This window comes from Nocardioides ungokensis (assembly GCF_013466985.1).
Lineage (GTDB): Bacteria > Actinomycetota > Actinomycetes > Propionibacteriales > Nocardioidaceae > Nocardioides > Nocardioides ungokensis.
In genome coordinates this window covers 4,168,283-4,277,566 of record NZ_CP059164.1, presented here as the reverse complement: position 1 = coordinate 4,277,566, position 109,284 = coordinate 4,168,283, and the positions used below count along the sequence as shown (strand labels likewise).

Below are 109,284 nucleotides of genomic sequence, written 5' to 3'. Positions count from 1 at the left end.
GATCAGCTTCACCGACGCCCTCGAGGGCGTCACGATCTCGCTGCGGCTCACCTCCGACGCGCCCTGCCCCGACTGTGCGGGCACCGGCGGCAAGCCCGGGACCAAGCCGCACGTGTGTCCCGAGTGCGACGGGGCCGGCTTCGTGGTCGCCTCGGTCGGCGGCGCGTTCTCGATGAATGAGACGTGCCCGGCCTGCGGCGGTCGCCAGCTGGTCTACGACGAGCCCTGCCCGACCTGCCACGGCAGCGGCCGCGGCCTGTCGGCGCGCTCGATCCAGGCCCGGATCCCCGCCGGCGTCAAGGACGGCCAGAAGATCCGGGTGCGGGGCAAGGGCGCCGCCGGCGAGAACGGCGGCCCGGCCGGTGACCTCTTCGTCACCGTGAAGGTCTCGCCGCACCGCGTCTTCGGTCGCAAGGGGGACAACCTCACGCTCGACGTGCCGGTGTCCTTCGACGAGGCCGCGCTGGGGGCGGAGATCAAGGTCCCCACCCTGTCCGGCGCGCCGGTGACGCTGAAGATCCCGGCGGGCACCCCCAACGGCCGTACCTTCCGGGTGCGGGGCAAGGGCGCCCGCAAGTCCGACGGCACCATGGGCGACCTGCTCGCCACCGTCGAGGTCCAGGTGCCGGCGGTGCTCGACGCCGCGGCCCGCGAGGCGGTCGAGGCCTACCGGGCCGCCACCGCCGGGAAGCCGCTGCGCGCGAACCTCTTCGAGGGCTCGTGATGAAGGGCGGCGCGCGCGACTTCAGGGCCCCCGGCCCCGATGCGGCGGTCTACGTCATCAGCGTGGCCGCCGAGCTGACCGGCCTGCACCCGCAGACCCTGCGCGCCTACGAGCGGCTCGGCCTGATCACCCCGGGCCGCACCGGCGGCGGCGGCCGTCGCTACTCGCACACCGACATCGAGCTGCTCCGCCAGATCGCGGACCTGACCTCCTCCGGCATCGGCCTGGAGGGGGTGCGCCGCATCCTGGACCTGCAGAACCACGTGACCGCGCTGGCCCAGCGCAACGAGGAGCTGGTGGCCGAGCTCGAGGCCACCCGCGAGGCGCTGCGCCAGGCGCTGGTCGTGCGCCGCGGCGACGGGGACGTCCCGGCGCCGGTGAACCGGCTCCCGGTGCTGCGGCAGCCGACCCCCGGCCAGTCCCTGGTCGTCTGGCGCCGCAACAACCGCTGACCCGCCTCCCGGTGGGTCGGTCAGCCGATGACGTCGCGCAGGTGGTCGAAGCGCGCGGCCATCTGTGCGGCGTACGCGTCGGCCGCCGGGCCGCCGCCGTTGTACTCGTGCGCGGCGGCGGTCCAGCTGCCGCAGGCGCGGTGCAGCGCGGCGAGGTGGCGGAAGCCGACGAGCATGTTGGGGTAGGGCTTCCAGGCGCCGCCGAGCCGGTCGGCCGCGTCCTGGTACGTCGGCCAGGTCAGCTGCATCGGCCCGACGCCCTGCATCTCGCCGGTGCGCCGGCGGACGTCCTTGTAGGCGAGGTACTTCGACTTCGTGACCTCGCCGGCCCCGGCGAAGACCGTCGGGTCGCTGCCGAACACGTTGCGGCCACCACCGGTCTCCTGCGCCAGGAACGCGCAGCCGACGTACAGCGGGATGTGGGCCTCGCGCGTGGCGCGGCGGGCGAGGCCCGCCATCGTGCATCCGGCGCTCTTGGCCGCACGGACCTGCTGCTGCTCGGCAGTCGGCCCGGCCGAGCGATCGGTCGACCGTTCAGAGGAAGGTCCGGCGGACCGCTGGGTGGTGGCCGAGGTGCTCGGGGACGCACCGGCGGCCGCGGCGGGCTCCTCGAGGCCGAGGGGCGGGACGGCCATCTGGAGGACGGTCAGGGCAGCGTAGAGAAGCGGGACGGCCGCGAGGGCGCGCTTCGACGGCTTGGCTGAACGGGACATGGATCTACTTCCTGGGGTGGGGGAGGGCGCCCGCCGACGGCCACATGCGGCTCGCTCCCCCACGGCGGGCTCAGGCCGGAGGCAGCGACCCGGGCAAGTTCACCGGTTCGCCGCGCACGCCGTGCCTGGCGGTCAGATCCCGGCCTCCGCGTCGTCGCGGACCGGTCGGGGACGTCTTCAACGGTGGCAAGCCGACGCGCCGGGGGTCAAAACGAGGGCAGGGTGTGCTCGGTCACCCCGACCCGGTCGGGTGCGTGGTTCCGCCGGAGTCAGTCCTGCGGTGCCCACGACGCGGGTCGGCGCCGGCCGTCCGGGATGGTGGTGGTGACGTCGCCGCGTGCGCTCTCCAGCTGTGGCCCGGTGAGGAACAGTGCGTCGCGGAGGTCGGTGCCCCGGAGGTCGGCGTCCCGGAGGTCCGCGCCGAGCAGGTCGGCCGCGCCCAGGTCGAGCCCGCGCAGGTCGACGCCGATCAGCACCGCGCCGCGCAGGCACGCGGAGCGGACGTCCCGGCCACGCAGGTCCCGCCCGGCGAGGTCGGCGCGGGCGAGGTCGGGGGCCCGGGGCCCCCGGACCCGCAGGCTCGCCGCGGCCAGCAGGTCGCCACACTCCTCGTGCAGTTGATCGAGGTCCGCGGTCAGCAGCTCCACCGGGGTCGCGTCGCGGAGCTCCAGCAGCCGCTGCCGCAGGTCCTCCGCAGCGGGGTCGGGAGACCGTCGGCCGACCTCCCCGAGGTGGGTGAGCATCTCGTGCACCCGGCGCAGGACCGAGAGCACCGCGGCCATCTCGCCGAGGTCGTCCTGGTCGCGCCACGACCTACCGCCGTAGGTGACCTGGGAGGCGTGCTGGCCGGCCCCGAAGCAGTCGAAGACCGCGCACCCGGACCAGCCCCGCTCGCGTAGGTCGGCGTGGATCCCGCAACGGTCGTCGGCGCGCAGGTGGTGGCAGGGCACCCCGCCCGCCTTGTCGGCGCCGAAGCCCGCGTCGCGCCGGTAGGGCAGCAGCACGCAGCACAGGGCGAAGCAGCGCGAGCAGTCGGCCGTGAGCTCGGGTTCGGGGGAGGTCGTCGGCACCCGGGCATCCTCGCAGCCCGGTCGGTGGTGCGGCCCCTCCGGTGGTCCGCGACTGTGACCAGCGCCGCTTGACAACCTATGTACAGATGTAAAGTCCAGTGGCTACCCTCGCTCGATTGGAACGGCCCGCGACGGGGTAGACCCGAGAGGTGACGATGGAGTGGCTGGGTGCGTGGGCCGCCGGTGTGGACTGGCTGCACTTCGCCACCATCCCGCTCTTCACCGGTATCGTCGGCTGGCTGATCAACTGGTCGGGCCTGGTGATGCTCTTCAAGCCGGTGCGCTTCCACGGCGTGCGGATCCCCGGCATGCGCGAGCTTGCCGCGGTGCTGCCCCGGAAGCTCCAGGAGGTCCCGGGCCTGCTCCAGGGCGGGGTCGGCTGGCAGGGGATCATCCCCGCCCGGGCCGCCAAGATGGGCAGCATCGCCGTCGACAAGGCGATCGCCAAGCTCGGGACGCCCGGGGAGTTCTACCAGCAGCTCGAGCCCGACCGGATCGCCGAGCACATCGTCACCGTGTTCCGCCCGGAGATCCCGCAGCTGGTCGACGACGTGATGCGCCGCGAGCACCCGCGGCTGTGGCGCGACCTGCCCCGGCCGGTGCGCGACGCCGTGGTCGAGCGGGTCCAGACCCAGCTGCCGGCGGTCGTGGGTCGGGTCACCGACGAGATCGGGATCCACATCGACCAGCTGCTCGACCCCAAGATCATGGTCATCGACCACTTCCGGGCCAACCCGTCGCTGGTGGTGCGGATCTTCCGCGACTTCGGCCAGCGCGAGCTGAACCTCATGGTGGCCTTCGGGTTCGTCTTCGGCTTCCTTCTCGGCATCCCCGTGGCGGTCGTCGACAGCCTCTTCGGCGAGTGGTGGCTGCTGCCGCTGCTGGGGGTGGTCGTCGGCTGGATCACCAACGCGCTCGGGATGTGGCTGATCTTCGAGCCGCCGGAGCCGCGCCGGATCCTCGGCATCAAGGTGCACGGGCTCTTCCTGCGCCGCCAGGACGAGGCCGCTGAGGTCTACGCGCGGATCATCGCCGACGACGTGATCACCCTCGAGCGGATCGGCGACTTCCTGCTCGACGGGCCGCGAGGCGACCGCACCCGGCAGATGCTCGCCACCGCGCTCAAGCCCGCGATCGACAAGGCCGCGGGTCCGGCGCGCGCCGCTGTCCGGGTCGCCGTCGGGCCCAGCAGGTTCGACACCATCCGCGAGTCGGTGGCCCGTGAGGCCGTCGGTCGCACCCTCACGCCGTTCAAGGACCCCGCCTTCAGTCGTCGCCAGGCCGACCGGATCCAGCACCTCGTGGCCACCCGCACCAAGGAGCTGCCGCCGCGCGACTTCGTCGAGATGATGCGGGCCGCGATCCGGGAGGACGAGTGGATGCTGTACGCCCACGGGGCGATCATGGGCCTGGCCGGCGGGTTCCTGCACCTGTGGCTCTTCGGGGTGGGCGGATGACCCAGGAGCACGACGACGTCCCCGAGGTGGAGCGCGACGGGACGGTGCCGCCGGTCCAGCGGCTGCCAGCGCTGCCCGAGTCGGTCGCGCCGGCCGTGGAGGCGTTGCCGGGGCTGGCCCGGGTGGCGGCCTCGGCCTGGTGGCACACCACCGAGTGGGGCGTGCGCACGTCGGCCCGCGCCGGCCGGCGGATGGCGCGCGCGGTGACCGACCCGTCCGAGGCGGCCTCCCTCGCCCGGGACGCGACCGAGGCCGCCACCGTGATCGGTGACCTGGCCCGGTCGGTGACCTCGGGGGTCCCGATCTCGCGGGCGCTGATGTCGGCGGGGGAGTCGCTCGGTGAGCTGGCCGATCCGCCCGACCCGGCCGGGGACCGGGCCCCTCCGACGACCGACACGATGGCGTCGCTGCGGCAGCGGGGGGCCGAGCTGCTCGAACGCTCCCGCGACGTGTGGAGCACCGACGTCGGCCACCCGGCGTACGAACGGATCCTCGACGAGCTCGCCCCCGACGAGGCGCGGATCCTGCTGCTCCTGCTCCAGGGCGGACCGCAGCCGAGCGTCGACGTCCGCACCGGCGGCCCGATCGGGATGGTGAACAGCCAGCTCGTCGCCCCCGGGCTCTCGATGATCGGCGCGCGGGCCGGCTGCCGCCACCTCGACCAGGTGCCGGCGTACCTCAACAACCTCTTCCGGCTCGGCCTGGTGTGGTTCTCCCGGGAGTCGCTGCGCGACCCGATGGACTACCAGGTCGTCGAGGCGCAGCCGGACGTGCTCGCGGCGGTGCACTCGGTGAAGTTCGCCAAGATCGTCCGGCGCAGCATCCACCTCACGCCCTTCGGCGAGGACTTCTGCCGGACCTGCCTGGTCGACGAGTCCGTCGCCGCGACCGACTTCCCCGAGCACGCCCCGCCCCCGGAGCCCGAGGGGGGCGAGCCGCCCAACGCCTGAGGGCCGCTACGGTGCGGCGGTGCGTGGTTCGCTGCTGGTCGCCGGGACGACGTCGGACGCCGGGAAGACCGTGGTCACGACCGCCCTGTGCCGCGCGTTCGCCCGGCGCGGTGTCCGGGTGGCGCCGTTCAAGGCGCAGAACATGTCCAACAACTCCATGGTCTGCCTCTCCCCCGAGGGCGACACCGCCGAGATCGGGCGCGCCCAGTGGAGCCAGGCCCTCGCTGCCCGCGCCGTGCCCGAGCCGGCGATGAACCCGGTGCTGCTCAAGCCCGGCAGCGACCGGCGCAGCCACGTCGTGGTGATGGGGCAGCCGGCGGGGGACCTGCGCGCCGCCGACTTCCTCGGCGGCAGGACCCACCTGCGGGACGCGGCGTTCGCGGCGTACGACGACCTGACCGGCCGGTACGACGTGGTGGTCGCCGAGGGCGCCGGCAGTCCCACCGAGATCAACCTGCGCGCCGGCGACTTCGTGAACCTGGGGCTGGCCCGGCACGGCCGGATCCCGACCGTGGTCGTGGGCGACATCGACCGGGTGGTGTCTTCGCCTCGATGTTCGGCACGCTCGCGCTCCTCGACGCCGACGACCAGCGGCTGGTGGCGGGCTGGGTGGTCAACAAGTTCCGCGGCGACCTGGGGCTCCTGGCTCCGGGGCTCGAGCGGCTGCGCGACCTGACCGGGCGGCCGGTGCACGGCGTGCTCCCGTGGCACCCGGACCTGTGGCTGGACTCCGAGGACGCGCTCGACCTGGGCGGCCGGCGGGCCGACGAGGGCTCCGGCCCGACCCTGCGCGTCGCCGTGGTCCGGCTGCCGCGGATCAGCAACTTCACCGACGTCGACGCGCTCGGGCTCGAGCCGGCCGTCGACGTGGTCTTCGCGGCCGAGCCGCGGGCCATGGCCGGGGCCGACGTCGTGGTCCTGCCCGGCACCCGGGCCACCCTGGCGGACCTGGCCTGGCTGCGTGAGCGGGGCCTGGACCGGGCGGTGCTCGGGCACGCCGCCGCGGGCCGGCCGGTCCTCGGCATCTGTGGCGGGTTCCAGATGCTCGGCCGCACCGTCGCCGACCCGGCTGGCGTCGAGGGGCCGGCGGGCGCCGAGGTGCCGGGGCTCGGCCTGCTCGACGTGGCCACCGTCTTCGAGCCCGGCAAGATCCTGGCGCTGCCGCGCGGGTCGGCCCTGGGCGAGGAGGTCCGCGGCTACGAGATCCACCACGGTCGGGTCACCCGCGGGCGGGAGGCCGAGGAGTTCCCGGGCGGCGCCGCGGCCGGAGCGGTGCTCGGGACCATGTGGCACGGCACCCTCGAGTCCGACGGCTTCCGGCAGGCCTGGCTGGGGCTCGCCGCGGCGGCCGCGGGCACGTCGTACCACCCGTCGGGGGTGCGGTTCGGGGAGCGGCGCGAGGCCCGCTACGAGCTGCTGGCCGACCTTGCCGAGGAGCACCTCGACGTGGACGCCCTGCTGGACCTCGCCCTCACCGGCCCGCCTGCCGGGCTGCCGGTGCTCCCGCCCGGTGCCGGGTGACGCCGGCCGCCCGACCAGCGGAAATCACCAAAGTTGAGTGGAACAGACTCAACTTCTCGCGCGTTGCACCTCATGACGAGCACACTGGGTGCCGTCCTCGAGGAACCGTTCCCCAGGAGACCCCACGCCCATGAGCCAGTTCGGCGCCGAGAAGTTCACCACCCGCAGCCGCGAGGCGATCGAGGCTGCCCAGCTGTCCGCCACCACGGCCGGCAACACCAACACCGAGCCGATCCACCTCCTCGTCGCCCTGCTGCGGCAGGACGGGGGGACCGCCCGCAACCTGGTCACCAAGGCCGGCGTCGACGCCGCGCAGCTCACCGGCCAGGCCGAAGCAGTGCTCAACGCGCTGCCGCGCGCCAGCGGCTCGACCGTGCAGCAACCGAGCGCCTCCGCGGCGCTGACCCGGGTGCTGGCCTCGGCCCTCGACCTCGCCGGCAGCATGAAGGACGACTACGTCGCGACCGAGCACCTGCTCATCGCGATCGCCGGCATCGAGAGCTCGGCGCAGAAGGTCCTCACCGACGCCGGCCTCACCGAGAAGGGCCTGCGGGAGAGCCTGACCGCGGTGCGCGGCAACCGGCGGGTGACCAGCGAGGACGCCGAGTCGACGTACGAAGCGCTCGAGAAGTACTCCGTCGACCTGACGAAGGCGGCCGAGGACGGTCGCCTCGACCCCGTCATCGGCCGCGACGCCGAGATCCGCCGCGTGGTGCAGGTGCTCTCGCGCCGCACCAAGAACAACCCGGTCCTGATCGGCGAGCCCGGCGTCGGCAAGACCGCCGTCGTCGAGGGCCTGGCCCAGCGCGTGGTCGCCGGCGACGTGCCGGACTCGCTCAAGGGCCGACGCGTGCTGAGCCTCGACCTGGCGGCGATGGTCGCGGGCGCGAAGTACCGCGGCGAGTTCGAGGAGCGCCTCAAGGCGGTCCTCGAGGAGATCCGGGACGCCGGCGGGCAGATCATCACGTTCATCGACGAGCTGCACACGGTCGTGGGCGCCGGAGCCGGCGGCGACTCGGCCATGGACGCCGGCAACATGCTCAAGCCGATGCTGGCCCGGGGCGAGCTGCACATGATCGGCGCCACCACGCTGGACGAGTACCGCGAGCGGATCGAGAAGGATCCCGCCCTCGAGCGCCGCTTCCAGCAGGTCTTCATCGGGGAGCCGAGCGTCGAGGACACCGTGCAGATCCTGCGCGGGATCCAGGAGAAGTACGAGGCGCACCACGGCGTCCGGATCACCGACGCCGCGCTGGTCGCCGCCGCCACCCTCTCCGACCGCTACATCCCCGGCCGCCAGCTGCCCGACAAGGCGATCGACCTCGTCGACGAGGCGGCGTCCCGGCTGCGCATGGAGATCGAGTCCTCGCCGGAGGAGATCGACCAGCTGCGCCGCCAGGTCGACCGGCTGAAGATGGAGCAGTTCGCGCTGGAGAAGGAGTCCGACGAGGCCTCGGTCGAGCGGCTGGACAGGCTGAAGGCCGACCTCGCCGACCGCGAGGAGGAGCTGCGAGGGCTCGAGGCCCGCTGGGAGCAGGAGAAGCAGTCCCTCGAGGGCGAGGGCGAGCTGCGTCGCCAGCTCGACCAGCTCCGCATCGAGGCCGAGCGACTGCTGCGCGAGGGCAACCTCGAGGCGGCCAGCCGGATCAACTACGAGTCGATCCCGGCGCTGGAGAAGAAGATCCACGCGGTGGTCGCCGCCGAGAAGTCCGACGTCGAGCCGCTCGTCGGCGAGGAGGTCGGCGCCGAGCAGGTCGCTGAGGTCGTGGAGGCCTGGACCGGCATCCCGACCGGCCGGATGCTGCAGGGCGAGACCGCCAAGCTGCTCGAGATGGAGTCCGTTCTCGGCCAGCGGCTGATCGGCCAGAAGCAGGCGGTCCAGGCGGTCAGCGACGCCGTACGCCGCTCGCGGGCCGGCATCTCGGACCCCAACCGCCCGACCGGCTCGTTCCTCTTCCTCGGGCCGACCGGCACCGGCAAGACCGAGCTGGCCAAGGCGCTCGCCGACTTCCTCTTCGACGACGAGCGGGCGATCGTCCGCATCGACATGAGCGAGTACTCCGAGAAGCACTCGGTCGCGCGCCTGGTCGGGGCACCTCCCGGCTACGTCGGCTACGAGGAGGGCGGCCAGCTCACCGAGTCGGTGCGCCGTCGCCCCTACTCGGTCGTGCTCCTCGACGAGGTCGAGAAGGCGCACCCGGAGGTCTTCGACATCCTGCTCCAGGTGCTCGACGACGGGCGCCTGACCGACGGTCAGGGCCGCACGGTCGACTTCCGCAACACGCTGCTGATCCTGACCAGCAACCTGGGCTCGCACTTCCTCGTCGACCCGGTCCTGGACCCGGAGAAGAAGCGTGAGTCAGTGATGGCCGTCGTGCGGTCGTCGTTCAAGCCGGAGTTCCTGAACCGGCTCGACGAGGTCGTCATGTTCGACGCCCTCACGCCCGAGGAGCTGACCCACATCGTCGACCTGCAGCTCGCGCTGCTGGAGAAGCGGCTGGCCGCGCGCCGGATCTCGATCGAGGTCACCGACGCGGCCCGCACCTGGCTCGCCGACACCGGCTACGACCCGGCGTACGGCGCCCGCCCGCTGCGCCGCCTGATCCAGAGCGCGATCGGCGACTCCCTCGCCCGGATGCTGATCGCCGGCGAGGTCACCGACGGCGACCGGGTCACCGTCGACCGCGGCGCCGACGGACTGACCCTGTCCGCCTGACCCTTTTCTGCCTAACCTGGAGGTCGCGCCCCGTCCCGGCGAGCCGCCGATGCCGGGGCGCGACCGCAGGTTTGGTGGAATGGGGTCCATGACCACGCCTCCCGCGCCGACCCGCCCACGCCAGGTGACCCTGGCCGCCTGGCTGATCATGGGCGGCTCGGTGCTCGTCGTGCTGACCGTCTTCGAGCGGATGTCGGGCCTGCACAGCCTCGAGACCCGGCAGGCGGTCGAGAAGTTCCTGTCCGAGCCGCCCGGTGACGGGCTCGGGGTGGGCGTCTCCGGGGTGCTCGACGCGCTCCGCGTGTTCTGCATGGTCGCGGCCGGGTGCGCCACCGCGGCGGCGATCCTGGGCTACCAGGTGCTGCAGCGCAGCCGCAGCGCCCGCATCGCCCTCACCGTGCTGGCGGCGCCGCTGTTCGTGAGCGGCCTGATCTCCGGCGGCTTCGTGTCGTCGGTGGTCGCGGCCTCCGCGGTGATGCTGTGGTTCCAGCCGGCGCGCGACTGGTTCGACGGGGTGGTGCGGGAGTCGCGGCCCGCGACGGAGGCCCGGCCGCAGAAGCCCGCGGCCGTGTGGCCCCCGCCGCTGCCCCCGACCGCCTCCTCGCCCACGCCGGACCAGCCGCCGACCCAGCCGTCGACCCAGCCGTCGACCCAGCCGCCCGCGTGGGTCGGCGCGCAGCCGGCCCTGCCCCTGGCCAACCCGGCCGTGCGTCCGCCGGGTGTGGTCTGGGCGTGCCTCCTGACCTGGGTCTTCGCCGGACTGGCCCTGCTCGTGATGGGGCTGAGCATCACCATGCTGGCGACCAGCCCCGGCCTGGTCTTCGACGAGCTGCACCGGCAGAACCCCGACCTGGCCGCGACCGGCGTCTCCGACGCCACCCTCCGCTCCGCCACCTTCGTGATCGGGGAGTGGTGGCCGCCTGGTCCCTGATCGCCGTCGTCGTCGCGGTGCTGGCGTTCCGACGGGTGCGCTGGGCACGGGCCGCCCTGGTGGTCTCGGCCGCCGGATCGGTCGCCTGCTGCCTGTTCGCGACCCTCGGCCAGTTCCTGGTGGTCGTTCCCCTGGCGGCGAGCGTGGTCACGCTCGCGCTGCTGGTCCGCCCGAGGTGCGCGCGTGGTACGACGCACCCGGGCGCGTCAGGCCGTGAGGTCCGCGGACTCGAGCCGGCGCAGCCCCTCCGCGATCAGGTCGGGCTCCTTGCAGAACGCCCACCGGACCAGGTGCCGGCCGGCGCCGGGACTGTCCGGGTCGTCGTAGAACACCTGGCTCGGGATGGCGACGACGCCGGCGCGCTCGGGCAGCGCGAGGCAGAAGGACAGGCCGTCCTTCCAGCCCAGCGTCGACACGTCGGCGGTGGCGAAGTAGGTGCCCTCGGGGACCCGGACGTCGAGCCCGACCCGGGTCAGCCCGGCGCAGAGCAGGTCGCGCCGCTCCTCGAGCTGCCCGGCCAGCCGGGTCGGGAAGTCGCCCTCCTCGTCGAGGGCGAGCGCGACCGCGGGCTGGAGCGGTGAGCCGGAGGTGAAGGTCAGCCACTGCTTGGCGGCGAGCACGGCGCCCACCAGCTCGGCCGGTCCGGTCGCCCAGCCCACCTTCCAGCCGGTGAACGACCAGGACTTGCCGGCGCTGGAGAGGGTCAGCGTGCGCTCGAACATCCCGGGCAGCGTCGCCAGCGGCACGTGCCGGTGGCCGGTGAAGGTCAGGTGCTCGTAGACCTCGTCGGTCACCACCACCAGGTCGTGCTCGATCGCCACCTCGGCGATCACGGCGAGCTCCTCGGGGGTCAGCACCGTGCCGGTCGGGTTGTGCGGGCTGTTGATGAGCATCAGCCGGGTGCGCGGCGTGACGGCGGCGCGCAGCTCCCCGGAGTCGAGCCGGTAGTCCGGCGCGCGCAGCGTGACGGGACGGCGTACGCCGCCGGCCATCTGGATCATCGCCACGTAGGAGTCGTAGTAGGGCTCGAGCACCACCACCTCGTCACCCGGGTCGACCAGGCCGAGCAGGGCCGCGGCGATGCCCTCGGTGCAGCCGGTGGTCACCACGACCTGGCTGTCGGGGTCGAGCTCGAGGCCGTAGTGGCGCCGCTGGTGCCGGGCGACCGCCTGGCGCAGGGCGGGGATCCCGAGGCCGGGGGCGTACTGGTTGTCGCCGCCCTCGAGGGCGGCGACGGCCCGGGCGATGACCGCAGGGGGCCCGTCGACGTCGGGGAAGCCCTGGCCGAGGTTGACCGACTGCGTCCGGGCCGCGAGCGCGGACATCTCGGAGAAGATCGTCGGCGGGATGCCCTGGAGGCGGGAGGCGAGCATGCCCCCGAACCTAACGCGGATACCCTGCGGGCGTGACTTCACCTGATCCCGACCTGGCCCGAGACATCGATGCCTGCTGCCGCCTGACCGGCGAGTTCACTCTCCGGTCCGGGCAGGTGGCACCGGAGTACTTCGACAAGTACCTCTTCGAGGCCCAGCCCGGGCTGCTGGTCCGGGTGGCGCAGCAGATGGTCGACCTGGTCCCGGACGAGACCGAGCTGCTCGGCGGCCTCGAGCTCGGCGGCGTGCCCATCGCCACGATGGTGAGCAGCCTGACCGGCCGGCCGGCGCTCTTCGTGCGCAAGAAGGCCAAGGAGTACGGCACCTGCAAGCTCGCCGAGGGTCCCGACGTGGCCGGCCGGCGGGTCACCCTGATCGAGGACGTGATCACCACCGGCGGCGCCGTACGCGACGCGACCCGGGCGCTCCGCGAGGCCGGCGCGGTCGTGGAGCTCGTGGTGTGCGCGATCGACCGCAGCCCCGAGGGGCAGAACCCGCTCGCGGACGTGGGCCTCGAGGTGCGGCCCGTCCTGACCAAGGCCGAGCTCGACGCCGTCCGCGCGAGCGGCTGACGCTCAGGCCTGGTCGCTCTCGCTGGCGGCCTCGTGGCGGCTGTGCTTCCACCACTCGTAGGCCACCGGATCAGCGAGAAGGCGAGGATCGCGATGATCGCCTTGTCGAGGTTCTGACCGAGCGCCGGGAACGCCGAGCCGAGGAAGTAGCCCAGCATGGTGATGCTGAGCACCCAGAGCAGCGACCCCACCAGGCTCCAGGTGAAGAACTTGCCACGGTGCATCTCGGTGACGCCGGCGACCACGGTGATGAAGGTCCGGACGAACGGCACGAACCGGCCGATCACCAGCGCCTTGCTGCCGTGGCGCTCGAAGAAGTCCGAGGTCTTGTCGAAGTGCTTCTTCTTCAGCACCCTGCCGTCGCGCTCGTAGAGCGGTGGACCGACCTTGCGGCCGATCTCGTAGCCGGACACGTTGCCCAGGAAGCCGGCGGTGGTCAGGGCGACCAGCGCGAAGAGAAGCTCCACGAAGGGTGCGCCCGGGATCAGGTCGACCTGTCCCGAGGCGATGAAGAGGCCCAGCCCGAAGAGCAGGGTGTCGCCGGGGAGGAACGGGAAGAGCAGGCCGCACTCGACGAAGACGATGCCGAGGCTGATCCAGAACAGGGCGTTGCCGAACTGGTCGAGCAGCCAGTTGGGGTCCATCCAGCTCATGCCGAGAAGGAAAGGGTGGAGCTCGAGCAGCAGGGTCACGCACCAACGTTACCCGGAGCCTCCTGACGCACCCGCGCCCGTCCGCCGCGGCGGGTACGGTTCCGGCTGTGGACGAACGCGACACGGAGGCGGTGCTGACGGAGGAGGCGCGCGCGCCGTACGACCCGATGCCGCACGGTCCCGCCGAGGTCGGGGTCGGCCCATGGCAGGGTCCCTGGCCGACCGGCGAGCAGTACGACGCGCAGCTGCTGGCCGAGGGCGACCGCCGCAACGTGGTGGACCGCTACCGCTACTGGTCGATGGCGGCGATCGTCGCCGACCTCGACACCCGCCGCCACGACTTCCACGTCGCCATCGAGAACTGGCAGCACGACTTCAACATCGGCACGATCGTGCGCTCGGCCAACGCGTTCCTCGCCGCCGAGGTGCACATCGTGGGCAACCGGCGCTGGAACCGGCGCGGCGCCATGGTCACCGACCGCTACCAGCACGTGCGGCACCACGCCACCGCGGCCGACCTCGCGGCGTACCTCCACGAGCACCCCGGCGGCCCGGTGAGCCTGCTCGGCATCGACAACCTGCCGGGGTCGCAGCACCTGGAGACGATGACGGTGCCGCGCCGGGTGTGCTTCCTCTTCGGCCAGGAGGGACCCGGCCTGTCCGAGGGCGCGCGGGAGGTCGTGGACGGGACCTTCTCGATCGCGCAGTTCGGCTCCACCCGCTCGATCAACGCCTCGGCCGCGGCCGCGATCGCCATGCACTCCTGGGTGCGTGAGTACGCCGACCTGTCCGGCGAGGACGCCTGGCGGGGGTAGCGCGGACCCGGCTCAGCTCCGGGTGACGGCGAAGCAGGTCACCGTGCGGAAGCCCGCCTTCCAGCTCGGCCTGGTGAGGTACCACGCGACGTACGGGTCGGGTGCGGTCATCGCCGGGCAGTGCTTGTGGAGGATCCGGTCCTGGGCCTTCTTGCCCGGGTAGCCGTCGTGGCGCATCACGAACGTGCCGGCGGCCCGGTAGGCGTGCTTGCGCGCGCAGATGGTGTTTGCGTACGTCCTGCCCTGGCGGCAGAGCGCGACGGAGTCGGGCAGGGGAGCCTTCGGCAGGGCGGGGGTCGCGTCGGTCGGCAGGTCCAGCAGCCGCCCGCCGCCGTAGAGGCCGAGCTCGCAGGTGAACCAGCGCGCCCCGTCGGCCCGCTGGCCCTTGGTGGGCTCGAACCAGAACAGTCCGTAGGCCGCCATCAGCCGGGTCGACTCGTTGCGGCCGAGGGCCTGCGCGAACGCCGGTCGGCACACCGCGTCGACGGCCTTGCTGATCGCCGCGTCCGATGAGTCCCAGTCGAGGTTGTCCGGCAGCGTGCCGACCGCGATGGTGCGGACCGTGTGCGGCTGCGCGCAGTCGACCGCAGGCTGCGTGTCGGCGTTGGCGTAGGCCTGGTAGATGGTCAGGTCGTGGCACTCACCGACCGTCGGGTCCGTCGTCGTGGTGCCCGCCAGCGCGGGCGCGGCGACGAGCGCGACGGAGGCCGTGGCCAGTGCGGTCAGGACGGTGGCGAGAGCGCGTCGGACGCCCGTGGTCGAGTGCATGGGTTCCCCCTGGTGCTGAGATCGGGCGAGAACCTATCGGGAATCACGAGGCGGTGAGGGCGACTTGCACCTTTCCACTGCCGGACCGGCCCGCGGTCAGCTCTTCGTCTTGCTGTAGCAGACGACGACGTGATCGCCAGCGTTCCACCCGGGCTGGAGCCTGTAGGTCCAGTGGTAGCGATCGCTGCTCACCCGTGCGGCGCACTTGCGCGCGGCCGCGGTGTTGAGCTTGTTGCTCCCCGGGAAGGTGCTGCTCTTCACGGTGAACGTCCCGGTGGCCCGGAAGGCGTGCTTGCGGGCGCAGGTCGTGGGAGAGAGGGTCCGCGGGGTCAGGCAACGGGCGACCTTGTCGGGCAGCGGCGGTTGCTGGAGCGCGGGCGTCTCGTCCGTGGGCAGTGGGAGGATCTTTGCGCCGCCCCACAGTCCGAGGTCGCAGCGGATCCAGCGGGCGCCGTGTGAACGCTGGTCCTTGGTGGGCTGGAACCAGAAGTAGGCGTACGCCGACATGTCCCGGACGGGGTAGCTCCTGCCCAGCGCCTCGTTCTCGGCAGGCTGGCAGATCTTGGCCGCTGCCTTCTCGACCGCTGCCTCCTTCGACCAGGCGACGCCGTCGGGCAGGTGTCCGACCGCAATGACGCGCAGGGTGTGGGGGGCCGCGCAGTCAGTGGGTGCGGAGGTGTCGGACGGCTTGTAGGCGCCGGCAAGGTCGGTGGTGCGGCACTCGCCGACCGTCGGCGCCTGGTAGTCCGGTCCGTCGGGCGTCGTGGTGCCCGCCATCGCGGGCGCGGCGACGAGCGCGACGGAGGCCGTGGCCAGTGCGGTCAGGACGGTGGCGAGAGCGTGTCGGACGCCCGTGGTCGAGTTCATCGGTTCCCCCTGTTGAGATCGGGCGAGAACCTATCGGGCTTCACGAGGCGGTGAGGGCGACTTGCAGCTTTTCCACGCCGCGCGACGTGTGGCTCTTCACCGTCCCCTCCGAGATGCCGAGCTCGCGGGCGGTCTCGGCGACCGACAGCCCGAGCCAGTGCCGCAGCAGCACCGTCTTGCGCTGCATCGGCGGCAGCTCCTGCAGGGCGTCGAAGAGTGCCGAGCGCTCCTCCACCGGGAGGGGCTCCGGCGCGCTGCGCTCGGGCCCGGTGAGGCCCGAGGTCTCTCGTCGCCACGGGCGGCGGGACTCGTCGATGTTGGCGCGCACCAGGATGGTGCGCACGTAGGCCTCCTCGCGGCCGTCGCGCTGCACGCGCGGCCACGCGACGTACAGCTTCACCAGGGCGGTCTGCACCAGGTCGTCGGCGCGGTGCCAGTCGCCGCAGATCGCGTAGGCGATCCGGCGCAGGTGGCCGCGGCGGGCCCGGACGAACTCGGAGTACGCCGCGTCGCGGTCGGTTCCTCGCATGTTCTCTCCCCCCGGACCTAGCGCAGACCCGCGCCGCCGGCGTACCGCCCGCGTGCGTAGTCGAGGAAGCCCGCCAGCGTGGGTGCGGAGACGGAGGCCGCGGTCGGGAAGTACTCGGGCGGCGAGCCGGGCAGCCGGCGCGCGAGCACGAACCACGTCTCTCCCTGCCAGCGGACCTCGGCCACGGCGGTGGTGGCGTCGGGCCCGGCGAAGTCGGGGCCCAGGTCGACGCCCGCGCGCTGCTGGACGACCGTGACCCCGTCGAGTGGTTGCAGCGTGGCGGTCCCGGGGCCGGCGAAGTGCACCAGCGCCAGCGTGTCGCCTCCGCTCTGGAGGGCCACCTGGTCGTCGAGCCAGGACTTCAGCGTCGGGAAGGAGACGCGAGCCTCGTCGTGGCTGGATCCGGTGCTCTGGGTGCCGTCGCTGTCGAGGAGGTACCAGTACGTCTTGCCCCGGTAGCTGATCTCGAGGCCGAGCGAGGTCGCCGGCTCCGTGGAGCCCATCGGGTTCGGGACCCGCTTGAGGATGTCGACGCCGTCGCGGACCGCGAGCCGGCCGTCCAGGGTGAGCGCGACCAGCTCGCCGCCGCGCAGCGCCTGGCGAGTGGGTCGGGGGTCGGCGTGGCACTGGCACTGGCACTGGCGCTCGGGGTGGGCGTCGGGTCGGTGGCCACGGCCGGTGAGGAGTCCGTGCCGGACGGGCCGGACCCGGTGCTCGACCAGGCTCCGCCTCCGACGATGACGACCACGGCCAGTGCCGCGGTCCCGGTGGCGAGCCGACGGCGTCGCAGGGACCGCCGACCCCGCAGCGAGCAGGTCGTCGACGGGGCCCGGGGCAGGGCCGTCGCCGAAGGATCGGTCGATCTCGGTGCCGATGTCCATCGAGTCCTCCTCGTGTCCGGTTCTCACGAGGAATACGGCAACGAGGGCACCGGGGTTGTCACGTCGGCGGGACGGGACTGCCGGGCGCGCCCGGCGGGTGCCACCCGCCGGGCGCGCACGAGGTCAGCTGCTCGTCTTGGAGTAGCAGACGACCACGTGGTCGCCGAGCTTCCAGACCAGGGGGGACTTATAGCTCCAGCGGTAGGTGTTGCCGCTGATGCGCGAGACGCACCTGTCGGTGGCGATCCGGTTGAGGCGCTTGGTGCCCGGGAACTTCTTGGAGGCGACGGTGAAGGTGCCGGTGGCCCGCCAGGCGTGCGTACGGGCGCACGTCGTGGTGAGCGCCTTGCCGGTCAGGCAGCGGGCGACCTTGTCAGGCAGCGGCGGGGCGTCGAGAGCGGGCGTGGTGTCGGTGGGCAGCGCCACGAGCTTCGAGCCGCCGTAGAGGGCGATGTCGCAGCGGATCCAGCGGGCGCCGTGGGAGCGCTGGTCCTTGGTGGGGATGAACCACAGGGAGGTGTAGGCCGAGCTGTCCCGCACCTTCGCCGGGCGGCCGAGGGCCGCGTCCAGGGCGGGGGTGCAGGCGCGGGTCGCGGCCCGGGCGACCGCCGCCGACTGCGACCACTGCACGCCGTCGGGGAGGTGGCCGACCGCGATGACGCGCACGGTGTGGCTGGTCGCACAGTCGGTCGGGGCGCTGGTCTCGGATGCCTGACCGCCCTGGGCGAGGGTGATCTGGTGGCAGTCACCGACCTGGGGCGCCTCGTAGTCGGGGCCGCGGGGGGTCGCGGTGGCGGCGCCGGCACCGGCGGCGGCGAGGGCAGTCGTCAGGGTGACGGTGATGAGGGCGCGCGCGGCGCGGCGGCCGAGCGACGGATGCAGTGAGTGGCGAGGGAGCACGGGATTCCTTTCCGAGGTCGGTCGGCCGGAAGGCTAACCCGTGTCACCGACACGAGCGCCGACTCGCCACGGCTCAGCCCAGCAGGCCCGCGAGTGCCTCCACCGCGGCCTCCGCCGAGGCGACGACGACGCCCACGTCGTCGGGCAGGTCCCACGGGTCGATGAGCACCAGGGGCACGCCGGTCCGCCGGGCCAGGGCGATCTCGCTGAGCGTGCCCCAGCTGCAGCCCACGGCCAGGACCGCGTCGGCGGCCCGGACCAGCAGCCCGTTGCGCAGCTCCCCGAGCCCGGTGGGGAGCAGGTAGGTGTGCTCCGGCGCTCCCTCGTCCCGGTCGAGGCCGGGCAGCAGCCCGATGGAGACCCCGCCGGCGGACTCGACCCCCGCAGCCGCGGCCCGCATCACCCCGTGGTGGCCGCCGGTCAGGACCACGGCCCCGGTCCCGGCGAGGAGCCGACCGGCCTCGGTCGCGTGGGTGAGATCGGACGGCCGGGCAGTGTCGGCCGGGCCGACGACGGCGACGTAGCGGCCGAGGAGCGGCGTGCTCACGGCTCGTTCCGGGCCAGGTCGGCCAGCAGCCGGCGGTGCGTGAGCCCGATCACCGCCTCCCGTGCCGGCAGGTCGGCGAGCTGGTAGGCCAGCCCCAGCACCCCGTCGGGGTCGAAGGCCACCACCTGGTGCAGCCGCGCCCGTGTCCCGGTCACCGGTTCGACCTCGGTGCGGAGCAGGACCCGCCCCGGTGCGCGGACCTCGGCGTCCAGCAGCAGCCGGTAGCGCAGGCCGCGGCGGCCGGCCTCGCGGACCCGCCAGAACCCGGCCGTGTCACCGACCGCGAGCAGCCGGGTGCCCGGGGGCTCCCACGCCCGGCCGTGCCCGCCCAGCAGCCGGTCCAGGCCTCCGCGGAGGACGAACGGCGCAGCGTCGACGTACCACTGCGGGCCGCGCCAACCGGAGGCGACGACCGCCCAGGCCTGCTCGGCGGGCAGGTCCACCTCGGTCGTACGACGGCTCGTGCGCAGCGCCAGGTGCCTCACGGTTCGACGGTAGCGGCTCGGGGACGAACGCCCCTCGGTCGTGGCCCGCCGAGCCACTAGGGTGGGACGCGCCCAGAACGCCGGCCGAGGAGTCCCAATGCCCATCGCCACCCCTGAGAAGTACGCCCAGATGCTTGATGAGGCCAAGAAGAACGGTTTCGCGTTCCCGGCCATCAACGTCTCGTCGTCCCAGACCCTCAACGCGGCCCTCAAGGGCTTCGCCGACGCCGGCTCGGACGGGATCATCCAGGTGTCCACCGGTGGTGCGGAGTACTTCTCCGGCCCGTCGGTCAAGAACATGGTCACCGGCTCGGTCGCGTTCGCCGCGTTCGCTGCCGAGGTCGCCAAGAGCTACCCGGTGAACGTCGCGCTGCACACCGACCACTGCCCCCAGGGCAAGCTCGACGGCTTCGTCCGGCCGCTGATCGAGATCTCGGCGGAGCGGGTGGCGCGCGGCGAGGCCCCGCTGTTCCAGTCGCACATGTGGGACGGCTCGGCCGTGCCGCTGGACGAGAACCTCACCATCGCCCGTGAGCTGCTGGAGAAGTGCGCCAAGGCGCGGATCATCCTCGAGATCGAGGTCGGCGTCGTGGGCGGCGAGGAGGACGGCGTCGTCGGCGCCATCGACGAGAAGCTCTACTCCACGCCGGCCGACGCGATCGCGACCGTCAAGGCGCTCGGCACTGGTGAGGACGGCCGCTACCTGACGGCGCTGACCTTCGGCAACGTGCACGGCGTCTACAAGCCGGGCAACGTCAAGCTGCGCCCGGAGATCCTCAAGCACGCCCAGGAGGCCGTCGTCGCCGAGCTCGGCCTCGAGGCCGGCTCGCGCCCGTTCGACCTCGTCTTCCACGGAGGCTCGGGCTCGACGGCCGAGGAGATCGGGGCGGCGGTGGACTTCGGCGTCGTGAAGATGAACGTCGACACCGACACCCAGTACGCCTTCACCCGCCCGGTCGCCGGGCACATGTTCACCCACTACGACGGCGTCCTCAAGGTCGACGGCGAGGTCGGCAGCAAGAAGGCCTACGACCCGCGTGCGTGGGGCAAGGCCGGCGAGGCCGGGATGGCCGCCCGCGTGGTCGAGGCCTGCGAGAACCTCCGCTCGGCGGGCAAGTCCGTCTCCGCCTGACCCACCCCGCTCCACCCTGCAGCGTCATACGGCCCGGTCGCCTCGGCGACCGGGCCGTATGACGTCCACCCGTCGGGTCAGCGGGTCTGCTCGGCCGCGGGTGCGGCCTCCGCGGTCTTCGGGGTCTCCGTGGCCGCAGCGGCGGGCGCCGTGCCCCAGCCCTGGTGACGCGGCTTCTGGAAGAAGAGCACCGCGACGAAACCGAGGATGAACGCGGCGGTGGGCAGCAGGATCGAGGTCGCCATCGCGTCGCTGAACGCCTGCGCGACCTGCGGCGGGAGGCTGCCGCCCCCCTGGCCCCCCGCTTGGCCGCTGAACGACGGCAACCCCTCGGCGGCCAGTCGGGAGTCGATCACCACCGCGATCGCCGCGGAGCCCAGCACCGCGCCGACCTGGCGGGTCGCGTTGTACACGCCCGATCCGGCACCGGCCTGCTGGACCGGCAGGTTGCGGGTCGCGGTCGCGCTGTTCGGCGCCCAGACGAAGGCGTTGCCGACGCCGAAGACGACCATCGGCGGCACCGTCCACCAGATCGAGGTGTCCGGCGTCATCACGGACGTCAGCCACAGCAGGCCGACGAAGAGGCACACGAACCCGAACGCCGTGATGATCCGCGGGTGGACGCGGTCGGTGAGCCGGCCGACCAGCCGGGCCAGCAGGAGCGTCATGAGGGCCATCGGCACGAGGAGCAGCGCCGCCCGGGTCGGGCTCAGGCCACGGACCACCTGGGCCCAGATCATGATCGGGATCAACGACGCGGTGATCGAGAAGCCCATCACCGAGATCGCGACGTTCGCCAGCGAGAAGTTGCGGTCGCGGAAGAGGCCCAGCGGGACCAGCGGCCCTCCTGCGGGCCTGCGGGCCACCACACGAAGGCCGCGAGCACCACGAGACCGGCCGCGATCATCCCCCAGATGGCGCCGCTCCAGCTGTACTGGTGGCCCTCCTGGATCCCGAAGACCAGCAGGAACATCCCCAGGCCGCTGAGCCCGACGCCCAGCCAGTCGAAGCTGTGCGTGTGCGTCGGGAGGGTCGGCACCAGCCGCCAGGCCAGCGCGAAGCCGATCAGGCCGACCGGGACGTTGATGAAGAAGATCCACTCCCAGCCGAGCGCGTCGACCAGCACGCCGCCGAGGATCGGGCCCACCAGCGTGGCGATGCCGGCGGTCGCGCCCCACAGCGCCATGGCAGCCCCGCGCCGCGCGGCCGGGAAGATCCGGGTGATGATCGCCATGGTCTGCGGCGTGATCATCGAGGCGCCGAGTCCTTGCACGACGCGGGCGATGATCAGCGCGGAGATGGTGCGGTCAGGCCGCACCACAGCGACGCGAGCGTGAAGACCGTGAGCCCGGTGAGGTAGAGCCGCTTGGGGCCGAACCGGTCCCCGAGCCGGCCGGTGATCAGCACGGGAACGGCGTAGGCAAGGAGGTAGGCGCTGGTCACCCAGACGACGTCGTTCACGCCGGCGTGCAGGTCCTCGATGATCGCCGGGGTCGCCACCGACACGATGGTCGTGTCGACCAGGATCATGAAGAAGCCGATGCAGAGCGCGATGAGGGCCGGCCACGCCTCCTTCTCGTCGAGTGCCGGTGTCGGGGAAGGAGTTGCCTGGGTCATGGAAGTAGTCAACACCCGGCCATGGACAATGCTTCCATGAGTTCCTTCGGTGACCTGATGGCCGGCCCCCCGCCCACCCACCTGCCGGAGGACCCGGCCGAGGCGGAGCTGTCCGCCGGCGCGGCCCCGGTCGACGTCGTACGCCGCCGCCCCGCCTCGCCGTTCGCCTGGGCCGCGCTGGCCGAGCAGGCCCGTGACGGCGGCGCTGACGACGTGACCGTCTACGCCTACGCCCGGGTGGGCTACCACCGCAGCCTGGACATGCTCCGCCGCAACGGCTGGAAGGGCCACGGCCCGGTGCCGTGGGAGCACGAGCCGAACCGGGGCTTCCTGCGCTGCCTGGCGGTGCTCGCGGTGGCCGCCCGTGCCATCGGCGAGACCCCGGAGTGGGAGCGCTGCTCGGAGTTCCTGCGCGACTCCAGCCCCGCGGCGTACGACGCCCTGCTCGGCTGACGCGTCCCTTGTAACGCTCGGCTGAAACCGCCGAGCGTTACATGTGTCAGGCGGTCAGCAGCGAGCGGACCTTGTCGGCGCCCAGCGCCACGATCAGCGTGGGCAGCCGGGGACCGCGGTCGGCGTCGACCAGCAGGTTGTAGAGCAGCGTGAAGAAGGCCTTCTGGTCGGCCTTGACCTCGTCGGTGGGGTCTGCGTCCAGAGGCAGGCCGTGGGCGAGCTTCGGGACGCCGTAGACGAGGGTCGTGACCGGCTCGATGTCGAGCTCGGCGGGCAGGCCGTCCAGCAGCAGGCTGAGCCACTGCCGCTCCCGTTCCGAGAGCGCCGCGAGCCGCTCGGCGTCGGGGCCGTGCGCACGGTCGTGCGGTCCTCGGCCGGCACGAAGTCGGCCATCCACGACATCGCCCTGGTCAGCCGCGGCTCGAGGTCGTCGACGCTGGCGTGCTCGTAGCCGACGTGCCCGACGGTGCGGCTGATCAGCTCGGCGCTGCCGGCGGTGACGTCGGCCACCGAGGAGAGCACGCGGAACGGCACGACCACCGCCGGGGTCGGCAGGGTGCCGGCCGTGGCGGTCGCGGAGGCCCGCTCGAAGGCGAGGGTCTGGGCGTCGTGCCGGTCGGGGTCGGCCGCCTTGCGACCCAGCGCGTCCCACTCGTCGTAGAGCCGGACGACCTCGACACCGAAGTCGATGTTGAACGCCTGCTTGGGCTGCCGGCGGGCGTAGAGCCAGCGCAGGATCGGCGCCTCGAGGATCTTCAGCGCATCGGCCGCGGTGGGCACCCCACCGGCGGACGACGACATCTTCTGCACCCCGGCGAAGCCCACGAACGCGTAGGCGACGTACGACGGAGCGCGGAAGTCGAAGACCCGCTTCACCAGCTCCTTGCCGACCGTGTACGACGAGCCCGGGGTCGAGTGGTCGAGGCCACCGGGCTCGAAGTCGACGCCCTCGAAGGACCAGCGCATCGGCCAGTCGACCTTCCACACCAGCTTGCCCTCGTGCTGGGTGGCCACGTTCGTGACGCCGGTGAAGTCGCACGAGGCGCAGGTGTAGGACAGGTCGGTCGAGTCGTCGTCGTACGCCGTGACCTCGACCGTGTCGCGGCCGCACTGGCGGCAGTAGGGCTTGTAGGGGAAGCGCGCGAGGCTGCCGGTCCCGGTCTGCGCCTCCTCGTCCTCGTCGGCGACGGAGTCGGCCAGCGCGGCCGCCTCCTGCTCGTTCTCGACGACGGTGTCGGCCTTCTTGGTGCGGTGCTTGGCGAGGACCTCCTCGATCACGTCGCGGTGACGGATCGCGTGGAGGACCTGCTCGGTGTAGGCGCCGGCCCGGTACTGCTCGGTCTGCGACACCTCCTCCATCTCGATGCCCATCTCGGCGAGCGCCGCACGCAGCGGGGCCTTGAAGTGCTCGGCCCAGGAGTCGTGGCACTCCCACGGGTCGGGGACCGCCGAGAGCGGGCGGCCGATGTGCTCGGCCCAGGCCGGGTCGACCCCGGCGGGGACCTTGCGGAAGCGGTCGAAGTCGTCCCAGCTGTGCAGGTGGCGCACCGCGACGCGCGCGGCGGCGGATCTCCTCGGCCACGAAGTGCGGGGTGATGAACTCGCGCAGGTTGCCCAGGTGGATCGGGCCGGACGGGCTCGCACCGGAGGCGCAGGTGATGATCCGGCCACCCTCGGTGCCGGCCTTCTCGTCGGCCTGCCGCGCGTGCCGGATCGCGTCGTCCGCCGCCCGGGTGACCCAGTCGGTGGGCGTCTGCCTCGCGGAGGACTCGCCTCGTCCCATGCTGCTCGTGGCTCCTGGTTGCTCGACGTCGTGGTGGGGTGCCGAGCGGCAACGCTACCGGGAGGAGCGCGGGAGACAGGAAGGGCACCGGAATCGTCCCCTGTGGCGATTCCGGCGCCCTGTCCCAGCGTCATCTGCTCGACCGCATCCCCCGATGTGGGTCGTGCTCGGCGGTCGCGATCTCCCCGAGAGGAGGTGCGGCCACCCGACGCGCACTGGAATCCTCGCACTGACAGGTCCCTGCCAGCTGGCTAAGAGTGGTCTGTGGCATTAACCTGCCAGTATGCCGCCGCGCCGCGTGCCAGTCAGCGTCATGACGGCCCTGGGATTCCCTCCCGGGGTCGACCCGCCTCTACGAGCGCGTCCTCTCCCAGTCGGGGCGCGAGCTGGTGTCCGTCGCGCAGGCGCTGCTCCGCACGCCCGAGGAGATGATGGCCGACCTCGCGCCGCTGCTGGAGCACGACGTGGTCCGGGTCGAGGACTCCCGGCTGTACGTCGAGAGCCCGGCCGAGGCGATCGCCCGCCTCGTCTCCGAGCAGGCGAGCGATGCCGCCCGGGCCCGCCGGCGCCTCGACGCGCTGTCGGCGGCGATCCCGTTCCTCACCGCCGGGGCCGCGCGGCCGGCTCCCGGGGAGGTGCACGACGTAGAGCCGATCGACGGCGAGATCAGCTCCGGCGGCCAGCCGGTGGCCCTGATCGCCGCCCTGATGGCCCAGAGCAAGGGAGACATCCTCTGGCTGCGCCCCGACCAGTGGCGCATCCCCCGCGAGGACGCGATGCTCAAGGTGGTCCGCGACGTGATCGCGTCGGGGCGAAGGTCCCGGGCGATCTACCCGGTGCGGGCCCTCCACGAGGCGCCGGACACGCTGCGGGCCAGGGCCGAGGTGGGCGAGCAGATCCGGGTCCTGCCCGACCTGCCGACGCGCATGTTCATCATCGGGACCACCCACGCGGTGCTCCCCGAGCCGCTCGGCTTCACCGACGAGCCGCGCTCGCTGGTGCGGCAGCAGGGGCTGGTGGAGGCGCTGACCCTGCTCTTCGAGCTGATGTGGGACCGGGCCGCGCCGGTGCCGGAGCTGGACCGGGGCGAGGCCCGGCCCGACCTGCGCCGCTTCCTGCTGCAGCAACTGGCCTCGGGCGCCCAGGACGAGCAGGTCGCGCGCACCCTCGGCATCAGCCTGCGGACGGTACGCCGCCGGGTCGCCGACGTGCTGACCGAGCTCGGGGCCGACACCCGGTTCCAGGCCGGTGTGGAGGCGGCGCGCCGGGGCTGGTTGTGAACCGGCGCCCTCGCGTCAACCAGCGGGGGAGGGGAGCACCATCGAGTAGGCCTCGGGCTCCACGTGCCAGGTGCGCTGCCGCTCCGGGCCGTAGATCTCGCCGTCGGCGCTGCACCAGAAGGGCTCGCCCGCGACCGACACCGTCGAGCCGCGCAGGTAGGTGACGTCCTCCCGCTCGGGGTGGCGCGCCAGGCCGAGGTGCACGGCGTACCGCACCCGCTCGAGCGGGCCGACGGCGCGGGAGATCATCACGTCGACGCGGCCGTCCTCGGGGTTCGCGTCCGGGGTCAGCTCGGCGCCACCCCCCACCGAGGAGCCGTTGCCGACTGCGACCATCAGCGCGGGCTGGTCGAAGTCGTTGACGACCTGTCCGTCGACCTCGACGCGGAGCCGGAGGATGGGCGGGTTCCAGGCGGTCAGGGCCGCACCGATCGGGTAGCCCAGCTTGCCGAGGTTGGCCTTGCCGACCCCGATCGACCCCAGGCGATCCTTCCAGCGGGCGCCGCGTCGGCTGGCGTTGGCGCCGGCACCGACGTGCACGCTGTTGACGACCACCTCACCCACCTCGTCGACCACGAGGTCCATCGGGCGGACCTCTCCGGAGAGCAGCACCCGGGCCGCCTCCTCGATGTCGAGCGGGATGTCGGTGCCCCGGGCGAAGTCGTTGCCGGTGCCCAGGGGGAGTAGGCCGATGACGGAGTTCTTCAGGTCGTTGCGCCGGTGCAGGGCGGAGATGACGGCGTGGAGGCTGCCGTCGCCACCGGCGACCACGATCCGGCGGGACCCGGCCCGGTGCAGGACGCCGTCGAGCTCGCCCGGGTCACCGGTTGCCTGCACCTCGACCGAGGCGTGCTTGCGAAGCACGGCCAGGGCGAGCGCCAGCGACTCCTCGTCGGCCGTGCCGGCGTCGCTGTTGGTAATGACGAGAAGCGGGTCCATTCGCCGGACACTATCCGAGGACCGTGCGTGCCGAGCAGGGACTTGTGGTCCGTCCGTACCAGCGGCCGGGCTGCGGTATCGTGAGGTCGCAAGAGCCCCGGTGCGCTGTTGCCGGGGCTTGAAGCATTTCCGTGCACCCGTGTGGTCCGTCGAGAGGCGTGGTCACCGAAGGAGGCAGTGATGCCCGCCATCGTCATCCTCGGAGCCCAGTGGGGCGACGAGGGCAAGGGGAAGGCGACCGACCAGCTCGCCACGACCGAGACCATCGACTACGTCGTGCGCACCAGCGGCGGTCACAACGCCGGCCACACCATCGTGGTCAACGGCGAGAAGTTCGCCACCCACCTGCTGCCCAGCGGCATCCTCACGCCGGGCGCCACCTCGGTCATCGCCAACGGGGTCGTGGTCTCGCCGGATGCGCTCTTCCGGGAGCTCGACGCACTGCTCGAGCGTGGGGTCGACGTCGCCGACCTGGTGGTCAGCGCCAACGCGCACGTGATCGCGTCGTACCACTCCACGATCGACAAGGTCGCCGAGCGCTTCCTCGGGGCCAGCAAGCTCGGCACGACCGGCCGCGGCATCGGCCCGGCGTACGCCGACAAGATCAACCGGGTCGGGATCCGCATCGCCGACCTCTTCGACGAGGGCATCCTGCGGCAGAAGGTCGAGGCCTCCCTCGACCTCAAGAACCACCTGCTCGCGAAGGTCTACAACCGCCGCGCGATCGAGGTCGACGCCGTCGTCGAGGAGCTGCTGTCGTACGTCGACCGGCTGCGACCGATGGTCAGGGACACCTCGCTGCTGCTCAACACCGCCCTCGACGAGGGGAAGACGGTGCTCTTCGAGGGCGCCCAGGCGACGATGCTCGACGTCGACCACGGCACCTACCCGTTCGTGACCAGCAGCAACCCGGTCGCCGGCGGCGTCTGCACGGGGGCCGGCGTCGGACCCACCCGCATCGACCGGGTGATCGGCGTGATCAAGGCCTACACGACCCGTGTCGGGTCCGGTCCGTTCCCGACCGAGCTCTTCGACGAGGACGGCACCAACCTGCAGAGGATCGGCGGGGAGATCGGCGTCTCCACCGGCCGGACCCGCCGCTGCGGCTGGTACGACTCCGTGGTCGCGCGCTACTCGAGCCGGGTCAACGGGCTCACCGACTACTTCCTCACCAAGCTCGACGTGCTCGACAGCTGGGAGCGGATCCCGGTCTGCGTGGCCTACGAGATCGACGGGGTCCGCCACGACGAGATGCCGATGACCCAGACCGAGTTCCACCACGCGAAGCCGGTCTACGAGTACTTCGACGGCTGGAAGACCGACATCTCCGGCTGCCGCAGCTTCGAGGACCTGCCGAAGAACGCGCAGGCCTACGTGCAGGCGCTCGAGGAGATCTCGGGCACCCGCATCTGGGGCGTGGGCGTGGGTCCGGGGCGCGAGCAGACGATCGAGGTCCACCCCGCCTGAGCCGGCACGGCGTGGCAGCCGGGCCGGCCGTGCGAGGTTGCGCGATCGGGTGACGGCCACGCCGATGGCGGCTAACGTGCCCACATGCTGGAACCCGAGCGGGCCATCGACCGCCTCCAGGCGGCCTTCGACCCGCCGGACGGCTACCGCACCCTGCACGCCAAGGGCGGCTTCTACACAGGGACCTTCACGGCCACGCCCGAGGCGGCGGCGCTGTGCCGCGCCGGGCACCTCGCGGCCGCCACCGTGCCCGTCACGGTGCGGTGGTCCAACGCCGGCGGCAACCCGCGGGTCAGCGACGAGGAGCCGGACATCCGCGGGATGGCGATCTCCTTCCACCTGCCCGACGGGACCGTCACCGACCTCCTGGCGCAGACCTCGCCGCGGTTCCCGGTGCGCACGCCCGAGGACTTCGTGGCGATGACCGCGGCCTCACGCCGCCCCCACACCATGCTGCTCTGGCTGGCCCGGCACCCCTCCGCGCTCCCGGCGATCCTGGCCGGGGCGAAGGCCAAGGCGGTCGGCAGGCCCTCGAGCTACGCCGAGATCCCCTACTACCCGCTGCACGCCTACCGGTGGGTCGACGCCGACGGCAACGGGGTGTGGGTGCGCTACACGTTCGCCCCGCTCGGCCGGCGGGAGGACCGCCCGGAGGCCACGTTCACCGGACCGGACCGGCTCCGGCAGGAGATCGCCGCGCGGCTGGCGGCGGGGCCGGTGCGCTACGAGATGCGCGTGCAGGTGGCCGGCCCGGGCGACGAGCCCCACGACGTCATGTCGGTGTGGACGAACGCCCGCGAGCTGGTGGCCGGGCACGTCGACGTGACCGCCCCGACCCCCGATCCCGAGACCCGCGGTTGCGCCGTCGTCTTCGACCCCACCCGGGTGGTCGACGGGATCGAGCTCTCCGACGACCCGATCCTGCGCTACCGGCCGGCGGCGTACTCGGAGTCGGTGTCCCGCCGGACGCGGTCCCGGGAGGAGTGACCCCGGGGCGCCACTACCCTTGGGCCCCGTGACCTCCCCCTCGCCGTCCTCGCTCACGGTCCTGGTGATCGGCACCGGCGGCCGCGAGCACGCCTTGGTCCGCGCGCTCGCCCTCGACCCCGCCGTGACCGGGCTGCACGCCGCCCCGGGCAACCCCGGCATGGCCGCGCACGCGACCCTGCACCCCGTCGACCCGATGTCGGGGGAGGCCGTCGCCGGCCTGGCGGAGTCGCTGGGCGCGGACCTGGTCGTGATCGGGCCCGAGGCGCCGCTGGTCGCCGGGGTCGCCGACGCCGTCCGCGAGCGGGGGATCGCCTGCTTCGGGCCCACCGGCGAGGCTGCCCGTCTCGAGGGCTCCAAGGCCTTCGCCAAGGAGGTCATGGAGGCAGCCGGCGTGCCGACCGCCCGGGCCTTCGTCTGCACCACCGCCGAGGAGGTCGCCGCTGCGCTCGACGAGTTCGGTCCGCCGTACGTCGTCAAGGACGACGGCCTGGCCGCGGGCAAGGGCGTCGTGGTGACCGAGGACCGGCAGGTAGCCGTGGACCACGCGGCCGGGTGCGACCAGGTCGTCGTCGAGGAGTTCCTCGACGGGCCCGAGGTCTCGCTCTTCGCGCTGTGCAGCTGGAACGAGGCCGACGGCGCGACGGTCTACCCGCTGCAGCCCGCGCAGGACTTCAAGCGGATCGGGGACGACGACCGGGGCCCCAACACCGGCGGCATGGGCGCCTACACGCCGCTGCCGTGGGCGCCCGCGGACCTGGTCGACGAGGTGCGCCGGACGGTCCTCCAGCCGACGGTCGACGAGATGGCCCGCCGAGGGACGCCGTTCTCCGGCCTCCTGTACGCCGGCCTCGCGCTGACCTCGAAGGGAACCCGCGTGGTGGAGTTCAACGCCCGCTTCGGCGACCCCGAGACCCAGCCGCTGCTCGCGCTGCTCGACTCGCCCCTCTCGGCCCTGCTGCTCGGGGCCGCGACCGGCACGCTCGCCGACGTCCCGCCGCCGACCTTCAGGGTCGGCGCCGCGGTGGCGGTCGTCCTCGCCGGGCGTGGCTATCCGGAGACCTCGTCGGCGGGCGAGGTGGTCACCGGCATCGACCGCGCCGAGGAGATCGAGGGCGTCCACGTGATCCAGGCCGGCACGGCCCTGTCGGGCGACGACCTGGTCACCGCCGGGGGACGGGTGCTGGCCGTGGTGGCCACCGGTCCCGACGTCGCGGCCGCCCGCGCCGCGGCGTACGACGGAGTGACCGCCGTAGAATTCGAGGGCGTCCAGCACCGCACCGACATCGCAAAGGGCATCTGATGGCCGTCCCCAACGTCCTGGCCACCCGCTACGCCGGAGCGGACCTCGCGCGGATCTGGTCCCCGGAGCACAAGATCGTGCTCGAGCGCCAGCTGTGGATCGCCGTGCTCGAGGCCCAGCGGGACCTCGGCATCGAGGTGCCCGACGGGGTCGTCGAGGCCTACCGGGACGTCGTCGCCCTGGGCGAGAAGGGGGTCGACCTCGAGTCGATCGCGGCCCGCGAGCGGGTCACCCGGCACGACGTGAAGGCGCGGATCGAGGAGTTCTGCGCGCTCGCGGGGCACGAGCACATCCACAAGGGGATGACCTCGCGCGACCTGACCGAGAACGTCGAGCAGCTCCAGGTGCGCCAGTCGCTGGCGCTGGTGCGCGACCGCGCCGTGGCCGCGCTGGCCCGGCTCGGCCGTCTGGCCTCCGAGCACGAGACCACGGTGATGGCCGGCCGGTCCCACAACGTCGCGGCCCAGGCGACCACGCTCGGCAAGCGGTTCGCCACGGTGGCCGACGAGATGCTGATCGCCGTGGAGCGGGTCGAGGACCTGCTGGGCCGCTACCCGCTGCGCGGCATCAAGGGGCCGATGGGCACCGCCCAGGACATGCTCGACCTGCTCGACGGCGACGCCGGCAAGCTCGCCGCGCTCGAGGAGCGCGTCGCCGCCCACCTCGGCTTCGACCGGGTGCTGACCAGCGTCGGCCAGGTCTACCCGCGCTCGCTCGACTTCGACGTGGTCTCCTCGCTGGTGCAGCTGGTCGCGGGCCCCTCCAACCTGGCCACGACGATCCGCCTGATGGCGGGCAACGAGCTGGTCACCGAGGGCTTCAAGGAGGGCCAGGTCGGCTCCTCGGCGATGCCCCACAAGATGAACAGCCGCTCCTGCGAGCGCGTCAACGGTCTCGCCGTCATCCTCCGCGGCCACCTGTCGATGATCGGCGAGCTGGCCGGCGACCAGTGGAACGAGGGCGACGTCTCCGACTCGGTCGTGCGCCGCGTGGCGCTGCCCGACGCGTTCTTCGCCGCCGACGGGCTCTTCCAGACCTTCCTCACCGTGCTCGACGAGTTCGGCGCCTTCCCGGCCGTGGTGCAGCGCGAGCTCGACCGCTACCTGCCGTTCCTCGCCACGACCAAGGTCCTGATGGCGGCGGTCCGCAACGGCGTCGGCCGCGAGACCGCCCACGAGGCGATCAAGGAGGCCGCCGTCGGGGTCGCGCTCGACATGCGGCGCGGCCAGGCCGAGAACGACGTGTTCGCCCGGCTCGCCGCCGACCCGCGCCTCGGCCTCACCGCCGAGCAGCTCGCCTCGCTGGTGGCCGAGCCGATCACGTTCACCGGCGCGGCGGTCGACCAGGTCGAGCGGGTCGTGCGCCAGGTGGCCGAGGTGACCGCCCGGCACCCCGAGGCCGCGGCGTACACCCCCGGCGCCATCCTCTAGTCCCGCCGCTAGCGCTCCTGGCGCAGCGACCGCACCGCCATCACCATCGCCACGGCGAGGACGGCCAGCGACGCCAGCAGGGCCGCCTCGAGTCCCCGGCCGGGTGAGGAGGCGGCGGCCACGCCGTACACGGTCATCAGCAGCGCGGCGCCGATCGAGGAGCCGATCCGCTGGCCGGTCTGCAGCGCGCCGCCGGCGGCGCCGCCCATCCGCGGCGGCACCTCCGCGAGCGAGAGGGTGAAGTTCGGCGAGACCACCCCGCCGCCGCCCAGGCCGGCGAGGAGCAGCGGCGGCACGAGCACCAGCCAGAGCCCGTGCGGCCCGCGGCCGGGGACCAGCAGCGCCACCGCCAGCACCCCCGTCATCATCACGCTCAGCGCGATCACCGTGATCAGGCGGTGGATCCTCGAGACCAGCTGGCCCGCCAGCGGTGCGGTGAGGGCCGAGCCGATCGCGAACGGCGTGAGCAGGGCCTGCCCCCAACGGCGAGAAGCCCAACCCGTCCTGCAGGTAGACCGACAGCACCAGGAAGATCCCGGTGAAGCCGGTGAAGTAGAGCGCGCCACGGCCAGCCCGTTGGCGTAGCCGGGAGTACGACGCAGCAGCGCCACGTCGAGCAGCGGGGCACCGCCCCGCCGGGCGATCCGCCGCTCCCACCGCACGAAGCCCCACAGGAAGGTCGGCGCCCCCACCAGCAGGACCAGCGGCAGCCGGGCGCCGCTCTCCACGCTGACGAGCGGGAAGAGCACGCAGAGCACCGTCGCGCCGAGCAGCGCGGCGCCGAGGTGGTCCAGCCCGGTCCGGTCCTGCGACTCGCGGGGCCGCTGCGGCACCATCCGGGCGACGAACACCATCGCCACCAGTCCGATCGGGACGTTGACGAGGAACAGGTAGCGCCAGCCGTCCTGCTCGCCGAGCAGGCTGATGATGAGGCCGCCGATCACCGGTCCCAGGCCCGAGGAGATCGACACGGTGAGGCCGAAGAACCCGAAGGCCCGGCCCCGCTCGGCTCCCCGGAAGAGCTGCTGGATCAGCCCGGAGTTCTGCGGGGTCAGGAAGCCCGCCGCCGCGCCCTGCGCCAGCCGTGCCCCGATCACCCAACCGACGGTCGGGGCCAGGCCCACCGCCGCGCTGGCGGCGACGAAGCCGGCCAGCCCCAGCAGCATCATCCGACGCCGCCCGTAGGCGTCGCCGAGGCGACCGCCGGTCACGAGCGTCAGCCCGAAGGCCAGCGCATAGCCGGACACCACCCACTGCACCGTCGAGGCCGAGGTGTCGAGCCCCGACCGCATCGACGGGATCGCGACGTTGACGATCGTGACGTCGAGCAGGGCCATGAAGCCGATGACCAGGTGACGCCGAGGATCCGCCAGCGCCGCGGGTCCGGGTCGTGGACCTCCTGCTCCGGCGTGGTCGCCGGGGCCGTCGTCTCCTCGCTCACACCAACACTCTGTCCCGACGGTCAAGGGGCGAGCAGCGCGACCCGTCGTACCCCGCAGAATGGGGCCATGCGCAAGGCAGTGCACGAGAAGGCAGTGGACGTCACCGTGACCGGCCGGGTGCAGGGCGTCTCGTTCCGGTTCTACGCCGAGCGAGAGGCCCGCCGGCTCGGGGTGGCCGGGTGGGTGCGCAACGAGCCCGACGGGTCGGTCGGCGGGCACTTCGAGGGCGACGTCGAGGCCGTCGACGCGATGGTGGCCTGGTGCCGGACCGGCCCCCCGGCGGCGCGCGTCGAGCAGGTGCGGGTGCGCGATTCCGAGGACGGAGGCGAACGCTCCTTCGGCGTCCGCTTCTGAGGCGTACGCCGTCAGACCAGGGCGCGCCCGTCGTGGTTGGCCAGCTTCCGGGCGACCGTGGCGAGGTCGGCGCGCCAGACGTCCTCGGGCACCGGGGGCAGGATGTCCTCCCACTCCGCGCGAACGAGCCGCGGATCCCCGCCTGTCGCTCGGTCCGGGCCATGAACCACACGTGCAGGTGGCTGCTCCCGTCGCCCCAGCGGGAGACGTGCACCCGACCGATGTTCGCCATGTTGCACATGATCCGGCTCATCCAGACCGTGATCCGGCCGTACTCGGAGGCGGTCTCGTCGTCCATCTCGCTGAAGTCCTGGTGCTCCTTGCTCTGCAGGAACAGGACGAGCGGCAGCCCGGTCGGCTGCGCCATCCGGGTGACGACCCAGCGCTCGTTCTCCCAGATGTCGAGGTCCGGGTCGCGCTCGCAGGTGGGGCAGGGCTTGCCACCCTCCCCGGCCCGGGGCTCCTCGTCCGCCGGCGGCGGCAGCACCTTCGGTGCGATCGAGCCGTCCACGACCTCCCAGGGGAAGACGTCCCAGTCGACCAGCGACGGGGCCGGCAGGCGGCCGCTCTCGCCGGCGGCGGCGACGACCCTGGCGTAGACCTCTTCAGCAGACTCGGGCATGGGCACACTGTGCCAGTCGTGGCGAATTTGCGGGGCGACCACCCCGGGCCTGACGCTTCTGGGATGACCAGCCCCGTCACCGTCTCCATCACCCGTCACCTCGACCCGGGTCGCGAGGCCGAGATGATGAGCTGGATGTCCGCCGGGGTGGCGCTCGCCGAGCGCTTCCCGGGCTTCCTCGGGGCCGGCTGGGTGCGTCCGGAGCAGGACTCCGAGACCTGGCACGTGCTCTACCGCTTCGCCGACCACGAGGCGCTGGCCGGGTGGGAGTCGTCGCACGAGCGGCAGTGGTGGCGCGACGCGTCGGTCGGGCTCGGGGTCGTGGAGTCGCGGGTGGAGCGGCGTACCGGCATCGAGGGCTGGTTCGACGAGCCGGTCACCCGGGACCTCCGTGACCTGCGGCTGTCCCCACCGCGCCGCGCGCTACAAGCAGGCCACGGTGATCTGGCTGGCGTTCTTCCCCCTGAACCTGCTGGTGTCCTGGATCTACTCCCAGGTGGCTCCGGACCTCCCGCTGCTGGTCCGGGGACTGACCTCGACCCTGCTGATGACCCCGGTGATGACCTACTCGTGCTGCCCTGGATGACCCGCAGGCTCAGCTGGTGGCTGCAGGGCGAGCCGCCGCCGTGGCGCCGCGTGGCCGCCGCCTGACCGTTCGCCGGGCACGCCGGGCCGCGACCTCTAGGCTGGGGCGCGTGGCCGACCTGAACATCCCCGACGCCCCGACGATCGAGGGTGCGACCCACCTGCACTCCGGCAAGGTGCGCGACCTCTACGAGCTGCCCGGTGGCCGCCTGCTGATGGTGGCCAGCGACCGGATCTCGGCGTTCGACTTCGTCCTGGACACCGCCCATCCCCGACAAGGGCGAGATCCTGACCCGGATGTCGCTGTGGTGGTTCGACCAGCTGGCCGAGCTGGTGCCCAACCACGTGGTCTCCACCGACGTGCCGGACGCCGTGCGTGGCCGGGCCGTGGTGTGCGAGCGGCTGGACATGTTCCCGGTCGAGTGCGTCGCCCGCGGCTACCTCACCGGCTCCGGCCTGCTCGACTACCGCGCGTCGGGGCAGGTGTGCGGCATCCCGCTGCCCGCCGGGCTCGAGGACGGCAGTCGCCTGCCCGAGCCGATCTTCACGCCGGCCACCAAGGCCGCGCTCGGCGACCACGACGAGAACGTGTCCTACGACGCGGTCGTGCGCGAGGTCGGCGAGGATGCGGCGGCCGAGCTGCGCGGCCTGACGATGGCGGCCTACTCGCGCGCCGAGGAGATCGCGCGCGGCGCGGCATCATCCTGGCCGACACCAAGCTCGAGTTCGGCAGGCGTCCCGACGGCATGACGGTCCTCGCCGACGAGGTGCTCACCCCCGACTCCTCGCGGTTCTGGCCGGCGTCGCAGTGGCGGCCGGGTCGCACCCAGCCGTCGTACGACAAGCAGATCGTGCGCAACTGGCTCCTCTCGCCCGAGTCCGGCTGGGACCGCGCCGCGGGCGGCCCGCCACCGGCGCTCCCCGCGGCCGTCGTCGAGCGCACCCGCGCGCGCTACGTCGAGGCCTACGAGCGGCTCACGGGGCAGACCTGGTGACCGGGTCCGGGGCCGTGTCCTTCGGCGTCGCGCCGGACGTCGCCTTCGACTACCTCGCCGACCCCGCAACCGGCCGGCCTGGCAGTCCAGCCTGTCCCGGGTCGAGGCCGTCACCGGCGAGCCCCGGATCGGCCAGCGCTGGGTCGACGTGACCCGCCCGGGGCTGCGGCCCTCCATGGAGACCACCGAGCTGGACCGGCCCTACCGCTGGGCGAGCTCGGACGGTGGCGCGCGCTCCGCGCCGCCCTGGCCCTGACCTTCGTGGCCGCCGACGCCGGCTGCGAGGTGGTCTTCGAGTTCGCGGTCGAGGGCGACGGGCTGCTCCGCCCCACCGGTCCCGCGCTCACCCGCCTCGCGGTCCCGGCCGTCCGCGCCGATCTCCGGCGTGCCGCGGCGATCCTGACGACTCCGCCTGACAGGTCAGGCCGGTCCTCGACCTCCGCGCGCGCGGCGCGCGTGGCATCGCTGACCGCCTCGAGGAACTCGGCGATCCCGGCGAGCTCGTCCTCGCTCCGGCCGGCCAGCACGGGGCCGATGTGCGCAGCCAGTCGTCCGAACATCTGCTCCCCGACGTCGCGGGCGTGGTCGGTCATCTCCACCACCACCGAGCGACGGTCGCCGGATGCGGAGAACGGCGCACGTGGCCGAGTCGCTCGAGCCGGTCCAGCATCGCGGAGGTGGCCGGGCGCTGAGGTGCATCGCGGCGCTGAGTTGTCCCGGCGTCACCGGACTGTCCGTGTCGCCGCGGTCCATGACCATGGCCAGGCCCGTGAGGTCGGTGCGGTGCATCTGGCTCTCGCGTCCCGCGGCGCCCACGTAGAGCTCGGTCTCGTTGGTGACCTCGCGCAGCGCTCGGACGACGCGCACCGCCGCCTCGGGGGGTCCGCCACTTGTCTCGGCCATGGCACCCCTACTGTTTCGATCGTGGAAATATTCCAGGGAGTGAACAAAGGTGCAGTGGGCCGGCGACTGAGCTGGTCGTCGTGGCGTTGGCACTGCTGTTCTCGGGGGTGATGCTCGCCGCGGACGTCACGGCGCGGACGGCGCCCAACGCGACCTCGAACCTGCCGACGACGCCGAGTCCGCCCAGGCGGCCCGGCTCGCCGACCGGCTGGGCACCTCGGAGTACACGCCCGCCATCGTGGTCTTCGACCGTGGAGGGGCCCCGCTGACCCGCGAGGACAGGGCGGCCGTGGCCGCCAAGGTGCGCGAGCTGGCCGGTCTCGCTGACGACGGACAGCGGGTCTTCCCCGCCTTCGCCGACGACGGTGCGGCGGCCTTCGTCGGCGTGCCGCTGGCGGCCGACACACCGGAGGAGGACCTCGCCGGCCCGATCGGGAAGATCCGGGCGGTGGCCGGCGCCGGGCTGCCCGACGGCCTGAGGGCGCAGGTGACCGGAGGACCGGCGTTCGTCGTGGACCTGTCGAAGGTCTTCGACGGGGCCGATGTCACGCTGCTCATCACCACGGCGAGCGTGGTCGCCCTCCTGCTGCTCCTCACCTACCGGAGCCGTGGCTGTGGCTGGTGCCGCTGACGGTGGTCGCGGTTGCCGACCAGGTGGCCGCCAAGCTGCTCGCGGTCGGCACCCACGTCCTCGACTTCCAGACCGACGGCGCCACCACCGGCATCACCTCGGTGCTGGTGTTCGGAGCCGGCACGAACTACGCCCTGCTGCTCATCGCGCGCTACCGCGAGGAGCTGCGCCGGGAGGGGAGTCGGTACGACGCGATGCGGGTCGCGCTCGGGCGGGCGGCTCCGGCGATCCTCGCCAGCTCCGGCACCGTCGTCCTCGCACTGCTCTGCCTCGGCTTCGCCGACAACCCGTCCAGCCGCAGCATCGGCTTCGCCGGCGCCATCGGGATCGTCACCGCCGTCGTCTACGCGCTGCTGGTCCTCCCGGCCGCGCTCACCCTCTTCGGCCGCCGGCTGTTCTGGCCCTTCGTGCCCCGGCTGGGCCAGGCCGAGCCGACCGAGACCGGCTTCTGGTCGAGGGTGGCCGACCTGGCCACCGGGCGCCCCTGGCTGGTCAGCGGGCTGGGCGCGCTGCTCCTGGTCGTACTGGCGCTGCCCCTGTCGGGAGTGCGGACCGGACTCTCGGAGACCGAGCAGTTCCGCGCCCAGCCGGAGTCGGTGACCGGCCAGCAGGTGCTGGCCGACCACTTCCCGGCGGGAGCCTCGCAGCCCACCACGGTCCTCGCTCCAGCCGCTTCGGCGTCTGCCGTACGACGCGCGGTCGCCGCGGTCGACGGCGTCCAGCGGGTCGACAGGGTCGGGGGCAGCCGCGAGACCGTGGAGCTGGACCTGGTCCTCGACGCGGACCCGGGCTCGAGCGCCGCCTTCGACGCGGTCGAGGCCGTCCGGGTCGCCGCCCACGACGCAGATCCCGCAACCCTCGTCGGTGGGGCGGACGCCGAGGCGCTCGACGCGAGGACCGCCGCGCAGCACGACCAGCGCCTGGTCATCCCGCTGATCCTGGCCGTGGTGCTGGTGGTCCTGCTGCTCCTGCTCCGGTCCGTCGTCGCCGCCGTCGTCCTGGTGCTCACCGTCGTCGCGACGTACGCCGCGAGCATGGGGGCGAGCTGGTGGGCCTTCCGGCACTGGTGGGACTTCCCGGCCCTCGACCTCTCCGTCCCGCTGCTGAGCTTTCTGTTCCTCGTCGCCCTGGGCGTCGACTACAACATCTTCCTGACCACCCGGGCCCGCGAGGAGGCCCATCGGCTGGACACGAAGGCGGCGATCCGCAGGGCCCTGGCCGTGACGGGTGGGTCATCACCAGTGCCGGGGTGCTGCTGGCGGCCGTCTTCACGGTCCTGGGGGTGCTTCCACTCATCACGCTGACCCAGATCGGGGTGATCGTGGGCTTCGGCGTCCTGCTCGACACCTTGCTGGTGCGCAGCATCCTGGTGCCGGCGATCGTGGCCCTGCTCGGCCGGCGCTTCTGGTGGCCGGGGTCCCTCTCGCGGCATGCCCGACCGCTCGCCGGTCCGGCCGGGGTGGACGTGGAACGGGCCGGTGGGGTGCAGGCCGGAGCGCGGGGCTCGCGGGGTTCATGACCGCTGAGTAGGTTGGCCCCACCACAGCGATTCCGTGATGGAGGCCACGTTGTACAACCTGTCGACCCTGCTCGAGAACAGCGCCCAGCAGTACCCCGACCGCGACGCGGTGGTGCTGGGGGACCTGCGCCTGACCTACGCGCAGGTCGACGGCGCGGCCAACCAGGTGGCGAACCTCCTCGTCGCCCGCGGCATCCGGCACGGTGACAAGGTGGCCCTGAGCTGCCCGAACCTGCCCTACTTCACGATCATCTACTTCGGCATCCTCAAGGCGGGCGCGACCGTCGTACCCCTCAACGTGCTGCTCAAGGGCCGCGAGGTCGCCTACCACCTCGGCGACTCGACGCGAAGGCCTACTTCTGCTTCGAGGGCACCGCCGACCTGCCGATGGCCAAGGAGGGGTACGCCGGCTTCCAGCAGGCCGAGGGCTGCACCGACTTCTTCGTCATCACCGCCGACCCGTCGGCGCCCTCGCCCATCGAGGGGACCGAGACGCTGGGCCAGGCCCTCGCGGAGCAGCCCCCGACGTTCGAGACCGTGGCGACCGACGAGGACGACACGGCCGTCATCCTGTACACCTCCGGCACCACCGGGCAGCCCAAGGGCGCGGAGCTGCGGCACCGCAACATGCGCGACAACGCCCTCGCCGGCGAGGTGCTCTTCGGGGCCGACGCCGACAACCCCGACACCCTGTTGTGCGTGCTGCCGCTCTTCCACTCCTTCGGCCAGACCTGCATCCAGAACGGCGCGTTCGCCTTCGGGGGCACGGTCGTGATGCTGCCGCGCTTCGAGGCGCACGCGGCCCTCGAGCTCATGGGCAGGGAGAAGGTCACCTACTTCGCGGGCGTGCCGACGATGTACTGGGGCCTGCTCGGTGCGCTCGAGGACGTCCGGGCCTCCGGCGGGATCGACGTGGAGCAGCTGGCGAAGAACCTGCGGGTCGCGGCCGCCGGTGGTGCGGCGCTGCCGGTGGAGGTCCACAAGGAGTTCCAGCGGAAGTTCGGGGTCACCATCCTCGAGGGGTACGGCCTCTCGGAGACCTCTCCGGTCGCGAGCTTCTCCCCGCGTGGGGAGGAGGTCCGGGTCGGCTCGATCGGCCGGCCCATCCCCGGGGTGGAGATGAAGCTGATCGACCCGGAGTGGAACGAGGTCAACGCCGACGGCACCGACCCCGACGCGGTCGGCGAGATCGCCATCAAGGGCCACAACATCATGAAGGGCTACTACGACCGCCCGGAGGCCACCGCCGAGGTGATCCACGACGGCTGGTTCCGCTCCGGCGACCTGGGCCGCCGCGACGAGGACGGCTACTACTACATCGTCGACCGGTCCAAGGACATGATCATCCGCGGCGGCTTCAACGTGTACCCCCGCGAGATCGAAGAGGTCCTGCTGACCCACCCCGACGTCTCGCTGGCCGCGGTCATCGGTGTCCCGCACGAGAGCCACGGCGAGGAGATCAAGGCGTTCGTCATCCTCAACGACGGCGCCACCACCACCAGCGAGGAGCTGGTCGCGTGGGGCAAGGAGCAGATGGCCAACTACAAGTACCCCGCATCGTGGAGATCGTCCCGTCGCTGCCGATGACCGCGACCGGGAAGATCCTCAAGCGCGAGCTGTCCTGACCGGGACGGCTCAGGCGAACGGGTCCGGCATCGCGCCGGGCAGCTGCGCGAGCAGGTCACGGGCCTGCTGGGCCACCTTGTGCTCGACGAGGACCTCGTACTTCGTCGCGACCACCGAGGTGACCGAGGAGAAGTCGCGGTGGCCGCGGGTGGCGGCGTACCCCACGAGCGCCCAGACCACCCCGAACAGCGCCCCGAACAGCATCGTGGAGACGACCACCGCCACGGTTTGCTGTTGTCGAAGAGGGCGAAGATGATGCCCACGAACAGGCCGAGCCACACGCCCGACAGCAGCCCGCCATCGCCACGCGTCCGGTGGTCAGCCGGCCGGTGATCCGCTCGATGCGCTTGAGGTCGGTGCCGACGATCATGCACTGCTCGACCGGGAACTTGTTGTCCGAGAGGAAGTCGACGGCCCGCTGGGCAGACTCGTAGTCGTCGTAGACCGCCAGGGACTGCGGGAACTGCAGCTTCAGCGGGGACCTGCCGGGCATTCCGGTCGGCATGCTCATGCTCCTAGTCTGCCGGAGCCGCCCAGCGGGAGCCGTGGGTCGAAGGTCCCGTAGAATCGAGCCGCAGCAGCCCCCGCCATCAGGAGCCCTCCGTGCCCCGAGTCGTCGTCGACGTCATGCCCAAGCCCGAGATCCTCGACCCGCAGGGGAAGGCCGTCCTCGGCGCCCTGCCGCGGCTGGGGTTCTCCGGCGTCACCGATGTCCGTCAGGGCAAGCGCTTCGAGCTCGAGTTCGACGGCGAGCTGACCGACGAGGTCCTCGCCGAGGTGCGGCAGATGGCCGAGACCCTGCTCTCCAACCCGGTGATCGAGGACTTCACCGTCTCGGTCGAGACGGTCGCTGCGGTCGAGGCCGTCGAGTGAAGGTCGGGGTCGTCACCTTCCCGGGCTCGCTCGACGACGTCGACGCCCAGCGCGCGGTCCGGCTCGGCGGCCACGAGGCGGTCGCCCTGTGGCACGGCGACCACGACCTGCGCGGCGTCGACGCGGTCGTCCTGCCGGGCGGGTTCTCCTACGGCGACTACCTGCGCTGCGGTGCCATCTCCCGCTTCTCGCCGGTGATGGCCGAGGTCATCGAGGCCGCCCAGCGGGGCATGCCGGTGCTCGGCATCTGCAACGGCTTCCAGATCCTGTGCGAGTCCCACCTGCTCCCCGGTGCGCTGATCCGCAACGACCACCGCAAGTTCGTCTGCCGTGACCAGCGGCTGCGGATCGAGAACGTCGCGACTCCGTGGACCTCGTCGTACGAGCCGGGAGCCGAGGTCACGATCGTGCTGAAGAACGGCGAGGGCGGCTTCGTCGCCGACGCCGACACCCTCGACCGGCTCGAGGGCGAGGGTCGGGTCGTGGCCCGCTACCTCGACGTCAACCCCAACGGGTCGGCGCGCGACATCGCCGGCATCACCAACGAGCGCGGCAACGTGGTCGGCCTGATGCCTCACCCCGAGCACTCGGTCGAGGACCTCACCGGGTCCGGCACCGACGGCCTGGGGTTCTTCACCTCGCTCGCAGCGGCCGTCCTCTCGTGAACCCCCTGTCGCTCTTCCGTCGGGTCGCGATCGCCGAGGCGATCACCTGGGCGCTGCTGCTGATCGGGATGTTCCTCAAGTACGTCACCCACACCACCGAGCTCGGCGTCCGGGTGTTCGGGATGGCGCACGGCGTGGTCTTCATCGCCTACTGCCTGGTGACGCTGCTCGTCGGCGTCGACCAGCGTTGGACCCGCGGCCGGGTGCTGCTCGGCCTGGCCTGCGCGGTCCCGCCGTTCATGACGGTGTGGTTCGACCGGTACGCCGAGCGCCGCGGCGCGCTGGACACCTCCTGGCGGCTCGTCACCACCGAGCCCGCCGGCCCGGTCGAGCGGCTGGCCGCCCGGCAGCTGCGCCACCCGCTGCGCGGAGCCCTGGCCGGCGTCGTCGCCGTGGTCGCCCTCACCGGGGGGGTGGCCCTGCTGGTCGGCCCGCCCGGCTCCTGACCGCCGCGAGGCTCAGCGCTCGGCGGCTCGCAACGCCTTCCAGGTGGGCGAGTTGGCGATCCCGTCCACGTCGAGCCCGACCTTGCCCTGCCAAGTGCGCAGGGCCGACTGGGTCGCGGCGTCGAACACGCCGCCGACGGTCAGCTGCGCGGTGCCGCTGGCCGCGTTCAGGGTCCGCTGGAGGCGCCGTACCTCCGGGCCGGCCGAGCCCGTCTTGAGCACCGGCCGGGGGCCGTCGATGAGCAGGGTCATCCAGCTGCGCCGGGACCAGGTCGTGCTCACGGTGAGCGCGTGGGCGGACTGCCACTTGTTGGCGGCGGCGATCGTGGCGCTGTTGTAGACGCCGTTGACCTTGCCGGCGTAGAGGCCGTGCTCCTTGAGCAGGCACTGCAGCGCCTGGACCTGGCCCGCGTCCGGGGTGGTGTCCGTCGTGGCCGGCTTGAGCGGGAGGTACTTCTGCGAGCTGATCACGACGCCCGAGCAGTGCACCTCCTTGGCCGCGAACGACCCCAGCCCGAGGTCGAGGTAGTCGCGATCGATGTTGACCTTGGCCGAGCCCCAGGTCTCGTCGTGCCCGCCCTGGTACTGCTTCACCCGAGCGTGCGGCTGCCAGCCGTCCTCGCGGATGTAGGAGGTGGAGGTGTTGGCGGCGCCGTCCCAACGCGCGATCCAGATCTGGTCGGGCAGCTTGAAGGCGTCGGGGCGGTTCACGCGGGCGTTGTCGAGCATCGCGATCCCGGAGCCGGCGCTGGAGTAGACGCCGGAGACGTAGCCGAGCGCGTGGATCTGCCGGGTCCAGGCGGACAGGAAGGCCAGCGCGGACTCGCGGCAGTCGGTGTTGGAGCTGTCGAAGCCCTCGAGGTCGTACCACATCGTGCTGCCGGGCACGAGGCCGAGCGACTTCGCGACGCCGACGGTCTTGGTGGCCTCCGCCGAGCCCTGCTTGCGGGCCTGGCCGTAGCGGCCCTTGCTTCCGGGCGCGGGGTTGATCGTCTTGTCGGTGCCGTAGCGCGGGAACCGCGGCTGGCACGACGCCTGCGGCCCGAGCGTGATCGGCAGCAGCCGCCAGCCACGCGCGAGCTGGGTGCTCACCCACTTCGGGGTCAGGTTGGGCTGGTTGAGGCAGGCCCGCGAGTAGCCCGAGATGTAGATGCCCACGGCCAGGAACGGCGAGTGGTCGAGCCACTGGTTCATCGTCGACTGCGACGGCGCCAGGCACTGGTCGAAGCCGTAGCCGGTGAAGTTGCCGGGGGTGACCGGGTTGTCGGCCCGGGCCGGGGCGCCCACCGCGAGCGACGCGAACACGCCGATCACGAGGCTCAGGACGGCGGCGCGGGCGGTCGAGGCGGCCCAACGGGACATGGTGACTCCAGCGGAAACGTGGGTGGACACGGGCGAAGCCTCGTCACCATAGCCTCAGAAATCACACCAGTAACACCAGTTCCGGCTAACTACAGATCTGTAATTCGTGCCGGGTGGGCCGTCCGGCTCTCTGACGCGCCCCGGCCCGTTCCGCCACGAGTAGCCCCCGAGTCGGCGCAGGTTGACGGGGTGGGGACGCCGAGTCGGCGCAGGTTGACGGGGTGGGAACGCCGAGTCGGCGCAGGTTGACGGGGGAGGGCGTCAACGAGCGCCGACTCGGCGGTGTGGTGGGCGTCAACGAGCGCCGACTCGGCGGGGGTCAGGCGGCGTCGGCGAGCACCGGCTCCGGCTCCACCTCGGCGACCGCGGTCTTGCGCTGCGGACGGAGCACGAAGGTCGCCACCAAGAACGCGACCGCCGCGAACGCGGCCGAGGTGAGGAACGCCGCCCGGACACCCGGCACGAACTCACCGGGGACCGCGCCGGCGGCGTACACCGAAACGATCGCCGCGACGCCGACCGCGCTGCCCAGCTGCTGGGTGGTCTGCAGCAGGCCGGAGGCCGAGCCGGCGTGCTCGGGCTCGACACCGCCGAGCACGGTCGCGGTGATCGGCATGAAGACGAAGCCGGTCGCCAGGCCCGCGATCAGCATCGGCCCGAACACCGCGCCGAGGTAGGTGTCGGTGGTGCCGATCCCACTCAGCCAGGCGTAGCCGACGACCATCGACGCGGTGCCGATCATCATCATCGTGCGCGGGCCGAGGCGGCCGATCAGCCACGGGGTGACCCGCGACATCGCGAAGATGCCCAGGCTGAACGGCAGGAACGCGAAGCCGGACGCGAGCGGGCCGAAGCCGAGGACGCGCTGGACGTACTGCACGACGAGGAAGAACATCGACAGGTTGGCGCCGATCACCAGCGCCATCACAGCCAGGGCGCCGACCCGGCGGCGGTTGCGGACCAGGTGCGGCTGGACCAGCGGGTGCGGGTGCCGCACCTCGGTGCGCGCCAGCACGGCGAGCAGGGCCAGGCCGATCGCGAACCCGGCGAGGGTCCGCGGAGAGGTCCATCCGTGCTCGGGCGTCCCGATCAGGGCCCAGACGATGGAGACCGCACCCAGGGTGGCGGTGGCCGCGCCGACCAGGTCGAACTTGCCGGGGCGCCGCGGGGTCTCGTCGACGAAGCGGCGCGCGAGCAGCAGCACCGCGATGCCGAGCGGCACGTTGATGAACAGGGTCCAGCGCCAGGAGCCGACATCGGTCAGCAGGCCGCCGAGCAGCAGCCCGATCGAGGCGCCCCCGGAGGAGACGGCGCCGAAGAGCGCGAAGGCCCGGTTGCGCGCGGCCTCGTCGGGCGCGCTGGTGGTGAGCAGGGCGAGCACGCTCGGGGCGGCCATCGCCGCGCCGACGCCCTGGAGGGCGCGGGCGGCGACGAGCTGGCCCGGGGTCTGGGCGAGGCCGCCCAGCGCCGAGGCGAGGGTGAAGAGGGCCAGGCCGATCTCGAAGAGGCGCAGCCGGCCGCGGACGTCGCCGAGCCGTCCGCCGAGGAGCAGCAGACCGCCGAAGGTGAGCGTGTAGGCGTTGAGGACCCACGACAGCGACGCCGGCCCGAAGCCGAGGTCGGTGTCGATGCGGGGGAGTGCGACGTTCACGACCGTCGCGTCGAGGACGAGCATCAGCTGAGCGACCAGCACGATCGCGATCCCGGTGGCGGCGCGGCCGGCGTTCGGCGGCAGCTCGGTAGGGGTGGTGCTGGGCGAGGTTGTGGTGAGGGATGGAGACATGGAGAGTCAGTCCTGTTCTGGTCTTGCCGACCGACGTAGACTTAGCGGAGAATGACTCCGGTTCGGGATCAACAGTAGCGGAGACTGTCTCCACTTAGCAAGGGGTGTGTGCAATGCGTGCCGACGCCAAGCGCAACCGCGACCGCCTCATCGAGGTGGCGCGCGAGGTCTTCCGCGAGCACGGGTACGACGCGTCCCTCGACGAGGTCGCCAAGCGGGCCGGAGTCGGGGCAGGCACCCTCTACCGGCACTTCCCCACCCGGGATGCCCTGCTCGACGCGATCATGCAGAGCTGGGTGGACCGGGTGAACGAGGGTACCGAGAAGGCGCTCGCCTTCGAGGGCCCCGACCGCGAGCTGCTGATCGGCTGGCTGGAGACCTACGCCGCCCTCATCTCCCTGCACAAGGGCGGCCCCGCCAAGATCACCTCGGCGATGGGCGACCCCGACTCCCCGATCCAGACCAAGTGCCAGGTGCTGGTCGCCGCCAGCCAGCGCGTCATCGACCGGCTCGAGGCCGACGACGCCCTGCGCCCGGGCGTCAGCGCCCTCCAGGTCGGCCAGCTCGTCGGCGGCGTCGCGACCGTCGCGGACAACGCCGGTGCGCCGGTCAGCGCCGTCCGCCCGCTGCTCGAGATCGTCGCGGACGGCCTCCTCCGCTGAGGCCACCGATTCCGGGGGCGTACGCCGAGTCGGGTCCGGCCGGTGACCGCCGGTAGATTGGCGACCGTGCCCGAGACCGTCAGCACCGCCCGCCAGGTCCGCCTCGACACCGTCGCCGTCGCCAAGGACGACCCCCACCACGAGCAGCCGTGGGCCGACCTCGGCCTGAAGGCGGACGAGTACCAGCGGATCCGCGAGATCCTCGGCCGCCGCCCCACCAGCTCCGAGCTCGCGATGTACTCCGTGATGTGGAGCGAGCACTGCTCCTACAAGAGCTCCAAGGTGCACCTCAAGCAGTTCTCCGAGATCCCGCAGGAGACGCCCGCCGGCAAGATGCTGGCCGGCATCGGCGAGAACGCCGGCGTGATCGACGTCGGCCAAGGCTACGCCGTCACGTTCAAGGTCGAGAGTCACAACCACCCGTCGTACGTCGAGCCCTACCAGGGCGCCGCGACCGGTGTGGGCGGCATCGTCCGCGACATCCTGGCCATGGGGGCCCGGCCGGTCGCGGTCATGGACCCGCTTCGGTTCGGCCCGCTCGACGCCCCCGACACCCATCGGGTGCTGCCCGGGATCGTCGCCGGCGTCGGTGGCTACGGCAACTGCCTCGGCCTGCCCAACATCGGCGGCGAGGCGGTCTTCGACGAGACCTACCTCGGCAACCCGCTGGTCAACGCGCTCTGCGTCGGCGTGCTCCGGCACGAGGACCTGCACCTCGCCAAGGCGTCCGGGGTCGGCAACCAGGTGATCCTGTACGGCGCCCGCACCGGCGGCGACGGCATCGGCGGCGTCAGCGTGCTCGCGAGCGAGACCTTCGACGCGGACGGTCCGGCCAAGCGGCCCAGCGTGCAGGTCGGCGACCCGTTCATGGAGAAGCTGCTCATCGAGTGCACCCTCGAGATCTTCGCCGCCGGCCTGGTCGCCGGCATCCAGGACCTCGGCGGCGCCGGCCTCTCCTGCGCCACCTCGGAGCTCGCCTCCGCCGGCGACGGCGGCATGCACGTCGAGCTCGACCGGGTCCCGCTGCGCGACTCCACCCTCGCGCCGGAGGAGATCCTGATGAGCGAGTCGCAGGAGCGGATGATGGCCGTCGTCGAGCCCGGCGACGTCGACGCGTTCATGGCGATCTGCGCCAAGTGGGACGTCGAGGCCGTCGTGGGGGCGAGGTGACCGACACCGGGCGGCTGCACATCGACTGGCACGGCGAGCGGGTCGTCGACGTACGCCGCGGACGGTCGCCCACGAGGGCCGACGTACCAGCGCCCCTACGCCGCCCCGACTGGCAGGACGCCCTGCAGGCCGACGTCGCGGGAGAAGCTCCCGCGCCCCGCGACCGGCGAGGAGCTGCGCGACACGCTGCTCCGCCTGGTCGCCTCGCCGAACCTGTGCGACAAGTCGTGGATCACCGACCAGTACGACCGCTACGTGCGCGGCAACACCGTGCTCGCGCAGCCCTCGGACAGCGGCATGGTGCGCGTCGACGAGGCGACCAACCTCGGGTCGCGGTCTCGACCGACTGCAACGGCCGCTTCGCCAAGCTCGACCCGTACGCCGGGGCGCAGCTGGCCCTGGCCGAGTCCTACCGCAACGTCGCCACCGGTGGTGCCACCCCGCTGGCGATCTCGGACTGCCTGAACTTCGGCTCGCCCGAGGACCCGGCGGTGATGTGGCAGTTCGCCGAGGCCTGCCGCGGGCTGAAGGACGCCTGCGTCGAGCTCGGCATCCGGTCACCGGCGCAACGTGAGCCTCTACAACCAGACCGGCGAGACCGCGATCCTGCCGACCCCGGTCGTGGCCGTGCTCGGCGTGATCGACGACGTGACCCGCCGTACGCCCTCGGCGTGGGCGGCGGCCGGCGAGCGGGTCTTCCTGCTCGGCGAGACCCGCGAGGAGCTGTCCGGCTCGGAGTGGGCGAACGTCGTCCACGGGCACCTCGGCGGTCTGCCGCCGCGGGTGGACCTGGCCGCCGAGAAGGCGCTCGCCGAGCTGCTCCGCGAGGGCGTCGGGCTGCTCACCAGCGCGCACGACCTCTCCGACGGTGGCCTGGGCCAGACGCTGGTCGAGGCGGCTCTGCGCCACGACGTCGGCGTGAGCGTCTCGCTGCCCGGCGATGCCTTCGTGGACCTGTTCGCGGGAGTCGGTCGGGCGGGTGCTGGTCACGGTGGCTCCGGGCGACGAGGACCGGCTGGCCGAGCTGGCCGGGCGCCACGGCGTACCCCTCACCCCGCTCGGCGCGACCGGCGGCGACTCCGTGGACGTCGACGGGCAGTTCTCCGTGCCGCTCGCCGAGCTCCGCGCGGCCTGGACCGCCACCCTCCCCGCCGCTCTCGCCTGACCCGGGTCGTGTGCCCCAGCGCGCGCCGGGGCGCGTCTTCAGGCACACGAGCCGACGTGAGCCGGCGCACGCTGCTGGCGATCGGCGCGTTGGGTGCCGTCGGGCTGCTCGCCGCTTGCGAGGATGAGGCCGTGACCGACCCGCGCAAGATCACCTACGGCGACGACCCCAGCCAGTACGCCGAGCTCTCGCTGCCCGACGGCACGCCGCGCGGGGTCGTGGTGGTGATCCACGGCGGCTTCTGGAAGGCGGCCTACGACCTCTCCTGGGCCGTCCCCTCGCGTCGAGCCTGGTCGACCAGGGCTGGGCCGCGTTGAACCTCGAGTACCGCCGGGTGGGTCCCGCCGCGTCCGGAGGTGGCGGCGGCACGCCCACCACCCTCGACGACGTGGCGGCCGGCATCGACCGCCTGGCCGACCTCGATCTCGACCTGTCGACCGTGGTCACGCTCGGACACTCCGCCGGCGGCCACCTCGCGACCTGGGCGGCCTCCCGTGGCCGCTTCGAGCGCTGGGTCGACGGGGTGGACGTCACCGCCGTCGTCTCCCAGGCAGGCGTGCTGGACCTGCGGGCGGCGTACGACGAGGGGCTGGGCAGCGGCGCCGGTCGAGGCGTTCCTGGGCCACGCCCCCGGACCCGGCGACGCCCCGGCGGACCCGCAGCAGCAGGTCCCGCTCGACGTACCGGTCTGTGTGCGTGCACGGCGGCGCCGACGACATCGTGCGATCAGCCAGTCCCGCGGCTACGTCGCGGCCGCCACCGCCGCGGGCGCCCGGGCCGAGTTGGTCGAGGTCGAGGGCGACCACTTCACCGTCATCGACACCGGCTCCGACGCCTGGAAGCGCACCCTCGCGATCCTCGACTCCCTCGCCTGACGACCGCTGAGCTCGGGGACTACCCGCTCGGCGTCAGAGCAGGCCCTCGCAGAGGTGCTCGGCGATGGCGAGCGAGGAGGTGGCGGCGGGCGACGGGGCGTTGCGTACGGCGGTGACCGGGCCCAGCCGGCTGATCCGGAAGTCGTCGACGAGGGTGCCGTCGCGGTCCAGCGCCTGGGCCCGCACACCGGCGTGCCGCCCGTCGACGTCGGCGGCGGTCAGCTCGGGCAGGTAGCGGCGGGCGCCGGCGACGAAGGCACGCCGCGACAGTGAGCCCCGCATCTCGGTGACGCCCATCCGCCAGTGCTGGCGGGCCAGCCGCCGGAACCCCGGCCAGGCCAGGGTCTCGGCGAGGTCGCGGACGACCAGGTCGCTGCGCCGGTAGCCCTCGCGGGCCGTGGACAGCACGGCGTTCGGTCCGATGTCGACCGTGCCGTCGACCCGGCGGGTGAAGTGGACGCCGAGGAACGGGTAGCGCGGGTCGGGGACGGGGTAGACCAGCCCGTTCACCAGGTGCGCGCGGTCGGGACGCATCGTGAGGTACTCCCCGCGGAACGGCACGATCGCCGGCCCTCGTCGTCGCCCGCCAGCCGGGCCACGCGGTCCGACTGCAGGCCGGCGCAGACGACCAGGCGGTCGAAGGTGTCCGGCGTTCACCGGCCACGACGCGGACCACGTCGCCGTCGCGGGTGATCGAGGTGACCGGGTGCCGAGCAGCAGGGTGCCGCCGGCGGCGACCACGTCGTCGGCGTACGCCCGGGTGACGGCGACGAAGTCGACGATCGCGGTCGAGGGGGAGTGCAGGCCGGCGACACCGTGGATGTGCGGCTCGTGCTCGCGGATCTCCTCCGGTGAGAGCCTCCGCAGCCCGGGCACGCCGTTGTGGCGGGCGCGCTCCTCGATGTCGCGCAGCCGCGGCACCTCCTCCTCGGTCACCGCGACGACGGTCTTGCCGCACTCGACGTAGGGGATGCCGCGGTCGGCGCAGTACTCCTTGAGCAGCCCGATCCCACGCCGGCACAGCCGCGCCTTGAGGGAGTCCCGCGGGTAGTAGAGCCCGGCGTGCGCGACCCCGCTGTTGTGGCCGGTCTGGTGGCTGCCGACGCTGGGCTCCTTGTCGAAGACCGTCACCTCGACGTCGGGGCGCGTCCGCTGCAGCTGCCGGGCCACCGCGAGCCCGATGATCCCGGCGCCCACCACGCCGACACGCGTCTCTCCCGTCACGCGGACGAGGGTACGGCGCGGGCCTCCGAGGGGGCGTCGCAACGACCGGCGCCTACCGAATCGTGGGGGTGCGGCCGCTCAGCGCCCGGTCGTCACCTCGAAGACGCGACGGCGCCCGGCGCGGGTCGACGGCGTACGCCCGCGAGTGGCCGGCCGCGTGGTTACGGACCTTCGACCCTCCCACCACCCCTGCCACTCGTGGCACCGTGGGGCGCGTCCGCCGTCGACGAGAGGTCCGCATGCCCATCTTCACCCGCCGGAGCGAGCCGTCAGCCGACCGGGCGGCGCCCACCGTCCTCGACGATGCCGAGGTCGACCGGCTCGACCGCTGGTTCCGCGCCGCCAACTACCTGGCCGTCGGCCAGATCTACCTGCTCGACAACCCGCTGCTCGAGCGGCCGCTGGTCGCCGAGGACATCAAGCCGCGGCTGCTCGGCCACTGGGGCACCACGCCGGGGCTCAACCTGGTCTGGACCCACCTCAACCGGCTGATCCGCCAGCGCGACGTCGACGCGATCTTCCTCGCCGGACCCGGTCACGGCGGGCCGGCCGCGGTCGCGAACGCCTGGCTCGAGGGCACCTACAGCGAGGTCTACCCGTCCATCGGGTGGACCGCGACGGGATGCGCGGGCTCTTCCGGCAGTTCTCCTTCCCCGGCGGCATCCCCAGCCACGTGGCGCCGGAGACCCCGGGCTCGATCCACGAGGGCGGCGAGCTCGGCTACGTGCTCTCCCACGCGTACGGCGCCGCGATGGACAACCCCGACCTCGTCGTGGCCGCCGTGGTCGGCGACGGCGAGTTCGAGACCGGACCGCTCGCGGCGTCGTGGCACGCGAACAAGTTCGTCGACCCGGTCCACGACGGGGCCGTGCTGCCGATCCTTCACCTCAACGGCTACAAGATCGCCAACCCGACCGTGCCGGCCCGGATCCCCCGCGAGGAGCTCGAGAGCCTGCTGCGCGGCTACGGCCACGAGGTCCTCACCGTCGAGGGCGACCAGCCGCGCGACGTGCACCGGCAGCTCGCCGCTGCGCTCGACCGCGCCCACGACACGATCCGCGACATCCAGGCCGAGGCGCGCGAGGCCGCCGAGGACGGCCGCAGCGTCGAGCGCCGGCCCTGGCCGATGATCCTGCTGGTCACCCCCAAGGGCTGGACCGGCCCGGCGCGGGTCGACGGCGTCCAGGTCGAGGGCACCTGGCGGGCGACCAGGTGCCGCTGGCCGGGACCCGGGAGAACGACGGGCACCGCGCGATCCTCGAGGAGTGGCTGCGCTCCTACCGGCCCGAGGAGCTCTTCGGCCCCGACGGGTCGCCGCGGGAGGACCTGCGCGAGCTCGCACCCGTCGGCGTACGCCGGATGAGCGCCAACCCGCACGCCAACGGCGGCCTGCTTCGTACGCCGCTGCGGCTGCCCGACTTCCGCGACCACGCGGTGGAGGTCACCGAGCCCGGCGGCTCGATCCACGAGGCGACCCGGGTGCTCGGCCGCTACCTCGTCGACGTGGTGCGCGACAACGACTCGACGTTCCGGATCTTCGGGCCCGACGAGACCGCGTCCAACCGGCTCGACGCGGTCTACGAGGTGACCGACAAGGTGTTCGCCGGCGAGATCCGTGACCTCGACGAGCACCTCGCGCACTCGGGGCGGGTGATGGAAATCCCTCCGAGCACACCTGCCAGGGCTGGCTCGAGGGCTACCTGCTGACCGGCCGGCACGGGCTCTTCAGCTGCTACGAGGCCTTCATCCACCTCGTCGACTCGATGTTCAACCAGCACGCGAAGTGGCTCAAGACCACCCGCGACCTGGCGTGGCGGCCGCGCATCTCGAGCCTGAACTACCTGCTCAGCTCGCACGTGTGGCGTCAGGACCACAACGGCTTCTCCACCAGGACCCGGGCTTCATCGACCACGTCGTGAACAAGAAGGCCGAGGTGGTCCGCGTCTACCTGCCGCCGGACACCAACACCTGCTCTCGACGATGCAGCACTGCCTGGGTAGCCAGCACTACGTGAACGTCGTCGTGGCGGGCAAGCAGCCGTCGTTCGACTGGCTCGACGCCGAGTCCGCCGACCTGCACTGCGCGCGCGGCGTCGGCATCTGGGACTGGGCGTCGAACGACGAGGGAGACCCCGACGTGGTCATCGGGTGTGTGCCGGCGACGTGCCGACCCTGGAGGCGCTGGCGGCGGTCTCGATCCTGCGCGAGCACCTGCCCTCGTTGAGGATCCGCTTCGTCAACGTGGTCGACCTGATGCGGCTGCAGGACGAGAAGGAGCACCCGCACGGCCTCTCCGACCGCGACTTCGACACGCTCTTCACCACCGACAGGCCGGTGATCTTCGCCTACCACGGCTACCCGTGGCTGATCCACCGGTTGACCTACCGGCGCACCAACCACCACAACCTGCACGTGCGCGGCTACAAGGAGGAGGGCACCACCACCACGCCCTTCGACATGGTGATGATGAACGAGATCGACCGCTACCACCTGGTCATGGACGTCATCGACCGGGTGCCCGGCCTCGGCTCGCGCGCCGCGCTGCTGCGCCAGCAGATGGGCGACACCCGCCGGCGCGCCCGGGAGTGGACCCGCGAGCACGGCGACGACCTGCCCGAGGTGCGGAGTGGAGCTGGAGCGAGCTGTCCTCGCCGAGGCACGGGCACTCCCCGTCGACCACCGCCACCGCCCTGGGGCCCGAGCACGGGTGAGGCCGCCCAGATGTAACGCGGTGTCCACGGCTCCAGTGCGGTGCTGCAACCCCGCGCCGGTGACGTGGACACCGCGTTACAAGCGGCCGGCCAGCACCGCCGCCGCCTGGCGCGCGATCGACAGCTCCTCGTTGGTGGGCACGACCAGGACGGCCACGGGGGAGGAGTCCGTCGAGACGAGGCGGGCCCCGACGTCGTCGGACGAGTTGCGGGCCGGATCGACCTCGATGCCCAGCGCGGACAGGCCGTCGAGGGCGTCGGCGCGCACGCGAGCCACATGCTCGCCGACCCCGGCGGTGAAGACGACCGCGTCGGCGCCGCCGAGGACGGCGAGGTAGGCGCCGACGTACTTGCGCAGCCGGTGGCAGTAGACGTCGTACGCCGTCCGCGCGGCCTCGTCACCCGCGTCCACCGCCGCGAGCAGGTCACGGAAGTCGTGGCGACCGGCCATCCCCTCCAGGCCGGAGCGGTGGTGCAGCAGGTCCTCCAGCTCGTCGAGACCGAGGCCCGCGTGCCGCATCAGGTGCAGCAGGATCCCGGGGTCCAGGTCGCCGGCCCGGGTGCCCATCACCAGGCCCTCCAGCGGCGTGAGCCCCATCGAGGTGTCGACCGGGCGGCCACCCCGGACCGCCGCCGCCGATGCGCCGTTGCCGAGATGCAGGACGACCAGGGACAGCACTTCCGGCGCGCGCCCCAGCAGCGCCGCCGCCTCGCCGGCGACGTACTCATGGCTGATCCCGTGCGCGCCGTACCTGCGGACCTCCTCGCGCTCGAGCAGCGCCCGGTCCACGGCGTACGTCGCCGCGGCCGGCGGCAGGTCGGCGAAGAAGGCCGTGTCGAACGCCGCGACCTGAGGGAGGCAGGGGTACGCCGCGCGGGCGCTGCGGATGCCCTCGACCGCGGGCGGGTTGTGCAGCGGGGCGAGCCGCGCGAGGTGCTCGATCTCGGCGAGCACCGCGTCGTCGACCAGGTGTGCCCGGGTGAGCCGGGGCCCGCCGTGGACCACCCGGTGGCCCACCGCGCGCAGGTCGCGCTCGCCGATCCCGGACCCGTCGAGCGCGTCGTGGACGGCCGCGAGCGCGGCCAGGTGGTCGTCGGCGTCGAGGTCCCGGTCCGACGTGCCTCCCGGGTCGCGGTGGGTCAGCCGCGCCGCACCGCTGCCGATCCGCTCGACGATGCCCTGCACGGGCGCCGCGCCGGAGGCAGGGTCGACGACCTGGTACTTCAGCGAAGAGGAGCCTGCGTTGAGCACCAGCACCTGTCCTGGCCCAGACACCACCGCGGCCTCCCTCGTCGTGGGCCCACGGTACGACGGGGAGGCCGCTGGGGGCCGGAGGTGGGACGGCTCAGGCCGCGACGGGCTCCGGCTGCCCGGCCAGCTCGGCCTGCCACACCCGCGGGTGCGGCACGGCGCGGACGCTGCGGGCCAGGGTCGGGAGCAGCGCCACGGCCGCGGTCAGGATCGCGAGCGCGGCGACGGCGGTGGGTCCGCCCAGGCCGCTGAGCAGGAGGCCCCCGACGACGGGCGCGAGCGGCATCACCGACATCGAGAGGAACTGGGTCGCGGAGGTGACCCGCCCCACGAGGGGGTCGGGGGTCAGCGCCATGCTGTAGGCGCTGATGCCGGCGTTGCCGGCCGGGTTGAGCAGCAGGCCCGCGAAGAGGGCGGCACCCACCGCCACCGGGTTGTTCCAGAACACCAGGGGCACCAGCAGCGGGACGAAGCTCCAGGCGATGAGGACCGTCAGGCGGCCGGTCGCGAGGCGGTCGATGATCGTCGGTGCGGCGATCGCCCCGAGGATGCCGCCGATCCCGGCCGCGGTGGACACGAAACCGATCTCGGCGGGGTGGAAGCCCGCCTTGACCAGCCGCATGATCGCGACGAAGAACACGGCGTTGATCGTGAGGTTGGCCATCGCCGACCAGGCCAGGAGCGTCCGGAAGAAGGGCCGTCCCGCGATGAAGCGGACCCCCTCGGCGATGTCCTCCCCGGGCGAGGGGCGCGCCCCCTCGTGGGGTGCGGGCGAGAGGTCGGCATGGATCCGGCCGAGCATCACCCAGGAGAAGGCGAAGCTGATCGCGTCGGCCGCGAAGGGCAGCCATCGGGTCACGCCGTACAGCAGTCCGCCCAGGGGGCCGCCGAGCAGCTCGGCGACGTGCTGGCGGGCCTGGTTCTGGCTCAGCGCCGTGGACAGGTGCTCGGTGGGGACCACAGTGCGCACCGAGGAGCGCTCCGCCGGCCCGAAGACGCCCGCGCAGATCCCGGTCAGGAACGCGACGACCACCAGGTGGGAGATCGTCAGGTGCCCGAGGATGCCGGCAGCGACCAGCGAGCCGTAGAGCACCGCGCCCGCCACGCTGGCGGTGCGCATGATCCGGCGGCGGTCGTGCCGGTCGGCGAGGACGCCCCCGGGGAGCAGGAAGCCGACCATGCCGAGGAGGTGGGCCGCCTCCACGACGGCGGCAGCGAGGGCCGAGTGGGTCAGCCCGTAGGCGAGCAGCGGGAACACAAACATGCTCATGCTGCTGCCGAGGGCGGACACGGTCTCGCCGATCCACAGGACGGTGAAGTCGTGGTTGCGGGCCAGGGTGCGGTATCCGGTCATGTTCCGCACCATAAGTTGCGCAACAATCAATGCGCAAGTGTTATTGCGCAATTGATGGTGCGCATTCGCGGTACGCTGCCGTCATGGCGATCTACGACGACCCGCGGATCCTGCGTGCGGTCGCCCATCCCACCCGCAACCGGATCCTTTCCGAGCTGTTCGCGGCCGGGACGCTGCGCGCGGCCGACATCGCCCGCGAGCTCGGCATCCCCGCCAACCAGGCCAGCTTCCACCTGCGCCAGCTGGCGAAGTACGGCCTGATCGAGGAGGCCCCCGACGAGGCCCGCGACCAGCGGGACCGGGTGTGGCGGCTCGCCGACGCCGACGGGATCAGCTTCCGCACCCGCGACATGCTCGAGCAGCCCGGCGGGCGGGCGGCCTACGCGGTGTTCCAGCGCAACGCCGGGGCCTGGGGGCACCACCTGGTCGACCGGGCCCTCGCGTCCGACCCGGGGAGCAAGATCCACAAGTCGGTGTCGGAGTGGGCCCTGCGGCTCACTCCCGAGGAGTCCGACGAGCTGCTCGCGGAGATGTCCGACGTCGTCGAGCGGTGGCGCCGCAAGACCCAGGACGGCGGGGAGGGGCGGCTGACGTACTCCATCTACCAGCTGATCCAGCCCTACCCGGGCCCCGACCCCGACGAGGGCGACGACGCGGTTTCCTAGGATCGACGCGTGCCCTCCCGACTCCGTCCCGCCGACCCGGCCGCGGTCGCCGACGCCCGTGCCCGTCTGGATGCCGGGGAGTCGGCGCCGGCCGACCTGCGGCTGCTGACCAAGCACTACCTCGCGCTGCTCGAGTCCCGAGCGCCGGGCAAGTCGGTCGAGGTCCGCGTCCCGCCGTACGCCGCGGTCCAGGTCGTGGAGGGCGTGCGCCACACCCGCGGCACCCCGCCGGCGGTCGTGGAGATGGACGCCGAGACCTGGATCGCGCTGGCCACCGGCGTCCTGGACTGGCCGGTCGCGGCCGACTCCGCACGGGTCCGCGCCAGCGGCGAGCGCGCCGACCTCGCGCCGTACCTCCCGCTGGGGTGAGACCCGCGCGCGCCCGATTAAGGTGACCGCCATGACGAGCGTCGACGACATCAGGGCCCGCGTGACCGAGATCCTGCCCGGCATCCGCCGGGACCTGGAGGACCTGGTCCGGATCGAGTCGGTCAGCGCCGACCCGGCCCGCGCGAGCGAGGTGCAGCGCAGCGCCGAGGCGGTGGCCGAGCTGTTCCGGGCCGAGAAGTTCGAGAGCGTGGAGATCGTGAGCGCCGACGGCGGCGCCCCCGCGGTGATCGCCCACAAGCCCGGGCCCGAGGGCGCGCCCACGGTGCTGCTCTACGCCCACCACGACGTCCAGCCGGAGAACGACCACGCCGAGTGGGACTCGCCGCCGTTCGAGCCGACCGAGCGCGACGGCCGCCTGTACGCGCGCGGCGCCGCCGACGACAAGGCCGGCATCGCGGCCCACCTCGGCGCCCTGCGGGTCCACGGCGACGACCTCCCGGTCGGCGTCACCATGTTCATCGAGGGTGAGGAGGAGGTCGGCTCGGAGACCCTGACCGCGCTGCTCACCGAGCACCGGGACAAGCTCAGCGCCGACGTCATCGTCATCGCCGACTCCGGCAACTGGGACATCGGCGTGCCGGCCCTGACCACCAGCCTGCGCGGCCTGGTCCGCGTCGACGTCGAGGTCCGCACCCTCACCCACGCCGTGCACTCCGGCATGTGGGGCGGCCTGGTGCCCGACTCGCTGATCACGCTCTCCCGCCTGATCGCGAGCCTGCACGACGACCGCGGCAACGTGGCGGTCCAGGGCCTGCACAGCGGCCCGGCCGCCGACGTCGAGTACCCCGAGGAGCGGCTGCGCGCCGAGTCCGGCGCGGTCCCGGGCATCGAGTGGATCGGCGAGGGGACGACCGTCGAGCGGCTGTGGACCAAGCCGTCGCTGAGCATCACCGGCCTCGACGCCCCCAAGGTCGACGGCGCCAGCAACACCCTGGTGGCGGCGGCCCGCGCCAAGATCTCGATGCGGATCGCCCCCGGCGACACCACCGAGAACGCCCTGGCCTGCCTCACCGCCCACCTCGAGTCCCACGTGCCGTGGGGTGCGGAGCTCGAGGTCACCGTCGTCGACACCGGCGAGGCCACCCAGATCGACGCCACCGGCCCGGCGTACGACGCGGCGCGTGGCGCGTTCACCGAGGCCTGGGACGGCACCGAGCCCGTCGACATGGGCGTCGGCGGCTCCATCCCGTTCATCGCGGAGTTCCTCGAGACGTTCCCGCGGGCCAGCGTGCTGGTCACGGGCGTCGAGGACCCCGACACCCGCGCCCACGGGGCCAACGAGGGCCTGCACCTCGCGGAGTTCGAGCGCGTCGTCCTCGCCGAGGCGTTGCTGCTGCACAACCTCGGCAATCTCTGACCGTCCCGGCTCCGAACTCAGGCCGTGCGCGCCGAGACCCTGGCCTTCCTCGCCGGGCACCGGCGCGCCCGGCTCGAGGCGCTCACCGACCGGCTGGTCGCCACGATCGAGGCGAGCAACCCCGGCTACCGCGCGACCCGGCTGGTGCCGCACGACGACCTGTGGGAGTCGTGCCACGACAACATCGCGCGGGTGCTCGAGCTGCTGGCCGCGGCGGTGGCGGGGTCGACCCCGGCCGCTGCCGCCTGGCCTGCCGGGGCCGAGGCCGGCGACGCGGCGTACGACGCGGCGCGCGCGACCGGGCACCGCAGGGCGGAGCAGGGGCTGCCCCTCGACGACGTGCTGCGCTCGTTCCGGATCGGCGGTCGGCTGATCTGGGACGACCTGGTCGAGCAGGCCCGCTCGGCCCTGGACGCCGAGGAGCTGCGCGAGGTCGGCACCCGGCTCTGGGAGGTCGTCGACGAGACCTCCGCGCAGGTCGCCGCGGCCTACCACCTCGCCGAGCGGGCCGCCGTCCGCGCCGACGAGCAGCTGCGCGCGGAGCTCTGGGAGGGTGTGCTGAGCGGGCGGGCCAAGGAGCCGGGCTTCGCGCACGAGGCCGCCCGGATCCTCGACGTCCCCGTCGCCGGTGACTACCTGGTCGTGCTCGGAGACCGCCTCGACGCGGCCGGTCTCGAGGCGGCGCTGGCGCCCCGGCCCTCGGTGTGGGTGCGCCGCACCGGCGGGGTCGTCGGCCTGGTCTCGCTCGGCGGCCGGGCGGCCGACGGGGTCCTCGCGGTGCTGCGCGACCGTGCCGAGGGGACCACGGCCGTCTCCGCGGTCGTCGCGGGCCTCGCCGGCGTCGACGCCGGCATGCGGCAGGCGTCGCTGGCGCTCCGGACGCTCGACGGCGAGCCCGGACTGGCGGCCTTCGACGACCGGCTGCCCGAGGCACTGGTGCTGACCTCGCCTGAGGTGGCCGGCCGCCTGGTCGCCGTCTGGCTCGGCCCGCTGCTCGCACTGCCGCCGGCCGACCGGGCGCCGCTGATCGAGACGCTGCAGGCGTGGGTCGCGACCGGTGGGTCGACCACCCACACGGCGGCCCGGGTCCACTGCCACCGCAACACCGTGATCAACCGGCTGCGGCGGGTCGCCACGCTCACCGGTCAGGACCGGTTCGACGGCGTTCCCCCGCTCGAGCTCGGTCTGGCGCTCCGTGCCCTCGGCGCCGGCGCGCACCGCTGACCTGTCCTCCCGGCGCGCTGGTCGGCCAGCGGTGGGTGGGCCACCGTTCCGCGGCTGGATCCGGTGCCTGGCTCACCGCCCCCGGGGGACGGGGTCACCTGGGTGTGCACTCTGCACAATCGGCCCCCGCGAATCGTGGGCACCCCGGGCATGGCGCGCCGGAGTGACGGCTGTCACGCTGGGCCCGGGAGGGAGCACGACGTCCCGGGCACGCCCGGGACCCATGCTCTGGAGGTAGGACGCATGACCGCGTACGCCCACGACCGCATCGGACAGGAGGACCCCGCTCCGTCCGGGGTTCGGCGCCGCAGCTTTCTCGGGTACGTCCTGGGCGGGGCCACGCTGGTCGCCGCCGCGGACCTCGGGCTCGTCGACCGCGCGTCGGCGGCCCCCACGGCGCCGCAGCCCGCGGAGCTCTACGACCTCAACGACCTGCTCACCGACTCCTGCCGGCCGACCGCGAACCTGATCACGGTCACCGTCCACGAGGACGGGACGGCGTCGTTCGCCCTCCCGCGGATGGAGGTGGGCAGGGGATCACCACGTCCTCGGCGATGCTGATCGCCGAGGAGCTCGAGCTCCCCATCCACAAGGTCCACGTCACGCTGGCCGAGGCCCGGCCCGAGCTGGCGTTCAACCAGCTCACGGGCGGTTCCAACACCACGATCTCGACCTACACGCCGATCCGGGTCGCCGCCGCGGTCGCCAAGGCCGCGCTGCTCGACGCGGCCGCGATCGTGCTCGGCGACACGGTCGACAACCTCCGGGCCCGTGGCGGGGTGATCCAGGCCCCCGACGGCTCCAGCGTCACGTACGGCGAGCTCGCCACGAAGGCCGCCAGCGTGACCACGAAGGCCGTCGACGTGCAGCTGAAGGACACCAGCGCGTTCCGCGTGATCGGCGTCGGCCACAACCGCGTCGACGCGCTCGAGGCGGTCACCGGGCGCAAGGAGTACACCACCGACCTGCAGGTCAAGGGCGCCCTGCCGACCATGGTCTGCCGGGCCCCCACGCTCAACGGCACGCCGAAGCGACTGCGCAACCGCGCGGAGATCCTGGCGATGCCCGGGGTCGCAACGTCGCGGTCGTGGACACCGGCGTCGCCGTGCGCGCGGAGACGTTCGGCCAGTGCATCGACGCGATCCGCGCGATGCGGGTCGACTGGAACGACGGCCCGGTGGCCGGACAGTCCGACGGCGACATCGTCAAGGAGCTCAGGGCGGCCGAGGTCGCCCTGCCCGCCCCGCCGGACAACCCGCTCGCGGAGACGATCGAGCACGACTTCCTCTTCTACTTCCGCAGCAACTCCGCCATGGACACCAACTCCGCGGTCGCCGACGTGCGCACCGACCGGGCCACCGTCTGGGCCGGCCTCAAGTCGCCGATCACCGCCCAGGAGCGGATCGCGGAGCAGCTGGGGATGACGCCGGACCAGGTCACAGTGCACGTCGTGCAGGGTGGCGGCTCGTTCGGCCGCCGGCTGTTCTTCGACGGCGCTCTCGAAGCGGCCACGATCTCGCAGGCGATGGGCAAGCCGGTCAAGCTGATGTGGCACCGGGCCGACGACGCCCGGGTCGGCCGGGGTCACCCGATGGCGACGAGCCGGGTCCGGGTCACCCACGCCGGCGGCGAGGTGCTGGCCTTCCAGCAGGCGCACACGAGCGTCGAGACCGACTTCCGGCACGGGCTGGGCGAGATCATCAGCGCCATGGCCGCCGACCTGCCGGCGGGCATGGGCAACCTCGGGTACGCCGAGACGATCTTCGCGCTCACCCAGGAGGTCCCGTACGACTTCGGCGTGGTCTCCCAGACGCTGACCGAGACCGACGAGCGGTTCAACACCGGGTCGATGCGCAACATCTACTCACCCGACGTCCGCACCGCCGGCGAGCTCGTGGTCGACCAGCTCGCGGCCGCGCTGAAGCAGGACCCCTACGAGTTCCGCAAGGCCAACCTGCGCAACGACCGGGTGAGGGCGGTGCTCGACAAGGTCGCCACCGAGGGGCAGTGGGGTCGCCCGATGCCGAAGGGCACCGCGCAGGGCATCGCGATCCACAAGGAGTACAAGGGCGCCAGCGCCTGCCTGGTGGAGATCGACTGCCGACCCCGGACCGTCGATCGCGACATCCGCGACGGCGTCGGCGGACCGCGGGTCACGAAGGTCGTGCACGCCATCGACGTCGGGCTGGTGGTCAACCCGCGCGGCCTCGAGGCCCAGATGCAGGGCGGCATCAACGACGGCATCGCGCTGGCGCTCACCTCCAGCCTGCACCTGCGCGACGGCCACTTCCTGGAGGCCAGCTGGGACAACTACTTCTACACGCGGCAGTGGAACACCCCGCCCGAGGTGCAGGTCTTCGTGATGCCCTCCGACAGCGGCCAGCCCGGCGGCGCCGGCGAGGCCGGGGTCGCGGCCACGTTCGCGGCGGTGGCGTGCGCGTACGCCCGCGCGACCGGCACCGTGCCGGCGTACTTCCCGATCAACCACCGCGACCCGCTGCAGTTCACCCCGAAGCCGGTCGTCCCCCCGATCCCGCAGTCGCCCACCAACGGGCTGAAGCTCACCTACTGAGGAGCGCCATGAGCCAGCAGACCTTCATCCTCAACGGCAAGAGCATCACCGTGGACGTCCACGACGACGTGCGGGTCCTCTGGGTGCTGCGCGACCTGCTCGGGGTGACCGGCCCCAAGTACGGCTGCGGCATCAACGTCTGCAAGGCGTGCACCTCGCACATCAACGGCCGTGCCTTCAACCCCTGCTCGGTGCGGGTGGGCGACCTGGCCCCGACGACGAGGTGACCACCATCGAGGGTCTCCCCGGGACGGTCGGCCGGGACCTCCACCCGATGCAGCAGGCGTGGCTGGACCGTGACGTGGCCCAGTGCGGCTACTGCCAGCCGGGCCAGATCATGGCCGCGGTCGCCCTGGTCGGGAAGGTACGCCGCGAGGGCCGCTCGATCACCGAGGCCGACCTCGACGGCATCCGCAACATCTGCCGCTGCGGCACCTACACGCGGATCCGGGAGGCGATCACGCAGGGCGAGCGCCACATGTGAGGCGGCAGGCTCAGCCGGGCGCGGCGGGCAGCAGCACCCGGAAGGTGCTGCCCCTGCCGAGCTCGGACTCGACCTCGATCCGGCCCCCGTGCCGCTGCACGATCCGCAGCACGATCGCCAGCCCCAGGCCGGTGCCGGGTTGTGCGTGAGCCTCGGGGTTGGTGCTGCGGAAGAACTCGGCGAACAGGTGGTCCTGGTCCTCCGCGGAGATCCCGAGGCCGTCGTCGGTGCAGGTCAGCAGGATCTCGTCCCCGCAGGTGGCGAGCCGGACGGTGACGTGGCCGTGGTCCGGGGTGTACTTCACGGCGTTGCTGACCAGGTTGGCCACGACTCGGTCGAGCTCCTCGCGGTCGCCCACGGTGCACACCTGCTCCCGGGGGGCGTCGACCAGCAGGGTGATGCCCTTGCGGCTCGCGGCGACCGAGGTCAGGTCGACCACCTCGTCGATGATCCGCCGCAGGTCGACCGGGGCCGGGATCACCGGGTTGTTGGGGTCGCCGACCTTGGAGAGCAGCAGCAGGTCCTCGACCACGCGGACCATCCGGGTCGTGCCGCGCTCCATGGCGGCCAGCGAGGACCGGGTGGTGCCGGTCAGGTCGGGGGAGGCGTCGAGCATCTCCAGGTGGCCCATGATCGCGGTGAGCGGGTTCTTCAGCTCGTGGGAGACGGTGGCGATGAGCTGGCTCTTGTAGGTGTCGAGCGCCTGCAGCTCCTCGACCAGCTGGTGCTCGCGCTCGAACGTGCGGGCGTTGAGGATCACCCGGCCGAGGTCGCGGCCGATGTCGAGTGCCGCATCGCTCTCGACGCTGCTCCACTCGGGGTCCCCGTGGGCGCGGGTGAGGACCAGGTTGCCCAGGCACTCCGGGCCGGCGCCGAGGGGCGCGAAGAGCAGCGAGTCGACGCCGATGCCGTCCAGGAACGCCAGGATGCGCTCGCCCTCCTCGGTGGAGATCGAGGGCCCGAAGGGACGGCCGCGCTGCACGATCTCGACCCACTGCCCGTCCCAGGCCCGCCGGGCCGCCGCCTCGGCGATCCGCGTCAGCTCCCCGGTGAGCGCCACCTCGCCGCCGTCGGCGGCGTAGACCGCGCCGGTGCCCTGGCCGTCCTCGTCGAGGGTCTGGATCCACAGGCCGCGCGCCTGGAAGCCGGCCATCAGGGCATCGCGGATGTCACCCAGGATCCCGTCGATGCGCAGCTGGGCGCTGGCGTGCCGGACCACCTCGCGGGCCGCCTCGGCCAGCCGGACCCGGTGGGCCAGGTCCTCGCGCTCCAGCGCGGTGATGACGGCGCGGCCGGCCTGCTCGGCGTACCGCTGGAGCAGCTGGCGCTGCCCGAGCCCGGGCCGCCGGCCGTCCTCGGGCAGGTCCATCGCGAGCGTGCCCCGCAGCCGGCCCCGCTCGTCGTAGAGCGGCGCGATCAGGAGGTCCAGCGGGTGCCAGGCGTCCTCGTGGGCCAGCGGTGTGATGTCGGGGACCCAGCCCCAGGTGTCGCCGGCGCTCTCGTCGAGCCGCTCGTGGGGCACGAAGCGCAGCAGGCCCCACTCGTCGGCCTTCTCGATCTCACGTTCCAGCCGGGCCACCGGGGTGCGGGTGCCCGCCAGCTGGGTGCGGGCCTCGTCGCTGCCGGCGACCGCCATGACCTCCAGCTTGCCGTCGTCGCGGACCACGCTGATCGCGGCGACGCCGAAGCCGGCGAGCTGGGTCACGCCGTCGGCGATCGTCTGCAACGCCTCGCGTGAGGCGTCGTACCACCCGCCCGGCTGGGCGGGTGGCGGCTGGAGCTCCGTGTGTGCCCGTTCATGTGTTCTCGCAGTTCCCCCGGTGGTGTGACCCACCTTACGTTGACTCACCCCCAGGGGTTGGGGATCCGCCGAGGAGCAGTCGGCGAGTGGGACGACGCCGGTCGCGGCCCTAGACTCGGGTCGTGCCCTACCTCAGCAGCACGCGCAAGGGTGGCGACGGCCGGTTGACGGCGGCGCTCGACCCCCACGAGCAGGGACCCCAGGACGCGTGTGGCGTCTTCGGTGTCTGGGCTCCGGGCGAGGACGTCGCGAAGCTGACCTACTTCGGCCTGTACGCCCTCCAGCACCGTGGCCAGGAGTCCGCCGGCATCGCCGTCAGCAACGGCCGCCAGATCCTCGTCTACAAGGACATGGGGCTGGTCAGCCAGGTCTTCGACGAGTCGACGCTGGAGTCGCTCAAGGGCCACCTCGCGATCGGCCACTCCCGCTACTCCACCACCGGTGCGAGCAACTGGGAGAACGCCCAGCCGACCTTCCGGCCGACCGGTGACGGCTCGATCGCGCTGGGCCACAACGGCAACCTGATCAACACCCACGACCTCGCCCAGATGGTCGAGGACCTGCCCGGGCCGAGCGACGAGCTCGAGCTGCACTCGCGGCAGCTGGAGTCCTCCACCAACGACACCGGGTTGGTGACGGCGCTCCTCGCGCACCACCCCGACACCTCGCTGGAGCAGCGCGCGCTCGAGGTGCTGCCCCAGCTGCGCGGTGCCTTCTGCTTCGTGTGGATGGACGAGGACACCCTGTACGCCGCGCGCGACCCGCAGGGCATCCGGCCGCTGGTGCTCGGTCGCCTGGACCGGGGCTGGGTCGTGGCCAGCGAGGACGCCGCGCTGGCCACCATCGGCGCCAGCGTCGTCCGCGAGGTGGAGCCCGGCGAGATGCTGGTCATCGACGAGAACGGGCTGCGCTCGCACCGCTTCGCCGAGGCCGCGCCGAAGAGCTGCGTGTTCGAGTACGTCTACCTGGCCCGGCCCGACGCCACCATCAACGGACGCAGCGTGCACGAGGCCCGCGTCGAGATGGGCCGGCGCCTGGCGCGCGAGTTCCCGGTCGAGGCCGACCTCGTCATGCCGGTGCCCGAGTCCGGCACCCCCGCGGCCGCGGGGTACGCCGAGGAGAGCGGCATCCCCTTCGGCCAGGGCTTCGTGAAGAACGCCTACGTCGGCCGCACCTTCATCCAGCCCAGCCAGACCCTGCGCCAGCTCGGCATCCGGCTCAAGCTCAACGCCCTCGAGCACATGATCCGGGGCAGGCGGATCGTGGTCGTGGACGACTCGATCGTGCGCGGCAACACCCAGCGCGCGCAGGTGCGCATGCTCCGCGAGGCGGGGGCGCTCGAGGTGCACGTGAGGATCTCGAGCCCGCCGGTGAAGTGGCCGTGCTTCTACGGCATCGACTTCGCGACCCGTGCCGAGCTGATCGCCAACGGGCTCGACGTCGACGAGATCGCCGCGAGCGTGGGCCCGACAGCCTCGGCTACATCTCCCTGGAGGGGATGATCGAGTCCACCAAGGTGCCCTCCGAGCGGCTGTGCCAGGCCTGCTTCACGGGGAGTACCCGATCGAGCTCCCCGACGAGAGCCTGCTCGGCAAGCACCTGCTGGAGACCTCGCTGACCTCGCCGAGCACGGGCAAGGCGCTCCCCGTCCTGAACAACCCCTGACCCACGACTGCTCAGACACGATCACAGCCCAGGAGAACCCGTGACGCAGCCCCCCGCCGACCCCGCCCGCGGCTCCCAGGAGGGGGCGTACGCCGAGGCCGGGGTCTCGATCGAGGCCGCCGACAAGGCCATCGAGCTGATGAAGGGGTGGGTCGAGAAGGCCCGGCGTCCCGAGATGATCGGTGGGCTGGGCGGCTTCGCCGGGCTCTTCGACGCCAGCGCGCTGACGCGTTACCGCCGCCCGTTGCTGGCCACCTCGACCGACGGCGTCGGCACCAAGGTGGCGATCGCGCAGGCGATGGACGTGCACGACACGATCGGGTTCGACCTCGTCGGGATGGTCGTCGACGACCTCGTGGTGTGTGGTGCCGAGCCGCTGTTCATGACCGACTACATCGCGACGGGTCGCGTCGTACCCGAGCGGATCGCCGCCATCGTGAAGGGCATCGCCGAGGCCTGCGTGGTCGCGGGCTGCGCCCTCGTCGGGGCGAGACCGCGGAGCACCCCGGCCTGCTCGGGCCGGACGAGTACGACGTCGCCGGCGCGACCACCGGCGTGGTCGAGGCCGACGACCTGCTGGGCCCCGCCCGCGTGCGTCCGGGGGACGCAGTGCTGGCGATGGAGGCCAGCGGGCTGCACTCCAACGGCTACTCGCTGGTCCGCCACGTGCTGCTCAACACCGCGAAGTGGGACCTCGGCCGTGACGTGCCCGAGCTCGGGCGCACCCTGGGCGAGGAGCTCCTCGAGCCGACCCGGATCTACGCCAAGGCGTGCCTCGACCTGGCCGCCCGCACCGGGACGCACGCGATGTCGCACATCACCGGCGGCGGGCTCGCGGCGAACCTGGAGCGGGTGATGCCCGCCGAGCTCAGCGCGACCATCGAGCGCGGCACCTGGGTCCCGCAGCCGGTGTTCGACGTCGTACGACGCGTCGGCGGCGTCGCGCAGGAGGACCTCGAGGCGACCCTGAACTGCGGCGTCGGCATGGTCGCCCTGACCCCGCCCGACGACATCGACACCGCGATCGAGGTGCTCGCCGGGCACGGCATCCGGCCTGGGTGGCCGGCGAGGTCCGCCGCGACGACACCCACGGCGGCCGGGTGCTGATGACCGGGCAGCACCCCGGTTGGTGATTCTCGCCGCACGCGACCCGCGAATTGGGGTCCGGGTGTGCGGGAACAGCCGGTCAACCGGTAGCGTTGGGCCCACGAGAGAACTCTGAGAACAGTCCGGGAGCCACAGTGCCCCGGCCGAGCGTGCGAGGGGCTGACCCTATGGGGCGCGGCCGAGCGAAAGCCAAGCAGACGAAGGTCGCCCGCGACCTGAAGTACCGCACTCACGAGACGGACTTCGGGAAGTTGGCGCAGGAGCTGCATGGCGGCGAGAGCAGCAACAACGACCAGCCGGACTCGTCGAACGACGAGTACGACGACTGGTCGGACTACGCCGAACCTCGGCGCGACTGACCGGTCTCAGCGGCCCCGTCCCACCTGACCGGTGGGACGGCTGTGTGCGCGCAGGAGTACCCGGCTGGCCGGTGAAACCTGCGCTTGTCGGCCGTTGAGGCGGCCGACAAGCTCCAGTTTCACCGGCTGACCGGGGAGTCCTGCGGCGGGGCTCAGCCCAGCCAGATGCCGCGCAGCCGACCCACGTCGCGCATGCGGCGCTCGGCGAGGCGGTCGGCGGCGATGGCGGGGGCGACCCCGTCGGAGGCGGCGAGCTCGAACACCCGACGCGTGGTGTCGAAGATCCCGGCGGCGCGCTGCTGGGCGCGCTCGAAGGAGAAGCCCTCGAGCTCGTCGGCGACCTGGATCAGGCCGCCGGAGTTCACGCAGTAGTCGGGGGCGTAGAGGATCCCGCGGTCCTCGAGCGCCTTCTCGATGCCCGGGTGGGCCAGCTGGTTGTTCGCGGCGCCGCAGACGACCTTCGCCGACAGCACGTCGACGACCTCGTCGGTCAGCGCACCACCGAGCGCGCACGGCGCGTACACGTCGAGCTGCGAGGCGACGAGGGCCTCGGTCGAGTCGACGGCGGAGACCTGCGCGAACTCGTCCCGGATCCGGTCCACCGACGGCTGGTGCACGTCGGTCACGGTCACCGACGCGCCGTCCTCGATCAGGTGCCGCACGAGGTGGCGGCCGACCTTGCCGACCCCGGCGACGCCGACGGTGCGCCCGGCCAGCGAGTCGGTGCCCCAGACGACCTCGGCAGCCGCGCGCATGCCCTGGAAGACGCCGTACGCCGTGAGCACCGAGCTGTCGCCCGCGCCACCGTGGGCGACGGTGCGGCCGGTGACGTAGTCGCACTCGCGCGCGATGTCGTCCATGTCCTCCGAGAACGTGCCGACGTCGCAGGCGGTGTAGTAGCGCCCGTTCAGCGACTGCACGAAGCGGCCGTAGGCGCGCAGCAGCGGCTCGGACTTCAGCGTCGACGGGTCGCCGATGATGACCGCCTTGCCGCCGCCGAGGTCGAGCCCGGCGAGCGCGGCCTTGTAGGACATGCGCGCGAGAGGTTCAGGACGTCCCGCACCGCGTCGGCAGTGGAGGCGTAGGGGTAGAAGCGGGTGCCGCCGAGGGCCGGGCCGAGGGCCGTGGAGTGGATGGCGACGATCGCCTTCAGGCCGGTGGCGGGATCGTTGGCGAAGACGACCTGCTCGTGCTCGGCGCCGAGCTCGAACACGTCGGCGTCCTGGGGTGCAGACATGGGTGGTGCCCACTTTCTGTGTGTCGGCCACGGGATGGGTGGCACTGCTGGCAAGGACCGCAGGGGTGGCGCGTGTCCGTGATCACATGGTAGGCCGATCGGGCGCGCGATCCTGACTCGGCGTCGACCTCAGCAGCACCACGTCGCCGTGGGTGCCGTAGCCCGGCAGCGGGCCGCCGTACGCCGTCCCGTCGAACGCCACCATCAGCCAGTCCCGGTCGCCGAGCTCGACCAGCGTGGGCCACGGGATGTTGGTGGGGTACGCCGCGTCCAGCGCCCCGACCTGGCGCATCTCGAGGTCGAAGACGGGGAACCCGCGGCGCTGCCCGCGCCTGCCGTCGCGCCCGTCACTGGCGAGCACCCGCCACTCCCCGGCGACGCGCAGGATCGTCGTCCCCTCGGTGGAAGTGCGGTCCTCGGCGGCGCCCCGCAGCGCGAGGCGGTCGAGGTCCGGCCCCTCGGCGAGCGCCGGGTGGAAGCGGAAGAACTTCCGTGCGCTGACGAACCCGACCAGCCAGCGCTCGCCGGAGTGCACCAGGTGCGGGTCCCAGACCCCGACCGAGCGCAGGCTGCCGGTGGGGACGACCAGCGGGCGGGTGTCGAGCACGTGGCGCCCGGACAGCAGGTCGGCCTCCGTGGTGGCCCGGGTGATGGCGACGGTGGCGCCCGGGCGCGAGCGGTCGAAGTCGCCCCACGTGCTGGTCGCCACCAGCCACCGGCCGTCGTCGCGGACCAGGTGGGTCGCGTGGTCGCCGAAGACCCCGGTGCGGTCGGGCCGGCGGAAGAAGAGGTCGGCGCGGTGCTCGAGGTCGTGGGTCGCGGGGTCGAGGGTCCACACCGACGTGTGCGCGGTGTCGAAGAACCCCGGCCCGGCACTGGTGGCGGTGAGCACCAGCCGACCGTCCAGGCGGTACGCCGCGCCGTCGCGCCCGCTGACCAGGCGCACGTCACGCAGCCCGAGCTGGCCGAACCCCCCGGCGACGACCCGGCCGGCCGGCGGCGGGTCGGTGCCCTCCCAGCGCTGCGAGGTCCGCAGGGCCGCGAGCCAGGCCTCGTCCCGGGTGTCGATGCGGTCGCGCAGGTCGACGCGCCCCCGCGCGGTCCAGGCGGACCCGTCGTGCGTGAGCACCGCGAGGTGGGTGCCGGTCAGGGTGAGGGCGAAGGACATGGCGGGCCCGGCGACCCGGCCGTGCCGTCGGCTGCGATGGCTGGTGGTCCGGCCGCCGAGCTCGACCTCGAGGCCGACGGCGCCGCTGGCGACGTCGTACCACCCCGAGAGCCGCGCGCCGGGGCCGAGCAGCTCGAGCACGAGCCGGCCGCTTCGGGGCCGCTCGAGCGAGGCCACCGCTGCGGCGTACGGCGCGGGGTGCGGCGTGGGCTCGGACCAGTCGGCCGCGAGCGGGTGCTCCACGAGCAGCGAACCGGGCGAGACGAGGTCCACCGGGCGACGGCGGGCGACAACCTCGAGGCGCGGCAGCACGCGGTCAGTCTCCCAGCCGCTCCGTCACAGCGACCCGGCGGTGGCCTCCTGCAGGGCCGCGACCGCGCGGTCGACCTCACGGACGAGCTCGGCGAGCAGGTCCTCGGCGCCGGCGGTCGTGCCGGCGTCCCCGAGCGCCTCGAGCCGGGCGGCGGTGGCGCCGACGAGGGGCAGTCCGAGGTTGAGGGCGCTGCCCTTGAGCTGGTGGGCGGACTGCTGGAGCGCGCTCGCGTCCCCGGCGGCGACGGCGCCCCGGATCGCGAGCACCTGGTCGTCGACGCGCGACATGAAGGAGGCCGCAGTGCGCTCGAAGAAGCTGATGCCGTCCTTCTTCAGCTCGTGGAGCATCCGCGCCCGGTCCAGGTCGAGCGCGGCGGGAGCCGGGACGTCGGGCTCGGGTGCGGCGTCGGGGGCGGCTTGGGGCTCGGTCATGGCATCCTCCGGTTCCGCGTGGCGAGCGCCGGTCCAGCGACGGACGACCCGCTCGAGGTCGTTCGCGTTGACCGGCTTGCTCAGGAAGTCGTCCATGCCGGCGGCCAGGCAGCGCTCGCGTTCGCCCTCGAGGGCGGAGGCGGTCATGGCGATGATCGGAACGCGCCGGCCCTCGGGCTCCTGGGCGCGGATGGCGCGGGTGGCGTCGAAGCCGTCGAGCCGGGGCATCCGGCAGTCCATCAGGACCACGTCGAAGTCGTGCTCGTCGGCGAGCCGCTGGACGGCCTCGGCCCCGTCGGTGACGACCTCGACCTCGCAGCCGAGGGTCTCCAGGAGCCCGGTCGCCACCATCTGGTTGACCTGGTTGTCCTCGACGACCAGCACGTGCAGGTCGAGCGACGCGCCGGGTGCCCGCCCCACGTGCCCGGAAGGGCGGTCCCCGGAGAAGGCGACGCCGACCAGCGCGTCGTACAGCTCGGAGTGGCGCACGGGCTTGTCGAGCGAGGCGTGCAGACCGGCCTCCCGGACGGCCTGCGGGCTGACGCCCTGGTCGGAGGAGAGCAGCAGCAGGAGCGGCCGGCCCAGGTCCGGGTCGGCGCTGATGTTGCCGGCCAGCGCCAGCCCGTCGGTGCCGGGCATGACCAGGTCGAGCAGCGCGATGTCGACGGGGCGGTGCGCCCGCGACGCCTCCCGGAGCGCGGTCAGCGCCTCCTCCGCCGAGGCGACGGCGACCGCCTCGGCCTCCCAGGCCGCGAGCTGCTCGGTGAGGATGAAGCGGTTGGTCTCGTTGTCGTCGACCACGAGCACCCGCTTGCCCCGGAGTCCGCGGGGGGTCGGGGAGCTGGGGACGACCTCGCTGCGGGCCCGCGCCAGCTCGGCGGTGAACGAGAAGGTGCTGCCGCGGCCCAGCTCGCTGCTGACCTCTATCTGCCCGCCGAGCGCGTCGACGAGCTGGCGGGAGATGGCCAGCCCCAGGCCGGTGCCACCGTGCCGCCGGGTGGTCGAGGGGTCGGCCTGGGTGAAGGCGTCGAACAGCGTGGCCCGGGCCGCGGGCGCGATGCCCACCCCGGTGTCGACGACGTCGACGCGCAGCGTGACCGTCTCGGCGTCCTCCCGCTCGACACGCGCGGAGATGACCACCTCGCCGCTGTCGGTGAACTTCACGGCGTTGGAGCCGAGGTTGGTCAGCACCTGGCCGAACCGGATCGCGTCGCCGCGCAGGTACGGCGGCACCTCGGGCTGGCAGGCCACGACCAGCTCCAGCCCCTTGGCGTGCGCGGGACCGCTGAGGACGGCCGCGGTCTGCTCGAAGACGTGGCGGACGTCGAAGTCCTCGTCCTCGAGCTCGAGCTTGCCGGACTCGATCTTGGACAGGTCGAGGATGTCGTTGATGATCCCGAGCAGGGTGAGGCCGGCGCTCTGCAGGCCCTCGGCGAGGCGGCGCTGGTGGTCGTCGAGCTCGGTGCGCAGGAGGAGCTCGTTGAGCCCGATCACGCCGTTCATGGGGGTGCGGATCTCGTGGCTCATGGTCGCGAGGAACTCCGACTTCAGGCGCGAGGCCTCCATCGCCTCGTCCCGGGCCCGGCCGAGCTCGTGGGCGGTGCGCTCGCGCTCGGCGACCAGGCTGAGCTGCCCCGCGATCTGGCCGATCAGGAACCGGGAGTTCTCGTCCGGGGGCACCTCGTCGGCCAGCACCTCGATCACGGCGGTGACCTCGCCGGCCAGCAGCACCGGGATCGCCACCAGGCTGTGGGTCTCGGCGTGCGAGCCGGGCGTTCCGAGCTCCACGCGCTGCGAGCGGCGGGCGCGATCGGCCAGATCGGGGTCGGGGTCGAGCTCCCAGGGCAGTCCGCAGGGCTGGAGCGGCGAGCGGACCAGGGTGTCGTCGTCGGAGACCCGGTAGACGCCGACCGCCGCCCAGGACGTGAAGAGCGGCAGCCCGGCCGCCATGTCCTCGATGGCGTCGACCAGGCTGCTGGCCTGGTTGGCGGCCATCGCCATCTCCTGGAGCAGCTCGAGACGGCGGGTGGCCTCGGCGGCGATCTCGTCGGCGCGCTTGAGGTCGGTGATGTCCTGGGCGGTGCCCCCCATCGAGACGGGCGCCCCGTCCGGGGCGCGCACGACGCGCCCGAGGCCGCGGATCCACCGCACCTCACCGCTGCGGCGCAGGATCCGGCTCTCGAACTCGAACTCGTCGGCGTCGACGAACGCCGACTCGACGGCCCCGCGCACCCGCTCGCGGTCGTCGGGGTGGAGCTGGTCGAGGAAGCCCTCGTACGTCGCGTCGTGCTCCTGCGGGTCGAGGTCGTAGATGCGGTAGAGCTCGTCGGACCAGGTGACGACGTCGGTGGGGATGTCCCATGCCCAGCTGCCGATGTGGGCGATCGACTGGGCCGTCGCGAGCTGCTGCTCGCGGTCCTGGAGCTCCGCGAGCAGCGTCTTGCGCTCGGTGTACTCGCTGACGCGGTGCAGCCAGCCGACCCGCTTCCCGTCGTCGTCGCGGATCGCGCTCCAGCTGACGAGGACCCAGATCTCGGTGCCGTCGGCGCGGACCAGCATGGACTCGACGTCCTCCACGCTCACGTCGACGGCGGACAGCTCGGCGAGGTGGTCCGCGAGCTGACCGCGACCCTCCTCGTCCAGGGCGTCCTCGACCCGGAAGCCGGGCATCCGGTCGGGGTCCACCCCGAGCAGGTCCGCCATCCGGGCGTTGGCCCACAGGGTCGTCCCCGTCTCGTCGAAGACCCAGAGGCCGTCGGTGCTCGCCTCGACGAGGGCTCGGTGCAGTGCGGCGTCCCAGTCCACCACTGTCACCTCCTCCCGAGTTCGGTGCTGGCCTCATCATCCACGGCCGGGCGCGGGCGCGGTGGCTTTGTCCGGTGCTGGAGCCGAAGTTGTCGCGAAGTACGCCTCGTCGCGGCGCCGGAGACGCCCTGGGCGGCCCGTCTCGAGCAACAGCTGCGGGTCGAGCCGGTCAGGCGCGGTTGTTGGCCTCGCCGACCAGCTCGCCGGCGACCTCGCGAAGCTTGACGTTGCTGTTCGACGAGAGCCGCACGAGGTAGCGGAACGCCAGCTCGGCGTCCAGCCCGAAGCGCTCCATCACCAGGCCGACCGCCTGCCCGATGAGCTTGCGGGTCTGCAGCGCGGCCCGCAGGTTGTCCTCGCGCAGGGACCGCTCCACGGCCACGGCGGCGTGGACCGCGAACAGGGTCACCAGCCGCTCGACGTGCGGGTCGATGCGCTCGGCCTGCGTGCAGTAGACGTTGATCGCGCCCCAGGGCCGCTCGTCGACCGTCAGCCGCACCGCGAGCTGGGCGCGCACCCCGAGGGCGAGCGCCCGGGGCACGTAGTCGCTCCACCGCTGCTCGTGCTGGAGCACGTCGACGGCGACGACCGGCTCCTTCTCGAGGACGTGGAGGCAGGGCCCCTGACCGGTCGACCGCTGCACCCGGTCGAGCTCCTGGACGAGGGGGGCGGAGCAGGCCCTGGTCTCGACGTGCCCGCCGCGGACCAGGGACACGATGCCCACGAGGTGGTCGGCGGGTAGCTGGCGGTGCAGGCAGTCGACGACCGCCTGGAGGGTCGAGCCGAGGTCGCCGCGGGGGTTGATCTCCCGGGACAGCTGGGTGAGGAGGTCGGCGAGGTCCGGCCTGGGGGCCACGATTTCGTCTCCGCTGGTGGGGTTGAGCCGTGCGCGCTGGAGGGCACAGCGCCCGCTGGGAACCAGCGGGTGTGTCCGGTGCGCGGGCTGTTCTTCCAACCCCGGACGCGGATCGTATCCCAGGCGGCCGGCTCCGGCGCGCAGTGCTCGACGGGCGGGTCGAGGTGCCGGGGCGGCGGGGACCTGTGACCCTGTCACCCCGCCACGCGCGCGCACCACCGTGGACGTGGAGGTGGCAGATGTCGAGCACCGACTTCCCCTACGCGGACCGGTTCCCCGTCCACCGCGCGCTGCCGGAGCGCGGGACACCGCGCGAGGAGGTGCTCGCCGAGGTGCGGCAGATGGCCACCGAGGAGGACGCGTTCTGGGAGACCGGCAAGTGCTCCGGGACGATGTACTCCGGTGACCACGAGCACTACCGCTTCCTGACCGAGGCGTTCGGCATGTTCGCCCACGTCAACGTCCTCCAGCGCGACATGTGCCCGAGCGCGACCAAGATGGAGGGCGAGATCATCGCGATGGCCCTCGACCTGCTCCACGCCGAGGCCGTCTCCGAGGGCACGCCGTGCGGCCTGGTCACGACCGGCGGCAGCGGGAGCATCCTGCACGCCATGCTGGCCTACCGCGAGCACGCCGCGGCGCGTGGCCGCACCGACGTCAACGTGGTGAAGCCCGAGACCGGGCACCCCGCCTTCGACAAGGCCTGCCACCTCCTCGGGATCGAGCTGCGGGCGGTGCCGGTCGACCCGGCCACCACCGTCGTCGACCCCGACCGCGTGGCCGCTGCCATCGACGACCGCACGGTCGCGATCGTCGGCTCGGCCTGCAACTACGGCTACGGCACCATCGACCCGATCGCGGCGCTGGCCGGCCTGGCGCAGGAGCGGGGCGTCGGGATGCACGTCGACGGCTGTCTCGGCGGGTTCATCCTGCCCTTCGGGGAGGAACTGGGGTACGACGTACCCGTCTTCGACTTCCGGCTCCCGGGAGTCACCAGCATCTCGGCCGACACCCACAAGTACGGCTACGCGTTCAAGGGCAGCTCCACGGTGCTCTTCCGGGACACCGCGCTGCGCGACGCCCAGTACTTCCACCTGCCCGGCTGGACCGGCGGCAAGTACATGTCGCCGGGGATCGAGGGCTCGCGCTCGGGCGGGCTGCTGGCGGCGACCTGGGCGGCCATGGTCCAGCTCGGCCGCGAGGGCTATCGCACGTACGCCGCCGACATCTTCGACACGGCGGAGGCGATGAAGGACGTGGTGCGCTCCTACCGCGAGCTGCGGATCCTCGGCAGCCCCACCTTCTGCTTCAGCTTCACCTCCGACGCGTTCGACATCTACCACGTCGCCGACTGCATGCGCGGGCGTGGCTGGCGCTTCAACGGGCAGCAGTACCCCAACGCCCTGCACATGGCCGTCACCCGGCCGCAGACCCGCCCCGGCGTGGTGGACTCCTTCGCGGTCGACCTCGCCGAGGCCGTGGTCTACGCGATGCGCAAGGAGGCGGCGGGGGAGCAGGCGTTCTCCGGCGCCATCTACGGGGGCGTCCCGGGCGGGATGAGCCCGGCTGCAGAGGAGTTCATCGTCTCGGTGATGGACGGCATGCTCGACACCGAGCTGTCGGTGCCGCCGGGGTCCTGATGGCGGCGGACGGGCTCGTCCTCGCCGTCGACCTCGGGTCGAGCGTGGTGAAGGTCGGACTGGTCACTCTCACCGGCCGGGTCGTCGCGTGGACCGCCGAGCCGCTGCACACCGACCGCGGCTCCGGCGGCCGGGTCACCCAGGACGCCGGGGAGTGGTGGCGGACCGTGGGCGACTCGGCCCGCCGTTGCCTGGCAGACAGCGGGGCCGACAGCGGAGCAGACGGCGGCCACGTGGTCGCCGTGTGCGTGACCGGGCAGTGGGCCAGCACCGTGCCGGTCGGTGCGGACGGCGTCCCCGTCGGTCCGTGCCTGATGTGGAGCGACACCGAGGGCGCCGACCGCTCCCGCCGGGTGGTGGCCGGCCACCTGCAGGGCTACCGGGCCACCGCCCTGGCGACCTGGGTGCGGCGTACGGCGGGCGTCCCGTCCACGTCGGGGGCCGACCCGGTCGGCCACATGCTGCACCTGACCCACGACGAGCCCGACGTGGCCGCCGCCGCGCGCTGGTACCTCGAGCCCGTCGACTACCTGGCGATGCGCTTCACCGGGGTAGCTGCCGCCACCCCGGCGTCGATGACCGCCGCCTGGCTCACCGACAACCGGCACCCCGGGCACCTCGCCTACGACCCGGTCCTCGTCGGCAGGGCCGGCCTCGACCCGGACAAGCTGCCCCCGCTGGTGGCCACCGGGAGCGTGGTTGCGCCGCTGCGGCCCGACGTCGCCGCCGACCTCGGGATCTCGCCGGCCGCCGTGGTGGTGACCGGCGTCCCCGACCTGCACGCCGCCGCCCTCGGCTCCGGGTGCGTGCGCGACCACGAGGCCCACCTCTCCCTGGGCACCACGGCCTGGGTCAGCTGCCCGCTGCCCGGCAAGCACACCGACCTGCTCCGGCAGATGGCCACGGTCCCCGGGCTCAGGAGCGACGGCTACCTGCTGGGCAACAACCAGGAGTCCGCGGGTCGCTGCCTGGAGTGGGTCGCCCGGGTGCTGGGCGACGGCCCCCCGGCTTACGACGAGCTGACGGCGCTGGCGGCCACCTCGCCGCCCGGGGCCGGTGACGTCCTGTTCACGCCCTGGCTGGCGGGGGAGCGCTCGCCGGTGGACGACCGGGCCGCCCGGGGCGGCTTCCACCACGTCTCCCTCGAGACCAGCCGCGCGGACCTGGTCCGGGCCGTCCTCGAGGGCGTGGCCTTCAATGCACGCTGGCTGCTGGAGGCCGCGGATCACAGCGCCGGACAACGGCTGGAGCCCCTGCGCCTCGTGGGCGGCGGGACAAGGTCGCTGCTCTGGTGCCAGGTCCTCGCCGACGTCTGCGGGCGACGCATGGAGCGGGTCGCCGAGCCGCTGCTGACCGGGCTCCGCGGCGTCGCTCTGCTCTCCGGGCTGGCGCTCGGCGCGGTGGGCTGGGAGGACGTGCGGGCCCTCGTGCCAGTCGACGTCGACCTCGAGCCCGACCCGCGCCACCGCACGACGTACGACACGCTGTTCTCAGAGTTCACCGGCCTCTACCGGTCCCAGTGGCGGATGTTCGCGAGGCTGGACCGCGCCGTGCCCGCCTCGGGCTGACGGCCGCCGTCCTCAGCCGGCGTCGGCCGCGAGGGTGAGCTCGCCCGAGACGACCTGGTCGGCCACCGCGGGCACCGACTGGTGGTGGGCGGCGGCGTGGTCACGCAACCGGCGCAGGGCGGTCTCACCGTCGATGCCGTCCCGCCCGGCCAGGAACCCCTTGGCCTGCTCCACGACCAGCCGGGAGTGCAGGGCGGCCTCCAGCTCCTCGACCCGCTGGTCGGCCGACTCGGGGCCGGTGAGCGCCAGGCTGCGCCGCACGTTGCACACGACACCGCGTACGGACGGGTCGTCGACGAAGTTGGTGAGCGCGAGCTCTGCCCACGCCCAGTTGTCGCCGCGCCGGACCCGGACCTCGTGCGCCGGCCGGACCCCCGGCTGACGACCGACGTCCTCGAGGAAGCGAGCCAGCGACTTGCGGTCGTCCGGGTGGATCAGGTCGAGGACCTGGGTGCCGATGAGCTCCTCGTCGCGCCAGCCGAAGAGCTGCCGGACGGCCGGGCTGGCGTAGGTGATCGTGCCCTCGGCCCTGAGCACGAGCGCTGCGTCGGCGGCGCGCTCCAGCAGCGGGCGCACTGCCGCGCCCAGGTTCGTGGAGACTCCGACGATGCCGACGAGCCTCCCCTCGCGGTAGACACCCGAGTCGGTCACCAGCGCCGGGAAGAGGGTGCCGTCCCTGCGGCGCACCGGGAACCCGCCGCTCCACGGCACCCCGGCGCGCAGCGCCTCCATGATGTCGGCGCCGACGTCCTGGGCCACGTCGGGGATGCAGAGGGTCGAGATGTTGTGGCCGATCGCCTCCTCGGCGGTCCAGCCGTACAAAGCCTCCGCGGCCGCGTTCCAGCCGACCACCACGCCGTCGGCGTCGGTGGTGATCACCGCCTGCCCGAGGGCGGCCAACTGCTCGGCGGCGCTGATGGCCTCGTCAGTCGTCACGCCCTCATGGTCCATCGGAGCCGGGCGTCGGATGAGTGCCGAAGGTCTCTGTCTGCCGGGTCCGTACGCCGGTGGCCGAGCGCACGCGAAACTGTCCGAGGTCCGACTCCCGAGCGGTCGGCTCGGCGGGCAGGTGCCGGTGGTCGTGTGGGTCTACTGCTGTGCGGATGCCGCCTGCCCGGCGCCGAGGCCGAGCTGGGCCATCATGGATCCGGTGTCGAAGTACGACCTCTGGCGCCGGACCTTGCCGTTCTCGAACTCCATCAGGTCGCAGAACTGGAGCGTCACCGCACGCCCGGTCGCCGGGATGTCACCCATGCTGGTCGACAGGGTGCCGGTGTGGGTGCCCCGGCCGGTGAACTCGACGGCCACGAGGTCACCGGACGCGACCACCCGGTCCACGGTCAACCGGCCGTCGGGGAAGGCGTCCGCCCAGGTCGCGCTGTACTTGCGCGATCCTTCGACGCCCTCGAAGACGTCTCCCGAGCCGACGACCGTCAGGGTCCCACCGGGGGCCATCCCGTCGGCTATCTCGTCGAACTTCCGTTCGTTCCACGCTTCGTGGAGCCTGCGTGCGAGGTCTGCGTTGTCTGTCATGTGAGCCTCCGCTCTGGCACCTGCCCGCGTCCTCGACGCTAGACCGCGACCCGACCGTGATCAATGAGCCGTTTGGACCCCCTGCCGGGGGGAATCCTCCGGTTGCGGGGAGAGAGATGGGAGCGACATGTTCAACTCGCGGTTCATGCCCTGCACGGAGTGCGGAGACTCCGTCGACCAGGCCTCGGATTCGCCGCACCAGTGCTCGCCGGAGCGGCGCGCCGACTACCAGATGTTCGGGCTGCGCGACGAGGTCGCCCAGCTCCAGACCGCGGTCGAGGGTTATCTCGGCACCGCGGCGGGGCGCTTCGAGACCTGGCTGGCCGCCCGGCAGGTCCGCGCGACGGGCTGAGCCCCTCCCGGACCGTCTCGATCGCTTTCCCGTGGTCCCCTCACGAGTGCCGGGTGGGGCGGGCGACCACGACCACGTTGTCCTGGTAGCCGCCGCGCGCGGCGTCGTACGCACCGCCGCAGGTGATGAGGACGAGGCGGCGGGAGCCCGCGGCGGAGAACACCACCTCCTCCCTGCGCAGGTCGGCGCGGGGGACGACCCGCACCGACGTCACCCGGTACGACTGGGCCCGGTGCCGCGCCGCCAGGTGCACCCGTGCCCCGGGCCGCGTCGACAACAGCTCCGCGGCCGGTCCGACCCCCTGGGTGAACGAGTCGACGTGGGCGGCCAGCACGATGCTGCCGAACGGGTCGCCCAGACGTGAGCTTCCCGCCCACCACCCGGCGCGGTGGATGTCGCGCGGGATCGCGAGTGCGCCGCCGGGCAGGGTGCGGACCACGTCGACGGGCAGCACCCGGCCGCTCGGCAAAGTGACGGAGACCGGGCGCTCGGTGCGCTCCTGGCTCGCCGCCGGCGTCGCGACCGCGGCGGGTCGGGCGGCGGCGTCGACGTGTGCGGCCTGGTTACCGGTGGCGGAGGTCCCCGCCCCGGACGCGCTGCAGGCGCCCAGCAGGGCGGCCGCGAGGACGGCCGCGGCGACGTCGGAGGGGCGCACCGGGCTACGCGCCGTTCAGCGGCCGAGCAGGGCGGTGAGCACCGGCCAGGTCGTCAGCCGCGCGGTGTCGACCGAGCCGTCGGGGTTGACCAGGCCCGCCGACCCGGTGTGCACCGACGCCGGCGCCGCTCCGCCCGTCGTCGGCACCGGAAGCACCTGGACGACGGCGTCCATGCTGCCGTTGCGGGGAGCACCGATGGCGAAGACCCGGGTGAGCGCCCCCGCCTGCACCGGGAGTGGGAGCGGGCCGAGGAGCGGGTTGCCGCCGCCGGTGGGGACCACGGCCACCTGGTACGTCGCCGCCGGGACCACCGCGCTCACGAACTCGCCGTTGGCGATGTTGGTGAACAGCGTCTTGCCGTCGGCCGTGATGTCCGCCGGCGGCACCACCGCGGTGTGCGCCACGGAGAGCCGGCCCTTGCCGGAGCCGACGGCCGACACGTCGTTGGTGAACACGGTGACGACGGGCTTGTCCGCCGCGTCGGCCGGCCAGTGCAGGACGACGTCCTGGCTGCCGTGGACCGTGACCGACGTCATCACCTTCCAGTCCGGGCTGCTGAACGACACGGTGTGGTGTCCCGGCGACAGGCCGAGCGGGCCGACCACCTGCTTGGCGGCGACCCCGGAGCGGACCGCGTTCCCGTCGACGGACACGTCGACGCGGGTGTCGGGTACCCCCTGGACCACGTAGGTGGAGGCTGCCTGCCGTGCCGTGGCGACGCCTCCGGGCAGGAGCGTCGTGAACAGCGTGACGAGGGCGGCGAGCAGGACGAGGGAGAGGGCGCGACGGGCCTGTGGGACTGACATGGAGGATCACGTCTCCGGGGACGAGGTGAGAGAACCGGGGAAGGGAGACGGTTCGTGATCCGAGGTGTCGACGCCCGTGCTCGTGGCGGTGCAGGGTCGGCACGGTGTCCCTCGCACCACCGGTGGCCGACTCAACTGTAGGAGTCGCCGGAGTGGTTGTCACCGTATACTTCTCGCGCGGGGCGGAGGGAGAGGTCTTCGCGCCATGCGCACCGCCAGCCCCTCCCGTCGTCGAGGCGGTGCCGCGTCCCGCGCGGCCCACGGCGGGGCCCATGCCGGCCGCGCGCGGCGGAGCCACTGGGTGCCGGTCGTCGCCGTCTGCGGGATCCTCCTCGCGATCCTCGCCTGGCAGGTCGTCCGGCTCGTCCTCGGTGACGGCACCACGTCGGCCCCCGTGGCCAGCGCCACCAACCCCTCGGCGGCCAGCGTCGGCGCCACCACCGAGGTCAGCATCGGGGACAGCGGAGGGCTGCACGTGGTCGAGACGCTGGCCTTCGACACCCCTCAGAAGCGGATCGAGCTCGCGGTCCCGCACCGCGTCGGCGCCGGCGAGCCCTTCGCCCCGGCCATCAGCGCCCTGGTGGTCCGTGGCGCCGGGCAGGTCCGGAAGGCGAGCCCGATGGGGGTCGGCGACCGGGCCGCCGTGTCTCTGGACCGGCCCACCGACCACGTCGTGCTCGAGTACGACGCCGCCGGGGCCGTCCAGCGCTCCCACGACGCCTCGGCGCCGGAGCGGGCCCTCGCCCTGGTGACACCGCTGGTGGTCGTCGGGGCCGAGAGCCTGCCCGCGACGGTCGAGGTGCGGTCGGTGAAGGTGCTCAACGTCGGGTGCCTGCACCACGGCGTGCTGGCCGGCTGTGGCACCCGGACCAGCGGCGGCTGGACGGTGGAGACCAGCGGCGCCGACGGCGCCCCGGACGTGCTCGCCCAGCTCAACCTCGCGGTCCGGTGACCCGGACCCGGACCGCCTCCCCGGACATCACAGCTAGACGGACGGGTTCGAGAGCACGCACCAGACCGTCTTGCCGGCGTCGGTGGGCCGGGTGCCCCAGCGGTCGGCGAGCGCGGCCACGATCTGCAGTCCCCGGCCGTGCTCGTCCTCGGCATCGGGCCGCTGCTTGCGGGGCTCGTAGCTGGCGCAGTCGTGGACCTCGATGCGGATCTCGGTCTCGTCGCCCATCACCCGCAGCTCCACGGGCGGGATCGCGTGCAGGGTGGCGTTGGTCAGCAGCTCGCTGGTCACGAGGATGGCGTCCTCGATGACGCTCGCGGCCCCGATCTCGCGCAGGTGCCTTGCCACGTTGTGCCGGGCCGCGGAGATGTCGATCTCGCGGGCCTCGAAGGCGAGCCACAGCCCGGTCGTGGCCAGGGCCGGGTCGACCCGCGCCACCAGCACGGCGACGTCGTCGTCGGGCCCGTCGGGCAGCCGGCCGTGGACCAGGGTCTCGGGGGCCTCGGACAGCTGCCCGGTCAGCTGGGCCGACAGGCCGCGCAGTGCCTCGATGCCGTCGTCGAGATCCTCTCCCCGCCTCTCCACCAGGCCGTCGGTGTAGAGCAGGACCGTCGAGCCGGGGTTGAGGGTGATCTCGCCCTGGCGCAGGTTGTAGAGGCCCACGCCCAGCGGCGGGTCCTCGGTCGCCGGGAGGACGGTCGCGACCCCGGCGGCGCTGACCACGATCGGCGGCAGGTGCCCGGCGTTCGCGAAGCGCAGGGTGCGGTCGGCGGAGTCGAACACGGCGTACAGGCAGGTGACGATCTGGTCGACCCCGAGGTCGCGCACGATGCCGTCGAGGAACTCCAGCAGGTCCGGCGGCGGCAGGTCGAGGCGGGCATAGGCCCGGACCGCGGCCCGGAGCTGGCCCATGACCGCGGCCGCCTGCACGCCCCGGCCCATGACGTCGCCGACCACCAGGGCGGTGCGGCCCCCGCCGAGCTCGATGACGTCGTACCAGTCACCGCCGACCTGCGTGCCCTCGACGCCGGCGCGGTAGTAGGTGGCGACCTCGAGGTGCTCGAGGTCGAAGGACTGCTGCGGCAGCAGGCTGCGCTGGAGGGCGTCCGCGATGGCGTGCTCGCGCGCGGCGGCCTCGGCGTCCGCCGCGGCCCGGGCCAGCCGCTCCTCGGCGGCACGTCGCTCCGTGATGTCCTGCAGGGAGCCGCGGATGAGCGTCGGCTGCCCGTCCTCGTCGGAGACGACCACCTCGGCGTGCACGTAGACCAGGACCACGTCGCCGTCGGGACGGACGATCCGCGTCTCGTAGCGGATGTCGTCGCCGGGGGCGGCCCCGGTGAGCGTCTCGGTGACCCTCGCGCGGTCGTCGGGGTGCACCGCGACCTGCACCAGGCGCGTGAAGCCCCACTCGGCGATCTCCTCGGCCGAGTGGCCGACGATCCGGCGGAACTCCTCCGAGGTCCGCAGGACGTCGCGGCGCAGGTCGATCTCCCAGCTGCCGAGCCGCGCGAGGCGCTGCGCCTGGTCGAGCAGGGCCCGGCTGCGCTCCAGCTGCTCCCGGCTGCGCCGAGCTCGGTCGAGCTCGAGGTTGGCACGGACCCGCGCCATCAGCTCGCGCGCGGCGAAGGGCTTGACCAGGTAGTCGTCGGCGCCGGCCTCGAGCCCCTCCAGCGTCCCGCCCTCGCCCGCGCGGGCGGAGAGCATCACCACGGGGATGTCGACGGTGGCGGCGTCCTCACGCAGCGCCGCCAGCAGCCCGAAGCCGTCGAGCCGGGGCATCATCACGTCGGTGAGCACCAGGTCCGGCGGGTCCGTGATCGCCTGCTCGAGCCCGTCGCGACCGTCGACCGCGGTGGAGACGTCGTACACCGTGGCGAGCAGGCTGGAGACGTAGGTGCGGATGTCGGCGTTGTCGTCGACGACCAGCACGCGGGCTCGCGCGCCGGCGGGTGTCGTGCGGGCCGCGTGCCCGTCCTGCTCCTCGGGAGCCGCCAGCTGGTTGGCCTCCGCGAGGAACCCGTCGACGACCTGCTGGGCCACGCCCGTCGCGGAAGGCTCGGCGATGCGCTCGGGGGAGAGGTGGTCGGTGCCGAAGGGGACCCGGATGCAGAAGGTGCTGCCGGAGCCGGGCGCGCTCTCGACGTCCGCCGAGCCCCCGTGCAGCGCGGCGATCTCCGCCACCAGGGCCAGCCCGATGCCGGAGCCTTCGTGGGTGCGGGAGCGGGCCCCGCTGACGCGGCGGAACCGCTCGAAGAGGTGGACCTGCTCCTCAGGGGGGATCCCGGTGCCGGTGTCGCGGACGGCCAGGACGACGTCGTCGCCGTCGGCGCGCAGGGAGACGTCGACCCCGCCCGAGAAGGTGAACTTCAGGGCGTTGGAGAGCAGGTTGAGCACGACCTTGGCCCACAGGTCCCGGTCGACGTACACCTTGTGCGGCAGCTCGTCGCACTCGATCGTGAGCGTCAGCCCGAGCCGGCGCGCGGCGCTCTCGAACATGCTGGCCAGCTCGCGCGTGTAGCCGGCGAGCTCCACGGGCTCGTACGACGCCTCGACCCGGCCGGACTCCAGGCGGGAGAAGTCCAGGAGCGTGTTGACGAGCTTGAGCAGCCGCTGGGCGTTGCGGTGGATCACCTCGACCCGGTGCCGTTGCTCGTCGGGCAGCGGGGCCTCGTCGTCCACGAGCGCGTCCTCGGCCGGGCCGAGCAGCAGGGTCAGCGGAGTGCGGAACTCGTGGCTGACGTTGGTGAAGAAGTCGGTCTTGGCGTGGTCGAGCTCGGCCAGGGTCTCGGCCCGGCGCTGCTCGAACTCGAAGGCGAGCGCGTCGGTGATGCCGGAGGCCAGGTGACCCGCGACGAGACCCAGGAAGTCGGTGTAGCCCGCGTCGAGCAGGCGGAACGGATTGAGGCCGGCCACCAGGAAGCCGTACGAGTCCTGCGTGCCCTGGCTGATCGGCAGCACGGCGGCGTGGCCGGGAGGCTGGCTCCACGCCCCGGTGGGCAGGTCGCCGAACCGGTCACGGAGGTCGACCTCACCGATCGCGTTCCCCGTGGGCCACGGCCACGGCCCGTGATCAGCGCCCACGACCGACGGCGCGGCCGGATGGGTGGCGGTGAAGCCGGTCGAGCCGATCAACCGTGCCACCCGCCGGTCGTCGTCGTACCGGTAGACCAGGGCGAACGGCAGGTCGTGCGCGCTGTGCTCGAGCTCGGCGCACGCGGAGGCCACGGTGTCCGCGACCGTGTTGCTGCCGGCGGTGCGCAGCCCGAGGTCGCGCAGCGTCTGCATCCGGCGGCGCGCGATGACCTCCTCGGTGTCCTCGCTGACGACGCAGAGCATCCCGGCCACGGTGCCTCGGTCGTCGGCCAGCGGGCTGTAGGAGAAGGTGTGGTAGGTCTCCTCGGTGTAGCCGCTGCGCTCGAGGAAGAGCATCAGCTGCTCGTCCCAGGTCGCGACGCCCGTCCCCATCACCGCGTCGATGCGGGGGCTGATGTCCTCCCAGATCTCCGACCAGACCACCGAGGCGGGCTTGCCCAGCGCCCAGGGGTACTTCGCCCCGAGGGTGTCGCGCCGGTAGGCGTCGTTGCAGAAGAAGGTGAGCTCGGGCCCCCACGCCATCCACATCGCGAAGCGCGAGGAGAGCACGATCCGCACCGCGGCCTGGAGACTGTTCGGCCACGTCTCGAGCGGCCCCAGCGGCGTGGCCGCCCAGTCCACGGACAGCATGTCCCGCCCGACGTCGTCGTTGCGGAGGAACGTGTCGCGCACGAAGTGAGGCCCTCTCAGGGTCGTGTCGGCACGATGTGCCGCGTTGGTCGCGAGTCTAGGGGCCGGCCTGGCGGAGGTGCAGGAGGCGGGATCCCGCCCACGGGGCACCCGGCCGTTTGTGCCCGACCCGAGCAGGGCATTCTCGATGCGGCGGGGAAGTGGGAGTGACATGTCCGGACCAGCGTCCACGCCCCGTCCCCACCGCGGGAGGATCGAGGGTCACCAGGACCGCCGGAGAAGGGAGCCGCGATGACGGGCGATCTCGCGCCGGCCCTGGCCGTCAACTGGACCCGGTTGTCGATCGGGGTCGCGACCGCGCTGCTCGGGGCCCTCGTCGTGATCCTGGTGGTCCGGGTCGTGGTGCTGCTCGCCGCGCGGCGGTGGCCGTCCCTGCGCCTGCTGGTCCGGGCCGCCCGGGTGCCGTTCCGGGTCGTGGTCGTGCTGCTGGCGCTGAACCCGGCGCTGGCCGTCCTGCGCCGGCACGGGGACGACAGCGCCTGGATGGGCGGGGCCGCGGTGGCCGCCCGCGTCCTGCTGATCGTCGCGGTCGGCTGGTTCCTCACCACCTGCGCCCTGTTCGTGGAGGACGCCGGCCTGCGCCGCTACCCCACCGACGCCCCCGACAACCGCGTCGCGAGGCGGATGCGGACCCAGACCCTGATCATCCGCCGCCTCACCGTCAGCGCGGGCGTCGTGCTCACCCTGGGCGCGGTGCTGTTCAGCTTCTCGGAGGTGCGGGTGGTCGGGGCCAGCCTGCTCGCCTCCGCCGGCGTGATCGGGGTGGTGGCCGGCATCGCCGCCCAGTCGGTGCTCGCCAACCTCTTCGCCGGGATCCAGCTGGCGTTCAACGACGCCATCAGGCTCGACGACGCCGTCATCGTCGAGCAGGAGTGGGGGCGGATCGAGGAGATCACGTTGAGCTACGTGGTCGTCCGGCTGTGGGACGACCGGCGCCTGGTGCTGCCCTCGACGTACTTCACGACGACGCCGTTCCAGAACTGGACCCGCAAGAGCTCCGAGCTGCTCGGCTCGGTCGAGCTCGACCTCGACTGGCACGTCGACACCGGCGAGATGCGCCGCCAGCTCGACCTCGCGCTGGAGCACACCGACCTGTGGGACGGGCGGGTCAAGGTGCTCCAGGTGATCGACGCGATCGGCGGCTGGGTCCGGGTCCGGGTGGTGGTGACCGCCAAGGACGCCCCGACCCTCTTCGACCTGCGCTGCCACGTCCGTGAGCACATGGTCGCGTGGGTCCGGGACAACGAGGACGCGGGGATGCCGCGCCAGCGGGTCGAGATCGTGGAGCACCCGGTCCCTGCGACGTTCGAGCCGGTCGACGACCGTTCCGAGGGAGGTCTCTTCCACGGCGACCCGGCCGCCGACGAGCGCGCCCGCCGGTTGGGCACGGGCGCGATCCCGCTGCCGCACACCGACACCGACGACGGCGAGGCGGAGGCGGACGTGTAGGCCGGTCAGCGGCGTCGGTCCCGCCGGTCCTCGCGCCGGTCTCCCCGGTCGTCGCGCCGGTCCTCGCGCCGGTCGTGCCGGCGGTTCACTCCGTGGGCCACCACGACGGCGCCACCTACGGCGGCGGCGGTCCGGCGCCTGCGTCGGGCTGCGAGAGGCATGTCAGATTCCTTCCTCGTCGGCCGCGGCTGCGGCCAGCACTGCCTGGGCCGGGATGCGTCCCGATGCGACGAGCTGGCCCCCGGCGTGGCGCACGGCCGACCCGAAGGGCGCGGCCCAGAGGTTCTCCCACACCAGGACGGCGGCGGAGTTCCCGGGCTCGATGGTCTCGGCCAGGTCCAGGACGTCCTGCTCGGAGAGCACCATCGCGAGGTCGGCCTCGGCGTGGCGGATCGCGCCGAGCTCGCTCGTGTCGAGGTCGGAGATCTCGGCGGCCTCCAGCGTGCCGTCCGCGTCCTTCCTGAGGAACACCATGTCCAGGACGCGCACGAGGCCACGGTCGACCAGGTCCTGGAGGTGGGGCGCCACCATGCCCCTCCCGTAGTCGGGGCCGGGGAACTCGACCACGACCCAGTCCACCGGTCCGAGCGTGTCGAGATCTTTGAGCTCGTTGATCGTGTCGGTCATGCCAAGGCCTCCGCCTTCTCGGTCGGTTCGTCGGGGTTGGGGGCTCCTCCACCCTGATCCCGCGCCCGGGCGACCGCCTCATCCGGGCAGGGTGAGATGGGCGGCCCTTGACTCGGGTGGGGTCCGGCGGCGAGCGTTTCGGCGTGGAGCGAGCACCTCACGAGAACGTCGCGACCGTCCTGGTCGACCCGGTGGTGCTGCGCGACCTGGAGATGCACCTGATGGCGCTGGACCTGCGGCTGTGGCCGGTCGCGACCGCGCCGATCTGTGCCGACGGTCCGCGGCGCGCCTTCCAGATCCGCCGGCGGATGGTCCAGGCGCGACGGGGCGAATGGGACGAGGCAGCGGACTGGACGCCGGTCTGGATCGCCTTCGGCGAGAGCTGGTACGACGGCGCGGAGCCGCTGCCGTGGACCGCGCACCGCACGCTCTGGCAGACCCTCGAGCGGTACGCCGATCACGTCCGCTACCGCCTCGGGCTCGGTGGCGTCCCGCGGCTCGACGTACCGCAGGAACGCACCGCCTGACCGGTCCGTCCGGGTCGTGTGCCTGAGGACGCACCAGGGCGCGTTCCCAAGCACACGAGCCGAGGACCCGGCAGGTCACTGGGCGGCGTAGCCGCCGTCGACGAGGTGGTAGCTGCCGGTGATGAAGCTCGCGGCGTCGGAGGCGAGGAACGCGACCAGCGCGGCGACCTCCTCCGGGGTGCCGAGGCGGCCGGCGGCGTGCTTGTCGGCCAGGGCCTGCTGCGTCGCGGCGTCGAGGTTGGCCTCGAGAAGCGGCGTGGAGATGAAGCCGGGGCCGACCGCGGTGACGCGCACCTGCTGCGCCGCGTGCTCGAGGGCGGCGTTCTTGGTGAGGCCGAGCAGGCCGTGCTTGGAGGTGACGTACGCCGAGGAGCCGGCGATGCCCACCGAGCCGAGCACCGAGGCCATGTTGACGATCGCGCCGCCGCCGTTGCCGGCGATCGCGGGGATCTGCGCCCGCATGCCGTAGAAGACGGCGTTGAGGTTGACGTCGATGACCTTGCGCCAGCTGTCGATCGGGTACTCGCCGACCGGTGCGGCGGCACCGCCGATGCCGGCGTTGTTGACGGCGATGCGCAGCGGGGCGAGCGCCTCAGCGGCGGCCACCGCGGCGACCGCGACCTCGGGGTCGGCGACGTCGCCCACGAAGGCCTCGGCCGTGCCCCCGGCCGCGACGATCTCCTTGGTGACGACCTCGGCGGCGCCGCGGTCGAGGTCTGCGACCAGGACGGCCGCGCCGTTCTCGGCGAGCAGGGCGGCGATCGCCCGTCCGATGCCTGAGCCCGCTCCGGTCACGATCGCCGAGCGGTCCGTCACGTCGTAGGTGGCCATGGTTCTCCTCCTGTCCCGGCGTCGTGGTCGGCGCCGACTTCTCTCCGACAGGTGTCGGATACCGATATAACCTACAGTTGTCGGAGAACATTCCCCGACCGGAGGTGACCATGGATCCGCGCCAGCGCCGTACCCGCGACCGGCTGCACGCGGCCGTCCTCCGGCTCGCCGCCGAGCGCCCGGTGGCCGAGCTGAGCGTCACCGAGGTAGCCGCCGCGGCCGGCGTGCACCGCTCGACGCTGTACGAGCACGCGGCCTCGCCCGCGGACCTGCTGCAGCAGGCGCTGCTGGTCGAGCTCGACGAGCTGCGCGACCAGCTGCTGGAGCGCAGCGACCAGGACGTGGCCCGGGCGGTCACCGAGATCACCGAGGGCGTGCTGCGCCACGTCGAGCGGCACGCCGCCGTCTACCGTCGCGGCCTGGGCGCGGGCAGTGGCGAGGCCAGCCTCCACCCCATGCTGAGCGGTCACTTCCGGGAGAGCAGCCGGCGGCTGCGCGAGCTCGCCCGCGTCGAGGTGCGAGTGCCGGTGCCCGGTGTGGACGACGACGTGGTCGCCGACATCGCCGGGCGCTTCCTCGCCGACGGCACCGTCGGGGCGATCGAGGGGTGGCTCGAGCGGCCGGAGCTGGGAGTCGAGGACTTCATGCGGATGTACGTGCGCCTGGTGCCCGACTGGTGGCCGCGCGACCTGGCGGTCGAGGCGCGGTGAGGCCCGGGGCGGCCGTCTGCGAACTACCCTCGTCGTCGTGGACCGCTGCCCCGTGTGTGGACACGCCGCCAAGGCGGAACGGCGGTCGCTCGTCGACCGGCTGTGGGGGCTGAGGCCCTACTGTCCCGAGCCGCTGACGGCGGCCGACACGATGCGCGACGCGTGCGGGTGCGCCGACCTCTGGCACGTGGCCGGCACCTGAGCCGTCGGCCCCCCCGGGCATGCAGAAGGCCCCCGCCGGAACCCGGCGGGGGCCTTCTCGCAGGTCTGTGACCCGCGGTGCTTGTGGGCAGGGGCGGGGTCGAACCGCCGACCTTCCACTTTTCAGGCGGACGCTCGTACCAACTGAGCTACCTGCCCAAGCGACGGAAACCATACCCGAGAGCCCGGCCGGCCACGAAAACGGGGCGGGGACGCATTTTGGCGGGCGTCGCGGCGCGCCCCTATGCTGTCGGGGCAGTCCGGCCCCCATCGTCTAGCGGCCTAGGACGTCGCCCTTTCACGGCGGTAGCACGGGTTCGAATCCCGTTGGGGGTGCTCTGGAGGGTGCGGCACCTGCCGATTGGGAGTCAGCAGCACCCATGGGTTAGAGTTCCAGCGCTTCACCAGTGAGGCAGCAAAACACCTGGCCCCGTAGCGCAGTTGGTTAGCGCGCCGCCCTGTCACGGCGGAGGCCGCGGGTTCGAGTCCCGTCGGGGTCGCAGAGAGAACGCTCCGGATCGAGAGATCCGGAGCGTTCTGCATTTTCCACTTGCCCCGGGCTCGACAATGGGCACGTGCCGATCGAGATGGACCCTGACCGCTTCGACGCGCTGGTCGACCAGGCGCTGGACGGGATCCCCGACGAGATTGCGGCCTTCGTGGAGAACGTCGCGGTGCTCGTCGAGCAGGAGCCGCCCGAGGACGAGCCCGACGACCTGCTCGGCCTGTACGACGGGGTGGCCCTCACCGAGCGCTGGGGCAGCTCGCCGATGGAGCTCCCCGACCGGATCCTGATCTTCCGGGGGCCGCTGCTCGACCTGTGCGACTCAGCTGAGGAGCTGGTCGAGGAGGTCCGGATCACCGTGGTCCACGAGGTCGCCCACCACTTCGGCATCGACGACGACCGGCTCCACGAGCTGGGCTACGCGTGAGCGGCGGTCAGCCGAGCAGGTAGCCCAGCGCGCAGGCCGGCAGCGCGAGCAGCAGCGTGACCACGGCGTACGCCGTGCCGCCCGCCGGGCCGCGCTCGTGGGTCTTGACCGCGAACGCGGAGTAGGTCGTGAACCCGCCGCAGAAGCCGGTGCCGAGCAGAGCGATCGCGCCGTCGTCGAGGCCCTGCGCGGTGAGGAGCCCGAGCAGGAACGACCCCACCACGTTGACCACGAGCGTGCCCCAGGGAAAGCCGTGGTCGAGCCAGTGACCGGCGAGCAGGCGCAGCGGCGCCCCGACAGCGGCCCCGAGCGCCACCAGCAACGGGGTCACTCGTTGCCCTCCTCGTCCTCGAAGGCCCGCTGGGCCAGCGGCCGGGAGAAGCGGTGCGCCAGCGCGACCGCGGCGAGGCAGGCGCCCAGCGTCCCCAGGAGGTACGCCGCGGCCAGCCCGGCGTCACCGGTTGCGAGGAGCGCCCGGGTCTGCTCGGAGTAGGTGGACAGCGTGGTGTAGCCGCCGAGCACCCCGGTCCCGAGGCCGGCCGCCAGCACCGGGCTGCGGCGTACCGCGAAGAAGGCGGGGAGCATCGCGAGCAGGAAGGAGCCACTGACGTTGATCGCGAAGGTCGTCCACGGAAAGCCCGTGCCGTCGGGGGCGAGCTCGCCCAGCGTCCACCGGACGAGCGCCCCGAGCGCGCCACCGATCGCGACCGCGGCGACCAGCCGCGGCGGGGGAGGGGGCTTCACGACACGCTGGTGCGGGGGCCTGCCACGGGGGCATCGTGCCACGCCACCGGTGGCTCGCCGGCGCTCTGCCGGACGAACTCACCGAGGAACCAGCGCTGGAACTGCTGCTGCTCCGGGCTGCGCGCCAACGAGAGGAGCCGCTCCTGGCGGCAGAACTCGTCGGCGAGGTCGAGCAGCTCGACGAACCGGCCGATCTTGGTGGCCGTGTCGGGCGGCACCGTCACCTTCAGGTCGGCGACCTGGCCACCGGCGCGCAGCGCCTCCTCGATCTGGTCGGCGCCCATCCCCTCGCGGAGCTGGCGCTCGAGGGAGCCGAAGACGTCGGAGAGGTTCTTGGCCAGCGGGTAGTCGGCCTCGTGGGCCAGCGCCAGCAGGCGCACCTCGCGGCGCAGCTCGCGGTAGTGGCGCTGGAACGCCGCGTAGGTGCGCAGCGGCACACCGAACACCGAGACCGCGACGTCGTCGTCGTGCGCCTCGCGGGCGCCCGCCGTGGAGACGCCGGTGATCAGGCCGTGGACCAGCACGTCGCGGACCGAGGTGCTGGGCGCGAACCAGACGACCTTGCCGTCGTCCTCGATCTCGGCGCCCCAGGCGTCGGCGCACCGCGCCACGATCCCGAGCCCCCGGCCGAAGGTCAGCAGGAGGTCGTCCTCGTCGCTGGGCTGGGTCTCGGGCAGCAGCGGCGGCTCGGTCGAGCCGTCGCGCACCTCGACGCGGGGGTGCTCGCGGGTGCCGCGCACGCGCACCTGGATGGGCTGGTCCGCGTGCAGGAGGGCGTTGGTGACCAGCTCGGAGACGCCGAGCTCGGCGCACTCCACCAGGTCCGGACGATCGATGTCCGTGCACGTGTCGACCACCCAGCGACGTGCATTCTGCACGCCACGGGGACCCGAGCCCAAGGACAGGGCTGGCCTGTTCAGCGGCACGTGGTCTCTTTCCGGGGGTCGAGGGACGGTTCACGCCATTGTCCGCTCGTGTACCCGCGATTTCCCCGAACGAAACCTCTGTCAAGACCTGTTTGGGCAGCGTTCCACAAGTCACACCCCCGCACGAGGGGGGCGATTGGTCAACCACTGCCGTACAGCGGGAGAATGGACATGCACGCGGGGCCTGTCGGGTACGGCGAGGCCCACCGCCGCGGGAAAGGATCGGCATGGCAGGCACGCAGACGGAGCAGGCGACCGGCAAGCGTCACCAGGTGGTGGTGATCGGGTCCGGGTTCGGGGGGCTGTTCGGCACGAAGGCGCTGCGCCGCTCCGATGTGGACGTCACGATGGTCGCCAAGACCACGCACCACCTCTTCCAGCCGCTGCTCTACCAGGTGGCGACCGGGATCCTCTCCGAGGGCGAGATCGCGCCCCCGACCCGCGAGGTCGTCAGCGGCCAGAGCAACGCGCAGGTGCTGCTCGGTGAGGTCACCGGCATCGACCTCGAGGCCCGCACGGTCACCTCGCAGGTGCTCGGCCGCGAGACGGTGTCGTCGTACGACTCCCTGATCGTCGCCGCCGGCGCTGGCCAGTCCTACTTCGGCAACGACCACTTCGCCGAGTTCGCGCCCGGCATGAAGAGCATCGACGACGCCCTCGAGCTGCGCGGCCGCATCTTCGGCGCCTTCGAGATGGCCGAGCTCGGCGCGGTCCGCGGCGACAACGTGGACCACCTGCTGACCTTCGTCGTCGTGGGTGCCGGCCCGACCGGGGTCGAGATGGCCGGCCAGATCGCCGAGCTGGCCCACCGCACGCTCAAGCGCGACTTCCGGGCGATCAACACCCGCAGCGCCCGGGTCGTCCTCGTGGACGCAGCGCCGCAGGTGCTGCCGCCGTTCGGCCACAAGCTCGGCGAGAAGGCCAAGGCCGAGCTGGAGAAGCTCGGGGTCGAGGTCGTGCTCGGGGCGATGGTGACCGACGTCGACGAGCGCGGCATCGAGATGAAGTTCAAGGACGGCCGCACCGACCGGATCGACACCGTCACCAAGATCTGGGCGGCCGGCGTGCAGGCCAGCCCGCTCGGCAAGACCCTGTCCGAGCAGACCGGCGCCCCGCTGGACCGTGCGGGCCGGATCAGCGTCAACCCGGACCTCACGCTGCCGGGCCACCCCGAGGTGTTCGTCGTCGGCGACATGATCTCCCTCGACAACCTCCCGGGCGTCGCGCAGGTCGCGATCCAGGGCGCCAAGTACGCCGCCAAGGAGATCGACCACCGGATCAAGGGCAAGCCGGCCCAGGGACCCTTCAAGTACTTCGACAAGGGCTCGATGGCGATCATCAGCCGCTTCCGGGCGGTCGCGATGGTCGGCAAGCTGCGCCTCACCGGCGTGATCGCCTGGCTGATGTGGCTGGCCGTGCACCTCGTCTACATCACCGGGTTCAAGAACCGGATCACCGCGGTGCTGCACTGGTTCGTCTCGTTCCTGGGCCGCGGCCGCTCCGAGCGCACCACCACCGAGCAGCAGATCTTCGCGCGCAGTGCCCTGGCGCGGCTCAAGCGCGGTGCCACCGACCTGGTCTCCGAACCGGGGGCGTACGACGCCGCCCGGGCGCTGCTGGAGACCACCCGGCGGGCGGAGCTCGAGGCCCGGGCAGCCGAGGAGGCGCGCCTCACCGACGCCGGCGAGCGCGGCGTGAAGGTCGGCGAGCGCTGACCCTGACGACGCAGGCTCAGGCGGTGGGGATCCAGTACCTCCGCTTGCCCAACCGGATGTCCTCGAGCACGCCGCCGGCCTTCTCGATCACCAGCCGCGAGCCCAGGTTGTCCTCGTCGCAGGTCAGCAGCACCCGGTCCAGCCCGAGGTGGGCGGCACGCGCCAGCGCGAGGGCGAGCGCCCGCGACGCGTGCCCGGCGCGACGCCGCGAGGGCCGCACCGAGTAGCCGATGTGCCCGCCCTCCTGCAGCAGGTGGTCGTTGAGGCGGTGCCGCAGCGCTAGGAAGCCGATCACCTCGGCCTCGTCGGTGATCCAGAAGTGGTCGCAGTGGACCCGGTCGGCCGGCAGCACGGCCGTCGGGTCGCCGTACCGGACCAGGTCGTCGACCAGCCTGGCGCAGCTCGCCCGGTCCAGCGGCTGCCCCTCGGGCGGGCAGCCGGAGCCGTGCGGGTAGTCCGGGCCGAACTCCCGCAGCGTCGCCGCCCAGGAGTCGAACCACCGCACGTCGGGCCGCACCAGCTCGGTCATGGCCCATTCGACCAAGGAACGGCCTCGCCCCGCCACCGACTTCCGGGGTCGGCCCGGCTACTCGGACAGGAGCGGGCCGAGGGGGCCGAGGTCGATGTTGAGGTCCTCGGCGGTCAGGTCGTACCTCGCCTTGAGGTCCTCCATCGCCTGCTCGAGGTGCATCAGGCCGGTGCCGAGGCCCTCGATCTGCTCGTCGGTGAGGTCTCCCTCGTCGACCCGGCGCAGCGCCTGCTTCTCCATCAGCTGGCGCACCAGCTCGATCACGGTGAGCACCAGCTTGAAGAGGTCACGCTCGACCGACTCCGCGTCGGTCTCGAGCCGCTGCGGGAAGAGCCGGCGCTCCTCGCTCATTGGGGCTCCAGCATGTCGGCGCGGATCGAGGTGATCAGCGCGTGCAGCCGGACCTGGACCAGGTCCACCCCGGCCAGCGAGATCACCACGTCGCCCGCCAGCACGACTCCGGTGCCGAGCAGGCGGTCGAGCAGGTCGACCAGGGCGATCTGGCGCCCGTGGACCGGCTGCGGCTCGACCGTCGTGCCGGCAGTGGTGCCCGCCTGCGGGGCGTCGGTCACTGCTGGTCCAGGGTCGCGAAGGAGTACGGCGGCCAGGGGCCGGCGCACTCGATGACCACGTCGGTGTGGGCGGTCGTGAGGGCGTCCACGGCCGCGGCGAAGGCATCCCCGTCCTCGACCGGGACCAGGTAGGCGCCGTTGTGCAGCATCCGCTCGGTCCGCCCGGTCAGCCGGGGTCCTGGGCCGGGAGCCGGCGGGTGGCGACCGACCGCGCGCCCAGGCGCTCGTGCACCTCGTCGGCGATCGCTGCCGCGGTGCTCTCGTCGGCCTCGCGGGCCTGGCTCTCCGCCCGCTTCCGCTGCAGGTACGCCGCGCCGCCCGTGGCCGCCGGCTGGGACCCGGTCGCGGCCGGGGTCGGACGGGGCCGGGCGAAGACCTTCACGCTCCACTCGCGGCGGCCCTCGATCCGGTCGAGGACCTGCTCGAGGGCGTCGTGCCACTCCTCGAGGCGGGCACGCACGCCGTCGTCGTCGAGGCAGATCGTGGCCAGCCGCAGCGGCGCGGTCGGGGCCTGCTCCGCGGCCGCCTGGACGACGGTGTCGTGGCCGCGGGCGACCTCCTCCAGCCACGCGAGGTCCTCGAGGTTGCGCCTCAGCCCCTCCTCGCCGTACTCGCCGAGGTCGACGGTGCTGACCACAGCGGCCAGGCCGAGGTGCTCGACGACGTCGAGGTGGCCGCCGCCCAGCGCCGGGACGTGGACCATCACCTGCGGGTCGAGCCCCCGTGCGATGGCGTAGAGGTAGCGGCCCGTCTCAGTCACGGGACTCCTTCGCCTCCAGCGCCTCGATGCGCTCGCGGAGCTGGCGGTTCTCGTCGGCCAGGCTCTGCTCGGTGCCGTTGAGCATGGGGTCGTTGCGCCACCAGTCGATGCCCATCTCCTGGGCCTTGTCGACCGAGACGATCAGCAAGCGGATCTTGATGGTCAGCAGCTCGATGTCGAGGAGGTTCACGCGGATGTCGCCCGCGATGATGATCCCCTTGTCGAGGACCCGCTCGAGGATGTCGGCCAGGTTGGCCGGCTGGGGCCGCGCCGTCTGGCTGGGGGCGGAGTAGTAGGGCCGGGAGCTGGGGGTGGCGTCGGGGGACTGGGTCATCTCACGCCTCCCCGGGCGTGCCCCGCACGTAGCGCTGCAGACGCCGGTAGCCCTCGAGCTCGCCGTCGCCGTCCATGGTGACCTCGTAGATGGCGAGCACGTCGGTGGTGTTCGGGATCCGGCGCAGCTCGAGCACCTCGACCTTGACCGACCAGCCGTCCTCGGTGCGCTCGAGGCCGATGACGCCCTCGGCGCCCTTGCCGGTGAGCTCCAGGAGCTGGCGGACCGCCTCGGCCGCCACCCGGGGCCCGGTCATCCGCTTGGGCCGCGCGGGCTCGGTGCGGGCGCTCGCCTTGCGGGGCGCGGCCTTCTTCGCCGGGCTCTTCTTCGTCGTGCGCTTGCGGGCGGGCGCCTTCTTGGCCGTGCCCTCGTCCGTGGACTGCTCGGCCTCGGAACTGCTCTCACTCATGCTCGCTCCTCCCGGGGGCGGCGCTGCCCCTCCATCAGCCGCTCGACGAGCTCGTCCTCCCAGGCCGTGGCCTCGTCGTCGGACAGCTCGCCGGACTGGCGTCGTCGGTCGACATCCTCGAGCTGGGCTCGGATCGTCGCCGGATCGTAGTAGGTCTCCTCGGCCTGTCGCAGCACCTGCTCGGCCACCGCCACGGTGCCCCGCAGCGGTGCCAGCGGCAGGCCCAGGATGCCGCTGATCAGGCCCATCCGTCGCCCCCGACGAAGTCGTACGGCGCGACGGGGCCGACCAGACGGAGCCGGAGCCGCTCGTGGACCGCCTCCGCCAGCCCCTCGAGGTGCTCCTCGAACTCGGTCCGCCGGTCGTCGTCGACCAGCAGGGCCACGTCGAGCACGTGCTCGATCCCGGCACCGGAGCGCAGGGAGTAGCCCGCGGTCAGGGGCAGGATGCTGTCGAGCAGCGCCTCCACCTCGAGCTCGCGCTTGTCCTCCATGGCCCGGGCGACGAGCTCGCCCAGCCGCACCCGGTCGGCGTACGCCGCGTCCTCGGGAAGGTCGCGGTGTGCTCGTGCAGCCGGCGGATCTCGGGATCGGCGGCCACGACCTCGGCCAGCACGACGGGCTCGTGGAAGCCGACGCGCAGGTTGAACTGCGCGCGCCCGGCCAGCTCGGCGAGGAGTTGGGCGAAGTACTGCTCGTTGGGGGCGAGCAGCTCCTCGATGACGCTCTGCTCGTCCACCATCACCGAGCCGAACTGCACCGGAGCGACGGCGCCCGCCGCCGCCAGCCGGTCCAGGACCGTGCTGTAGGCGATCAGGTCCGCGCGTCGGCCGTCGTCCGGTCCAGGTCGATCTCGCCGACTACCGCCGCGACCGGGCCCCGGGGGACGACCCGGACGGGGGTGTCCTCCACCCCCGTCAGGCCGTCCGGGACCCGTCCCGTCTCGGAGTCGATGACTCCGTAGACGAAGAAGCCACGGTCGGTGTCCACGACATCCTCGGCTCGGGTCGTCGTCACTGCTCCTCAGTCCTGCGACGCGACGACGACTTCCTGGCCGGTCGGCGGCCCTCGTCGTCGTCGGAGCTGCCCGGGGACAGCGCCTTCTTGGCTCCCTTGACCGCGCCGCCGACCTTCTTGGCGGCGCCGCTCTCCTGCATCGAACCGATGAACTCGTCGAGGGGCTTGCCGCCGCCGTGCTCGACCAGGTCGAGCCGGTTGGTGGCCTCCGCGAACCGGAGGTAGGTGTCGACGCTCGCGATCACGATGCGCGCGTCGATCGTGAGCAGCTCGATGCCGACGAGGGACACCCGCACGTAGGCGTCGATGACGATGCCCTTGTCGAGGATGATCTCGATGACGTCGGCCAGGCCGCTGGGGGCGGGGCGCTCGAGGTAGCCGCCGCCTCCGCGGCGGCTGGACTGCTGAACACTCATGAAGGCTCTCTCCTCAGGTGGTGGGGGTCAGCTCGCACGGCGGCGCGTACGACGCCGCGGCGCTTCCTCTTCCTCTTCCTCGGACTCCTCGGCGTCCTCGGGCTCCTCCTCAGCGTCCTCCTCGTCGGCCTCGGGCTCCTCCTCGGCCTCGTCCTCGGGCTCTGCCTCGTCCTCGGGCTCTGCCTCGTCGTCCTCGGCGGGCTCGTCCTCGTACTCGTCCTCGGGCTCTGCCTCGTCGTCCTCGGCGGGCTCGTCCTCGTACTCGTCCTCGGGGGCTGCCTCGTCCTCCTCGGCGTCGCCCTCCTCGTACTCGTCCTCGTCGCCCTCGTACTGGTCCTCGGCGCCCTCGGACTCCTGCTCCTCCTGCTGCTGCTCCTCCTCGAGGGCCTCCTCGTGGGTCTGGACGACCTCACCATCCTCGATGGTGCCGCGCCAGCCCTCGACCTCCTCGGAGTTCAGGATCGTACGGGTCATCACGTGGCGCCGGAAGTGCTTGAACTCCGCTCGGGCGCGTCGGCCCTGGGCGCGCCAGATGTTGCCGGTGCGCTCGAAGAGGCCCTGGGGGTAGTACTCCAGGACCAGCAGGATCCGGGTCAGGTTGGGGCCGAGCTCGTGGAAGGTCACGGCTCCGTCGACGTGGCCCTTCTCGCCCTTGGAGCGCCACACGATGCGCTCGTCCGGGATCTGCTCGAGGATCGTCGCCTCCCAGGTGCGGTGCGACCAGACGATCTGGGCCTTGAAGTTGAGCTTGTTGTCGTCGGCGGCCTCGACCTTCTCGACCTTCTTCATGAAGTTCGGGAACGAGCCGAACTCGGTCCACTGGTTGTAGGCGACCCGGAGGGGGACGCCCACGTCGATCGACTCCACGATGTTGGTCGCCTTGGTGGCCTTGGGCGACTTGTTGCCCTTGCCGCCACCGCCGGTGATCTTGTCCTTGACGCCGGAGGCCAGGCCCTTGACCGCGCCCTTGACCGGCGACTCGCCCTTGAGCTTGGCCTCGCCGCCCTTCGCGACTGCCTTGCCGATCGGGCCGCCGCCGGCGATGTCCTCCAGCTTGTCGGTGAGACCACCGACCCGCTCGGACGCCGTCTTCATGGCCTTGTCGCCGACAGCCTTCATGAGGTCGGAGGAGACGAGCTTGAGCTTGTCCATCGCCTCGGTGTTGGTGTTCGCCATGGCGTTTTACCTCCCCGAGCCGCTGCGCGAGCGCGACGTCGACTTCTTGGCCGTGCGGCCCGTGCTCGTCTTCTTGGCGGGTGCCTTCTTGGCGGGGGCCTTCTTCGCCGGCGCCTTCTTCGCAGCGGTCTTCTTGGCAGGGGCCTTCTTGGCCGGTGCCTTCTTCGCCGCGGTCTTCTTGGCGGTCGAGCTGGTCTTCTTGGCGGGGGCCTTCTTCGCCGGCGCCTTCTTGGTGGCCGTCCGGCTCGACTCCGAGGTCTTCGAGGCGGCGCGCTTGGCCGACCGTCCGCCAGAGGACGGGCGCCTGCGCGCGCGTCGCGGAGGTTCGGGCTCCTCCTCGGGCTCGGGCTCCGGCTCCTCGGCCTCGTCCTCGGGCCCCTCTTCTGCCTCGTCCTCCGGCTCGTCCTCGGCCTCGGGCTCTTCCTCTTCCTCGGACTCCTCGTACTCGTCCTCGGGCTCCTCCTCGGACTCCTCGTACTCGTCCTCGGGCTCCTCCTCGGCCTCGCCCTCGTCGGTGTCCTCGGCCTCGTCGTACTCGTCTTCGTCGTACTCGTCCTCAGGCTCCTCCTCGTCGGAGGAACCGGCGGTGAGCGACTTGGTGACGTTCTCGATCCGCGAGGTGGCCTGCGAAAGTGCGGCGGCCTTGACGGCGTCGAGCAGCCGGCCGGTCATCTGGTCCTGGAGCTTCTTCAGCTCGGGGTTCTTGTCAGCGAGCTTGGCCCCCTGCGCCAGCAGCGCCTGGGGGTTGGTGGCGATGCGCTGGCCGGCCAGCATGCTGCCGACGGTGATGGCGAGCCGCAACTTCTTGGTGCGTCCCAGCAGGTATCCGCTGGCGACGCCGACGGCAATCTTGGTGGTTGCAGACATGCTCCCTCAATCCTTCTGGTGCGCCTTGACACGGGCGCGGGTTGGACTGTCTCCCCACCGCGCGCCGTACCCGAGGACACGTCGGACAAACAGGTACGCAGTGATCTGCAACATGTTCTGCCTAGGGCAGCGGGGGCGCGCTGTAAAGAGGGCCTCCCCCAAATGGGTGAGATGGCGTCCGGGTTGGGTACGCCGTGGTCACACCGACCAGCGCACCGCCTCGGCCGTCAGGTCGGCGGGCGGGTACACCCCCGCCAGGTCCGGTCGTCGAGCGAAGAGGTCGGCCAGCACGCGCACGTGGGTGATGACGCGGACCTCCGTGGCTGCGGTCATGTCGACTCGCTCGGTCATCTGGTCTGTTCCTCTCGGGAGCGGGACACTCGTCATGGACTTAATACTAGTAACTTGGTCAACTTCAACTACTATGGGGACCATGACCTCCGGACCGTCCCCAGCCGCCAGGAGCGGGCGCCAGCTGTCGCCCGCCGAGCTGCGCGACGTCGTGGAGCGCTACGCCGAGGACGTGCGCCGAGGAAGCCACGTCGCGGACTTCCACACCGAGGACCGCTGGCACGTGCGGATCCACCAGGACGCGGACGTCGACGTCTGGCTGATCAGCTGGACCACCGAGCAGGGCACCGAGCTCCATGACCACGGCGGTTCGTCCGGTGCCTTCACCGTCGTCCAGGGCTCGCTCACCGAGTACGTCTGGAGCGGGCCGACGCCGGACTCTCCGGGCGAGCTGGGCGACGAGCCGCGGCACGAACGGGACACGGTCGTCTTCGACCCGCACTACGTGCACGACGTGCGCAACCACCTGGAGGCGCCTGCCCTGAGCGTCCACGCGTACTCGCCGCCGATCCGGCTGATGCACTACTACCAGCCGTCGGAGGGAGGCCTCCTGCGGTGGGCGGCGAGCTGGACCGATGACCCGGAGGCGCCCCCACCGGCGCGGGAGGCGGCGTTCTCGAGCCTCGAGGAGATGCTGGGGGTGGCCCGCGAGGCGCTGACCCGCCTGACCCCCGAGCAGGCGGACCGGGCGGTCGCGGACGGTGCCCAGCTGGTCGACATCCGGCCCGAGTGGCAGCGGCGCGCCGACGGAGAGATCCCCGGTGCGGTCGTGGTCGAGCGCAACCACCTCGAGTGGCGGCTGCACCCCGACTCCGACGCCAGGCTGCCGATCGCCGCAGCCGGCCGGCGCTGGATCGTCTACTGCACCGAGGGCTACACCTCCTCGCTGGCCGCAGCCTCGCTGGTCTCGCTCGGCCTCGACGCGACCGACGTGATCGGGGGCATCCAGGCCTGGCGCGAGGCCGGCCTGCCCACCGTCGCGGGCCCGACGCCGGTCGAGCAGGTCGTCGGCGGGCTGCGAGTCGTGCCCGACTCGCCGACCGCGGGTTCCTGACCGCCGGACCGATGACCCACTGAGATCACCCCCTGAAATGACCACAGTGAAAGGAAGCGACGTGGACCCCGAGCTGCTCTGGTACATCCCGAACGCCGTCGAGCCCGGCCATCGAGGCGACGCGGTCACGGCTGACCACAACAGCCTGGAGCGACTCACCGAGCAGGCGCAGGCACTCGAGCGGCACGGCTGGGCGGCGCCCTCATCGGCACCGGCTGGGGGCGTCCCGACACATTCACGCTGGCCACGGCGCTGGCCTGCCGCACGTCGACGTTCGAGCCCCTGGTCGCCGTACGCCCGGGCTACTGGCGACCGGCCAACTTCGCCGCCGCCGCGGCGACCCTGGACCACCTGACCGGCGGTCGGGTACGCGTCAACATCGTCTCGGGCAAGGACGACCTGGCCGCGTACGGCGACAGCGAGGGCGAGCAGGCCCAGCGCTACGACCGGACCCGGGAGTTCATGCAGCTGGTGCGCCGGTTGTGGACCGAGGAGCGGGTGACCTACGAGGGCGAGCACTTCTCGGTGAGCGACTCCACCGTCCTCCCGCGGATCGCCCCGCGCGGCGACCGGCGGCACCCCCGGCTCTACTTCGGCGGGGCCTCCGCGGCGGCCGAGCGGGTCGCCGCGACCGAGGCGGACGTCCAGCTCTTCTGGGGCGAGCCGCTGGACGGCGTGCGCGAGCGCATCGAGCGGCTCCGGGCGCTGAGCCGGGAGCTCGGCCGCGAGCACGCGCCGCTGGAGTTCGGCCTGCGGGTGACGACGTTCGTCCGTGACACCACCGACGAGGCCTGGGCGGAGGCCGAGGCCCGGGTGGCCGAGATGGCCGCTCAGGCAGACGCCGGGGCCGGGACGCGCGCCTGGCAGAACCCCTACCGAGGCGAGGCGGTCGGTCAGCAGCGGCTCTTCGACCTGGCCTCGCGGGGCGAGGTGCTCGACGACAACCTCTACACGACGCCCGGCAGGTACGGCGCCGGCGGCGCCGGCACCACGTGGCTCGTGGGCTCTCCGGCGGACGTCGCCAAGTCACTGCGGAAGTACCAGGACATCGGCGTGACGCACTTCGTGCTCTCGGACACGCCGTACCTGCGAGAGATCGAGCGCCAGGGGGAGCAGCTGCTGCCACTGCTCCGAGGGTGACGGATCTGTAGGCCCCGTGGGACTCGAACCCACAACCAAAGGATTAAAAGTCCTCTGCTCTGCCAATTGAGCTAGGGGCCCGTGGGGGTTCAATCGGCACTCTCCCAGGTACTTCGCTGGGGAAGGCCGGGCCCCTGGTCCGGCGACATCATGGCAGACGGCCGTCGCACAGAAGGGGTCGGCGTGACGGAGGGGCGGCCGCGACGCTTCCGTCAGCTCTCAGCCCGCTCGAGTCGGGTCGCGACGCCGTCGAGCACGACTTCGAGGCCGACGTCGAACTCGTTGCCGTAGCTGTAGCCCGGCTGCAGGACGTGCTCGACAGTCAGCTCGAACAGGAAGGGGAAGTCCTCGGCCGGGAACTGATCCATGATCGCGCCCGTCATCGCGGCCAGCTCGGCCTCGTCGCGGAAGGGCAGGTTCACCTCCTGCAGCACGAACCCGTGCACGTAGCTGTCCACTGCCGAGATCGCATGCGCAGCGGGCTGGACGGGGAAGCCACCGGCTCGGAAGCATCGGATCCCGGCCTCGAGCAGCCGCAGCGTGGCCGGCCCGGGTGTTGTGCGCGATGCCATCAGGGCCACCGCCCAGGGGTGCCGGCGCAGGACCGCCCTCGTGCTGTGCGCCCGCTGGCGGATCGCTGGGCGCCACTCATCGGAGGGTGACGGGAGCTCGATCTCGGCCGAGACGATGTCGACCAGTCCGTCGAGGATCTCGTCCTTGCCGCTGACGTGGTGGTAGAGCGAGGCGGCCTCGACCCCGAGCTCGCGTGCCAGTCGGCGCATGGTCACCGCCTCGATGCCCTCGGCGTCCGCGACGGCTACGGCGTGCTCGAGCGCCCGGTCCTTGCTGACCGGCGCCCTGCTGGCCGCCTCTGCTGATCTTCGAGCCACGTGTCTCGTCCCCTTCTTCGCAATCGCGGTCCGCATCCCTCTAGACAATCTAACAGTGTTAGGTTACTGTCATGAATCTAATCTAACACCGTTAGGGACGCTTTCCGGGACGCGCTCCTCGCGGCCTTCGAAAGGACGGATCCATGACCACCAGGAAGACTGGCCGCATCGTCGGCGCGCTCATCCTCGCCGGCTTCCTCTACGGCGGTGGCAGCTTCCTCATCGCCTCCGCCACCGGCACCGCCACCCCGGTCCCCGAGAACGCCACCTCGCTGGGAAAGCTCAGCGCGGGCGCGGTGCTTCTCCTGCTGAACTCGGTGGCCGCCATCGGCGTCCTGGTGCTGGGCGTGCTGCGGCGCGACCACCGCCGCACCGCCCACACGTACCTCGTGACTCGCACGGTGGAGGGGGTCTTGTTGGCACTCGCCCCGCTGGGCATGTTGACCCTGGTCCTCCTGGACCATGGAGGCGCCAGGACGTCGAGCGCCACCGACTCCGGGCTTGCGGGCTTGGCGCGGACCGCGGCGGAGCACGGCCAGTCCGCGTACTGGGTCGCGATGGCGGCACTGGGCGTCGGGAGCATCTTCTTCTGCGCGGCTCTACTGCGCTCCGGCCTGCTGCCGCGGCTCCTGGCCGTCTGGGGCGTCGTCGGCTACGCGGTCTTCGCGTTCGGCAGCGTCCTGGAGCTCGCCGGCTACGGAGTCGGCCTGGCCCTGTCTGTTCCCGGAGGGCTGTTCGAGTTGACGGCCGGAATCTTCCTCGTGGTGAAGGGGTTCCGCCAGACGATGCCGCAGGCCGACGACGCTCCGCGCAGTGGGAGCAGTGCCGCCGTCGTCTGGACCGTCTCCGGCGCCGGCACCTGAGCGCAGACCATCATCACGGCGGCCCCTGGACTCTCCGCACGGCGGTGCGCGTGGCCGGCGCATCCGTCCCGGCGCGCGACCCGCGGCATGGCTCGGGCTGCGCAGGTTCGCTCAGTGCGTGAGCCGGTACAGGTTGCCGGAGGCCATGTCCGCGTACACGATGTCGCCGTTCGGCGCGGCCGCGAACTTCACCGGGGCACCGATGTCGGTGCCGAACGGCGGGGCCTCGGGGCGCCGCACCAGGTCGCCGGCGGAGCTGAAGCGCATCGTCCAGAGCTTCTGCCCCATGAAGTCCCCGAAGAAGTACGCGCCCCGGTACCGCTTCGGGTAGTGCTTGCCCGTGTAGACGATGCCGCCGGTGACCGCGTTGCCCTGCCTGGCGGCGGTGCCGTGGCGGTAGGACCAGACCGGCCGCGTGTTCGACACCTGTGCGCAGCGTCCGAGGCTCGAGTAGCCCGGCGTCTCCGCGGGCCCCTCCCAGCAGGGCCACTTGTAGTTGGCGCCGGGCCGCACCAGGTCCACCTCCTCCCACGTCTTCCAGCCCACGTCCCCCACGATGGGCCTGCGGGTGGCGGGGTCGAGCGAGAACCGGAACGGGCTGCGGAAGCCGCCGGCGTACGTCCGACTGCGCCAGGAGAACGGGTGGGCCGCCCGGTAGAAGGGGTTGGCACGGACCCCGGCGCCGTTGGCCCTGAGGTGCAGGATCTTGCCCTCGGGTCGGCCGATCCTCATCGCGTTCACCGCCCCGGGCACCACCGACCTGAAGGTCCGGAGGTCGCCGATCGACACCCAGAGCGTTCCGTCCCGAGCAGGCAGCACGGTCGTCATGCCGTGCGTGTGCTCCACGGCCTTCACCGCGACGAGCACCTTCTCGTGCGCGAGCCCGGTGGGTGTGGCCTCGCCCTGGACGGTGAACCGCGACAGCCGGATCCGGTACGGCGGCTCCGACGCGCTCGGGATCGATCGGATCAGGTAGATGTGGTGGGTCGTCCGGTAGTCCGGTGCGACTCCGAGACCGACGAGCCCCAGATCCCCTTTGTTCTCCGTGGCGAGGTTGGCGATCGTCTGAGGGGGCCCGGTGTTCGGCACCCACGTGACCTGACCGTCCTTGCCGATGGTGAGCAGGCTGCCGCCGGGCAGGTAGCCGAAGTCGGTCAGGTTGTAGGCGCCCTGGCCGGTCGCGATCTCACGCAGCGCGAAACCTCGCGGCAGCGACTGCGCGCCGACGGCCGCCTGGACGTCTGCGGTCGCCCTCACGGTGGCGTCCCGGTCTCCTGCTGGACCGCTCGACACGGTGCCAGCGAGTACGACGCCGGTGGCCAGCGCAAGCGGCGCCAGTGCGGTCATCTTCATGACGGTGTCCCCCTCGTTCCCCCTTCGAGGGTGACAAGGTCCGTCACGTGGCGGACTGCATCCGCCAGACTCGGTCCGAACGTCTCGACGGGGCATGGCCCGTACGGGTGGTGCCCGCAACTTTCGGAGGATCTGGCGTGCCCGGCTCAGGGGACCGGGAGACGGTCGCAGCGCGGACCCGGAGAGGGACGGGAGTCAGCCCGCCGAGCAGTCGGGGGCCGCTGCGCCGCGGCGCGGGAGCTTGTTGTGGCTCACGACCTGCTGCCCGGTCGTGATGGGGAAGCCGCGCTGCCAGTCGGAGATGACGCCGGTCTGGTCCATCTCCGCGCCCGGTTGGCCGACCAGCGACAGCCGGAGGGTCAGCGGTACGCCGGGGAGCGCCGCGTCGTTGGTGACGGATCCGACGGGGGACCCGTTGAGGAACCACGTGAGGTGGCCGTTGGCCACCTCGACGGCCACGTTGTACGCCTTGGCCAGCGGGGTGTACGGCGCGGTCGTGGTTCCGTTCCACGAGTACAGCGGGGAGCGGACCCCGAACCCGACCTCGTCGGAGAACGGCGAGATGTTCGCGACCGTGATGTTGTGCGCCCCGCAGTCGTAGTCGGCAGCGTCGGCGGGGACCAGCTCGACGAGGAACTGGTACGCGTGTCCGCCACGCTCGTAGGCGTTCCGGACCCGGATGCTGGTCTCCCAGCGGCCCTGGCTGATGGAGTTCCCGTGGAGCGTCGCACGGGTGGTGCCGAAGTCACCGGGACCCGCCCCGACGTACCTCTTGCTGTCCAGCGCCAGCCGCGCCGTTGAACTTGGACACCCGTCCGCTGCCGGTCGAGGAGTCCGTCCAGCTGCCCTGGATCCGGGTGCCTCGGGAGGGCGGGCTGCTGAGCGACTGTCCGTACTCCCAGGCGAAGTCGAACAGCGAGGGGAACCACCGGTAGTGCTGGCTGGAGGTCGGAGGCTGGGCGCCGCCGCTGGGCCCCTTGTTCACCGGCACGGACGAGTTCGGCACGGAGCCGTAGAGGCTGGAGTACCAGTCCTGGGCGGTCTGCCCGGCGAGCACGTAGAGCGGGAACGACTGGGCCCAGCCGATCTGGTTGCCTCCGGTGACGTAGTCCTCCGCGCGCACCCGGAAGACCGCGACCCCCGCGACCGCGGTGAGCCCGGTGAAGTACCGCGGCCGTCGTCGCCCACGGTCGTGGTGTCGAGGGTGCGCCAGGTGTCCGCGTCGATCCGCTGCTGCAGCGTGAGGGTTCGACCCTTGAGCACGGGGAGTCCCTGCGACTCGGGGCTCCGGTAGATGTTGTCCGGAGTGGTGTCGACGGTGATCCCGAACGTCCGGTCGACGCCCACCCGCGCCGGGGCGTTGGTGTTGGTCACCGTCTGCCCGGTCACCCAGATGGTGAGGTCCTGGGTCTTGGCGTTGAACACCCGCGCCGCGGACCACGTACTCGCCGGCCTTCACCCGGTAGCGGATGTTGAACATGCTCGGCGCGGGATAGGTGAACGAGAAGCTGCCGTCCGCCTGGGTCTGATCGTGGAAGCCGTCGACCGTGGACCAGTGGTTGCCGGTGGCATTCCCCATGTTGAACTGGAGCACCAGCGGGCGTACGCCGGCGTGACCGACGCTCCCGGACCAGGTGAGCCGTTGACCGCCCACGTACTTGGCCGGAGAGATCGACAGGGAGCCCGTCGTCGCCGACGACAGCGTCGCATCGACGTGCGACCCGCGCGCTGCGGGAGCCGTCGGCAGGCTCGCGGGGGCGGCCGGCAGGTTGGCCGCGACGTAGACGAGGCCGACCGCCAGGCCTGCCATCAGGCGAGAGCCGGCGCGACGGAACCCGAGAGGAGATCTGGTCACGCCTTGGTTATCGGATCCCCGTTGCCCGGGTTTGAGGGCTGGGCGACCTGAAATTTCCCGCAACCGCTCGCCTGGCACAAGATCCGGCGTGGGCGGTCAGTAGCCGAGGGCCGTCAGCTCTGGCCGTAGAACCCGGTGCGACCCTCGTCGGTCTCGCGGGTCCGTAGGACCCCGTCGATGTCGACGCCGCCGCGATGCTTGCGGTGGTCGGTCCACCACCAGTACGTGAGGAGGGCCGCCACGACGACGAGCACAATCCAGAGCATGATGCCTCCTTGCTCGGACCTGCACCTCGAACCTAGGCCGTCACTCTGGTCCCGTCATCACCCAGACGGCGGAGCCCGGGTCCGCTCAGCCGAGCTGCTGGAGGGCTTTCTCCTGGATCTCATCGAACCGCTCGACGAGCTCGCGCGGGGTGGCCACGACCGCCAGCGCGCCGGCCTCGAGGAGCTCTGCGGCGCTGATGCCGCCGGTGAGGACACCGACGCACGGGACCCCGGCCTTGCCGGCAGAGACGACGTCCCAGACCGCGTCCCCGACGCACAGCGCGCGGGACCCCTGCGCCCGCTCGAGCGCTTCGTCGATCAGGTCGGGAGCGGGCTTGCTGCGGTCGGCGTCGGAGCCCGAGACCCGCTCCTGTATCGCGTCGGAGTCCTCCACGAGGTCCAGCAGCCGGTCCGTCTGCTCGCGCTCGCCGGAGCTCGCGACCGTGACGGAGACACCCCGCTGGCGAAGCAGCGCCATCAGCTCGGCGGCACCGTCCACCGGCTTGACGTGGCTGAACCCCTGATCGAAGTGGTGGGCGTGCCGAGCGCGTACGTCGTCACCGACCGCGCGTTCGACGGCGTCGCCGGCCACCTCGGCCACCAGCCGGTCGCCGCCCATCCCGATCGCCCGGTGGATCGAGTACGCCGGCACCGCGACCCCGACGTCGTCGAAGGCCGCCACCCACGCCGCAACATGCAGGTAGACCGAGTCCACCAGGGTTCCGTCGACGTCCAGGACGACTGCGTCGAGCTGCATGGTCAGCACCCCTCTTCCTCCGCGGCTTCGGACCTCGCGGTCCTCGGGCAGTACCCGCCCGCGAGGGAAACACTCCCGGGCATGTCGCCATCGGGCCGCGGGTACCCAACCAGTGTGGTCCGGGCTCCCCCGGACCGAGAACCAGGAGCCATCACGAAGGGAGCGCGCTGATGCCGGAGAAGAAGCCGGGCCCGTCGGTGAAGGACGACGAGCTCTACGAGAAGCTCCGCGACGAGGGTGAGAGCAAGGAGAAGGCCGCGCGCATCGCGAACTCCGCGGCCAACCGGTCCCGCACCCAGGTCAGCCGCAGCGGCGGACAGTCGCCGCCGTACGAGGACTGGACCGTCGACGAGCTCCGTGACCGAGCGGCCGACATCGGCATCGAAGGTCGCTCCTCCATGGACAAGGAGCAGCTCATCCACGCGCTGCGCAACCACTGACTCCGTCGACCTCCTCGCAGCGGTGGACACACGACGAGCAGGGGAGGAGCATCGAGAGCGAGGGGAGAGCCGGCGATCCCCTGGTCGACCTCCCCTCCGGGAGGAGCCATGTACCTCGTCGGGCTGCTGTGCCTGGTCTCGTTGGGCGCGATCGCGTTGTGGGTCGACCGGAGAGATCGCAGGCACGGGCACAAGCACCGGAAGCTCTCCGACATCGAGTCGGGGGCGAGCGACGAGCTTCCGAGGAGTGACCGGAGCCCGTGGAACGGTTACGGCGGTTGACGCCGGCGCCTGGTGCCAGCCGGCGCTGAACCTCG

The 109,284-nt window shown here is 72.5% G+C and carries 113 protein-coding genes, 4 tRNA genes and 14 pseudogenes (1 of these 131 running past the window's edge); 68 read left to right on the top strand and 63 right to left on the bottom strand.

Going from position 1 to position 109,284, the window contains the following annotated elements:
* Positions 1–724 carry the 3' portion of a molecular chaperone DnaJ gene (gene dnaJ, locus H0S67_RS21240; RefSeq protein WP_180934667.1) on the top strand. It extends 458 nt beyond the left edge of the window, so the window shows 724 of its 1,182 coding nt (coding positions 459–1,182); its start codon lies beyond the left edge, outside the window; it ends in the stop codon at positions 722–724.
* Entirely contained in the window at positions 724–1,176 is a 453-nt protein-coding gene (locus H0S67_RS21235) for a heat shock protein transcriptional repressor HspR (RefSeq protein ID WP_180934666.1), read from the top strand. Before dnaJ ends, H0S67_RS21235 begins: the two co-directional genes overlap by 1 nt.
* 20 nt (positions 1,177–1,196) lie before the next feature.
* Here the strand turns inward: H0S67_RS21235 and H0S67_RS21230 are convergent, their stop codons facing one another.
* Positions 1,197–1,889 carry a hypothetical protein gene (locus H0S67_RS21230; RefSeq protein WP_180934665.1) on the bottom strand — a complete coding sequence of 231 codons (693 nt, stop codon included), beginning with the start codon at positions 1,887–1,889 and terminating at the stop codon, positions 1,197–1,199.
* Positions 1,890–2,158: 269 nt separating this feature from the next.
* A complete protein-coding gene (locus H0S67_RS21225; protein ID WP_180934664.1) occupies positions 2,159–2,959 on the bottom strand; it encodes a pentapeptide repeat-containing protein in 801 nt (266 codons plus the stop codon).
* Between the two features lie 155 nt (positions 2,960–3,114).
* Here H0S67_RS21225 and H0S67_RS21220 point away from each other — a divergent pair, with 155 nt between their 5' ends.
* The 5 genes and pseudogenes from H0S67_RS21220 to H0S67_RS21200 all read left to right on the top strand — a co-directional run bounded on the left by H0S67_RS21220 (position 3,115) and on the right by H0S67_RS21200 (position 10,534).
* The gene (locus H0S67_RS21220; RefSeq protein ID WP_180937039.1) at positions 3,115–4,416 is read left to right on the top strand and encodes a DUF445 domain-containing protein; all 1,302 of its coding nucleotides are present in this window, start codon (positions 3,115–3,117) and stop codon (positions 4,414–4,416) included.
* Complete coding sequence (locus H0S67_RS23970) at positions 4,413–5,366, top strand: Abi-alpha family protein (RefSeq protein ID WP_219635373.1); 954 nt, start codon at positions 4,413–4,415, stop codon at positions 5,364–5,366. Before H0S67_RS21220 ends, H0S67_RS23970 begins: the two co-directional genes overlap by 4 nt.
* A 19-nt stretch (positions 5,367–5,385) precedes the next feature.
* A pseudogene (locus H0S67_RS21210) lies at positions 5,386–6,887 on the top strand (cobyric acid synthase).
* A gap of 130 nt (positions 6,888–7,017) precedes the next feature.
* Positions 7,018–9,603, top strand: coding sequence for an ATP-dependent chaperone ClpB (clpB, locus tag H0S67_RS21205; RefSeq protein ID WP_180934663.1), 2,586 nt, complete (start codon positions 7,018–7,020; stop codon positions 9,601–9,603).
* Between the two features lie 88 nt (positions 9,604–9,691).
* On the top strand, positions 9,692–10,534 hold the full coding sequence (locus tag H0S67_RS21200) for a hypothetical protein (protein ID WP_180934662.1): 843 nt from the start codon (positions 9,692–9,694) through the stop codon (positions 10,532–10,534).
* A gap of 206 nt (positions 10,535–10,740) precedes the next feature.
* On the opposite strand, the gene H0S67_RS21195 is transcribed toward H0S67_RS21200, so the two are convergent.
* The gene (locus tag H0S67_RS21195) at positions 10,741–11,907 is read right to left on the bottom strand and encodes a pyridoxal phosphate-dependent aminotransferase (protein ID WP_180934661.1); all 1,167 of its coding nucleotides are present in this window, start codon (positions 11,905–11,907) and stop codon (positions 10,741–10,743) included.
* Between the two features lie 32 nt (positions 11,908–11,939).
* Here H0S67_RS21195 and pyrE point away from each other — a divergent pair, with 32 nt between their 5' ends.
* Complete coding sequence (pyrE, locus tag H0S67_RS21190) at positions 11,940–12,479, top strand: orotate phosphoribosyltransferase (protein WP_219635372.1); 540 nt, start codon at positions 11,940–11,942, stop codon at positions 12,477–12,479.
* Between the two features lie 206 nt (positions 12,480–12,685).
* On the opposite strand, the pseudogene H0S67_RS21185 reads toward pyrE, so the two are convergent.
* A pseudogene (locus H0S67_RS21185) lies at positions 12,686–13,123 on the bottom strand (DedA family protein); the annotation flags it as partial.
* 176 nt (positions 13,124–13,299) lie between these two features.
* Between H0S67_RS21185 and H0S67_RS21180 the strand changes: the two are divergent.
* A complete protein-coding gene (locus H0S67_RS21180) occupies positions 13,300–13,947 on the top strand; it encodes a TrmH family RNA methyltransferase (RefSeq protein WP_180937036.1) in 648 nt (215 codons plus the stop codon).
* 12 nt (positions 13,948–13,959) lie between these two features.
* On the opposite strand, the gene H0S67_RS21175 is transcribed toward H0S67_RS21180, so the two are convergent.
* From H0S67_RS21175 to H0S67_RS21145, 7 genes are all read right to left on the bottom strand, one after another.
* The gene (locus tag H0S67_RS21175) at positions 13,960–14,715 is read right to left on the bottom strand and encodes a septum formation family protein (RefSeq protein ID WP_180934660.1); all 756 of its coding nucleotides are present in this window, start codon (positions 14,713–14,715) and stop codon (positions 13,960–13,962) included.
* A gap of 96 nt (positions 14,716–14,811) precedes the next feature.
* Entirely contained in the window at positions 14,812–15,582 is a 771-nt protein-coding gene (locus H0S67_RS21170) for a septum formation family protein (RefSeq protein ID WP_180934659.1), read from the bottom strand.
* A 40-nt stretch (positions 15,583–15,622) separates the two neighbouring features.
* Entirely contained in the window at positions 15,623–16,111 is a 489-nt protein-coding gene (locus H0S67_RS21165; RefSeq protein WP_180934658.1) for a SigE family RNA polymerase sigma factor, read from the bottom strand.
* Between the two features lie 17 nt (positions 16,112–16,128).
* On the bottom strand, positions 16,129–16,992 hold the full coding sequence (locus H0S67_RS21160) for a hypothetical protein (RefSeq protein ID WP_180934657.1): 864 nt from the start codon (positions 16,990–16,992) through the stop codon (positions 16,129–16,131).
* A 123-nt stretch (positions 16,993–17,115) separates the two neighbouring features.
* Positions 17,116–17,892 carry a septum formation family protein gene (locus tag H0S67_RS21155; protein ID WP_180934656.1) on the bottom strand — a complete coding sequence of 259 codons (777 nt, stop codon included), beginning with the start codon at positions 17,890–17,892 and terminating at the stop codon, positions 17,116–17,118.
* A 73-nt stretch (positions 17,893–17,965) separates the two neighbouring features.
* Positions 17,966–18,439, bottom strand: a complete 474-nt coding sequence (locus H0S67_RS21150; RefSeq protein ID WP_180934655.1) for an LOG family protein — start codon at positions 18,437–18,439, stop codon at positions 17,966–17,968.
* Positions 18,436–18,924: a DUF2867 domain-containing protein gene (locus tag H0S67_RS21145; RefSeq protein ID WP_180934654.1), complete on the bottom strand. Its 489-nt coding sequence runs from the start codon at positions 18,922–18,924 to the stop codon at positions 18,436–18,438. The genes H0S67_RS21150 and H0S67_RS21145 overlap by 4 nt, the downstream gene beginning before the upstream one ends.
* Positions 18,925–19,021: 97 nt before the next feature.
* Here H0S67_RS21145 and fbaA point away from each other — a divergent pair, with 97 nt between their 5' ends.
* The gene (gene fbaA, locus H0S67_RS21140; RefSeq protein ID WP_180934653.1) at positions 19,022–20,056 is read left to right on the top strand and encodes a class II fructose-bisphosphate aldolase; all 1,035 of its coding nucleotides are present in this window, start codon (positions 19,022–19,024) and stop codon (positions 20,054–20,056) included.
* Between the two features lie 77 nt (positions 20,057–20,133).
* On the opposite strand, the gene H0S67_RS26155 is transcribed toward fbaA, so the two are convergent.
* Genes H0S67_RS26155 through H0S67_RS27030 form a run of 3 tightly spaced genes read right to left on the bottom strand, consistent with a single transcriptional unit; the run spans position 20,134 to position 21,673 of the window.
* Complete coding sequence (locus H0S67_RS26155) at positions 20,134–20,922, bottom strand: MFS transporter (RefSeq protein ID WP_246354940.1); 789 nt, start codon at positions 20,920–20,922, stop codon at positions 20,134–20,136.
* Entirely contained in the window at positions 20,832–21,377 is a 546-nt protein-coding gene (locus H0S67_RS26150; RefSeq protein ID WP_281368913.1) for an MFS transporter, read from the bottom strand. Before H0S67_RS26150 ends, H0S67_RS26155 begins: the two co-directional genes overlap by 91 nt.
* A complete protein-coding gene (locus tag H0S67_RS27030) occupies positions 21,344–21,673 on the bottom strand; it encodes an MFS transporter (protein WP_281368912.1) in 330 nt (109 codons plus the stop codon). Before H0S67_RS27030 ends, H0S67_RS26150 begins: the two co-directional genes overlap by 34 nt.
* 36 nt (positions 21,674–21,709) lie before the next feature.
* Between H0S67_RS27030 and H0S67_RS21130 the strand changes: the two genes are divergently transcribed.
* The gene (locus tag H0S67_RS21130; protein ID WP_180934652.1) at positions 21,710–22,126 is read left to right on the top strand and encodes a DUF3151 domain-containing protein; all 417 of its coding nucleotides are present in this window, start codon (positions 21,710–21,712) and stop codon (positions 22,124–22,126) included.
* Between the two features lie 93 nt (positions 22,127–22,219).
* Here H0S67_RS21130 and lysS read toward each other — a convergent pair whose 3' ends face one another.
* On the bottom strand, positions 22,220–23,674 hold the full coding sequence (gene lysS / locus H0S67_RS21125; protein WP_281368911.1) for a lysine--tRNA ligase: 1,455 nt from the start codon (positions 23,672–23,674) through the stop codon (positions 22,220–22,222).
* A 16-nt stretch (positions 23,675–23,690) separates the two neighbouring features.
* Positions 23,691–23,909 (bottom strand): annotated as a pseudogene (locus H0S67_RS27025) (hypothetical protein); the annotation flags it as partial.
* Positions 23,910–24,298: 389 nt separating this feature from the next.
* On the opposite strand from H0S67_RS27025, the gene H0S67_RS21120 reads away from it, so the two are divergent.
* The gene (locus H0S67_RS21120; protein ID WP_246354939.1) at positions 24,299–25,189 is read left to right on the top strand and encodes a helix-turn-helix domain-containing protein; all 891 of its coding nucleotides are present in this window, start codon (positions 24,299–24,301) and stop codon (positions 25,187–25,189) included.
* A gap of 15 nt (positions 25,190–25,204) precedes the next feature.
* Here H0S67_RS21120 and H0S67_RS21115 read toward each other — a convergent pair whose 3' ends face one another.
* A complete protein-coding gene (locus H0S67_RS21115) occupies positions 25,205–26,128 on the bottom strand; it encodes a diacylglycerol/lipid kinase family protein (RefSeq protein ID WP_180934651.1) in 924 nt (307 codons plus the stop codon).
* Positions 26,129–26,308: 180 nt separating this feature from the next.
* On the opposite strand from H0S67_RS21115, the gene H0S67_RS21110 reads away from it, so the two are divergent.
* The 4 genes from H0S67_RS21110 to purB all read left to right on the top strand — a co-directional run bounded on the left by H0S67_RS21110 (position 26,309) and on the right by purB (position 31,315).
* The gene (locus H0S67_RS21110; RefSeq protein ID WP_180934650.1) at positions 26,309–27,595 is read left to right on the top strand and encodes an adenylosuccinate synthase; all 1,287 of its coding nucleotides are present in this window, start codon (positions 26,309–26,311) and stop codon (positions 27,593–27,595) included.
* An 84-nt stretch (positions 27,596–27,679) separates the two neighbouring features.
* On the top strand, positions 27,680–28,582 hold the full coding sequence (locus H0S67_RS21105) for a catalase family peroxidase (protein WP_180934649.1): 903 nt from the start codon (positions 27,680–27,682) through the stop codon (positions 28,580–28,582).
* A gap of 28 nt (positions 28,583–28,610) precedes the next feature.
* Positions 28,611–29,885 (top strand): phosphoribosylamine--glycine ligase, encoded by a 1,275-nt coding sequence (gene purD, locus H0S67_RS21100; protein WP_180934648.1) that lies wholly within the window; start codon positions 28,611–28,613, stop codon positions 29,883–29,885.
* The gene (gene purB, locus H0S67_RS21095; protein WP_180934647.1) at positions 29,885–31,315 is read left to right on the top strand and encodes an adenylosuccinate lyase; all 1,431 of its coding nucleotides are present in this window, start codon (positions 29,885–29,887) and stop codon (positions 31,313–31,315) included. Before purD ends, purB begins: the two co-directional genes overlap by 1 nt.
* A gap of 8 nt (positions 31,316–31,323) precedes the next feature.
* On the opposite strand, the gene H0S67_RS21090 is transcribed toward purB, so the two are convergent.
* Entirely contained in the window at positions 31,324–32,652 is a 1,329-nt protein-coding gene (locus H0S67_RS21090; protein ID WP_246354938.1) for an MFS transporter, read from the bottom strand.
* 171 nt (positions 32,653–32,823) lie between these two features.
* Here H0S67_RS21090 and H0S67_RS21085 point away from each other — a divergent pair, with 171 nt between their 5' ends.
* The 9 genes and pseudogenes from H0S67_RS21085 (at position 32,824) to H0S67_RS21050 (ending at position 39,953) form a co-directional block, all read left to right on the top strand.
* Positions 32,824–33,111, top strand: coding sequence for an acylphosphatase (locus tag H0S67_RS21085; protein ID WP_180934646.1), 288 nt, complete (start codon positions 32,824–32,826; stop codon positions 33,109–33,111).
* Positions 33,112–33,350: 239 nt separating this feature from the next.
* Positions 33,351–33,710, top strand: coding sequence for a hypothetical protein (locus H0S67_RS21080; RefSeq protein ID WP_180934645.1), 360 nt, complete (start codon positions 33,351–33,353; stop codon positions 33,708–33,710).
* 86 nt (positions 33,711–33,796) lie between these two features.
* A complete protein-coding gene (locus H0S67_RS21075) occupies positions 33,797–34,384 on the top strand; it encodes an antibiotic biosynthesis monooxygenase (RefSeq protein WP_246354937.1) in 588 nt (195 codons plus the stop codon).
* Positions 34,336–34,587 (top strand): annotated as a pseudogene (locus H0S67_RS28520) (phosphoribosylaminoimidazolesuccinocarboxamide synthase); the annotation flags it as partial. The gene H0S67_RS21075 and the pseudogene H0S67_RS28520, both read left to right, overlap by 49 nt.
* A 28-nt stretch (positions 34,588–34,615) precedes the next feature.
* Positions 34,616–35,313 (top strand): annotated as a pseudogene (locus tag H0S67_RS21070) (phosphoribosylaminoimidazolesuccinocarboxamide synthase).
* 1,111 nt (positions 35,314–36,424) lie between these two features.
* Positions 36,425–36,847: an MMPL family transporter gene (locus H0S67_RS27020; protein WP_180937035.1), complete on the top strand. Its 423-nt coding sequence runs from the start codon at positions 36,425–36,427 to the stop codon at positions 36,845–36,847.
* Positions 36,838–38,366: pseudogene (locus H0S67_RS27015) on the top strand (MMPL family transporter). Before H0S67_RS27020 ends, H0S67_RS27015 begins: the two are co-directional and overlap by 10 nt.
* 37 nt (positions 38,367–38,403) lie before the next feature.
* Positions 38,404–38,649 (top strand): annotated as a pseudogene (locus H0S67_RS26135) (AMP-binding protein); the annotation flags it as partial.
* Between the two features lie 104 nt (positions 38,650–38,753).
* On the top strand, positions 38,754–39,953 hold the full coding sequence (locus tag H0S67_RS21050; protein ID WP_246354935.1) for an AMP-binding protein: 1,200 nt from the start codon (positions 38,754–38,756) through the stop codon (positions 39,951–39,953).
* 48 nt (positions 39,954–40,001) lie between these two features.
* Here the strand turns inward: H0S67_RS21050 and H0S67_RS27630 are convergent, their stop codons facing one another.
* Positions 40,002–40,217 (bottom strand): hypothetical protein, encoded by a 216-nt coding sequence (locus H0S67_RS27630; protein ID WP_343050524.1) that lies wholly within the window; start codon positions 40,215–40,217, stop codon positions 40,002–40,004.
* Positions 40,218–40,344: 127 nt separating this feature from the next.
* Positions 40,345–40,485 (bottom strand): annotated as a pseudogene (locus H0S67_RS27625) (general stress protein); the annotation flags it as partial.
* Positions 40,486–40,595: 110 nt separating this feature from the next.
* Between H0S67_RS27625 and purS the strand changes: the two are divergent.
* From purS to H0S67_RS21030, 3 genes are read left to right on the top strand one after another with little or no spacing between them, the layout of a single operon-like run.
* Positions 40,596–40,865 (top strand): phosphoribosylformylglycinamidine synthase subunit PurS, encoded by a 270-nt coding sequence (gene purS, locus H0S67_RS21040; RefSeq protein ID WP_180934642.1) that lies wholly within the window; start codon positions 40,596–40,598, stop codon positions 40,863–40,865.
* A complete protein-coding gene (purQ, locus tag H0S67_RS21035; protein ID WP_180934641.1) occupies positions 40,862–41,530 on the top strand; it encodes a phosphoribosylformylglycinamidine synthase subunit PurQ in 669 nt (222 codons plus the stop codon). Before purS ends, purQ begins: the two co-directional genes overlap by 4 nt.
* Positions 41,527–41,976: a DUF3817 domain-containing protein gene (locus H0S67_RS21030; RefSeq protein WP_180934640.1), complete on the top strand. Its 450-nt coding sequence runs from the start codon at positions 41,527–41,529 to the stop codon at positions 41,974–41,976. The genes purQ and H0S67_RS21030 overlap by 4 nt, the downstream gene beginning before the upstream one ends.
* Positions 41,977–41,988: 12 nt before the next feature.
* Here H0S67_RS21030 and H0S67_RS21025 read toward each other — a convergent pair whose 3' ends face one another.
* Positions 41,989–43,338 (bottom strand): glycoside hydrolase domain-containing protein, encoded by a 1,350-nt coding sequence (locus H0S67_RS21025; RefSeq protein WP_180934639.1) that lies wholly within the window; start codon positions 43,336–43,338, stop codon positions 41,989–41,991.
* 319 nt (positions 43,339–43,657) lie between these two features.
* Entirely contained in the window at positions 43,658–45,121 is a 1,464-nt protein-coding gene (locus tag H0S67_RS21020) for an MFS transporter (RefSeq protein ID WP_180934638.1), read from the bottom strand.
* 113 nt (positions 45,122–45,234) lie between these two features.
* Here H0S67_RS21020 and H0S67_RS21015 point away from each other — a divergent pair, with 113 nt between their 5' ends.
* The 4 genes and pseudogenes from H0S67_RS21015 to H0S67_RS28515 all read left to right on the top strand — a co-directional run bounded on the left by H0S67_RS21015 (position 45,235) and on the right by H0S67_RS28515 (position 49,109).
* Positions 45,235–45,783 carry a TetR/AcrR family transcriptional regulator gene (locus H0S67_RS21015; RefSeq protein WP_180934637.1) on the top strand — a complete coding sequence of 183 codons (549 nt, stop codon included), beginning with the start codon at positions 45,235–45,237 and terminating at the stop codon, positions 45,781–45,783.
* 66 nt (positions 45,784–45,849) lie between these two features.
* Positions 45,850–48,118 (top strand): annotated as a pseudogene (gene purL, locus H0S67_RS27620) (phosphoribosylformylglycinamidine synthase subunit PurL).
* Between the two features lie 56 nt (positions 48,119–48,174).
* Positions 48,175–48,435 carry a hypothetical protein gene (locus H0S67_RS27615; protein WP_219635371.1) on the top strand — a complete coding sequence of 87 codons (261 nt, stop codon included), beginning with the start codon at positions 48,175–48,177 and terminating at the stop codon, positions 48,433–48,435.
* 17 nt (positions 48,436–48,452) lie between these two features.
* Positions 48,453–49,109 carry an alpha/beta hydrolase family protein gene (locus H0S67_RS28515; protein ID WP_425489949.1) on the top strand — a complete coding sequence of 219 codons (657 nt, stop codon included), beginning with the start codon at positions 48,453–48,455 and terminating at the stop codon, positions 49,107–49,109.
* Here H0S67_RS28515 and H0S67_RS21000 read toward each other — a convergent pair.
* Positions 49,027–50,217, bottom strand: coding sequence for an FAD-dependent oxidoreductase (locus H0S67_RS21000; protein WP_246354932.1), 1,191 nt, complete (start codon positions 50,215–50,217; stop codon positions 49,027–49,029). The two genes, H0S67_RS28515 and H0S67_RS21000, sit on opposite strands and share 83 nt — an antisense overlap.
* 239 nt (positions 50,218–50,456) lie before the next feature.
* Here H0S67_RS21000 and H0S67_RS28510 point away from each other — a divergent pair.
* The 5 genes and pseudogenes from H0S67_RS28510 to H0S67_RS26090 all read left to right on the top strand — a co-directional run.
* A pseudogene (locus H0S67_RS28510) lies at positions 50,457–51,549 on the top strand (phosphoketolase family protein); the annotation flags it as partial.
* 27 nt (positions 51,550–51,576) lie between these two features.
* A complete protein-coding gene (locus H0S67_RS27005) occupies positions 51,577–51,924 on the top strand; it encodes a hypothetical protein (RefSeq protein ID WP_281369053.1) in 348 nt (115 codons plus the stop codon).
* A pseudogene (locus H0S67_RS27000) lies at positions 51,918–52,231 on the top strand (hypothetical protein). Before H0S67_RS27005 ends, H0S67_RS27000 begins: the two are co-directional and overlap by 7 nt.
* Complete coding sequence (locus H0S67_RS26095; RefSeq protein ID WP_246354930.1) at positions 52,228–52,440, top strand: phosphoketolase family protein; 213 nt, start codon at positions 52,228–52,230, stop codon at positions 52,438–52,440. The pseudogene H0S67_RS27000 and the gene H0S67_RS26095 overlap by 4 nt, the downstream one beginning before the upstream one ends.
* A complete protein-coding gene (locus H0S67_RS26090; RefSeq protein WP_246354929.1) occupies positions 52,380–52,943 on the top strand; it encodes a phosphoketolase family protein in 564 nt (187 codons plus the stop codon). The genes H0S67_RS26095 and H0S67_RS26090 overlap by 61 nt, the downstream gene beginning before the upstream one ends.
* 60 nt (positions 52,944–53,003) lie before the next feature.
* Here the strand turns inward: H0S67_RS26090 and H0S67_RS20990 are convergent, their stop codons facing one another.
* Positions 53,004–54,203 (bottom strand): acetate kinase, encoded by a 1,200-nt coding sequence (locus H0S67_RS20990; protein WP_180934636.1) that lies wholly within the window; start codon positions 54,201–54,203, stop codon positions 53,004–53,006.
* Between the two features lie 70 nt (positions 54,204–54,273).
* Positions 54,274–55,533, bottom strand: a complete 1,260-nt coding sequence (locus H0S67_RS20985) for an MFS transporter (RefSeq protein WP_180934635.1) — start codon at positions 55,531–55,533, stop codon at positions 54,274–54,276.
* Positions 55,534–55,616: 83 nt separating this feature from the next.
* Here H0S67_RS20985 and H0S67_RS20980 point away from each other — a divergent pair, with 83 nt between their 5' ends.
* The 9 genes and pseudogenes from H0S67_RS20980 (at position 55,617) to H0S67_RS26065 (ending at position 62,225) form a co-directional block, all read left to right on the top strand.
* Positions 55,617–56,198: a helix-turn-helix domain-containing protein gene (locus tag H0S67_RS20980; RefSeq protein WP_180934634.1), complete on the top strand. Its 582-nt coding sequence runs from the start codon at positions 55,617–55,619 to the stop codon at positions 56,196–56,198.
* Between the two features lie 9 nt (positions 56,199–56,207).
* Positions 56,208–56,567, top strand: a complete 360-nt coding sequence (locus H0S67_RS20975; RefSeq protein WP_180934633.1) for a sterol carrier family protein — start codon at positions 56,208–56,210, stop codon at positions 56,565–56,567.
* A gap of 31 nt (positions 56,568–56,598) precedes the next feature.
* Positions 56,599–57,945, top strand: coding sequence for a dipeptidase (locus H0S67_RS20970; RefSeq protein ID WP_180934632.1), 1,347 nt, complete (start codon positions 56,599–56,601; stop codon positions 57,943–57,945).
* A gap of 24 nt (positions 57,946–57,969) precedes the next feature.
* The gene (locus H0S67_RS20965; protein WP_180934631.1) at positions 57,970–59,169 is read left to right on the top strand and encodes a PucR family transcriptional regulator; all 1,200 of its coding nucleotides are present in this window, start codon (positions 57,970–57,972) and stop codon (positions 59,167–59,169) included.
* 243 nt (positions 59,170–59,412) lie between these two features.
* Positions 59,413–59,730, top strand: coding sequence for a hypothetical protein (locus tag H0S67_RS26085; protein ID WP_246354928.1), 318 nt, complete (start codon positions 59,413–59,415; stop codon positions 59,728–59,730).
* A pseudogene (locus H0S67_RS26080) lies at positions 59,724–60,002 on the top strand (molybdopterin cofactor-binding domain-containing protein); the annotation flags it as partial. The gene H0S67_RS26085 and the pseudogene H0S67_RS26080, both read left to right, overlap by 7 nt.
* A gap of 254 nt (positions 60,003–60,256) precedes the next feature.
* Positions 60,257–61,741 (top strand): molybdopterin cofactor-binding domain-containing protein, encoded by a 1,485-nt coding sequence (locus H0S67_RS26075; RefSeq protein ID WP_246354927.1) that lies wholly within the window; start codon positions 60,257–60,259, stop codon positions 61,739–61,741.
* Positions 61,742–61,749: 8 nt separating this feature from the next.
* On the top strand, positions 61,750–61,968 hold the full coding sequence (locus tag H0S67_RS26070) for a 2Fe-2S iron-sulfur cluster-binding protein (protein WP_246354926.1): 219 nt from the start codon (positions 61,750–61,752) through the stop codon (positions 61,966–61,968).
* Positions 61,965–62,225, top strand: coding sequence for a (2Fe-2S)-binding protein (locus H0S67_RS26065; RefSeq protein ID WP_246354925.1), 261 nt, complete (start codon positions 61,965–61,967; stop codon positions 62,223–62,225). Before H0S67_RS26070 ends, H0S67_RS26065 begins: the two co-directional genes overlap by 4 nt.
* 10 nt (positions 62,226–62,235) lie before the next feature.
* On the opposite strand, the gene H0S67_RS20950 is transcribed toward H0S67_RS26065, so the two are convergent.
* Complete coding sequence (locus tag H0S67_RS20950) at positions 62,236–63,930, bottom strand: sensor histidine kinase (RefSeq protein WP_180934630.1); 1,695 nt, start codon at positions 63,928–63,930, stop codon at positions 62,236–62,238.
* Between the two features lie 218 nt (positions 63,931–64,148).
* On the opposite strand from H0S67_RS20950, the gene purF reads away from it, so the two are divergent.
* The 4 genes and pseudogenes from purF to H0S67_RS20935 all read left to right on the top strand — a co-directional run bounded on the left by purF (position 64,149) and on the right by H0S67_RS20935 (position 67,157).
* A complete protein-coding gene (purF, locus tag H0S67_RS20945; RefSeq protein ID WP_425489841.1) occupies positions 64,149–65,528 on the top strand; it encodes an amidophosphoribosyltransferase in 1,380 nt (459 codons plus the stop codon).
* Positions 65,529–65,559: 31 nt separating this feature from the next.
* Positions 65,560–65,691, top strand: a complete 132-nt coding sequence (locus tag H0S67_RS28505; RefSeq protein ID WP_425489840.1) for a hypothetical protein — start codon at positions 65,560–65,562, stop codon at positions 65,689–65,691.
* Positions 65,692–65,731: 40 nt separating this feature from the next.
* Positions 65,732–66,824, top strand: a pseudogene (gene purM, locus H0S67_RS20940) (phosphoribosylformylglycinamidine cyclo-ligase).
* A gap of 141 nt (positions 66,825–66,965) precedes the next feature.
* Complete coding sequence (locus H0S67_RS20935) at positions 66,966–67,157, top strand: DUF3073 domain-containing protein (RefSeq protein WP_180934629.1); 192 nt, start codon at positions 66,966–66,968, stop codon at positions 67,155–67,157.
* A gap of 152 nt (positions 67,158–67,309) precedes the next feature.
* Here the strand turns inward: H0S67_RS20935 and H0S67_RS26060 are convergent, their stop codons facing one another.
* The 5 genes from H0S67_RS26060 to H0S67_RS20915 form a co-directional block, all read right to left on the bottom strand.
* Positions 67,310–68,191: a Glu/Leu/Phe/Val dehydrogenase family protein gene (locus H0S67_RS26060; RefSeq protein ID WP_281368909.1), complete on the bottom strand. Its 882-nt coding sequence runs from the start codon at positions 68,189–68,191 to the stop codon at positions 67,310–67,312.
* Positions 68,113–68,394 carry a Glu/Leu/Phe/Val dehydrogenase dimerization domain-containing protein gene (locus tag H0S67_RS26055; RefSeq protein WP_281368908.1) on the bottom strand — a complete coding sequence of 94 codons (282 nt, stop codon included), beginning with the start codon at positions 68,392–68,394 and terminating at the stop codon, positions 68,113–68,115. The genes H0S67_RS26060 and H0S67_RS26055 overlap by 79 nt, the downstream gene beginning before the upstream one ends.
* A gap of 82 nt (positions 68,395–68,476) precedes the next feature.
* The gene (locus H0S67_RS20925) at positions 68,477–69,874 is read right to left on the bottom strand and encodes a hypothetical protein (protein WP_180934628.1); all 1,398 of its coding nucleotides are present in this window, start codon (positions 69,872–69,874) and stop codon (positions 68,477–68,479) included.
* Positions 69,875–69,898: 24 nt separating this feature from the next.
* The gene (locus H0S67_RS20920; RefSeq protein ID WP_180934627.1) at positions 69,899–73,114 is read right to left on the bottom strand and encodes a response regulator; all 3,216 of its coding nucleotides are present in this window, start codon (positions 73,112–73,114) and stop codon (positions 69,899–69,901) included.
* 166 nt (positions 73,115–73,280) lie between these two features.
* Complete coding sequence (locus tag H0S67_RS20915) at positions 73,281–73,967, bottom strand: ANTAR domain-containing protein (protein WP_180934626.1); 687 nt, start codon at positions 73,965–73,967, stop codon at positions 73,281–73,283.
* A gap of 239 nt (positions 73,968–74,206) precedes the next feature.
* Between H0S67_RS20915 and H0S67_RS20910 the strand changes: the two genes are divergently transcribed.
* Together H0S67_RS20910 and H0S67_RS20905 are read left to right on the top strand one after the other, a co-directional pair.
* On the top strand, positions 74,207–75,607 hold the full coding sequence (locus H0S67_RS20910; protein WP_180934625.1) for a pyridoxal phosphate-dependent decarboxylase family protein: 1,401 nt from the start codon (positions 74,207–74,209) through the stop codon (positions 75,605–75,607).
* Positions 75,607–77,175, top strand: a complete 1,569-nt coding sequence (locus H0S67_RS20905; protein WP_180934624.1) for a xylulokinase — start codon at positions 75,607–75,609, stop codon at positions 77,173–77,175. The genes H0S67_RS20910 and H0S67_RS20905 overlap by 1 nt, the downstream gene beginning before the upstream one ends.
* Positions 77,176–77,187: 12 nt before the next feature.
* Here the strand turns inward: H0S67_RS20905 and H0S67_RS20900 are convergent, their stop codons facing one another.
* Both H0S67_RS20900 and H0S67_RS20895 read right to left on the bottom strand, forming a co-directional pair.
* The gene (locus H0S67_RS20900) at positions 77,188–78,111 is read right to left on the bottom strand and encodes a PAS domain S-box protein (RefSeq protein ID WP_180934623.1); all 924 of its coding nucleotides are present in this window, start codon (positions 78,109–78,111) and stop codon (positions 77,188–77,190) included.
* Positions 78,112–78,264: 153 nt separating this feature from the next.
* Entirely contained in the window at positions 78,265–78,708 is a 444-nt protein-coding gene (locus H0S67_RS20895; protein WP_180934622.1) for an ester cyclase, read from the bottom strand.
* Positions 78,709–78,835: 127 nt separating this feature from the next.
* Here H0S67_RS20895 and H0S67_RS20890 point away from each other — a divergent pair, with 127 nt between their 5' ends.
* Positions 78,836–79,060, top strand: a complete 225-nt coding sequence (locus tag H0S67_RS20890; protein ID WP_180934621.1) for a hypothetical protein — start codon at positions 78,836–78,838, stop codon at positions 79,058–79,060.
* A 40-nt stretch (positions 79,061–79,100) separates the two neighbouring features.
* On the opposite strand, the gene H0S67_RS20885 is transcribed toward H0S67_RS20890, so the two are convergent.
* Both H0S67_RS20885 and H0S67_RS20880 read right to left on the bottom strand, forming a co-directional pair.
* Positions 79,101–79,715, bottom strand: a complete 615-nt coding sequence (locus H0S67_RS20885) for a class F sortase (protein WP_180934620.1) — start codon at positions 79,713–79,715, stop codon at positions 79,101–79,103.
* A 15-nt stretch (positions 79,716–79,730) separates the two neighbouring features.
* On the bottom strand, positions 79,731–80,522 hold the full coding sequence (locus H0S67_RS20880) for a DUF4397 domain-containing protein (protein ID WP_180934619.1): 792 nt from the start codon (positions 80,520–80,522) through the stop codon (positions 79,731–79,733).
* Positions 80,523–80,727: 205 nt separating this feature from the next.
* Between H0S67_RS20880 and H0S67_RS20875 the strand changes: the two genes are divergently transcribed.
* Positions 80,728–81,474 (top strand): hypothetical protein, encoded by a 747-nt coding sequence (locus tag H0S67_RS20875; protein ID WP_180934618.1) that lies wholly within the window; start codon positions 80,728–80,730, stop codon positions 81,472–81,474.
* A 33-nt stretch (positions 81,475–81,507) separates the two neighbouring features.
* Here H0S67_RS20875 and H0S67_RS20870 read toward each other — a convergent pair whose 3' ends face one another.
* The gene (locus H0S67_RS20870; protein ID WP_180934617.1) at positions 81,508–85,239 is read right to left on the bottom strand and encodes a SpoIIE family protein phosphatase; all 3,732 of its coding nucleotides are present in this window, start codon (positions 85,237–85,239) and stop codon (positions 81,508–81,510) included.
* A 249-nt stretch (positions 85,240–85,488) separates the two neighbouring features.
* Here H0S67_RS20870 and H0S67_RS20865 point away from each other — a divergent pair, with 249 nt between their 5' ends.
* On the top strand, positions 85,489–86,706 hold the full coding sequence (locus tag H0S67_RS20865; protein WP_180934616.1) for a mechanosensitive ion channel family protein: 1,218 nt from the start codon (positions 85,489–85,491) through the stop codon (positions 86,704–86,706).
* A 5-nt stretch (positions 86,707–86,711) separates the two neighbouring features.
* Here H0S67_RS20865 and H0S67_RS20860 read toward each other — a convergent pair whose 3' ends face one another.
* On the bottom strand, positions 86,712–86,867 hold the full coding sequence (locus H0S67_RS20860; RefSeq protein ID WP_180934615.1) for a hypothetical protein: 156 nt from the start codon (positions 86,865–86,867) through the stop codon (positions 86,712–86,714).
* Between the two features lies 1 nt (position 86,868).
* A complete protein-coding gene (locus tag H0S67_RS20855; RefSeq protein ID WP_180934614.1) occupies positions 86,869–87,333 on the bottom strand; it encodes a DUF6325 family protein in 465 nt (154 codons plus the stop codon).
* Positions 87,334–87,476: 143 nt separating this feature from the next.
* Here H0S67_RS20855 and H0S67_RS20850 point away from each other — a divergent pair, with 143 nt between their 5' ends.
* On the top strand, positions 87,477–87,860 hold the full coding sequence (locus H0S67_RS20850; RefSeq protein ID WP_180934613.1) for a hypothetical protein: 384 nt from the start codon (positions 87,477–87,479) through the stop codon (positions 87,858–87,860).
* Between the two features lie 75 nt (positions 87,861–87,935).
* Here the strand turns inward: H0S67_RS20850 and H0S67_RS20845 are convergent, their stop codons facing one another.
* Positions 87,936–88,691, bottom strand: coding sequence for an SDR family NAD(P)-dependent oxidoreductase (locus H0S67_RS20845; protein WP_180934612.1), 756 nt, complete (start codon positions 88,689–88,691; stop codon positions 87,936–87,938).
* A gap of 110 nt (positions 88,692–88,801) precedes the next feature.
* Here H0S67_RS20845 and H0S67_RS20840 point away from each other — a divergent pair, with 110 nt between their 5' ends.
* Together H0S67_RS20840 and H0S67_RS20835 are read left to right on the top strand one after the other, a co-directional pair.
* Positions 88,802–89,401: a TetR/AcrR family transcriptional regulator gene (locus tag H0S67_RS20840; RefSeq protein ID WP_180934611.1), complete on the top strand. Its 600-nt coding sequence runs from the start codon at positions 88,802–88,804 to the stop codon at positions 89,399–89,401.
* Between the two features lie 37 nt (positions 89,402–89,438).
* The gene (locus H0S67_RS20835; protein WP_180934610.1) at positions 89,439–89,603 is read left to right on the top strand and encodes a hypothetical protein; all 165 of its coding nucleotides are present in this window, start codon (positions 89,439–89,441) and stop codon (positions 89,601–89,603) included.
* Between the two features lie 84 nt (positions 89,604–89,687).
* Here the strand turns inward: H0S67_RS20835 and H0S67_RS20830 are convergent.
* Positions 89,688–89,761, bottom strand: a tRNA-Phe gene (locus H0S67_RS20830).
* 104 nt (positions 89,762–89,865) lie between these two features.
* Here H0S67_RS20830 and H0S67_RS20825 point away from each other — a divergent pair.
* The 3 genes from H0S67_RS20825 to H0S67_RS20815 all read left to right on the top strand — a co-directional run bounded on the left by H0S67_RS20825 (position 89,866) and on the right by H0S67_RS20815 (position 90,534).
* Positions 89,866–89,938: transfer RNA gene (locus H0S67_RS20825), tRNA-Glu, on the top strand.
* Between the two features lie 90 nt (positions 89,939–90,028).
* Positions 90,029–90,102: transfer RNA gene (locus tag H0S67_RS20820), tRNA-Asp, on the top strand.
* Between the two features lie 75 nt (positions 90,103–90,177).
* Entirely contained in the window at positions 90,178–90,534 is a 357-nt protein-coding gene (locus H0S67_RS20815) for a metallopeptidase family protein (RefSeq protein WP_180934609.1), read from the top strand.
* Between the two features lie 7 nt (positions 90,535–90,541).
* Here H0S67_RS20815 and H0S67_RS20810 read toward each other — a convergent pair whose 3' ends face one another.
* The 3 genes from H0S67_RS20810 to H0S67_RS20800 are packed head-to-tail and all read right to left on the bottom strand — an operon-like array spanning position 90,542 to position 92,156.
* A complete protein-coding gene (locus H0S67_RS20810; protein WP_180934608.1) occupies positions 90,542–90,865 on the bottom strand; it encodes a fluoride efflux transporter FluC in 324 nt (107 codons plus the stop codon).
* Entirely contained in the window at positions 90,862–91,278 is a 417-nt protein-coding gene (locus H0S67_RS20805; protein WP_180934607.1) for a fluoride efflux transporter FluC, read from the bottom strand. Before H0S67_RS20805 ends, H0S67_RS20810 begins: the two co-directional genes overlap by 4 nt.
* Positions 91,275–92,156: an ATP-binding protein gene (locus tag H0S67_RS20800; protein ID WP_246354924.1), complete on the bottom strand. Its 882-nt coding sequence runs from the start codon at positions 92,154–92,156 to the stop codon at positions 91,275–91,277. Before H0S67_RS20800 ends, H0S67_RS20805 begins: the two co-directional genes overlap by 4 nt.
* Before the next feature lie 275 nt (positions 92,157–92,431).
* On the opposite strand from H0S67_RS20800, the gene H0S67_RS20795 reads away from it, so the two are divergent.
* On the top strand, positions 92,432–93,919 hold the full coding sequence (locus H0S67_RS20795; protein WP_180934605.1) for an NAD(P)/FAD-dependent oxidoreductase: 1,488 nt from the start codon (positions 92,432–92,434) through the stop codon (positions 93,917–93,919).
* A gap of 16 nt (positions 93,920–93,935) precedes the next feature.
* Here H0S67_RS20795 and H0S67_RS20790 read toward each other — a convergent pair whose 3' ends face one another.
* The 13 genes and pseudogenes from H0S67_RS20790 to H0S67_RS20720 all read right to left on the bottom strand — a co-directional run bounded on the left by H0S67_RS20790 (position 93,936) and on the right by H0S67_RS20720 (position 100,349).
* Positions 93,936–94,448 (bottom strand): GNAT family N-acetyltransferase, encoded by a 513-nt coding sequence (locus tag H0S67_RS20790; protein ID WP_180934604.1) that lies wholly within the window; start codon positions 94,446–94,448, stop codon positions 93,936–93,938.
* A 57-nt stretch (positions 94,449–94,505) separates the two neighbouring features.
* Positions 94,506–94,799 (bottom strand): gas vesicle protein K, encoded by a 294-nt coding sequence (locus tag H0S67_RS20785; protein ID WP_180934603.1) that lies wholly within the window; start codon positions 94,797–94,799, stop codon positions 94,506–94,508.
* Positions 94,796–95,020, bottom strand: coding sequence for a gas vesicle protein (locus H0S67_RS20780; RefSeq protein WP_180934602.1), 225 nt, complete (start codon positions 95,018–95,020; stop codon positions 94,796–94,798). The genes H0S67_RS20785 and H0S67_RS20780 overlap by 4 nt, the downstream gene beginning before the upstream one ends.
* The gene (locus H0S67_RS26995; protein WP_180934601.1) at positions 95,017–95,169 is read right to left on the bottom strand and encodes a GvpL/GvpF family gas vesicle protein; all 153 of its coding nucleotides are present in this window, start codon (positions 95,167–95,169) and stop codon (positions 95,017–95,019) included. Before H0S67_RS26995 ends, H0S67_RS20780 begins: the two co-directional genes overlap by 4 nt.
* A 17-nt stretch (positions 95,170–95,186) precedes the next feature.
* Positions 95,187–95,780, bottom strand: coding sequence for a GvpL/GvpF family gas vesicle protein (locus H0S67_RS20770; RefSeq protein ID WP_180934600.1), 594 nt, complete (start codon positions 95,778–95,780; stop codon positions 95,187–95,189).
* Positions 95,773–96,114, bottom strand: coding sequence for a gas vesicle protein (locus H0S67_RS20765; protein WP_180934599.1), 342 nt, complete (start codon positions 96,112–96,114; stop codon positions 95,773–95,775). The genes H0S67_RS20770 and H0S67_RS20765 overlap by 8 nt, the downstream gene beginning before the upstream one ends.
* Before the next feature lies 1 nt (position 96,115).
* Positions 96,116–96,523, bottom strand: coding sequence for a gas vesicle protein GvpO (locus H0S67_RS20760; RefSeq protein WP_180934598.1), 408 nt, complete (start codon positions 96,521–96,523; stop codon positions 96,116–96,118).
* Positions 96,520–96,771, bottom strand: coding sequence for a gas vesicle protein GvpG (locus H0S67_RS20755; RefSeq protein WP_180934597.1), 252 nt, complete (start codon positions 96,769–96,771; stop codon positions 96,520–96,522). Before H0S67_RS20755 ends, H0S67_RS20760 begins: the two co-directional genes overlap by 4 nt.
* Positions 96,762–97,512 (bottom strand): annotated as a pseudogene (locus tag H0S67_RS26050) (GvpL/GvpF family gas vesicle protein). Before H0S67_RS26050 ends, H0S67_RS20755 begins: the two are co-directional and overlap by 10 nt.
* 23 nt (positions 97,513–97,535) lie before the next feature.
* Positions 97,536–97,955, bottom strand: coding sequence for a gas vesicle protein GvpJ (gene gvpJ, locus H0S67_RS28500; protein WP_180934594.1), 420 nt, complete (start codon positions 97,953–97,955; stop codon positions 97,536–97,538).
* A gap of 27 nt (positions 97,956–97,982) precedes the next feature.
* Positions 97,983–99,131: an SRPBCC family protein gene (locus H0S67_RS20730; RefSeq protein WP_180934593.1), complete on the bottom strand. Its 1,149-nt coding sequence runs from the start codon at positions 99,129–99,131 to the stop codon at positions 97,983–97,985.
* A gap of 6 nt (positions 99,132–99,137) precedes the next feature.
* A complete protein-coding gene (locus tag H0S67_RS20725) occupies positions 99,138–99,998 on the bottom strand; it encodes a histone protein (protein WP_180934592.1) in 861 nt (286 codons plus the stop codon).
* A gap of 198 nt (positions 99,999–100,196) precedes the next feature.
* Positions 100,197–100,349 (bottom strand): hypothetical protein, encoded by a 153-nt coding sequence (locus H0S67_RS20720; RefSeq protein WP_180934591.1) that lies wholly within the window; start codon positions 100,347–100,349, stop codon positions 100,197–100,199.
* A gap of 82 nt (positions 100,350–100,431) precedes the next feature.
* Here H0S67_RS20720 and H0S67_RS20715 point away from each other — a divergent pair, with 82 nt between their 5' ends.
* Both H0S67_RS20715 and H0S67_RS20710 read left to right on the top strand, forming a co-directional pair.
* On the top strand, positions 100,432–101,403 hold the full coding sequence (locus tag H0S67_RS20715; protein ID WP_180934590.1) for a rhodanese-like domain-containing protein: 972 nt from the start codon (positions 100,432–100,434) through the stop codon (positions 101,401–101,403).
* Between the two features lie 189 nt (positions 101,404–101,592).
* Positions 101,593–102,543, top strand: a complete 951-nt coding sequence (locus H0S67_RS20710) for an LLM class flavin-dependent oxidoreductase (RefSeq protein WP_343050520.1) — start codon at positions 101,593–101,595, stop codon at positions 102,541–102,543.
* An 8-nt stretch (positions 102,544–102,551) separates the two neighbouring features.
* Here the strand turns inward: H0S67_RS20710 and H0S67_RS20705 are convergent.
* Together H0S67_RS20705 and H0S67_RS20700 are read right to left on the bottom strand one after the other, a co-directional pair.
* A tRNA-Lys gene (locus tag H0S67_RS20705) sits at positions 102,552–102,624 on the bottom strand.
* A gap of 131 nt (positions 102,625–102,755) precedes the next feature.
* Positions 102,756–103,469 carry a TetR/AcrR family transcriptional regulator gene (locus tag H0S67_RS20700; protein ID WP_180934589.1) on the bottom strand — a complete coding sequence of 238 codons (714 nt, stop codon included), beginning with the start codon at positions 103,467–103,469 and terminating at the stop codon, positions 102,756–102,758.
* 107 nt (positions 103,470–103,576) lie between these two features.
* On the opposite strand from H0S67_RS20700, the gene H0S67_RS20695 reads away from it, so the two are divergent.
* Positions 103,577–104,296 carry a DUF4386 domain-containing protein gene (locus H0S67_RS20695; RefSeq protein ID WP_180934588.1) on the top strand — a complete coding sequence of 240 codons (720 nt, stop codon included), beginning with the start codon at positions 103,577–103,579 and terminating at the stop codon, positions 104,294–104,296.
* Between the two features lie 111 nt (positions 104,297–104,407).
* On the opposite strand, the gene H0S67_RS20690 is transcribed toward H0S67_RS20695, so the two are convergent.
* Positions 104,408–105,643, bottom strand: coding sequence for a PQQ-dependent sugar dehydrogenase (locus H0S67_RS20690; RefSeq protein WP_180934587.1), 1,236 nt, complete (start codon positions 105,641–105,643; stop codon positions 104,408–104,410).
* Positions 105,644–105,844: 201 nt separating this feature from the next.
* Positions 105,845–106,108, bottom strand: a complete 264-nt coding sequence (locus H0S67_RS20685; RefSeq protein ID WP_180934586.1) for a hypothetical protein — start codon at positions 106,106–106,108, stop codon at positions 105,845–105,847.
* 10 nt (positions 106,109–106,118) lie between these two features.
* Here H0S67_RS20685 and H0S67_RS26990 point away from each other — a divergent pair, with 10 nt between their 5' ends.
* Positions 106,119–106,250, top strand: coding sequence for a hypothetical protein (locus tag H0S67_RS26990; RefSeq protein WP_281368905.1), 132 nt, complete (start codon positions 106,119–106,121; stop codon positions 106,248–106,250).
* Positions 106,251–106,394: 144 nt separating this feature from the next.
* On the opposite strand, the gene H0S67_RS20680 is transcribed toward H0S67_RS26990, so the two are convergent.
* The 3 genes from H0S67_RS20680 to H0S67_RS20670 form a co-directional block, all read right to left on the bottom strand.
* A complete protein-coding gene (locus H0S67_RS20680; protein WP_180934585.1) occupies positions 106,395–107,459 on the bottom strand; it encodes a hypothetical protein in 1,065 nt (354 codons plus the stop codon).
* 158 nt (positions 107,460–107,617) lie between these two features.
* Positions 107,618–107,770 carry a hypothetical protein gene (locus H0S67_RS20675; protein ID WP_180934584.1) on the bottom strand — a complete coding sequence of 51 codons (153 nt, stop codon included), beginning with the start codon at positions 107,768–107,770 and terminating at the stop codon, positions 107,618–107,620.
* A gap of 85 nt (positions 107,771–107,855) precedes the next feature.
* Positions 107,856–108,527: an HAD family hydrolase gene (locus H0S67_RS20670; protein ID WP_180934583.1), complete on the bottom strand. Its 672-nt coding sequence runs from the start codon at positions 108,525–108,527 to the stop codon at positions 107,856–107,858.
* Between the two features lie 170 nt (positions 108,528–108,697).
* Between H0S67_RS20670 and H0S67_RS20665 the strand changes: the two genes are divergently transcribed.
* A complete protein-coding gene (locus H0S67_RS20665; RefSeq protein ID WP_180934582.1) occupies positions 108,698–108,967 on the top strand; it encodes a DUF7218 family protein in 270 nt (89 codons plus the stop codon).
* 108 nt (positions 108,968–109,075) lie between these two features.
* Positions 109,076–109,249, top strand: coding sequence for a hypothetical protein (locus H0S67_RS20660; protein WP_180934581.1), 174 nt, complete (start codon positions 109,076–109,078; stop codon positions 109,247–109,249).
* The last annotated feature ends 35 nt before the right edge of the window (positions 109,250–109,284 follow it).

What these genes read in the sequence shown, in the direction of transcription:
- H0S67_RS21235 (WP_180934666.1), top strand. Translation starts at nt 724, where the DNA reads ATGAAGGGCGGCGCGCGCGACTTCAGGGCCCCCGGCCCCGATGCGGCG.
- H0S67_RS21230 (WP_180934665.1), bottom strand. Translation starts at nt 1,889, where the DNA reads ATGTCCCGTTCAGCCAAGCCGTCGAAGCGCGCCCTCGCGGCCGTCCCG.
- H0S67_RS21220 (WP_180937039.1), top strand. Translation starts at nt 3,115, where the DNA reads ATGGAGTGGCTGGGTGCGTGGGCCGCCGGTGTGGACTGGCTGCACTTC.
- H0S67_RS23970 (WP_219635373.1), top strand. Translation starts at nt 4,413, where the DNA reads ATGACCCAGGAGCACGACGACGTCCCCGAGGTGGAGCGCGACGGGACG.
- clpB (WP_180934663.1), top strand. Translation starts at nt 7,018, where the DNA reads ATGAGCCAGTTCGGCGCCGAGAAGTTCACCACCCGCAGCCGCGAGGCG.
- H0S67_RS21200 (WP_180934662.1), top strand. Translation starts at nt 9,692, where the DNA reads ATGACCACGCCTCCCGCGCCGACCCGCCCACGCCAGGTGACCCTGGCC.
- H0S67_RS21195 (WP_180934661.1), bottom strand. Translation starts at nt 11,907, where the DNA reads ATGCTCGCCTCCCGCCTCCAGGGCATCCCGCCGACGATCTTCTCCGAG.
- H0S67_RS21180 (WP_180937036.1), top strand. Translation starts at nt 13,300, where the DNA reads ATGCCGCACGGTCCCGCCGAGGTCGGGGTCGGCCCATGGCAGGGTCCC.
- H0S67_RS21175 (WP_180934660.1), bottom strand. Translation starts at nt 14,715, where the DNA reads ATGCACTCGACCACGGGCGTCCGACGCGCTCTCGCCACCGTCCTGACC.
- H0S67_RS21170 (WP_180934659.1), bottom strand. Translation starts at nt 15,582, where the DNA reads ATGAACTCGACCACGGGCGTCCGACACGCTCTCGCCACCGTCCTGACC.
- H0S67_RS21165 (WP_180934658.1), bottom strand. Translation starts at nt 16,111, where the DNA reads ATGCGAGGAACCGACCGCGACGCGGCGTACTCCGAGTTCGTCCGGGCC.
- H0S67_RS21160 (WP_180934657.1), bottom strand. Translation starts at nt 16,992, where the DNA reads ATGGACATCGGCACCGAGATCGACCGATCCTTCGGCGACGGCCCTGCC.
- fbaA (WP_180934653.1), top strand. Translation starts at nt 19,022, where the DNA reads ATGCCCATCGCCACCCCTGAGAAGTACGCCCAGATGCTTGATGAGGCC.
- H0S67_RS27030 (WP_281368912.1), bottom strand. Translation starts at nt 21,673, where the DNA reads ATGACCCAGGCAACTCCTTCCCCGACACCGGCACTCGACGAGAAGGAG.
- H0S67_RS21130 (WP_180934652.1), top strand. Translation starts at nt 21,710, where the DNA reads ATGAGTTCCTTCGGTGACCTGATGGCCGGCCCCCCGCCCACCCACCTG.
- H0S67_RS21115 (WP_180934651.1), bottom strand. Translation starts at nt 26,128, where the DNA reads ATGGACCCGCTTCTCGTCATTACCAACAGCGACGCCGGCACGGCCGAC.
- H0S67_RS21110 (WP_180934650.1), top strand. Translation starts at nt 26,309, where the DNA reads ATGCCCGCCATCGTCATCCTCGGAGCCCAGTGGGGCGACGAGGGCAAG.
- H0S67_RS21105 (WP_180934649.1), top strand. Translation starts at nt 27,680, where the DNA reads ATGCTGGAACCCGAGCGGGCCATCGACCGCCTCCAGGCGGCCTTCGAC.
- purB (WP_180934647.1), top strand. Translation starts at nt 29,885, where the DNA reads ATGGCCGTCCCCAACGTCCTGGCCACCCGCTACGCCGGAGCGGACCTC.
- H0S67_RS21090 (WP_246354938.1), bottom strand. Translation starts at nt 32,652, where the DNA reads ATGGCCCTGCTCGACGTCACGATCGTCAACGTCGCGATCCCGTCGATG.
- H0S67_RS21085 (WP_180934646.1), top strand. Translation starts at nt 32,824, where the DNA reads ATGCGCAAGGCAGTGCACGAGAAGGCAGTGGACGTCACCGTGACCGGC.
- H0S67_RS21080 (WP_180934645.1), top strand. Translation starts at nt 33,351, where the DNA reads ATGATCCGGCTCATCCAGACCGTGATCCGGCCGTACTCGGAGGCGGTC.
- H0S67_RS21075 (WP_246354937.1), top strand. Translation starts at nt 33,797, where the DNA reads ATGACCAGCCCCGTCACCGTCTCCATCACCCGTCACCTCGACCCGGGT.
- H0S67_RS21050 (WP_246354935.1), top strand. Translation starts at nt 38,754, where the DNA reads ATGGCCAAGGAGGGGTACGCCGGCTTCCAGCAGGCCGAGGGCTGCACC.
- H0S67_RS21025 (WP_180934639.1), bottom strand. Translation starts at nt 43,338, where the DNA reads ATGTCCCGTTGGGCCGCCTCGACCGCCCGCGCCGCCGTCCTGAGCCTC.
- H0S67_RS21020 (WP_180934638.1), bottom strand. Translation starts at nt 45,121, where the DNA reads ATGTCTCCATCCCTCACCACAACCTCGCCCAGCACCACCCCTACCGAG.
- H0S67_RS21015 (WP_180934637.1), top strand. Translation starts at nt 45,235, where the DNA reads ATGCGTGCCGACGCCAAGCGCAACCGCGACCGCCTCATCGAGGTGGCG.
- H0S67_RS27005 (WP_281369053.1), top strand. Translation starts at nt 51,577, where the DNA reads ATGAGCGCCAACCCGCACGCCAACGGCGGCCTGCTTCGTACGCCGCTG.
- H0S67_RS20985 (WP_180934635.1), bottom strand. Translation starts at nt 55,533, where the DNA reads ATGACCGGATACCGCACCCTGGCCCGCAACCACGACTTCACCGTCCTG.
- H0S67_RS20980 (WP_180934634.1), top strand. Translation starts at nt 55,617, where the DNA reads ATGGCGATCTACGACGACCCGCGGATCCTGCGTGCGGTCGCCCATCCC.
- H0S67_RS20970 (WP_180934632.1), top strand. Translation starts at nt 56,599, where the DNA reads ATGACGAGCGTCGACGACATCAGGGCCCGCGTGACCGAGATCCTGCCC.
- H0S67_RS26085 (WP_246354928.1), top strand. Translation starts at nt 59,413, where the DNA reads ATGACCGCGTACGCCCACGACCGCATCGGACAGGAGGACCCCGCTCCG.
- H0S67_RS26070 (WP_246354926.1), top strand. Translation starts at nt 61,750, where the DNA reads ATGAGCCAGCAGACCTTCATCCTCAACGGCAAGAGCATCACCGTGGAC.
- H0S67_RS20935 (WP_180934629.1), top strand. Translation starts at nt 66,966, where the DNA reads ATGGGGCGCGGCCGAGCGAAAGCCAAGCAGACGAAGGTCGCCCGCGAC.
- H0S67_RS26060 (WP_281368909.1), bottom strand. Translation starts at nt 68,191, where the DNA reads ATGTCCTACAAGGCCGCGCTCGCCGGGCTCGACCTCGGCGGCGGCAAG.
- H0S67_RS26055 (WP_281368908.1), bottom strand. Translation starts at nt 68,394, where the DNA reads ATGTCTGCACCCCAGGACGCCGACGTGTTCGAGCTCGGCGCCGAGCAC.
- H0S67_RS20910 (WP_180934625.1), top strand. Translation starts at nt 74,207, where the DNA reads ATGTCGAGCACCGACTTCCCCTACGCGGACCGGTTCCCCGTCCACCGC.
- H0S67_RS20905 (WP_180934624.1), top strand. Translation starts at nt 75,607, where the DNA reads ATGGCGGCGGACGGGCTCGTCCTCGCCGTCGACCTCGGGTCGAGCGTG.
- H0S67_RS20895 (WP_180934622.1), bottom strand. Translation starts at nt 78,708, where the DNA reads ATGACAGACAACGCAGACCTCGCACGCAGGCTCCACGAAGCGTGGAAC.
- H0S67_RS20890 (WP_180934621.1), top strand. Translation starts at nt 78,836, where the DNA reads ATGTTCAACTCGCGGTTCATGCCCTGCACGGAGTGCGGAGACTCCGTC.
- H0S67_RS20880 (WP_180934619.1), bottom strand. Translation starts at nt 80,522, where the DNA reads ATGTCAGTCCCACAGGCCCGTCGCGCCCTCTCCCTCGTCCTGCTCGCC.
- H0S67_RS20875 (WP_180934618.1), top strand. Translation starts at nt 80,728, where the DNA reads ATGCGCACCGCCAGCCCCTCCCGTCGTCGAGGCGGTGCCGCGTCCCGC.
- H0S67_RS20865 (WP_180934616.1), top strand. Translation starts at nt 85,489, where the DNA reads ATGACGGGCGATCTCGCGCCGGCCCTGGCCGTCAACTGGACCCGGTTG.
- H0S67_RS20860 (WP_180934615.1), bottom strand. Translation starts at nt 86,867, where the DNA reads ATGCCTCTCGCAGCCCGACGCAGGCGCCGGACCGCCGCCGCCGTAGGT.
- H0S67_RS20855 (WP_180934614.1), bottom strand. Translation starts at nt 87,333, where the DNA reads ATGACCGACACGATCAACGAGCTCAAAGATCTCGACACGCTCGGACCG.
- H0S67_RS20845 (WP_180934612.1), bottom strand. Translation starts at nt 88,691, where the DNA reads ATGGCCACCTACGACGTGACGGACCGCTCGGCGATCGTGACCGGAGCG.
- H0S67_RS20840 (WP_180934611.1), top strand. Translation starts at nt 88,802, where the DNA reads ATGGATCCGCGCCAGCGCCGTACCCGCGACCGGCTGCACGCGGCCGTC.
- H0S67_RS20795 (WP_180934605.1), top strand. Translation starts at nt 92,432, where the DNA reads ATGGCAGGCACGCAGACGGAGCAGGCGACCGGCAAGCGTCACCAGGTG.
- H0S67_RS20790 (WP_180934604.1), bottom strand. Translation starts at nt 94,448, where the DNA reads ATGACCGAGCTGGTGCGGCCCGACGTGCGGTGGTTCGACTCCTGGGCG.
- H0S67_RS20785 (WP_180934603.1), bottom strand. Translation starts at nt 94,799, where the DNA reads ATGAGCGAGGAGCGCCGGCTCTTCCCGCAGCGGCTCGAGACCGACGCG.
- H0S67_RS26995 (WP_180934601.1), bottom strand. Translation starts at nt 95,169, where the DNA reads ATGCTGCACAACGGCGCCTACCTGGTCCCGGTCGAGGACGGGGATGCC.
- H0S67_RS20765 (WP_180934599.1), bottom strand. Translation starts at nt 96,114, where the DNA reads ATGACCCAGTCCCCCGACGCCACCCCCAGCTCCCGGCCCTACTACTCC.
- H0S67_RS20760 (WP_180934598.1), bottom strand. Translation starts at nt 96,523, where the DNA reads ATGAGTGAGAGCAGTTCCGAGGCCGAGCAGTCCACGGACGAGGGCACG.
- H0S67_RS20755 (WP_180934597.1), bottom strand. Translation starts at nt 96,771, where the DNA reads ATGGGCCTGATCAGCGGCATCCTGGGCCTGCCGCTGGCACCGCTGCGG.
- gvpJ (WP_180934594.1), bottom strand. Translation starts at nt 97,955, where the DNA reads ATGAGTGTTCAGCAGTCCAGCCGCCGCGGAGGCGGCGGCTACCTCGAG.
- H0S67_RS20730 (WP_180934593.1), bottom strand. Translation starts at nt 99,131, where the DNA reads ATGGCGAACACCAACACCGAGGCGATGGACAAGCTCAAGCTCGTCTCC.
- H0S67_RS20725 (WP_180934592.1), bottom strand. Translation starts at nt 99,998, where the DNA reads ATGTCTGCAACCACCAAGATTGCCGTCGGCGTCGCCAGCGGATACCTG.
- H0S67_RS20720 (WP_180934591.1), bottom strand. Translation starts at nt 100,349, where the DNA reads ATGACCGAGCGAGTCGACATGACCGCAGCCACGGAGGTCCGCGTCATC.
- H0S67_RS20715 (WP_180934590.1), top strand. Translation starts at nt 100,432, where the DNA reads ATGACCTCCGGACCGTCCCCAGCCGCCAGGAGCGGGCGCCAGCTGTCG.
- H0S67_RS20700 (WP_180934589.1), bottom strand. Translation starts at nt 103,469, where the DNA reads ATGCGGACCGCGATTGCGAAGAAGGGGACGAGACACGTGGCTCGAAGA.
- H0S67_RS20695 (WP_180934588.1), top strand. Translation starts at nt 103,577, where the DNA reads ATGACCACCAGGAAGACTGGCCGCATCGTCGGCGCGCTCATCCTCGCC.
- H0S67_RS20690 (WP_180934587.1), bottom strand. Translation starts at nt 105,643, where the DNA reads ATGACCGCACTGGCGCCGCTTGCGCTGGCCACCGGCGTCGTACTCGCT.
- H0S67_RS20680 (WP_180934585.1), bottom strand. Translation starts at nt 107,459, where the DNA reads ATGGCAGGCCTGGCGGTCGGCCTCGTCTACGTCGCGGCCAACCTGCCG.
- H0S67_RS20675 (WP_180934584.1), bottom strand. Translation starts at nt 107,770, where the DNA reads ATGCTCTGGATTGTGCTCGTCGTCGTGGCGGCCCTCCTCACGTACTGG.
- H0S67_RS20670 (WP_180934583.1), bottom strand. Translation starts at nt 108,527, where the DNA reads ATGCAGCTCGACGCAGTCGTCCTGGACGTCGACGGAACCCTGGTGGAC.
- H0S67_RS20665 (WP_180934582.1), top strand. Translation starts at nt 108,698, where the DNA reads ATGCCGGAGAAGAAGCCGGGCCCGTCGGTGAAGGACGACGAGCTCTAC.
- H0S67_RS20660 (WP_180934581.1), top strand. Translation starts at nt 109,076, where the DNA reads ATGTACCTCGTCGGGCTGCTGTGCCTGGTCTCGTTGGGCGCGATCGCG.